Source organism: Reyranella humidisoli (assembly GCF_019039055.1).
In the GTDB taxonomy this organism is placed as follows: Bacteria; Pseudomonadota; Alphaproteobacteria; order Reyranellales; family Reyranellaceae; genus Reyranella; species Reyranella humidisoli.
Map to the genome: position 1 here is coordinate 2,179,464 of NZ_JAHOPB010000001.1, position 111,272 is coordinate 2,290,735.

Genomic DNA, 111,272 nt, shown 5'->3' on the forward strand with positions numbered 1-111,272 from the left:
GCCTGCAGGGCATCGCCGCCTCCTGGGGGAACGTCGGCTACATGGGCGTGCCGCTCTGCCTTGCAGCCTTCGGCGAGCAGGGGCTGCCGCCCGCCATGCTGACCGTGATCGTCACCGCCGTCGTCTCGATGGTGTTCGGCGTCATGCTGATCGAACTCGAGGTCGCCGCGGGCCATGGTCCCGTCCGCACTTTCCTGCGGGCCGCCTTCAACGTGGCGCGCAATCCCTTGCCGGTCTCGATTGCCTTGGGCATCGTCGCCTCGTGGATCGGCGTGCCGATCCCGGTGCCGGTCGAGAAGTGGCTCGACCTGATGGGCGCCGCCGCCGCGCCCTGCGCGCTGTTCGCCATCGGGTTGTTCCTGTCCGACAAGTCGATCAAGAGCGGGCTCGCCGAAGCGGGGCTCGCGACGCTCATCAAGCTGCTGTTGCAGCCATTGGCGGCGCTGCTGATCCTGCCGTTCTTCGTGCCGATCGATTCGATCGCCGGCAAGGTGGCGCTGCTGATGGCTTCGCTGCCGACGGCGGCCAACGCCTTCGTGCTGGCCAAGCAGTTCAACATCTCGGTCGAACAGAATACCGCATCCGTGCTGCTCACGACGGCCTTCTCGGTGGTCACGGTTTCTGCTTTGCTGGTATGGCTGCGCGTGACCTGACGACGACAAGGGGAGAAAGTCGATGCTCCAGGAATTCAAGAAGTTCGCGATGCGCGGAAACGTCGTGGATCTCGCCATCGGCGTGATCATCGGCGCGGCCTTCAGCAAGATCATCGACTCGCTGGTCGGCGACCTCATCATGCCGATCATCGGCCGCATCGCCGGCGGGCTCGACTTCACCAACTACTTCATCGGCCTGACGCCGGCCGCCAGCCAGGCCGCTACCTACGACGCCGCCAAGAAAGCCGGCGCCACGCTCGGCTACGGCACCTTCCTCACCGTGACGGTCAACTTCCTCATCATCGCCTGGGTCCTGTTCATGGTGATCAAGGGCATGAACCGCGTGACCAAGCAGGAAGAGTCGGCGCCACCGCCACCCGCGCCGCCGACCAAGGAACAGGAGCTGCTCACGGAAATCCGCGACCTCCTGAAGGCCCGTGGCTAGGCCGCCTTTTGGTCTCAAATCGATTCACCCCACCTCATCCTGAGGAGGCGATCAGCGCCGTCTCGAAGGATCGGCAACAAACGAGGTGCTCGTGCCCACCCTTCGAGACGCGCTCCTGCGGAGCGCTCCTCAGGGTGAGGTCGTTGTTGAGAAGCGATTTGTTCTTTCTCGGTTGGAAAGACTAAGCCGCCTTCTTCCCGGCGAACACCGCGTCGAGCCGGCGGGCCAGCCCGTCGGAGATCCTGGTGAGCGGCAGCCGGCATTCCGGCGAGGCGATCAGGCCCTGGCGCCACAGGAGATGCTTGATCGGCATCGGGTTGGCTTCGGCGAACAGCATCGGCACGAAGCCGGCGAGCGGCGCCCAGGCCTTGCGCGCGCCGGCGAGATCGTTGGCGCGGAAGCAGCGCTCGACCTCGACGAAGCCTTCCGTCATCACGTGGCTCGCGGCCAGGATGCCGCCCTCGGCGCCGTTGGCGCGCATGGTGAAGAACAGCGCGTCCTCGCCGGTCAGCACGGCGAAGTCCGATGGCTTGCGGCGCAGCAGCTCGAGCGACTGTTCTACGCTGCCGGAACTGTCCTTCACGCCGACGATGTTCGGCACCTCGGCAAGCTCGAGCAGTGAGTCGTTGGAGAGGTTCACCGCGGTGCGGTAGGGAATGTTGTAGATCACCACGTCGCGGTCGGTGGCACCGGCGATCCGCCGGAAATGCGCGATCAGCCCGTCCTGGCTCGGCCGGTTGTAGTAGGGGCACACCGACAGGATGCCGGCGATCGGCAGATGACGCAGCCGCTTCAGCTCCTTCTCGACCTTGGCGGTGGCATTGCCGCCCACGCCCGCGAACACCGGCACGCGACCGTCGGCAACGGCCAGCGTGCGTTCGATGACGGCGGCGATCTCGTCCTCGTCGAGCGCCGGCGATTCGCCCGTCGTGCCGAGCGGCAGAAGCCCGTCGACGCCCTTGGCGATGTAGTGGTTCACCAGCCGGTCGTAGCTCGCGAAGTCGATGGCGCCGTCCTTGAACGGCGTAATGAGGGGGAGCCAGAGGCCCGAGATCTTCGTGGTCATGACGCCACGCTACGGCGATCCAACGAATAACAAAAACGAATGTTTTTGATGGGATCGTTCGGAAATGATTATATATGACGATGCGCAGGGATCTCGACATGGCGCTGGTTCGCGCCTTCCTCACCGTCGTCGAAGTGGGCGGGGTCACCCGCGCGGCCGCCGCACTCGGCATGAGCCAGGCCGCCGTCAGCCAGCAGATCAAGCGGCTGGAGGAGGCGCTCGACTGCCGCCTGTTCACGCGGCAGGGGCGCGGGCTCGCGCTGGCCCCGGCGGGCGAGCGGCTGCTCGAACAGGCGCGACGTCTCGTGGCAATGAACGACGAGGTGTGGTCTTCGATGCGCGCGCCGCAGTTCGAGGGCGAGGTCCGGTTCGGTGTTCCCTACGACATCATCGGCAGCTTCGTGCCGGCTATCCTGCGGCGCTTCGCCAAGGCACAGCCGCGCGTGCGCGTCAGCCTGGTCTGCGAGGACTCATGCGTGATCCGCGAGGAACTGAAATCGGGCGGCGTGGATCTCGCCATGACCACCGAGACCGAGTGCGGCCGCCACGGCGAGACCCTGCGCACCGACCGGCTCGTCTGGGTCGGTGCGGCCGATGGCGACGCCCATCTCAAGGATCCGCTGCCGGTCTCGCTCGGCGCGCCGACCTGCGTCTTTCGTCCCGTCGCGGTCGAGGCGCTGGGCAAGGCGCGGCGCGACTGGCGCGCGGTCTGCGAGGTGAGCCGGCTGGAGCTGGTCTATGCGGTGCTGGAAGCAGGGCTGGCCGTGGCGCCGCTGCTGCGCTCCTCCGTCCCCGAGCGTTTCGTCATCCTGGGCCGCGAGGCCAAGCTGCCGGCGCTGCCTGAGTTCCGCATCAATCTCTACGCGCCGCCGGGCCTGGGGCCGGCTGCGCGCGACCTGGCCGATCACGTGCGAGCGAGCTTTTCCGGCCGGTCGCGAAACCACAACAATTGATACCAAGCGCCCCCTGTGCCGATGGCGCGTCCGCCCGTATCTTCGCGGGCATGGAGTGACGCGGTTCGAGAGATCGCCGCGGCGCCAGCGAGTTTAGAGGGGGCGTCTGGGGGCCTGGAGAGTGCAAACTCTCCGGGCCCTCTTTTTGTGCCGACATGAAACGGTCATGGAGACGTGTTTGATCCGGGCGTCTCGGAGGAGGATCGGGTGATGGCAGCAGCGAGCGAGTCCGTGCTCGAAAAGCCGCAGGGCGGCCTCGTGGTACGTCCGTCGACGGAGAACGACGTGGCGGCCATGATCGCGATCTACACGCACCACATCACGCGTGGCCTCGGCGATGTCGACATCGAGCCGACGCAGGCCGACGACATCAAGCGCCGGCGCAAGAACATGCTGCGGCGCCGGCTGCCCCATCTCGCCGCCGAACGCGACGGGATAATCGTGGGCTACGCCTATGCGGTGCCTTTCCGCAAGCGACCCGCCTATCGCTATGCGGTGAAGCATTCGATCTACGTCCACCCCGGGCACGTCGGGACCGGGATCGGCCGTCGGCTCCTGCCGGCGCTGATCGAGGCCTGCGCAAGTGCGGGCTATCGCCAGATGTTCGCCTATATCGACGCCGACAACGTCGCGTCGCTCAGCCTGCACGAGGCCCACGGCTTTCGCCGTGCCGGCCTGCTGGAAGGCGTGGGCTTCAAGTACGGCAAGTGGTCCGACAGCGTCCTGATGCAGCGCGCCATCGGCGCGGGCACCACGACGCCGCCGGTCGAGATCGCCTACTCGCGCACCACGTAGGTGTAGAAGCGCACGACGCCGTTCTTGTCGATCTCGCGATAGATGCCCTGGATCTCCACGTCGAAGCCGGGGAACAGGTTGGCCGACTTCTCGAACATGCGCAGATAGTCGAGCATCGGCTTGGCCCGCTCGTCCAGCCGTTCGCCCGGCACGATGCTGGCGATGCCCGGCGGATACACGACGAACATGGTCGTGGCGATGCGCCCGGCCGCCTGGTCGATCGGCACATAGTCGACATTGTTGCGCACGAGCTGGCGCACCGCCTCATGCGGCGGCATCGCGGGGTCCGGCAGATGCTCGGGCATGAACTGCGCGCGCTGGAGGAAGCTCACATTGGCGTCGCGGAAGAAAGCATGCATCTCGGCGCAGAGGTCGCGCAGGCGCAGGCCGCTGTAGCGGCCGGGCCGCTTGCGGACGAATTCGCTGATCACGTCCTCGAGGCGCGCATTCTCGTCGTGCAGGCGCTTGAAGATCACCATCGCGCTCAGCAGCGTGCCGGCCTTGCTCGACTCCACGCCGGGAGTCATCAGGAACAGCAGCGAGTTGAGGTCGTTCTTTTCCGGCACGATCTGGTTCTCGCGCAGATACTGCGCCACGACCGGGGCGGGGATGCCGTGACCGGCATAGCGCCCGGTCTCGCGGTCGAAGCCCGGCGTCAGCACGACCAGCTTGTTGGGGTCGGTGATCGCATAGCCCGGCGCCACATGCTTGAAGCCATGCCAGGGCGCTCCGGGCGCCAGTTCCCAGTAGCGTGCGTCGACGGCGAGGTCGTCGGTCGGCACGTCCTCCCAGGCCTGATCGCGTCCGCCGACGGTCACGCGGTTTGGCACGAACGGCTCGAAGAACCAGCGACGCGCAAAATCGCGCTCCTTGTCCTCGAACTCGCGGCGAATGGCGCGCATCTTCTTGCGGATCTCGATGCCGAGGCGAATCGTGTCGTCCCACAGCACCTCGCCCGAACGCCCCTTCATCATCTGCGCGCCGACGTCGAGCGACGCGAAGATCGGATAGAACGGCGAAGTCGAGGCGTGCAGCATGAAGAACTCGTTGAAGCGGCGATGCTCGATGCGCCGCCGCTGGCCCTTGATGTGCCTGTCCCTGACATGGATCTGCGAGGCCTGGCTGAAGCTCGCGAGCTGCTTGTGCGCCGACTGGGTGGCGATGATGCCGGGACTGTCCGGGCCGAGGTTGGTCAGCCCCATGGCGAAACGGCCGGCATAGAGCGGATGGAATTTCATGAAGCCCGCCCAGGCCTCGTCGAACAGGATGTAGTCGCAGAGATGTCCGATCTTCTCGACGATCAGGCGGGCGTCGTTGATGGTGCCGTCGTAGGTGCACTGCTCGATGACGGCGACCCGGAACGGCCGCTCGCGCTTCCACGCCTCCTTGTCCTTGACCAGCGGGTTGGTGCGGATCTTCTCGCGGATGGCGGCCTCGTCGAGCGCCTCGTGGAAGATCGGGCCGATCAGCCCGTGCGCATTGCGATCGGTCTCGAGGTAGATCGGGATGCCGTTGCCCAGGAACAGCGCGCCGTGATGGGCGGCCTTGTGGTTGTTGCGGTCGAACAGCACGAGGTCGCCCTCGGCGATCAGGGCCTGCAGCACGATCTTGTTGGACGACGAGGTGCCGTTCAGGACGAAGTACGTCTTCTCCGCGCCGAAGATGACGGCGGCTTCCTTCTGCGCCTTCAGCGCCGGGCCCTCGTGGACCAGCAGGTCGCCGAGATCGAGCACGGAATTGTCGAGGTCGTCGCGGAACACCGCCTCGCCCAGATGCTCGACGAAGATCCGGCCGATCGGGCTTCTGTTGTAGAAGATGCCGCCATTGTGACCGGGGCAGGTCCAGAGCTGGTTGCCTTCCTCGGCATAGTCGACCAGTTCGCCGAAGAACGGCGTCTTCAGCGTTTCGGCATATTGCTTGAGGCGACTCACCAGGTTCTTGGCGATGAACTCCGGCGTTTCCTCGGAGAGGAAGATGTAGCCGTCGATATAGTCCATCACCTCGACGGGGATGTCCTGCAGGCGCTTGCGGCGAACCAGGATGACGATCGGCATCTCGAGGCCGCGCCGCCGCATCATGTTGATCATCGCGGCGGCCTTGCCGTCGAGGCCCTTCTTGCCCCAGTCGACGACCATGCAGCCGATGGCGGCGTCGGTCTGGACCACCATCTCGGCATCCTCGATGCGCCGGGCCCGCACGACCTGGAAGCCCATGCGCTCGATCGAAACCGTGATCTCGCCCAGCCGGAGGCCTTCGAGATCGTCGGCGTCGAACGCCGGAGCGCAGACGAGGAAAGTGAAGCGCCTGAAGAAATCCATCAGTAGACCGCCGGGACATAGAGTTCGGGAGCGACCGGCGTCCGGGCGTAGTCGGGCTTGTGCTCGCGCTTCGGCAGGACGACCGGTTGCTGTTCAACATCCTTATACGGCACTTGTTGCAAAAGGTGGTGGATGCAGTTGAGGCGGGCGCGGCGCTTGTTGTTGCCCTCGACCACCCACCAGGGCGCCTCCGGGATGTGGGTCCGTGCCAGCATTTCCTCCTTGGCCTTGGTGTATTCCTCCCAGCGCCGGCGGGACTCGAGGTCCATCGGCGAGAGCTTCCATTGCTTCATGGGATCGTGGATACGCATGAGGAAGCGCAGGTTCTGCTCCTCGTCGGAGATCGAGAACCAGTATTTGAGCAGGACGATGCCAGAGCGGACCAGCATGCGCTCGAATTCGGGCACCGTCTGGAAGAAATCCTGGACGTCGCCCTCGCTGCAGAAGCCCATGACCCGCTCGACGCCGGCCCGATTGTACCAGCTCCGGTCGAACAGAACGATTTCGCCGGCCGCCGGCAGGTGGGCGGCATAGCGCTGGAAGTACCACTGGGTGCGCTCGCGCTCGGAGGGCGCGGAGAGGGCCACCGTCCGGCAGATGCGCGGGTTGAGCCGCTGCGCGACGCGCTTGATCACCCCGCCCTTGCCGGCCGCGTCGCGGCCCTCGAACAGGACCACGAGCTTGAGTTTCTGGTCGACCACCCAGGCCTGGAGCTTGATCAGCTCGCGCTGCAGCCGCAGCAGCTCGGTGAAATAGAGCTTTCGGTCGATCCCGTCCTGCAGCGACGGCGTCCGGCCCGGCTCGCTCATCCGCGCCAGCATCTCGTCGCCCAGTTCGAGCTCCAGCTCCTCGTCGATGCCGTCCGCCAGCTCGCGACGGATTCGCTCCTCCAGCGTCTCGCGGTCCAGATCGCTATTCATTCAGCCCTCCACGCCGTCCCAATGGCCGGGGAAGGTGAGGGGGCCGTATGACAATTTGACGACAGCCGCCTCGCGAGCGGCCGTTGCGGTTTACGGGCGCGGCAGGAGCCTTTTCGCCTGCATCGCGGCAAAGCATTTCCGGAACATCGCCTCGGTATCCATCACTTCGGTAAAACCGGCCTGCATCAGCTTGATGGTCGATACAATGGCCGGCGGCCCCGGCTCGGTGCGGCCGAAGCCCATCGTGTAGTCGGCATATTCGAACGACAGGCCGACGAAATCCCGGAGCGTGCCGGACGCGAGCCCGTGGGCGCTGCGAATCTCCGCCCATTCGGCCTCGCGGGGCCGGATCTCGCGGTCGAGCGCCAGCGGCACGGGGGCGCCCGGTTCGAAGCCCAGCGCATCGGCGATGGCGGGCCAGACGTTGGGCCAGACGAAGACGTCGCCGTTGGTGACGTTGAAGATCTCGTTTTGTGCAGTCGCCGCCTCGCCCGACCAGGCAATGGTGCGCGCCAGCAGGTCGGCGTCGACGGCCTGCGCCACGCGGCCGACCCCGCCCGGATAGTCGAGCGCCTTCCTGCCGGCGCGGCGCATGAAGGCGGCATAGACGCCGAGCGCCGGGATCACGTTCATGGCGCTGCCGACCGAATCGCCCACGATCAGCACCGGCCGCAGGATCGACCAGTTCCACGCCTTGCCCGGCTGGCGCTCGCGCAGGAAGCGTTCCTGGTTCCAGTAGAAGTTCGGCTGCTCGTGCATCTCCGAGCGGTTCTCGCGCGCCGGCACGGCGAGCGGCCGGACATGGACGCCATAGGCCTTGGTGCCCTGCAGCAGCGCGACGTGGCGCAATCCGGGGGCGGCGCGTTCGAGCGGCGCCATCAGGTTGCGCAGCATCAGGTCGTTGGTGCGGATCTGCTCTTCTTCCTGCCAGCCTGCCACGAGGCCGGGCCGCTCGTAGAGCGCGGCATAGGCGAGGTGCGTCACGCCCGCGAGGTCGGGCGCCAGCGCCTCGCAGGCGGCCTTGTCGGTGAGATCGAGCGGCAGCCAGCGCGCGCCGTAGGTTTCATCGGGTCGTCGGCGCGACACGGCGATAACCTCGCAGCCTTCCATGGCCGCGAAGTGCTTCATGACGGCATAGCCGACGAGGCCGGTGGCCCCGGCGACCAGGACTTTCTTCGATGGCATCGTCACCCTCGGCGGGATTGATCAGGGCGACGAAGCTACTCCACCTTCGCGCCCGAGGCCTTGATCACCGGTGCGAGTTTCTTCTCCTCGGCGGCCCGGAAAGCCATCGTATCGCTCGGCGTCCTCCAGGTCTGGGCGGCGCCCTGCTGGTCGAAGGCGGCCTTGACGCTGGGCTTCTGCAGCGCCTGCTTGGTGAGGGCGGAGAGTTTCTCGACCATTGCCGGCGGCACCCCGGCGGGAGCGCAGACGCCGCCCCATGAGGTGATCTCGAAGCCCGGCAGGAACTCCGAGAAGGTCGGCTTGTCGGGAACCGCGGGATGGCGCTCCTTCGACGTGACCGCGAAGCCTTTGACCTTGCCGCCCTTCATCAGGCCGAGCGGGCCGGGAATGTTGTCGAACATCATGTCGACCTGGCCCGCCAGGATGTCCTGATGGGCGGGTGCGCTGCCCTTGTAGGGAACGTGCAGCAGGTTGACGCCGGCCATCTGCTTGAACATCTCGCCCGTGAGGTGAGGGCTGGTGCCGGCGCCCGACGAAGCGAAGGAGTATTTGCCCGGATTGGCCTTCGCCAGGGCGATCAGCTCGGGAATGGTGTTGGCGGGGAAGTCGAGCCGGGTCATCAGCATGTTGGGCACCGCCCACAGCGTCGCGATGCCCGTGAAGTCCTTGCCCGCGTCGAACGGCAGCTTGGCGTAGAGCGTCGGGGCGATGGCGTGCGCGGCGATCGTGTAGAGGCCGATCGTGTAGCCGTCGGGCGCAGATTTGGCGATGATGTCGGCGCCGATGTTTCCGCCGGAGCCCGCGCGGTTCTCGATGATGAACTGCTGACCCGTCAGCTCGGAGAGCTCCTGACAGACGATGCGGGAGAGGGTGTCGGTCGGGCCACCGGCCGGAAACACCACGATGTATTTCACCGGCCGGTTGGGCCAGTCGCTTTGCGCACGGGCGATGCCCGACGCGATCATGGGAGCGGCAAGCGCGCCGCCGGAGAGTATCAGTGCGCGTCGGCGCGGAATCGCAATCTTGGTCATTTTGAACGTAGCCTCCTGTGATTTCTTTATTGGGAGGCAGTCTAACGGACTCGTTCCGCCGTTCAAATACGAAGCCTTTCCGCTTCGCGCGTCAGCAGGTTCAGTAGGTGACGATAACCGTGTAGCTGATAGGGACTCCTTCGGGGACGACGATGTCGACCTGCATGCCCTGCGCCGAGGGCCTGGCGCGATGGCTCTGGGGCTTGGCTGTTTTGGTTGCGACGGGGATCAGGGCGATGCCCCAGGAGCCGCTGCGCTTGATGAGCGCCATCGGGAGTTTGCTGCCGGCCTCGACGCTGTAGGAGCCGGGTCGCATCTCCTTGATGACGATGGCTCCGCGGTTGTCGGTAATGGTCTGGACAATGACCCTGCCGTCCGACTTGCTGCGAATGAGGATGTCGACGCCGGTGACAGGCTCGCTGGCGAGGGCCGCGGCGGCGAAAATGAGGTGCAGGAGTACCGGCGCCATGAGCGCCCAAACTGTCCGCACCTTGCCAAGTCTCCCTGTTCGCCCCCTTGGGGCAGCTTCTCGCCATGATGTAGGGGAACGCATGCGTTCTCCATGAAAATTTCGTTACTCCATCGTGAGTGGAAAAACCGGCGGGTGTTCCGGACACCGGGATGCCCGGCTTGATTTGAGGAACCGCGACCGCCACCGTGGCCCGCTGTTCATGCCATGGCGCCGTCTTGTGCCGCGCCGGAGGGAGAGGAAGCGATGAAGCTGGATTTCACGGGCAAGAAGGCGATCGTTTGCGGCGGCAGCCGGGGCATCGGCAGGGCCATCGCGATGGGCTTCGCGGCCTGTGGCGGCGACGTGTCGATCTGCGCGCGCGACGCCAGGACCCTCGAGGAGACTCGCGCCGAACTCGCGAAGCACGGCCACAAGACCCACGCGGCCAGCGCCGATCTGGCGAAGGGCGACGCCGTGCGCGGCTATGTGCGCGAGGCGATCGGCGCGCTGGGCGGCGTCGACTTCCTGGTGAACAACGCCTCCGCCTTCGGCTCGTCCGACGACGACAAGGGTTGGACCGACAATCTCGCGGTCGACATGCTCTCGATCGTGCATGCCACGCAGGAGGCGCTGCCGGAGCTGAAGAAGTCTCAAGGCAACGTCGTCAACATCTCGTCGATTTCCGCGCATCATCCGGCGGCACGGCAACCGCCCTACGGCGCCATCAAGGCGGCGGTGATCCACTACACGGTCACGCAGGCGGCGATGTATGCCAAGGATCGCATCCGCGTGAACTGCATCGCCCCCGGCTCGATCGAGTTTCCCGGCGGCGTCTGGGACAAGCGCAAGACCGACAATCCCGCGCTCTACAACGGCACGCTGGCCTCGATCCCGTTCGGACGCATGGGCCACGCCGAGGAGGTCGCGAACGTGGCGCTGTTCCTCGCCTCGCCGTTTGCCTCCTGGGTGACCGGGCAGACCATCGCCGTCGCCGGCGGACAGGGGCTCTAGGACCGATGTCCCAAACCAACCGCGCCCACCTCCTGCTCTGGACGGATTCCTCCGCAGCCTATCTCGATGCGATTCAGGCGGCGGGCCTCGCCGATCGCGTCGCGGTCGACGCGCTGCCGCGCAAGGAGAAGCCGTCGCCCGAGCAACTCGCCCGCACCGAGGCGCTGATGGCGGGCGCGGTGCCCGCCGGCCTGCTGCCGGCCATGCCGAGGCTGCGCTGGGCGCAGGCAATGAGCGCCGGTGTCGACAACTGGCTGGCGCTGCCCGACCTGCCGCCGGGCCTCACGCTCACCTGCGCGCGCGGCACGCACACCGAATCGATGCCGGAGAACATCATCGGCGCGCTGTTCCATGTCGCGAAGCCCTATGCGCAGGTGGCCGAGTACCAGAAGCAGGGCAAGTGGGTCCATACGGTGGCCCAGCCGCTGACCGGCAAGACGCTCGGCATCCTGGGCCTCGGCGTCATCGGGCAGGAGGTGGCGCGCATCGCCGTCGCTCTGGGCATGCATGTCATCGGCACCAAGCGGCGTCCGACGCGCATCCCCAACGTCGCCGAGGTGCTGGCGCCGTCGCAGACGGACGAAGTGCTCGCCCAGTCGGATTTCGTGCTGCTTCTGCTGCCGGCCACGCCGGAGACCGAGAATTTCATCGACGCGAAGCGGCTGGCGCAGATGAAGCCGTCGGCGTGGCTGCTGAACTTCGGCCGCGGTCAGATCGTCAACGACGCCGATCTCATGGCCGCCACGAAGGAGAAGAAGATCGCCGGCGCGTTGCTCGACGTGTTCCGGCAGGAACCGCTGCCATCGGAACATCCCTTCTGGACGGCTCCGGGCATCGTCGTGCTGCCGCATATCGGCGGCCCGCACCCGCAGCGCGACCGCTTCGTCGCGCGGCTTTTCGTCGAGAACCTGAAACGGTTTCTCGACGGCGAACCGCTCAGGGAAGTGGTCGATCGCTCGGCCGGCTACTGAAGCCGCGGATCGCTCGTCACTTGAGCCCGTAGACCGCGAACTGGTCGGCAACCTCCGGATCGAGCGTCGCCGCAGCAGCCTTGTCACCCTCGCCGTCGCGCGTCTCGCCGATCATGATGCGCGCGATGCCGCGGCCATAAAGCGCGAGGGGACGGTTGGGATCGACGTCGAGCGCCGCATCGTATGCCTTGATGGCCAGACGCGGATCGCCGAGTTTGAGATAGATGAAGCCGCGCGTGATCCGAACATCCAGGTTCAGCGGCATCAGCTTCTGGGCGGTGTCGCAGTCCTGCAGGCCGGCGACCAGGTCCTTGCCGGTGATGGCGCGGACTAGGCAGCGGTTGGTGTATGCCACCCCCATCGTCGGATCGAGCTTGATGGCGCTGTCGTAGTCGGCCAGCGCCTTGTCGTATTCGCGCTTGGCGAAATAGACGAAACCGCGATTGTAGTAGGCGACGGGATTGTCGGAATCGGCCGCGATGGATCGGTCGAGATCGGCCAGCGCCTGGTTGTAGTTGCCTTCGGCCGAAAGCAACGCAGCCCGGTTGGCAAGCGCCTGCGGATAATGCGGCGCCTTCTGCAAGGCGGTGTTGTAGTCCTGCATCGCAAGCTGCGGCAGACCGCGGCGATTGTTGGCGAGACCCCGCACGACATAGGCCTGCGGATCGTCCGGAGCCAATATGATGGCACGGTCGAGGTCCGCCAGCGCGCGGCCATTGTCGCCGAGCTGGCTGTAGGCGTTCCCGCGGGCGATCAGCGCGTCGACATTGTCCGGCTCCAGCACCAGCACCTTGTCGAAGTCCTCGACGGCACGATTGAACGCACGCTTGCGGGTGGCCAGCAGGACTCCGCGGCCGAGATAGCCCAGCGAATTGTTCGGGTCGACGCGGATGGCGTCGCTGTAGTCGCTGAGGGCGCGGTCGGTTTCGCCGACCGCATGCAGCGAGGTCGCCCGCCGGTAGAGATTGAGCGCGTCGGGATTTCGCGGATCGACCACGCCGTCATAGTGCTTCAACGCTTCGGAGTAGTCCTCGGCGGCCAGGACCTTGTCGCCGAGCATGGTCCTCGCGACGCCGCGCGTGAGGCGGGCCAATGCGATCTCCGGGGGCTTCAGCTGACGGGTCTGCAGGGCCTTGGAGCAGGCGACGTTCCGGGCCTCCGCATCCTTGATGCTGGGCCAGGCGCCGCGCACGCAATCGTCGAAGAGCTGGGCCACCGAGGGGCCTGCCGGGGCCGCGGGCGCAGCCGGAGGGACGGGCGTGGCTGCCTGGCGCACCGTAGGGGGTGGATAGAGGTGATAGGCGAAGGCGTAGATGCCGGCGCCGCCGACAACGAAGGCCGCGGCGGTGAGCAGGAGCTTGGTCGAAAGGCGCATGTCTTCCCGGGCCTGGGCTGGAAAAGCCGTTTCAAGTCAGATGGTTGTACCAGATGCAGACCCGGCCGCGCCATTGCGGCCCGGGGCGGGACCGGAATTGCCGCGACACCCCTCAGGATACGAGGACGTACCAGCCTTCGACGGATGAAGTCGCGCCGCCGGTACCGGCCTTTACCCGGATTCTCTTGGCGCGCACGTCGAGCGACGTGCCAACTCCCACCTGGAGCACGCGCTTCGCTCCATCGACTTCCACCAGCATCGTATTGCCGGGATCGGCAAGCGTGCGCGGGGGCGCGTTGTACACCCGATAGATCATCGGGCTCGAACCCGCCTCGAGTACCGTTTGCCAGTGCTGTCCCTGGGCGTGGATGCGGCCTGTCGGGATCTGGATTCCGACGATGTCTGCTGCGTGATGGGCCGCCGGCCTGACGACGGCACGGCTCTTGTTCCTCGGTCTCGCCATGGCCGGTGCTCCTTCCATCGGGATTATGGGCGGCATCTGCCGCGGCGATGTCAACTCGCCAGAAACCGTCTCGTTTCGGCCACCGCTTCGGCAAGGCCCGTTCGCTCGACGCCGACGCCGGGTGGAAAGGCGCTGAGCAGACGACTCGGCAGGCGCGAATCGAGCATCACGAAGAGGCCGCGATCGTCGCTGCGGCGAATGAGCCGTCCATAGGCCTGCTTGAGACGCAAGCGCGCCAGCATGTCGTCGTATCCGTTCGCGCCCGCGCCGGCGGCTTTCCAGTGCGCCTTGCGTGCGCGATGGAGGATGTCGGGGCGCGGCCAGGGTACGCGATCGAACACGATCAGGCGCAGCGAGCGGCCGGGCACGTCGACGCCATCGCGCACCGCGTCGGTCCCCAGCAGGCAGGAATGCTCTTCGGCACGGAAGATATCGACCAGCGTGGCGGCGTCCATGCCGCCAACATGCTGGGCGTAGAGCGGCAGTCCGGCTTCTTCGAGCGTTGTCGCGATGCGCTGGTGGACGGAGCGCAAGCGGCCGATCGCGGTGAAGAGGCCCAGCGCGCCGCCGCCCGACGCAAGGAACAGCTCGCGATAGGCCGCCGCCACCTGGTCGGCATCGTCGCGCTTCACGTCGTTCACGACCAGCACCTTGGTCGCGTTGGGATAGTCGAAGGGCGATGCCATCGCCGCGCGTATCGCCGGGGCCGCCAGATGCCGCGTGCCGGTGCGCGCCTCGGCGACCGTCCAGTCGGCGAGCGTGGCCACGTCCTCGTCGTTGGCGGCGGTGGGCACGCCCAGCGAATCGCGCAGGGTTGCCGAGGTGATCACCGCGCCATGCGCGGGACGGATGACCGCATTCACGAACGGCTCGGCGGGGTCGAGATAGTGGCGATACATGCCGACGTCGTATTCGCGGCCCTGCACGCGCTCCACGCCGAACCAGTCGACGAAGGCGGGATCGGCATCGTCGTGCAGGCCGCGCAACATGGCGCGCCAGGATTCGAGCGTGAGTTCGCAGCGGTTGGTGAGTGACCGCGCCAAGCCTTCGATTCGCGAGCGCTGACTGGAGTCGAGCTTGTCGGCCTCGCCTTCGAGCTTTGCACGCAGCGCCTGGCGCAGCCGCCGCACCGGCTGCAGCATCTTCTCCAGCGTCCCGGCGAGCTGGTCGGCCGCCTCGATCAGCCCGGGGTTGAGCGGCCGCACGTCGCATTCCTGGCCAAAGCCCTGGCCGTCGGTGGCCGACCGCGCACGCACCTGCTGGCGCACCAGCGCCAGGAACTCCTCGGCCGGGCCGAGCACCGTGCCGTCGGCCAGCCGCGTCTGCCAGTTGGTGGAAGGAAGTTGTTGCGCGAGATCGAGCAGGCGGCGCAAGGCGTTCTGCGCTTCGACATCCTCGCCCAGAAGATCGCTGAGGCGACGTTCCAGTCCGCGCGCACGGCTGCCGCGACGTCCCTCGGCGCCCAGCAGCCAGCGCCGCAGGTCCGACGCCTCGACGCCGCTCAGATGTGCGCCGAACGCGCCGTCGGCGGCATCGAACAGGTGATGGCCCTCGTCGAATACGTAGCGCAGCGGCCGCGTGGCATCGTCGAGGCCGCCCATCGCCGCCTGCATCATCACCAGCGCGTGGTTGGCGATGACGATGTCGGCCTGGCGCGCGCGCCGGATCGTGCGTTCGACGAAGCACTTCCGATAGTGTTCGCACGCCGAATAGATGCATTCGCCACGCCGGTCGGCCAGACGTTGCACGCGGCTGCGTCCCACCAGGTCGAGCAGCCAGGCCGGCAGGTCGCCGCCGATCATGTCGCCGTCGCGGCTGGCCAGCGTCCAGCGCGCCAGCAGGCCGAGGCCGACCGCGTTCTCCGGCACCAGGCCGGTGCGCATCACCGCTTCCTGGAAGTTCAGCAGGCAGAGATAGTTCTCGCGGCCCTTGCGGATGACGACGCGACGCCGTTTCTCCGCCGAATCGCGATGCAGCCGGTCGAGTTCGGTGTCGATCTGGCGCTGCAGGTTGCGGGTGTAGGTCGAGATCCACACCGGCGCGCCGTTCTTCTCTGCCCACAGGCTGGCCGGTGCGACATAGCCCAGCGTCTTGCCGACGCCGGTGCCGGCCTCGACCAGCACGACATGCGGCTTGTCCTCTTCCTCGCGCGGCGCGAAGGCCTGGCTGGCGGCCGAGGCATAGTCGCTCTGGGTCGGCCGTGCCTCCGCCATGTTGGCGCCCGCCGAAATGAGCTGCGCCAGCCGCAGCCGTGCCTCACGCGGTTCGACCGGCTGGCTGCCGGGCGGCGGCGCGGGCGGCGGCTCCTCCCAGACGGGCAAGCTCTTCCAGACGTCGAGGCCGGCGCCCGGTCGCGCCTTCTTCGCGCCCGCATCGATGCCGAGCGCTGCCAGCACCGCGTTGCCCCAGTTCCATTGGCCGCGCGCCATGGCGAGCGCCGTGTCCTTCATCTCGGGCGAGGCCAGCGCCGCCATGTCGTCGAGTTCGTCGATCAAGGCGCCGGCGATCCGGGGCAGGGCGGCCAGTTCGTCCTCCGGCGTCGACGGCACGGCGAGATCGAGGATTTCGCAAAGACCGCGAACGGTCGGCAGGCAGAAGCACGCCGGCCGCACGAAGGCGAAGAGTTCGAGCAGATCGTATGCCGGAAGGTCTTCCAGGCCGAGCCGCGCCGCGACGGCGGGCGCGTGACAGACCAGCGGCAGGTGGCCGGCGGCCCGCAGGCTCGCATCGGCACCTGACAGGCGCTCAACCGTTCCGTCAGCCGCGCGCCACAGAGCGCCGCGCGAAGTCGCGACCAGAGCGGGCCAGGAAGAGGTCGCGGGGATCGTCACCGGTCGGTGAATAGCACAGGCCACTTGTCCGGTGCAGCGACCGTCGGTTGCCCTTGAAATCAGGCGCCATCGGAACCTGGATGCCGAACGGCTTCGTGCGCCAGCAGCTTTTCCCCTTCATCTGGAAGGGCTGAAGGCTCGCTGTCTGGCGTCAGCCACCAGCGACAGCATGGCGGCGAAGACGAGAGCGGCGACGGCGGCGAGCAGCGGCGTCGCGAGGCTGCCCGTCGCCTCATAGACGTATCCGGCGAAGGCCGGCCCCAGGATCTGGCCGACGCTGAACGAGACCGTCATCAAGGCGATGCGGCCGCGCGGGTCGCCGCCGCTCGAACGGGTCGCGACGAGGCCGAGCGCCGTCAGGCTGACGAAGGTGCCGCCCACGAACACCGCCGAGACCAGGATGCTCGCCGGCTGCAGCCATAGCGCACTGGCCGCGACGCCCATCGCCTCGACCAAGCAGGCCACGGCATAGATGCGCAGAACGCCCCAGCGCCGGCCCAGTGCCGTCCACAGCACCACCGACGGCGCGGCGCAGAGACCGAACAGGACCCAGATGTACGGTTCGAGATGGGCGAGCGACGACGTCCCGCGCACCATGTCGACGATGAAGGTGGCGGTGATGACGTAGCCGAAGCCGAACAGGCCGTAGGCGCCCAGCAGCGCCACGAAGTCCGGTGTCAGGCGCACGCCGTCCGGTTTTTGCGCGGGCTGCGCGGTCGGCTCGTCCCGCGGCACCAACGCGACGACGGCGAGGGTCGCGGCAGCGGCGAGGGCCGCACTGGCGAACCACAGCGTCGTCCAGGCGGCGTCCGCTTTCAGGAGAAGCGCCACGAGCGCCGCGGAGGCGGCGATGCCGACGCCGACACCCGAAAAATGTACGGCGGATAGTGCGCCATTCCCGGTCGCGGTCAGCCGGTCGATCACCAGCGCCGAGCTGAAGATCAGCGCGAAGGCGCTGGCAGCGCCCGCCATGAACCGCAGGGCGAGGAAAGCCGGCATCGCGGTGGCGAAGCCCATGCAGAAGAGACAAGTCGCAGTCGCCACGAGCGAAGACAACAGCCAGAACCGGCGGCTGCCCGGCAGGCGTACCGCTGCCAGCACCGCGCCGGCGAGGTAGCCCACGAAGTTCGCCGAGGCGATCAGACCGGCCTGCGACTTGGTGAGCGGGATCGCCTCGACCATCGGCGGCAGGATGGGCGTGTAGACGAAGCGTCCCACGCCCATGGCCGCGGCCATCGCCAGCAGGCCGCCTAGACTGAGCAGGAAAGGGCTTCTGTGCATGGCAGGCGCGGCACTTTGGGACGTTGGTGCAATTGACGCAAATCGCCCTCGCACCTAGTTTCGCCGGTTCATGTCCCAGATTGATCGCACTATTGCCGAGGCCGCGCGCGCGTGGCCGTTTGAAGAAGCCCGCAAGCTCGTCGCCCGCACCGGCGGCAAAGCGCCGGGCAAAGGCTATGTGCTGTTCGAGACCGGCTACGGCCCGTCGGGACTGCCGCATATCGGCACGTTCGGCGAGGTCGTGCGCACGACGATGGTGCGTCAGGCGTTCCGCCGGCTGTCCGATGTGCCGGCGCGCCTGTTCTGTTTCTCCGACGACATGGACGGCCTGCGCAAGGTGCCGGACAACGTCCCGAACAAGGAGATGCTGGCGGCCCATCTCGGCAAGCCGCTGACCGCGGTGCCCGATCCCTTCAGCAACGAGCATCCGAGCTTCGGCGCGGCCAACAACGCCCGGCTGCGCGCCTTCCTCGATTCGTTCGGCTTCGAGTACGAGTTCCAGTCGGCGACCGAGTGGTACAAGTCCGGTCGCTTCGACACGATGCTGCTCGCCATGCTGCGCCACTACGACGAGGTGCAGGCGGTCATGCTGCCGACGCTCGGCGAGGAGCGCCGCGCGACCTATTCGATCTTCCTGCCGATCTCGCCAAAGACCGGCCGCGTGCTTCAGGTGCCCGTCATCAAGACCGATGCGGATGCCGGCACGATCGTCTATCGCGACGAGGACGGCACGATGGTCGAGACGCCGGTGACCGGCGGCAACGTCAAGCTGCAGTGGAAGGCCGACTGGGCGGGCCGCTGGTTCGCACTCGACGTCGACTACGAGATGTACGGCAAGGACCTGATCCCCTCGGCCGAACTCTCCGCGAAGATCGTGCGCATCCTGGGCGGCAAGCCGCCGGAGGGCTTCAACTACGAGCTCTTCCTCGACGAGGAAGGCAAGAAGATCTCCAAGTCGAAGGGCAACGGCCTCTCGGTCGAGGAATGGCTGCGCTACGCCTCGCCCGAATCGCTGTCGCTCTACATGCACCAGCAGCCGCGCCGTGCGAAGCGACTGCATTTCGACGTGATCCCGCGCGCCATCGACGACTACCTCTCGCTGGTCGAGAAGCTGCCCAAGGAAGAGCCGGCGCGTGCGCTGGAGAATCCGGCCTGGCACATCCACGACGGCACCGCGCCCGCCAACTCGGCGGCCGGCGTCACCTTCGGCATGCTGCTGAACCTCGCGGGCGTTGCGAACACCGAGGACAAGGACGTCCTCTGGCAATACCTGCGCCGCTACGTGCCCGGCGCGACGCCCGAGAACGCGCCTTACCTCGACCGGCTGCTGGCCGGCGCGGTCGCCTACTACCAGGACTTCGTGAAGTCCTCGAAGAAGTTCCGCCTGCCCACCGACCGCGAGCGGCCGGCGCTCGAGGACCTGCTCGCGACGCTGCGCGGCATGTCCGAGGACGCCACCGCCGAGGCCATCCAGGAAGAGGTCTACGAGGCCGGCAAGCGTCACTTCGCCAAGGAAGAGCTGCGCCAGTGGTTCAAGACGCTCTACGAGGTGCTGCTCGGCAGCGAGCAGGGGCCGCGCATGGGCGCCTTCATCAAGCTCTACGGTCGCGACAATGTCGTGAAGCTGATCGAACGCGCGCTGGCTGGCGAGGATCTGGGCAAGGCAGCGTAGGATTGGCGTTATGAGCGACGGCGTTGTCTTCGACTACCTCAATCCCGATATCCCGCCCGGACTGCGGCTGCTCGACGTCCCGTTGATCCGCGCCAATCGCGATACCATCAAGGGTTATGGCGAGGTCGTGCGTGACCCGAAGAAGCAGAAGATCGAGATCGTGCCGTGGCCGCTCAACGGCTCGCGCAAGCTCGATGCCGGCACCGGCATCGAGGGAGGCACGACCGAGGGCATCTTCACCTGTGAATGGCGGGGCAACGAGCTGATCGGCCGCAACGAGGCGGTCGGCGGCCACTACGTCATCGGCTTCCGCGACCTTCCCGAGAAGGCCCAGCCCGGCGTGAAGCTGAGCAGGGGCCGCGTACTGCTGTGGCATTGCAACTATCATCCTGACGGCGGCCAGCTCTTCTGGCCACTCGACGGCAAGCCGTTCGTCGTGCCGGTGGCGCTGCCGGGCGACGATCTCAAGCCGGAGACCTTCAAGGCCTTCTGGTCCGACGGCAGCGTCGGCATCTACATCCATCCGGGCATCTGGCACGAGGGCGTGTTCCCGGTGCACGAGTCGGGCCGCTTCTTCGACAAGCAGGGCAAGGTTCATGCGCGCGTGAGCTGCGACCTCGCGCGCGAGTTCGGCGTGCTGCTCAACGTCCCGCTGCCGCTGGGCTGAAGCCCGCCGCGGCCTTGAACACCCTGGACAGGGCGGCGATCGCTTCAGGGCGTTCGATTGCGGCCTCATCCTGGGCCATTATCTCCCACACCGCTCCTTCCACGGCGGCGAGCGCCACTGCGAGCTGCAGGGGGGCGGTGGTCCCTGCGCCAGCCGCCGCGAGCTTGGCCTGAAGGGCCGGAACGAACCGGCGCGCTTCCTCGATGATCGTCTGGCGCCCCTGTACTTCGGGCAGCGCGTCGCGCAGCGCCAGCGAGACGTCGAGCCCCTTGCGCTTCTCGATCACGAAGGCGGCGATCGCGCGATCAACGGTCTCGCCGGGCGTTGCGGCGCCCGTCAGGTCGGCGGCGAGGACCGCGGCCAGGTAGGTGCGGGTGCGCTGGCGGATGATCTCGACGGCGATGGCATTTCGGTTGGGGAAGTACTGGTAGAGCGAGCCGACCGAGACGCCGGCCAGCGCCGCGATCCGCGTCGTCGTGCACGCGGCCCATCCGTCCTGCCGCAGAATGCGAATGGTCGCCTCGACGATGGCATCCACCGTCACGGTCGAGCGCGTCTGGATGGGCTTCTTGCGCGGTTTCAGGGCGGTCGGCACGGCGCGGCTCCGATGCGAATGGACGGTCGGCAGGCTGGTTTCCATTTTCAATGGACGTCAGCCGGAGTCAAAGAAATGACCGTCATCCATCTTGTCACCGGAGCCACCTCGGGGATCGGCCTCGAACTCGTGCGCCTGCTGCTCGCCGAACCTGCGAGCCATGTCATCGTGGGCGCCCGCCGGCCCGCGGAAGCGTCGGCGCTGCGCGGCGTCGCGGACGCAGGCCGCCTGCACATCCTGCCGCTCGATCTTTCTTCGCTCGCCTCGACGGTCGCGTTCGCCGACGCGGTGGCGATGCGCCTCCAGGGCAGGCGTCTCGCCTCCCTTGCCGCCAATGCCGGCCTCCAGAACGTGGGTGCTCGGCGAATGACGGTCGACGGCTACGAGGAGACCCTGCAGGCGAACTGGCTGGCGCACGCGGTGCTGATCGAGCGGCTGCTGCCGTTCCTCGAACCGGGCGCGCCGGTCGCCTTCACCGCGAGCGGCACGCACGATCCTGCCGATACCGGCGCCCGCCTGTTCGGCTTCCGGGGCGGCGTCTATTCCGGAATCGAACGGGTGGTCCGCGGCGAGCTCGACGACAGCGTGTCGGTGAAGCAGCAGGGCATGGACCGCTATGCCACGTCCAAGCTCGTCGCCATCCTGCATGTCTATGCCCTTGCGCGTGGCACGCCCGCCGGAGGTCCGCGCTGGTTCGCCTTCGATCCCGGCCTGATGCCGGGCACGGGGCTGGCGCGTGACCGCTCCGCGATTGAACGCTGGGCCTGGTCGACCATCCTGCCGGTGCTGGCGCGGGCGATGCGCGGCGCCAGCACGCCGCGCCGCTCGGCCGCAACCTACGCAAGGGTGCTGACCGGACGCCTGTTCCCGCAGGACAGCGGTGTGCATCTGGATTTCTCCGGCAGGCGGACGGCGAGCTCGACCGATTCCAATCGCCGGGAATGGCAGGACGAGGTCGCCGCGTTCGCACGCACGACGGCTCAGGGTTTGCGGCCGGCCGCTGCGGAGACGGCGCCGAGATAGGCGACGATCATCCGCACGATCTCGTCCTCGAAGCCACGGCTGGCGAGGAAGGGCTGCTCCTCCAGCACCGCGGCGCGCACGACTCCCATGAGGCTGCGCGATACCACGAACACCTGCTCGCGGGTGAGGGGGCCCAGCAGCGAGTTCGGGCCGCGCCCGACGGTTTCGCCGGCGCGGGCGATGAAAGCCGCGACCGGCGCCATCAGGGAGATCCCGCCATCTTGCGACAGGATCGCCTGGATCACGGCCTTGCGCGCGCGTTGCCGGCCGCGAAAGGCATGGACGATTACCCGCACCATGGCGCGGATGCGTCCCTCGACCGACGGATCGACCTCGCCCTGCAGCGCCCGTGCCACCTCTCCGAGGGCGGCCTCCATCTCCTCGCGGGCGAGCGCCATCACCAGCGCGTTCTTGTCGGCGAAGTACTGGTAGAGCGTGCCGATGCTCACGCCCGCCCGTTCGGCCACGGCGTTGGTGGTGAAAGCGGCCAGGCCGCCCTTCTCCAGAATCTGAGCGGCGGCCTCGACGATCGAGGCCACGGTCTCGGCCGAGCGGGTCTGGCGCGGCGTTCTTCGTTTCGTTTCAACGGGTTGGCGGCGAGTGGCCATGGCGGCACCGGGCAGGGGAAGGCGAGTAAGAGAATATGAGCATCGCTCATATATTCGACATCGGCAAACAAGGAGGCTGTCGTGCAGGCATTCGCCACTCTCTATCTCGTCATCCTGCCGCTCGTGCTGGCCGCGGCGCTGATCGAAGGCATCTGGCAGTCGCGGACCCGCGCTGAAGCGTATGACTGGAAATCCTGGGCCTGCTCGATCGCCGACCTCGCCGGTCGCCGCCTGCTGGCGTTCATTCCCTATACGCTGGCCGCACCCTGGCTCGACTGGATGTACGAGTATCGCCTGTTCACCCAGTCGCTCGACAGCGTCTGGTCTGTGGCGCTGCTCTTCGTCGGGCTCGAGTTCTTCTATTACTGGTTCCATCGCGCCAGCCACACGGTGCGCTGGTTCTGGTCCTCGCACTCGGTCCATCACTCGCCGAACCAGTTCAACTTCGCCGCCGCCTATCGGCTGGGCTGGATCGGCCGCTTCACCGGCACGTCGTTCTTCTTCGCGCCGCTGGTGCTGCTGGGTTTCACGCCGCAGACGGTCCTGACGGCCCTGTTCCTGAACCTGCTGTACCAGTTCTGGATCCATGCCGACTGGATCCCAAGGCTCGGCTGGCTGGAATACGTGCTCAACACCCCGTCTGCCCACCGCGTCCACCATGCGCGGAACCCGGAGTATCTCGACGCCAATTTCGGCGGCGTGCTGATCGTGTTCGACCGCCTGTTCGGGACCTACGTGGCCGAACGCGAGGCCGTGAAATGCGACTTCGGCCTGGTGTCTCCGGTCGTGTCTTCGCACAACCCGCTGGTGCTGAACTTCGGCCCCTGGATCGGGCTCGCGAAGGATCTCGCCTCGGCGAAGTCGATGCGCGAGGCCTGGATGTATCTGTTCGGCCCGCCCGGCTGGCGTGCCGACGGCGCGGGCCTCACCACCACCGAGATTCGCCGCGCGCATGCCGTACCGGCCGAATGATCTTCGGCTCGGGGAGGCATGACTTAATCTCCCTTGAGCCAGCCGGTCGCCGCCGACAGATTGGCGGCAAAGGAGAACGCCATGGCCAAGGACAAGGTCTGCGTCGTGATCGGCGCGGGCGATGCGACGGGCGGCGCGATCGCCCGCCGCTTCGCGCGCGAGGGCTACACCGCCGTCGTCACACGCCGCAGCGCCGACAAGCTGCAGTCGCTGGTGGCACGAATCGTGGAGGAGGGCGGCAAGGTCCATCCGTTCGGCTCCGACGCCCGCGACGAGGCGCAGGTCGAAGCGCTGTTCCGCCAGATCGAGACCGAGATCGGCGAGATCGAGGTCTTCGTGTTCAACATCGGCGGCAACGTCCGCTTCGACATCCGCGACACGACTCCGCGGGTCTACCGCAAGGTCTGGGAAATGACGGCCTTCGCCGGTTTCCTGACGGCGCGTGAAGCGGCGAAGGCGATGGTGCCGCGCGGGCGGGGCACGATGATCTTCACCGGGGCCACCGCCTCGATCCGGGGCGGCCGCGGCTTCTCGGCCTTCGCCGGCGGCAAGCATGCGGTGCGGGCGCTGGCGCAGTCGATGGCGCGCGAGCTGGGGCCGCAGAACATCCATGTCGCGCACGTCATCGTCGACGGCGCCATCGACACCGAGTGGATCAAGACCAATTTCCCCGACCGCTACAATGCCGGCCCCGACGCGATCCTCAATCCCGACGACATCGCCGAGACTTACTGGCAGCTTCATTGCCAGAAGCGCAGCGCCTGGACCTTCGAGATGGACATCAGGCCGTGGAAGGAAAACTGGTAGCCAAACCTCCGTCGTCTCGACCGGAGCCTCGCGCAGCGAGGCGTAGCGGAGAGACCTTCTCTCGACGATTAGCTGGCTATTTGTAGAGAGAAGGTCTCTCCACTTCGCGCCTTCGGCGCTCCGGTCGAGACGACGGTTTATATATAACTACTATGCCACCGCGCGCAGCTTCAGCAGCGACAGCATCATGTCGATGGTCGGCGTCGCGACGCCGGCAAGTTCGCTGAGGTCGGCGATCGAATCGGCCAGTGCGTCGATCTCGAGCGGCTTGCCGGCCTGAAGGTCGGTCAGCATCGACATCTTGTGGTCGCCCAGTCCGACCGTGAACTCGATGCGCTTCTCCATCGGCGTCGCCATGGTCGCGCCGAACTTCGCCGCGACCGCCTCGGCCTCCGTCATCATGCGGCGAGCGATGTCCACGGCGCCCGGGCTGCAGCCGATCCCGCCATTGTCGGCGAGCGTCAGGACCGCAATGGGATTCCAAGTCAGGCTGTTGATCATCTTGCTCCAGATCTCGGCGCGGATGTCGGATTTCACCGGCGCCTTGAGGCCGGCCTCGTTCATCGCGGCGCTGAGCGCCGTCACCCGCGGCGAGGCCGAGCCGTCGGGTTCGCCGAGCGGCAGGTAGCAGACCTCATTCTCGAGATGCGCCACGCCGGGCGCGGGCACGACGCCGCCCGCCCAATAGGCGCAGCCCAGCGCCCGCTCGGGCCCGAACATCGACCATTGCCGGCCATCGGGATCCATCCGCTTCAGCCGGCTGCCCTCGAACGGGCCGCCGAGCTTGTGGAAGAACCAGTAGGGCGCGCCCGTGGTCGGCGGGATCAGCGCCGTTTCCGGTCCCAGCAACGGAAGCACCTTGTCGAGCACCGCAAGATACTGGTGCGTCTTGAGGGTGATGAACACGACGTCCTGGGGCCCGAGCTCGGCCGGATCGTCCGTCGCGTTCACCTTCACGGTGAAATCCTCGTGCGGCGAGATCAGGCGCAACCCGTTCCGGCGGATGGCGTCGAGATGGGCGCCGCGTGCGATCAGGCTGACTTCGACACCTTTCACGCGTGCGAGGTGGGCGCCGATGATTCCGCCGATCGACCCGGCGCCGTAGAGGCAGATTTTCATGCCGCGAGCCTAGAGGCTTCACGGTCGATGCGGAACTGGCATCGCGTGCGGTCGTTGTATCGGGAACGCCTCGAGGGAGGAGAGACCAGCCATGACCGCGCTGACCGTGGATACCAGCAAGCTCTGGGACATGATCAAGGACATCCGTTTCGGCATGCTGACCGTGCGTGGCGCTGACAGGAGTCTTTATTCGCGGCCGATGACGACGCAAAACGGCGAGGCCGACCGTGGCGGCGTCATCTGGTTCTTCATGTCGCGTTCGGGCCAGCCGGTGGCCGATCTTACGCAGTCGCCGGACGTGAACGTGTCCTACGCCAATCCCGAGGCCGACAGCTATGTGTCGGTGAGCGGTTCGGCGCGCATCTTTGACGACCCGGTCAAGAAGAAGGAGCTGTGGAGCGCGGCTGCCAACGCCTGGTTCCCGGCCGGCGTCGACGATCCAGACCTTGCCCTGGTCGCCATCCTCGTGGCCCAGGCCGAGTATTGGGACGTGAAATCCAACAAGGCCGTCCAGATCTTCAAGCTCGCCAAGGCGGCCATCACCGGTGAACCTCCGGCTGACCTGGCGGAGCATCGCCGCGTCCGCATGCGCTGACGCGGGAGGAGAGCGCTCCGGTCTATCGCCGGGGCGTTGTCGCCGCGCCCACGCCGGCGCCCACGGCGCCACCAACCAGCGCGCCCGGCAGCAGGCCGATCGGTGTAAGGGCTCCGATCAGCGCGCCCGTGCCTGCGCCGATGCCGCCTCCCGTCACGGCGCGTTGGCCCCAAGTATCGCCACAGGCGGCGAGGCTGAGCGCGAGGACGGAAACGGCGATCACTTTAATCATCTGTTCAGCTCCAGTTGCGGCTCGGAACGCAATCCCGCAGGGTCCCGTTCGAAGGGCACACAAACGTCTTCCACGGGCGAAAAGCTCCCATAAATGACCGTCCTGCGGTGTGTTCTCCTCGTGACCATGATGCTGCTGGGCGGTCTTCAGGCCGCCCGTACGCAGACCGTGGGCGGCGTTGACTACGCGCCGGAATATGATTTCTCCGAGTTCTGGGCGGCGACCGACGGCCGCTTCTTCCGCGTGATCGTCGCAGGCAATCCCTTCCCGCAGATGCCGGTCGAGGAGGCGAAGCAGCGGATGCTGCCGGTCATGCAGGCCAACAAGCCGCGACCGGCCCTCACCTTCACCTACCAGCAGCCGCCCGAGCAGCTGCGCCCCGACTATCGACTCGTTCTGGTCTTCGATCCGGCCAACGATCTCACCGCCGCGCGTGTGTGTGCCGGCCAGATCTTCCTGAAGAAGCCGACGGAGCCGCGTACGCCGGGCCGTGTCTATGTCTTCGGAATCTACTGCCGCAACGACCTTGCTCTGTCGCAGACCACGGCCTGGACGCAGGCCAATGGGCCGGAGGATCCCCGGCTAGGCCAGATGTTCGTCCAGCTGTTCCTGACGTTGTTCGACGACCGGCGCTGGTACCGCTCGCCCTTCAATCCGTGGTTTGCCCGCTAGCCGATCCGGCCTAAGAGAGAGGCAACATCAGGGGGATCTTGTGGGTACCGACGTGGAAATCTGGATGCTGTTCGCGCCGTTCTGGCTGCTCGGCATCTTTGCGGCGCTGGGTGCGCTCTGGCATTTCGGCCACTTCAACAGGCGAATTCACGAACATGAAATGACGGCTCACCACCGCCATCACTTCAAGCGGGCGCAAATCGCCATGATGGTCTGTGTCGGCCTGTTGGTCCTGGGACTGGTGATCGGCGTCCTGGGGGCGCTATCGCGGGGCTAGATCCCCGCGATCATTCGGCCACCAGCCCCACGACCTCGTAGTGGCCCGGATCCTGGGTCGGGCCGGCAACCAGGATCTGCTGGTCGCAGGCGGTCAGAACCAGGACGAGAAGACCGAGGGACGCTAGAACCCTGCGGAACATGGCAAATTCCTCCAATTGCGAGAGGAACGCGGGCTTCTGGCTTTTGGTTGCCGCGTTCGGCGTCTTCTCCGGCTAGGATTGGGGAGAACCTGGGGTAGGGCCCATGGCCGAGAAATGAACCGAAATCGCATGCTGCGCCGCATCGCCTATGTGCGCCGCAACCGCTGCAGTGCTCTGGTAGCCGCCCTGTGCCTTTTCACGGTGCTCAATCCGTTGCTTGCCGGCTCGGCGATCGGCGGTTCGGTGCTGGGCGTGGCGCTGTTCACGGTCCTCGTGCTGGCGGTCTGGGCGCTTCGCCTCGAACGGCCCGTCCTCTGGGGGCTGGGTGTCTTCGGATTCATCACCGTCGATGCGCTGATCGCCGATCGCATGGGCTTTGGCGGGCTGCGTCCGATCGCGCTGGGGTCGACGGCGGTCTTCGTCGGCGCCATCACCATCGCGCTCCTGCGCTATGTGCTCGACCGCCGACCGATCACCACCGACAAGGTGTTCGGCGCCGTCGCGTCCTACATCCTGATCGCCCTGTCCTTTGCCAGCCTGTTCGGTTTCCTGCAGGTGTTCCAGCCGCACGCCTTCCACGCCACGATCGCGCATGGATCGGACGGCAAGCTCAACTGGTCGGACCTGATGTACTTTTCCTTCACCGTTCTGACCTCGACGGGTTTCGGCGAGATCACGCCGGCGACGCCCATGGCCCGAGCGCTGATCGTGATCGAGCAGGTGCTGGGCGTCATGTACGTCGCCTTCCTGATCGCGCGGCTGGCCAACATGTACGGCTCGACGAAGCATTCGCGTTAGTGGCCTTCGGTATCGCTGTGCGCATCGTCGCAATGCCGCCGGCCGCGCTATACTATCCAGCAAAGTGAGATGAGGAACGCCATGAGCATCGCGGCTGAAGCGGTACGGACACGCGAGACCCCGGATACGGTGGAACGCTGGGACGCCATCGTCATCGGCGCCGGCCTGTCGGGCATGTACCAGCTCCTGAAGCTGCGCCAGATGGGCTTCAAGGCGCGCGTCTACGAAGCGGGGGGCGGCGTCGGCGGCACCTGGTACTGGAACCGCTATCCCGGCGCACGCTTCGATTCGGAAAGCTGGACCTACGGTTTCTCCTTCTCGCCGGAAGTGCTGAAGGAATGGGACTGGAAGGAGCATTTCTCCGGCCAGCCCGAGAACCTGCGCTACTGCGAATTCCTGGCCGACAAGTTCGACCTGCGCCGCGACATCACCTTCAACACCCGCGTGAAGGCCGCGCACTGGGACGAGGCCGCCAACGAATGGGAAGTGACGTTCGAGACCGGCGGCCGCGCCCGCGCGCGCTTCCTCATCACCGCGATTGGGCCGCTGTCGTCGCCGACCATGCCGACGATTCCCGGCATCGAGGATTTCAAGGGCGAATCCTGGCACACCGGCCTGTGGCCGCATCATCCCGTCAGCTTCGCGGGCAAGCGCGTCGCGGTGATCGGCACCGGCGCGTCGGGCGTGCAGGCCATCACCGAGATCGCCAAGACCGTGGGGCATCTCACCGTGTTCCAGCGCACGCCCAACTGGTGCACGCCGCTGCGCAACAGCAAGATCGAACCCGAGACGATGGCCGACATCCGCTCGCGCTACGATGAGATATTCGCCCAGTGCCGCGAGAACTGGGGCTGCTTCGTCCATACCGCCGATCCGCGCCATTCGACCGACGTGACGCCGGAGGAGCGCGAGGCCTTCTTCGAGAAGCTCTACAACACGCCCGGCTTTGCTTTCTGGCAGGGCAATTTCCGCGACGTGCTGATGGACCAGGCGGCGAACGACGCGCTCACCGCGTTCGTGATCAAGAAGATCCGCGCCCGCGTGAACGATCCGAAGATCGCCGACAAACTGATTCCCAGGAACCACGGCTACGGCACGCGCCGCGTCCCGCTCGAGAGCGGCTACTTCGAGGTCTACAACCAGCCCAACGTGAAGCTGGTCGATATCCGCGAGACGCCGATCGAGCGTGTCACCGAGAAGGGCCTGCGCGTCGGCGGCGAAGACTACGAATTCGACATGATCATCTATGCGACCGGCTTCGACGCCATCACCGGCGCCTTCGACCGCATCGACTTCCAGGGCCGCGGCGGCGAGAAGCTGCGGGCCAAGTGGGCCGACGGGCCGCACACCTATCTCGGCCTGAACGTCGCGGGCTTCCCCAACATGCTGACCCTGGTTGGCCCGCACAACGCGGCGACCTTCTGCAACCTGCCGCGCTGCATCGAGCAGAACGTCGAGTTCGTGTCCGACCTGCTGGGCTACATGCGCGACAAGGGCCTCACCCGCATCGAGGCGACGCCGGAGGCCGAGACGGCGTGGACCGCCCATGTCTACGACACCGGATCGCGGCTGCTGCTCACCAAGGTCGATTCCTGGATGACCGGTGTGAACAAGAACGTCCCCGGCCGCCTCAATCGCACCTTCATGGCCTATGCCGGCGGCGCGCCGAAGTATCGCCAGAAGTGCGAGGAGATCGCGGCGAACGGATATGAGGGGTTCAAGCTGTCATCCTGAGCGAAGCGAAGGATCCTTCGGCTTCGCCTCAGGATGACAAGGACTACCGTGCCCCGCGCACCAATCGGCCCGGCTTCGCGCCGGTGAATTCGCCGTCGCGATACGTCACTTCGCCGCCCACGATCGTGGCGCGATAGCCCTCGGCCTTCTGTTCCAGGCGACGGCCGCCACCCGGCAGATTGTGGACCGGATGCGGCGCGGAGACTTTCAGCCGGTCGAGGTCGATTACGTTGATGTCTGCCTTGTAGCCCATCTGCAGCCGGCCGCGATCGCCGAGGCCAACGGCGCGCGCCGGCACATCGGTGAGCTGCTGGATCGCCCAGGGCAGCGGCCAGCGCTCGCCCTTGCGGTCGCGCGTCCAGTAGGTGAGGGCGTGCGTCGTATAGCTCGCGTCGCAGATCAGCCCGTAATGTGCACCGCCGTCGCCCAGTGCCATCACCGTATGGTCGTGGCGCAACATGCTGGCCATGTTGGCGTCGGAACAGTCTGTGTAGTTGGCGCCGGGATGGAACAGGATCGTGCGGCCATCGCCGCTCACCAGCAGGTCGTAGGCGAGTTCGAGCGGCGTGATACCGAGCTTGGCGGCGCGGGCGTCGAGTCGCCGGTCGGCCGGCGGCGTGTAGTCGGGCGGATCGCCCAGTACGAACATGTTGGCGACGCTGCGCATGAAGGCGAGCATCTGCGGGTTGCGATAGGAGGGCTGTTCCTGGAGAAGCTTCGCCTTCATCGCCGGATCGCGCAGCTTCGCCAGCTTGGCCTCGAGCGGAAGCCCGTCGACCTCGCGGTAGCTCGGGCAGGTCGAGAAGGGGTGGAACGAGAGTTCGAGCCCGTAGAGCACGGCCACGGGGCGCGCCGCGACCTGGCCGCGGATCGTCAGCCCGTCACGATGGGCGCGCTCGATCTCTCGCAGCAGGGTCTGCCAGCGGCCGGGATAGAGCGAGATGTCGAGCAGGGTGAAGGAGAGCGGGCGTCCCGACAGTTCGACCAGCCGGCGCAGCATGGCGAACTCGGTGGCGCCTTCGGCCGTGGTGTCCTGGAAGTCGTCGAGGAGCTGGATGACGCCCTTGCCGGCCCGGCGCATGCCGCGAGCGATCGCCGCCAGCTCTTCCTCGCCCGCGGTGATGGTCGGCGTCAGCGCGCCGTCGGGCGTGCGATGGAACAGCGAGCGCGATGTCGAGAAGCCCAGCGCGCCGGCGTCGAGCCCTTCTTCCACCAGCCTGGCCATTTCCGCCATGTCCGCCGCCGTCGCGGGCTCGCGGTCGACGCCGCGGCGGCCCATCACGAAGACGCGCAGCGGCGCATGCGGCACCTGCGTCGCAAAGTCGATGTCGCACTGCCGCTTCGACAACGCCTCGAGATAGTCGGGAAAGCTCTGCCAGTTCCACGGCACGCCCTCGCGCATGACCAGCTCGGGAATGTCCTCGACGCCCTCCATGACGTTCATCAGCGTGTCGCGATCCTGCGGCCGGCAGGGCGCGAAGCCGACGCCGCAATTGCCCATCAGCACCGTCGTCACGCCATGGCCCGACGAGGGCGAGAAGCGGTCGTCCCAGGTCACCTGTCCGTCGTAATGCGTGTGGACGTCGACGAAGCCCGGTGTCACCGTGAGTCCTCGGGCGTCGATCTCCTCGCGGCCGCTGCCGTCTATGCGACCGATGGCGGCGATGCGACCGTCCTGCACCGCAACGTCGGCGTGGCGGGGCGCGCTTCCGGTGCCATCGATCACGGTTCCGTTGCGCACGATCAAGTCGTATGAGGCGGCCATAGCTCCCTCCGTGGGCATTCCGCGAGAATGTCGCCCTTTGCTGCCTAGCATTCCGCCGGGAGCGGGAAAACGCCCGCAAAGATGTTTCCTGGTCGGTGAAATAACACCCCGCGCTCTCCGCTTCGGCCGGTCGTCAGGAAAACGTGACTTGGTTTGGCCGCAACCGGGGCGTTTATGGTGGCCATGGACCGTCACTCAAGCGTCCCCGTCACCCTGTTGTCCGTCGCCCATGCCCTGCCGCCGCACCGGCTGCTGCAGACCGAGGCGGCCGCGGCGGCCCGCGGAATCTTCGCGCATCGCTACGCTGCGTTCGACCGGATGGCCCCCGTCTTCACCACGTCGGGCATCGAAGCGCGTCACACCGTCATGCCGCTCGACTGGTATCTCTCGACGCTCGGTTGGCCGGAGCGCAACGCGGCTTATCTCGAAGGCGCCCACGACCTGTTCGTCGAGGCGGCGACTCGCGCGCTTGCGGCGGCGGGATGTGCCGCGTCCGATGTCGACACGATCGTCACGATCTCCTCGACCGGTGTCGCCACGCCCAGTCTCGAAGCGCGCGCGGCGCGCCGCATGGGGTTCCGCCCCGATGTCGAGCGCGTGCCGGTGTTCGGCCTGGGATGCGCGGGTGGCGTCTCCGGGCTGGCGCTCGCCGGTCGCCTGGCGTCCGCGCGGCCCGGGTCCACCGTCCTGTTCGTGGCGATCGAGATCTGTACTGCGGCGTTCCGCATGGATCAGCTGACGCCGGCCAACATGGTCGCAACCGCCCTCTTTGGCGACGGCGCGGCAGCCTGCGTGGTCCGCGCTGGCGCGGGCGAAGCGGGTATCGCGCGGATCGAAGGCGCGGGCGAGCATCTGTGGCCGGACACGCTCGACATCATGGGCTGGAAGGTCGACCCGACCGGGCTCGGCGTCGTGTTCGACCGCTCCATCCCGCCCTTCGCCGAGCAGCAGGTCGGGCCGGCGGTCGAGGGCATCCTGTCCCGTCTCGGCGTGGCGCGCGAATCGGTGGATCGCTTCGCCTGCCATCCGGGCGGCGCCAAGGTGATCACGGCGCTGGAGACCACGTTGCGGCTTGAGACGGGCGCGCTCGATCACGAGCGTGAGGTGCTGCGCCAGTATGGAAACATGTCGGCCCCGACCGTGCTCTTCGTCCTGGAACGGCTCGTGGCCGCCGGGCTTCCGAGGCGCACGGTGCTGACGGCGCTGGGGCCCGGCTTCACCTGCAGTTGCCTGTCCCTGGTCCGCGCGGCGTGAGTGCGAGGCGATGAGTTGGGCGGCCGTCATCCTGGCATTGGTCACGGCGCAGCGTCTGGGTGAACTCGTGCTGGCGCGCCGCAATACGAAGCGGCTGCTGGCCCGCGGCGGGCGCGAGGTCGGAGCGGCGCACTATCCGCTGATCGTGGCCATGCATGCCGCCTGGCTGCTGGGCCTCTGGTACTTCGCCGTCCTTCGGGCGCCCGTCGGGCAGGAGGTGAACCTCGCGTGGCTCGGCATCTTCGTTGTCCTGCAGCTGGGGAGAGTCTGGGTGATCGCCTCGCTCGGCGGCCGCTGGACCACACGCATTGTCGTCCTGCCGGGCGAGCCCCTGGTGAGGCGCGGCCCCTATCGCTTCGTCTCGCACCCCAACTACTGGGTGGTGGCGGGCGAGATCCTCGTCCTGCCTCTTGCCTTCGGCCTTGCAGCCTTCGGTCTCGTCTTCACGATCCTCAACGCGGCGATGATGTGGATCCGCATCCGGGCCGAGGCGGCGGCCCTCGCGCCTCAGTAGGAGGCCAGCACCTCGATCTTGTTGTTGGCGACGATCAGGCGCTTGGCGAGCAGACGGGCGAGATTGGCCATGATCCTCTCGCCGGCGCGTGGATGGCTGGCGCGGAAGCGGGCGAAGGCGTCGAGCGCCAGTTCGAGGCAGGCCACCTTGGTATCGGCCCAGACATCCGCCGATCGGGCAGTCTCGAGCAGGGCCATCTCGCCGACCGCCATGCCCGCGGACAGGGTAGCGAGGCGCACGCCGCTCTGCAGCCGGACGCTGACGATGCCGCTGGCCACGAACATCAGCGACGATGCCGGTTCCCCGGCCGAGATCAGCCGCTCGCCGGTCCGATATTCGCGCTGGACCAGCAGTGCCTCGAGCGCGGAAAGCTCGTCGTCTTCCAATCCGCTCAGCAGTTCCTGCTCATGAAGATCGGTCGACGTCCCCAGCTCGAGATCGCCGGTCTCGCTGTGGATGATGCTGTCCTCCGCCCACTCGATGGCTTCGTCGAGGAGCCCGATCCGGCGCACGCCGGAGCGGTCGGGGAGCCACTCGGACAGCGACTGCTCGATGGGCGTTCCGCGGGCAATGCCGCTGAACACCACCTGGACGTGCCCCTGCGCGAGATCGTCGAGCACGTCGGCCAGCAGCCGCAGCGACGCCTCGCTGACGGACGGCACGCGGCGGAGGTCCAGGATGAGATAGCGCAGGCCCGAACGAAGGTTGCGGATGCGCCGCGAGAGATACTCGATGTTGCCGAAGCTGAGCGCGCCGGTCAGTTCGAGGATCGCGCCCTCGCCGTGGTGGGCCTCCAGGATGGCCTGCTCGCGCGGCGGCCGGCTGCGGCGCGACGATACGCTGCCCACGTCGTAGCTCGCGGCAATGCAGGTCCGCACGTCGCCAACGCGGTTGAGCATGTGCAGCCCGAAATGGGTCGACAGCGCCTCGCAGGTCCGCAGACCGCGGATGCTGTTGCCCTGGTCGTCGATCAGCGGCGAGTAGGTGCCGAGGCCGAGCTGCGAGGGCAGGGAAGCCACGATGCCGCCGCCCACGCCGCTCTTGGCCGGAATGCCGACACGATAGACCCAGCGGCCGGCCGAATCGTACATGCCCGAGCTGGTCATGACCGAGAGCGTCCGCGCCACGGCATAGGAAGAGACGACCTGCTCGCCGGTCAGCGGATTGCGGCCCTTGTGCGCCAGCGTCGCCGCCATGACGGACAGGTCCCGTGCCGAGACGCGCAGAGCGCACTGGCGGAAATAGACGTCGAGAACCTGGTCGACGTCGCCCTGGAGAACGCCGTGGTTGCGCAGCAGATAGGCGATGGCCCGGTTTCGGTCGCCGGATTCGCGCTCGGAGCGGAAGGTAGGCTCGTCGACCTCCAGCCGCCGTCCGGCAAAGCGGCTCAGCGCCTGCAGCAGCCAGTCGAAGGCACCATCCTGCTCGCGTTCGCAGATCAGGCCGGTGCACGCGATCGCGCCGGCATTGACCATCGGGTTGAAGGGCCGATTGTCCGAGCCTAGCCGGATGGAGTTGAAGGCGTCGCCGCTCGGCTCGACTCCCACGATCGATTCGACCCGCTCGGCGCCGACCGTCTCCAGCGCCAGGGCAAACACAAACGCCTTGGAGATCGACTGGATCGTGAATTCGACAGTGCTGTCGCCGATCTCGTACACGTAACCATCGACCGTCGTGACGGCGATGCCGAAGTGCGCCGGGTTGGCGAGCGCGAGCTCGGGAATGTACGCGGCGACCTCGCCGCTCTGGTCCTGGGAATACTCCGCATGGCAGCGCGCGAGGAAGCGGGCGAGCGGGAGCTCAGCCGCCGAAACTTGTGATTCGTCCATCTGCTACGCCTCGATGATCTCGCGGACGCGCGTCGCCAGCGCGTCCATGGTGAAGGGCTTGGTGATGACGGTCATGCCGGCATCGAGCGCGCCGAAGACCAGCGCGGCATTCTCGGCATAGCCGGTCATGAACAGGACTTTCAGATCGGGCCGCAGCGCGCGGGCGGCGTCGGCCACCTGGCGGCCGTTCAACCCCGGCAGTCCGACGTCGGTGATCAGCAGGTCGATGCGCTGCGCCGATTGCACGATCTCGAGGCCGCTCGGCCCGTCCACCGCTTCGATGGCGCGATACCCGAGATCCTCCAGCACCTCGACGACGAGATTGCGCACGACCGGCTCGTCCTCGATCACCAGGACGGTCTCGCCGGTTTCGATGGCGGCGTCCCCGGCTGCTGCGCCCGCAGAATCTTCGGCATCGGCCTCGCCCTCGAAGCGGGGCAGGCAGAGATGTACCGTCGTGCCGCGGCTCACGGCGCTGTCGATCCAGGCATAGCCTCCGGATTGGCGCGCGAAGCCGTAGATCATGGAGAGGCCGAGGCCGGTGCCCTGACCCATCGGCTTGGTGGTGAAGAACGGTTCGAAGGCGCGGGCGATCGTCTCGGCGTCCATGCCGGTGCCGGTATCGACGACGGAAATGTCGACATGGTCGCCGGCCGGCCGATCGGCGTGCGCCGCGGCTTCGGCCTCGCCGATGTGCCGGTTCCGCGTCTCGATCACCAGCCGGCCGCCCGCCGGCATGGCGTCGCGCGCGTTGATCGCAAGATTAAGGATGGCCGATTCGAGCTGGTTGGCGTCGCAGCGCGTGAGCCAAAGCCCGTCGGCGAGGCTGAGGTTGAGATCGATGCGCTCGCCGAGGGTTCGCCGCAGCAGCTCCTCCATCGAGCCCACCAGCGGATTGACCTGCACCGGGCGTGGATCGAGCGGCTGGCGCCGGGAGAAGGCCAGCAGGCGATGGGTGAGGGCGGCGGCGCGGTTCGCCGAGGCGATGGCGCCGCTGATGAAACGGTCGAGATCGCCCAGCCGTCCCTGGCCGACGCGCCGCTGCACGAGGTCGAGGCTGCCCGTGATGCCCTGCAGCAGGTTGTTGAAGTCGTGGGCGATGCCGCCCGTGAGCTGGCCGATCGCCTCCATCTTCTGCGACTGTCGCAGCGCGTCTTCGGCCGCGCGCAGTTCGGCCGTGCGGGCCTCGACCCGCGCCTCCAGCGTGGCGTTCAGCGCGCGCAAGGCGGCCTCGGCCTCGCCGCGCTCGATCACCTGGCGGGTGCGCTCGGCGACCTCCTGCATGAAGGCGATCTCGCCGGGCTGCCAGTGACGGACCGGGCGGTCGTTGAGATAGACGATGGTGCGCAGGCGGCCGGCCCGCACGAAGGGCACGACGAGGACGGCGCGCGTGTCAACGGCGCGGGCGGTGGCGCGGGTCTCTTCCTCGTCGCTCAGCGGATCGGTCTGCAGATCGTCCACCACCACGGTCTCGCCTGCGCCAAGCCTGTTCACGATCTTGATGCCGAAGGAGCGGGCCGGGACGCGGCCGAGCAGCGGCTGGGCGCGTCCGTCGGTCCAGCACGCCGAGTAGTCGAACATATCCTCGACCGGATCGAGATGGCCGTAGCCCACGCGCGACACGCCGAAGAACCGGCCCATCAGGGCGCAGGCCTTGTCGAGGGCGGCGTCGGTGTCGCTGCCGCGCAGCGCGTCACTCAGTTCGAGCATGAAGGCATGACGCGCATCGGCGAGCTTGGCCGCGCTGATGTCGATGGCGGTGCCGACCGCGCGGTAGCACTTGCCCTCGGCGTCGAACAGTCCCTTGCCCTTGGCTGCGATCCAGCGCACCACGCCATCGTCATGCCCGACGGTGCGGTACTGGACATCGTAGGTCGCGCGAACGGCGGGATCGAGGGCTGCGCCGAACGCCCGGATCGTGGCGTCCCGGTCCTCGGGGTGAAGGCCCGCGTAGAAATCGTCCAGCGTGCAGATCGCGTCGGGCGAGAAACCGAACATCGCTTTCGTGCGGGGGGACCAGTTCAGCCTGTCGGTGACGAAATCGACGTCCCAGATGCCGATCTCGGCGGCTTCGGTGGTCAGCCGGAGCGATTCCTCGTTGAGAAGGGCTTGCCGCTCGGCTTCCTTGTGGGCCGTGATGTCGTTGCCGCCCACGAAGATGCCGTAGACGGCGCCGGACTCGTCGCGCATCGGCTCATAGACGAAATCGATGTAGCGCGTGCTGGCATCGCTGGCGAGGCGAACAGGCATGGCGCGCGCGATGAAGCGCTCGCCTGTGCCATAGACGTTGTCCAGCAGTTCGTAGAAGCCCTGGCCCTCTAGGTCGGGCAGCACCTCGCGCACGCTGCGACCGATGAAGTCGCGCTGGCCGGCGATCGCGACATAGGCTTCGTTCACATATTCATAGACATGGTCGGGGCCGGTCAGCACGGCGATGAAGCCCGGCGCCTTCTGGAACATGCGGCGCTGGCGCTCGATCTCGGCCATGAGACGCTGCTCGGTCAGGACCTTCTGCGTGGTTTCGCTGCACACCACCAGTACGCCGCCCACGCCGTAGCGCGCCTCGGCGTCGTCGATGGGGCTGTAGCTGTAGGTCCAGTAGACGTCCTCGCGCCGCCCGTTGCGCGTGATCGGCACGAGGTGGTTCTCGTGCCAGGTGGCCCCGCGGCCTGTCATGACCTGGTCGATCTGCGGGCCGATGATGGGCCAGATCTCCTCCCATACGGCCCGGCCCGGCTGGCCGAGTGAGGAAGGGTGCCGCTCCGGGCCGATCGATTGACGGTAGGCGTCGTTGTAGAAGCAGAGGAGCTCGGGTCCCCACCAGATGTACATTGGGTGGCCGCAGTTCAGCATCAGCCGGACCGCCGTGCGCAGCGACTGGGGCCAGCCTTCGGGCGGGCCAAGCGGCGAGGACGACCAGTCATGGGCGCGCATCAGCGCGCCCATCTCGCCGCCGCCGGCAAGGAAGCGGGGGTCGCGTTCCTCGGAATTCATGGCCGGACAGTCATCGATTCGCGACCGTCCTGCAAGCGCGGCGCCCGGCCGGCGGCTGGTCAGATCACGCGCTGCGTTCGGGCGAAGGCGATGTAGAGGTCGTGGGCACGGGCGGCGATCGGTCCGGGCTGCAGGTCGCGGCTCTCGTAGCGGCTGACCGGCTGGACCTTGCCGGCGTTGCCGGTGGTGAAGATCTCGTCGGCATCGTCGAGTTCGGCTGGGGTAATGGTGCGTTCCTCGACCGTGATGCCGGCCGAGCGCAGCAGCTTCACCGTGCGCAGCCGCGTGATACCGGCCAGGAAGCTTCCGTTCGGCACCGGCGTCGCGACCACGCCGTTGCGGGCGAGGAAGATGTTGGAGCTGCAGGTCTCCGCCACGTTGCCCAGCGGGTCCAGCACGACGCCGTTGTTGAAGCCGCGCTTCAGCATCTCCGCGACGCCGCGCGAGGAATTGGGATAGAGGCAGCTCGCCTTGGCGTCGGTCGGCGCGGTCTCGGGCGCGGGCCGGCGAATCGAGCGGCAGAGGCCGAGGGTGAGAGGCGTGCCGGCGCGCATCGGCGAGATATAGGTGCAGAGCAGGAACTGCGCGGAGTCGGGATCGACCGAAATCGGCCCGGCGCCGCCCTTGCCGGCCCAGAACATCGGCCGGACGTAGAGTTCGGCCTTGGGGCCGAAGCGGCGGACGCTCTCGTGCATCAGCTTCAGGATCTCTTCCGGCGTCTGGCTCGGGTTCAGGCCGATCGCCCGCGCCGATCGCACGACGCGTTCCGCATGGAGGTCGAGGTCGGGGCCGCAGCCCTCGAAGGCGCGCCCGCCGTCGAATACCATGGAGCCCAGCCAGAAGGCGTGGTCGCGCGGGCCCAGGATTGCCGGGTTGCCCTCGTGCCACGTGCCGTTCCAGTAGGTGAGCGTGTCCATTTTTCCCTCGTCCGTCCTCGAAGCGGGCGGACATAGCAGACGATGAGCGGCACGGCCAACCTGGCCCCGATGCTCCTGGCGCTGGGTGCGGCATTCTGCTTCGCCCTGGCGTTGATCCTGACCCAGTTCGGGCTACGGACCATGCCGTCATGGCGCTCGCCCCTCTATTCCATCGGCGGGGCGCTGGTGGTGGCCTGGCTGGCCGCTTTCGTGTTCGTCGACTGGAGCACCTTCAATCTCGATGCGGCGCTGATCTTCGCGGGCGTCGGCTGCATCTTCCCCGTCGTGGTGTCGATCCTCTCGGTGCGCTCGAACGAGCGGCTGGGGCCGGCGGTCGCGGGCGCGGTCGGCAACGTGACACCGATCTTCGCCGTGCTGGGCGCGGTGCTGTTCCTGGGCGAGCATCTCGGCCTCTTGCAACTCAGCGGTCTCGCGATGGTGGTGGGTGGCGTGGCGCTGCTGGCGTTGCGCGGCGGCACCGGCGGGCGCCACTGGTCGGTCTGGGTGCTGGGCCTGCCGCTTGCCGCGGCCCTGGTGCGCGGCGCGATCCAGCCGGCGATCAAGACGGGACTTGCCCTGTGGCCCGAGCCGCTGGCGGCCGCGGCGATCGGTTACGCTCTTTCGACGGTGGTGATCGTCTCGCTTGTCGGTCGCCGCGCGCTGAGAGAAGGACCGGCGATGCGCAGCGGCGTGCTGTGGTTCCTGTGTGTCGGCTTCGCCAATGGCAGCGCGACCTTCCTTCTCTATGCGGCGCTCGGGCTGGGGTCGATCACGGTCGTCGCGCCGCTGGTCGCGCTCTTTCCTCTCATCGGTGTGGTGCTGAGCTGGATATTCCTGCGCGGCGAACAGCTCCACGCGATCGGACTGCTTGGAATCCTGGTGAGTGTAGCCGGCGTGATTCTTCTGCTTCTCGGCGGAACCTGACGCGGTGACGAAAAAGCGGCCGAATGCGCGCCGGAATTCCCTGAGTGTAAAGGCAACGGCGTAACGGCCGGCTGCGTATTACCAACCATGGCGCGGGCAATGCCGCGCGGAATGGAGGCAGAAGATGTTGAAGCGAATTGCTCTCACGACTCTCGCCGCGGCTGCGACGCTCGCCACCGCGACAGTGGCGATGGCTCCCTTTCAGCCCGCCAACGCCCAGGTGACCATCACCTTCGGTTCGGCACCGCCGCCGCCGCCCTACGAGGCCATGCCCGCCCCCCGACCCGGCTATGTGTGGGCGCCGGGCGCCTACAGGCTGGTTAACGACCAGTATGTCTGGACGCCCGGGACCTGGCAGCAGGCACGTCCGGGGTATCGCTACGTTCCCGATCGCTGGGAGCGCTACACCGATAACGGCCGCGAGCGCTGGCGCTATCAGGCCAGCCGCTGGGATAGGGACGGCGACGGTATTCCCGACCGCGTCGACCGCCACGACAACCGCCCCAATCAGGCTTGGGGCGACAAGGATCGCGATGGCATTTCCAACGCCGTCGACCCGATCAACAACAATCGCCGCCATCAGTAGATGGTCGTCAATAGACGGGAACGGGGCGCTTCGGCGCCCCGTTTCCGGTTCTGGTGCTCGTCCGAGAAGGAAGCAGTTGCCGCAGGCTGGCGCCGTACTAAGGTCTTCCGAGGAATGTCGCGCAGGGGAATGTTGCCCCGGGGCGACGACCCAGGAGGAAACAACAATGACGGCCCCGCTCACCATTCGCCTGCACCCCTCCGACAACGTCGTCGTGGCACGCATGGACATCCTGCCCGGAACCAAGGTCGAGGGTGAGGTCGCGGCCGCGACGCGTGTACCGCCCGGTCACAAGATCCTCACCATGTCGGTGAAGAAGGGCGAGCCGCTGCGCAAGTACAACCAGATCATCGGCTTCGCGACGGACGATCTCGCGGCCGGCGCGCACATCCACACGCACAACTGCGTCATGGGCGACTTCGAGCGCGACTATGCGTTCTGTGCCGACGCCCATCCCACCGACTTCATCGTGCCGCCTGCCACCTTCCAGGGCTATCGCCGGGCCGACGGCCGCGCCGCGACGCGCAACTACATCGGCATCGTGACGACGGTGAACTGCTCGGCGGCGACCAGTCGGATGATCGCGTCGCGCCTCGCGCCGCTGCTCGAGGAATTCCCGGACATCGACGGCATCGTTCCGCTCACCCACGGGGGCGGTTGCGGCATGGCCGCGTCGGGCCTCGAGATGGACGTGCTGCGTCGCACGCTCGCGGGTTACACGAAGCATCCCAACATGGCGGCGGTCGTCGTGCTGGGGCTCGGCTGCGAGACCAACCAGATTTCCGGGCTGATGAATGCGGAGGGCCTCAAGGAAGGGCCGAAGCTCATCCCGATGGCGATCCAGGACGAGGGCGGTGTTTCGAAGACCGTTAATCGTGCCGTCGGATTCCTGAAAGAGATCCTGCCCGAGGCGAACGCCGTGAAGCGCGAGCCGATTCCGGCGAGCGAACTGATCCTCGCGCTGCAGTGCGGCGGCTCGGACGGCTACTCCGGCATCTCCGCGAATCCGGCGCTGGGCGCGGCCGTCGATCTGCTGGTGCGCAACGGCGGCACGGCCGTCCTGTCGGAGACGCCGGAGATTTACGGAGCGGAACATCTGCTGACGCGGCGCGCCGTCAGCAAGGAAGTCGGCGAGAAGATCGTCGAGCGGATCCGCTGGTGGGAAGATCATTGTGCCCGCACCGGCGGTGAAATGAACAACAACCCGTCGCCCGGCAACAAGGCCGGCGGTCTCACCACGATTCTCGAAAAATCCCTGGGTGCGGTTGCGAAGGGCGGTACGACGAACCTCGTCGACGTCTACAAGTATGCAGAGCCGATCACGGCCAAGGGCTTCGTCTATATGGATTCACCGGGCTACGACCCGGTGTCGGCGACCGGGCAGGTCGCCGGCGGCGCCAATGTCCTGTGCTTCACGACAGGACGAGGCAGTGTCTTCGGCTGCAAGCCGACGCCGTCACTCAAGCTTGCGACGAATACCTCGCTCTATCGGCGCATGACGGACGACATGGACATCAACTGCGGAACGATCGTCGATGGCGAGGAGACGATCCAGGAAAACGGTCGGCGCATCTTCGACCTTATTCTCGCCACGGCCTCGGGCCAGAAAACCAAATCGGAAGTTTTGGGAATCGGGGACGACGAGTTCGAGCCGTGGAAGATAGGCGCAACAATGTGAAGGACCGCGCGCAGCCATTTTGAGGTGGCGGCGTTTCGTTCCTCATATGCGATCCTACGACTCACGAACTTGGCCTTGCTTTGGCGGCCCAGCCCACAGCGGCCACGGACTTTCCCCCGAGCTTTTACCCAAATTCCCGGTTGTCGAAGGCGGGAGCCGCGAGCGCTCCGCCAGCGCGCATTTGCTTGCTCGTTAAACTGCCCAGGAGAGAGACATGGCTACAGGTACGGTCAAGTGGTTCAATGCCACAAAGGGTTTCGGGTTCATCCAGCCGAGCGACGGCGGCAAGGACGTGTTCGTCCACATCAGCGCGGTGGAGCGCTCAGGTATGAACGGGCTTAACGAAGGCCAGAAGATCGACTACGAAATCGCCACCGAGCGCGGCCGGTCGGCCGCGGTCAATCTCAAGGCTGCGGACTAGACACATGAGAATCGTCCCCCTCGTCGAACGCCCCGATCTTGCCGAGCAGGTTTCGGTCTGGGGATTCGACGAGTGGGGGCATCTCAATCCCGGCCAGACGCTCGATCTGCGGCGGGCCGAAATTCAGGGTTCGATGAATGTCGATCGCGCACCGATCGTCTTTGTCGCAATCGGTGTCGATGACGGAATCGTCGGCACGGCCTCGCTGATCTTCGACGATCTCGAAGGCGATCCGCGCAATCCCTGGCTCGCCAGCGTCTTCGTCCCCGCCGAACATCGCAAGAAGGGCGTCGCCTCGGCGCTGGTCCGAACCGTCGAGGATGCCGCGCGGCGCATCGGCTACGACCGTCTCTATCTCTTCACGAGCACCGCCCCTTCGCTCTACGAAGGACTGGGCTGGAAGGCGCTTGAGAAGCGCGACTATCGCGGCGAGATTATCCAGGTCATGGACAAATCGCTGTGAGGGAGTCCGCATGCCATCCGACCTGCACTATCTGTCGCTCGACGAGGTCGCGCGGCGCCTGAAGGCGCGCAAGCTTTCGTCCGTCGAACTGACGGGAGCGATGCTGGATCGCATCCGCGAGATCGATCCCGGGCTCAAGAGTTATGCGACCGTGACCGCCGACCGCGCGCTGGCGGATGCCAAGCGTCTCGACGCCGAGACCGCCGCAGGCACCTCGCGCGGCCCGTTGCATGGTGTGCCCATTGCGGTGAAGGACCTCTGCAACACCGAAGGCGTCGCCACCGCAGCCGGCATGGCGATTCATCGCGCCAACGTGCCGTCCGCCGACGCCACCGTCGTGACGCGGCTCAGGAAGGCGGGGGCCGTCATCCTCGGCAAGCTGCAGATGACCGAAGGCGCCTATGGCGCCCATCATCCGACCATTCCCGCGCCGCTCAACCCTTGGAACGCCGCCTACTGGACGGGCTCCTCGTCGTCGGGTTCCGGTGCGGCCACGGCGGCAGGACTCTGCTTCGCGTCTTTGGGGTCCGATACCGGCGGCTCGATCCGCTTCCCCTCGACCATGAACGGCCTGTCGGGTCTCAAGCCAACCTGGGGTCGCGTTAGTCGTGCCGGCGTCTTTCCGCTCGCCGAATCGCTGGACCATATCGGCCCGATGACGCGCAGCGCGCTCGACGCTGCGATCGTGCTGGGTGTGATCGCCGGCGCGGACGAGGCGGATCCGACGGCGGTCGGCCTGCCGGTACCTGACTACGCGGCCGGTATCGACGCGGGCGTGCGCGGCAAGCGGATCGGTCTCGCCACCAACATGCACGGGATCGACGCCGATGCGCAGCGCGCGCTCGAGGGCGCCGTCGCGGCGTTCAGGAAGGCGGGCGCCACCATCGTCGATGTTGAGCTGCCAGCCAACTTCGACCAGGGCTCGCGCGACTGGGTGCCGCTCTGTGGCATCGAGGCCGCGGTGGCGCACGAAGCCACTTATCCGTCGCGTGCGAGCGAGTACGGTCCCGTCCTGTCCGGTCTGCTCGACCAGGGACTCCGGCTCTCCGCGACCGACCTCGCGAAGATGCAGCTTCGACGCGCGGCATTGACCGGCGAGCTCAACAAGCTGCTGGCGTCGGTCGATCTGCTTCTCATGCCGGTAATGGCAAGGGCCGTGTGGTCGACCGAGGCCTTGCTGTCGGCGGGTCGCGATCCCGAAGCCGTCGCGGGCCGGCTGCGCTACACGGCGCCGTTCGATCTCAGCGGCCACCCGACATTGACCCTGCCCGGAGGCATGACCGCAGACGGTGTGCCCGTGGGCTTCCAGATCGTCGCCAAAGCCTTCGATGAAGGTCCCATTCTCGCGGCGGGACACGCCTATCAGCAGCAGACAGACTGGCATCTGAAGCGCCCGCCGCTCTAGAATCGGCTTTCGCGGGCGCTGGGGGAGACGTGGACGCTGAATCGTCAGTCATTTATAGTGTCCGAACCGCCCCCCAGGACGCTCCTCGCCGCGCAAATGCCAAGCCTCTTCGCGAAAAACATGCGGCTGCGTCCGAGCATCCTGACGATGTTCGTTCTGCTGACGGTGCCGGTCTTCCTGGCGATCGTCGCTGTCAATTTCGTGTCGAACGAGAAGATCGCGCGCGACAATGCCGACGAGTTGGTCGGACGGTTCAGCGTCGAGGCGATCGAGAACATCCAGTACCTGTTCGATCCGATCAAATCGCTGGTGCGCAGCGCCGCCGCCATCGGCAGCGAGCAGCCTGATTTCTACGAGAGCAACCGCTCGCTGAAGTACCTCTTCAGCATCCTTGAGCACAGCGACCGTATTATCAGCATCTATGTCGGCTTGACCGACGGCTCGTTCCGCCAGGCCAGGCAGATCGATCCCAATGTCGAGATCCAGGGCAAGCTGCCGCCGGTTGGCACGGCCTATGCCGACCGCTGGATCACGCCGCGGCGCGGGTCGTCGCCGGTCGACCACTACCTGTTCCTCGACAAGGAGCGGAGGGAGCTCGGCAGCTCCGAGCAGACCACCTCCTACGACCCGCGCTCGCGGCTCTGGTATCGGACCGCGCAACAGAGCGGCCAACTCTCGGTGAGCGACGTCGATGTCTTCGCGGCGCTGGGTCTCGTGGGCTTCACGGTCGGCGCACCCTATTACGTCGACGGCCAGTTGCGTGGCGTCGCCGCTGCGGACATCACGCTCGACGGGCTTTCCGACTATCTCTCCGAGCGCAAGATCAGTCCCGGCACGCTGTCCTACATCCTCGACCACCAGGGCCGGGTGATTGCCAATTCCGAACGTGCCAAGACCTATGCCGCCCAGGGCGGCAAGGTCGAGCTGCAGCACATCACCTCGATCGGCAACGAGCTGCCGGCCATCGCCTTCAGTTCCCGACCGCGCGACAACGAGAAGATGTTCTCGTTCCAGCACGCCGGGCAGGCCTATGTCGCGAGCCTGACGACGTTGCCGGCGGCCTTCGGCAAGAAATGGCAGCTCTTCGTCATCACGCCGCTGTCCGATTTCACCCGCGCCTTCGACGAGCAAAACAAGCGGCTGGCCCTGTTCGGCGTGATCGCCATCCTGCTGCAGATCTGCATCATCTACATCCTGTCGAGTGTCATCTCCTCGCCGCTGGAGAAGCTTGCGCTCAAGGTGAGCAAGATCCAGGACCTCGGTAGCGACAATCTCCCGCCGCTGCAGTCGCCGATCCGCGAGGTCGCCGTCCTGTCCAAGGCGATCGAAACGCTCGACGCGGCGGTGAAGTCCTTTGCCGCCTTCGTGCCGGTGGGCCTGGTGCGCGAACTTCTCGAATCCGACCAGAAACTGGAGCTGGGCGGACATAGCCGCTTCCTCACGATCTTCTTCTCCGATCTCGAGGCGTTCTCGACCCTGTCGGAGGAGGTGCCGTCACAGGAGCTGCTGCTGCGCGTCTCGGCCTATCTCTCCGTCGTGACGCGCGCGGTGAACGAGGAACACGGCACGATCGACAAGTTCATCGGCGACGGCGTCATGGCTTTCTGGGGCGCCCCCGCACTGCTCGACGATCACGCGAGGAAGGCCTGTTTCGCGGCGCTGCGCATCCGCGAAGGCATGAAAGGCCTGAACGCGGGCTGGGAAGCGCAGGGGACCAAGCCGCTCAACATCCGCATCGGCATCCACAGCGATGCCGTGCTGGTCGGCAACATCGGCTCCAAGGAGCGCATGAGCTACACCGTCATGGGAGATGGCGTGAACATCGCGGCGCGCCTGGAGGGCGTGAACAAGGAGTACGGCACGCGGCTCTGCATCAGCCATTCCGTGTTCAAGGAAGCCGGGGAGAAGCTGTGCGTGCGGCCGATCGACGACGTCACGGTGAAGGGCCGCCGCTCCAGGATCCCGATCTACGAGCTGGTCGGCGCTTATGGAATGGGGCCGGAGTTCGAGCCGGACGAGGCGACGCTGCGGCTCTGCCAGCTCACCCGGACGGCCTATTCAGCGATGGTGGCCGAGGACCATGCGCTCGCCCTGTCGCTCTATCGGGCGATCGTCGCCGAATATCCCGACGACCCGGTGGCGTCGGAGATGGCGAAGCGCCTTTCCGCCGTCGACCCGTCGCACCTCGTGCCGCTTCAGATGTCACGCTGATCCATGCCGGGTGTCAGGAAGCCTTCTCCGGCCGTCGCGGCGCTGCGGCCGAGCGAGTACACGGCGGCGCTGGTCCAGGTGATTCGCTCCGAGCCGTCGCGGGTGCGCGGTGCCCGGGTGCTGGAGATCGGGTGCGGCAGCGGCGTCGTGCTGGCCGTGATGGCCGGCCTCGGCGCGGTCTCGCTCTGCGGCGTCGATATCGAGAAGGACGCCATTGCGACGGGCCGGTCGCTGCTGGGCGAACTCGGTCACGACGCCGAGATCCACCAGGGCGACATGTGGCAGCCGGTCGCCGGCCGGCGCTTTGACCTCATCGTCGCCAATCTCCCGCACTTTCCCATGGATCATTTCGAGGTGGCCGGGCGGCTCTCGACCTGGAGTTCCGGCGGCATCGACGGGCGGGAGCTGCTCGATCCCTTCCTCGAGGGCCTGGCGGATCACTTCGCCGCCAACGGACGCGCCCTCATCACCCACAACGCTTTCGTGGACGTCGAGCGTTCGCGTCAGCTCCTTCGCCGTCACGGGCTTGCGATGCATATCGTGAGGACGGTGCTGGTCCATGTTGCCAAGGAGAAGATCGATCTGATGACGCCCTCGATCCTCGGAGCGGAAGAGGGACGTTCGATCCATCGTTACGGTCCTCATGTCTTCGCCGACGTGCACATCGTCGAGATCGCCGTGGCCGGGGCGCACGGATGATGTTCCTGCAGCGCATCCTGTTCGTCGTCCTGGCGTCGCTCGTCGCCTTCACCACCCTGCCGGCGCGCGCCGAAACGCCCGATGCGGCACTGGCGAAGCTGCTCGACGAGGCGAAGGCGGCGGCGTCCGTGCCGGGAGCGTGCGCGCAGCCGGGCGTCGACCGTCTTGTCCGCATCTTCTGCGACGGCAAGATCCGTGTCGGCGTCCGCGAATACTATCCCCTGTTCGGGACGCGCGAGGGCAGCGTGCGTTCGGGATACGACGTCGATGTCGCCCGCGGGCTGGCAAAGCATCTTGGTGTCGAGCCGGTCTTCACGCGCGTGAATGCCGCGAGCCGCATCCCGCTGCTCGCCGACGACAAGATCGACCTCACCATCGCCACCATGGGCCACAACGCGCAGCGCGACGGCCAGGTGCGCTTCATCCGTCCGCACTACTACCAGTCGGAGACGATCATCGTCGGACCGAAGGGGCTCACGATCAGGGACTGGCCCGACGTCGCCAGCCGCACGATCTGCGTCACGATCGGCAACGGCTCCAACGCCCAGATCGTTTCGCACAATGCCCGTCTGATGCTGTTCGACGAGGCGGGCGTGCTGCCGGACAGGCTGCGCGACGAGACCTGCACCCTGGCCGCCCAGGACGACAGCTTCTTCGACTATTACTTCACCGACCCCGCCTTCGCCGGCAGCTACGACAGGAAGTTCGGCTTCGCGCAGCTCCCCTGGGGCATGGCGGTGGCGTTGAGCGGCAGCGACAGGCTGGCCAGGGCGCTCGATCTCACGAGCCAGATCTTTCACCGCGACGGGATCTTTCTCGACATCGCGAAGGAGAATCGCATCGGCCTCGGCTTCCTGCAGCGCCAGCGCGCAGTATGGAACAGGCCCGAGTGCAATACCGATACCGGCGCCAGCAATCCCGCCTGCGTCCTGCCGCCGCTCAGCAGCGTCCTGGAGCCGACGCCGATCGCGGCCCAGGTGGCGGCCATCGAGGGCTGGATCCAGAAGCATACCGGCATCGCCGTGCAGCTCCCGATGTTCAAGACCATGCCGGCCTGGTCGCTCTTCAAGGCGGGCATCATCAACTCGCTGGTCCTCGTGGCCGGAGCCCTGGTGGCGACACTGCTCTTCGCGCTCATTCTCGGTGCGTTGCAGAGTTCGCGCTCGTTCCTGCTGCGCTGGCCGGCACGCGCCTTCACGGTCATCCTGCAGTCCTCGCCGGTCGTGCTGACGCTCGTCATTTCCGCCGCCGTCGCTCTGGCGCTGTTTCCGTATTCGTCGGCCGTCGCCATCGGCGCGGCGATCGTCGCTCTCGGCCTCATGAACGGGGCCAATGCCGGCCAGGCCATCGCCGAAGCGATGCATACGCTCAGGACGGAGCGGGGAGGGCCGCCCGCGCCCATCACCGAACTGTTCGGCCGTGCCGTCAGCCGTTCGGCGACGCAGATCGTGTCCTTCCTGGTCAACGCCGCCAAGGGAACGCCCATCGCGAGCTTCATCGGCGCCCCCGAACTCCTCAGTGCGCTGACCGACATCACCTCCTTCGCCAGCGGCCGGGCCAGCACCTATTCGCTTCTGCTGGTCTTCTATGTCTGCGTGGTGATCGTGGTGGTCTGGCTGTGCGACAAGCTCCGGGTCTGGCTCGAGCGCCGGCAGATGGTGACGGCATGAGCAGGATTTCGCCCGACTTCGTGCCGCAGCTCCTCGCGGGCATGGTGGTCAACTTCCAGATCGCCGCCATCGCCCTGCTGATCGGACTTGCCGTCGGCGGCCTGCTCACCCTGGCAAAACTGGCGGGCGGCGTGCGCGGCGCGGTCGCCAGGACGCTGATTGGCCTGATGCGTGCGGCGCCGACCTTCGTCGTCATGTTCTTCCTGCTGAACATCATCCCGTCGGATGCGACCCTGTTCGGGATTCCCGTCGCACCGTCGGGCATCATGACGGTGGCCCTCTCGCTGGTGCCCTATGCCGCCGCCTACGTGGCCGACAATGGCGGCGAGGCGCTTCGCCAGTTGCGCGACGGCTCGCCGCTCGGTGCGCTCCTGTTCGTGCCCAACGTGACGCGCGCCTTCTTCGTGCTGGTCATGTCGTCGAGCGCCGGCGCGGCCATCGGCGTGCCGGAGGGCATCGCCGTCATCCTGCGCGAGGCCGAGCTGATGCCGACACTGGGCGACAAGATGGTCCTGTTTGCCATTGGTATCCTCTGCTTCGGCATCACCTTGCAGGCCGGCTTCGCGCTGATGCGCCTGCTTCAACGCCATCTCGGACGCCTCGCGTTGCGCGCCCGGTAGGGTGTAGGCTCTTCCGAAAGAAAGTCGGGAGGAAACATGAAGCTTTCACGGCGGCGCGCCCTGGGCGCAACGGCGGCGGTGGCCCTGGCGGCGGGTTCGGCGCGGGCCCAGGCCTATCCATCGAAGCCGGTACGGCTGATCGTTCCCTATTCGGCTGGCGGCGGTGCCGACACCACGGCGCGGCTGATCGCGCCCAAGCTGCAGGAGGCTCTCGGCCAGACGGTCGTCGTCGAGAACAAGCCCGGCGCTGGCGGCATGATCGGCGACGAGATCGTGGCCAAGGCCGCGCCCGACGGCCACACCCTGCTGATCGGCGCTTTTGCCCACGCGGTGAACCCGTCGCTGTTTCCAAAGATGCCGTTCCGCACGCCCGAAGATTTCGCGCCGGTCTCGCTGCTTGTGACCGTGCCGGAACTGATGGTCATCACCCCTTCGCACCCGGCGAAGACCGTGGCTGAACTCGTGGCGCTGGCCAAGGCACAGCCGGGCAAACTCTCCTATGCGTCGTCGGGCAACGGCAGCGCCCAGCATCTCGCGGCCGAACTCTTCAAGATGCGCACCGGAACCGACATCCAGCACGTGCCCTACAAGGGCGGGGCGCTGGCGGTGGCCGACGTCGCGGCGGGCCATGTGCCGTTCTATTTCGGCAACATGAGCGCCGCCCTGCCGCAGGCGCGCGGCGGTCGCGTGCGGCCGCTCGCCGTCACCAGCCCCGCGCGATCCCCCGCCGCGCCCGATGTGCCCACGCTGACCGAGGCTGGTGTGCCCGATTGCGAGATCTCCGAGTGGAACGCGCTGATCGCGCCCGCCGGCACGCCGCCGGCGGTGATCGCGCGCCTGCACATGGAAGTCGCGAAGATCATGCGTGCCGAGGAGATGAAGGCGAAGTTCGCCGATCTAGGCGCCGACGCGATCGGCTCGACACCCGACGAACTGGCCGCCTTCCTGCGCTCGGAGATGAAGAAGTGGGCCGAGGTGGTGAAGGCCGCCAACATCAAGGTCGAGTAGTCGCGTGCCTTACGATTCGGTGTTTCGCCCCGGTCTGTTCGCCGGCAGGACCGTCATCGTCACGGGCGGCGGCTCGGGCCTCGGCCGCTGCACGGCACACGAGCTGAAGTCGCTCGGTGCACGGATCGCGCTGCTCGGCCGAACGAGGGAGAAGCTCGAACGTGTGAAGGAGGAGCTGGGCGATCCCGACACCTTCATCCATTCCGCCGACCTGCGCCGCGAGGACGAGGTCAAGGCGGCGATCGCGGCTGTCATTGACTGGAGCGGCGGCCGGATCGACGGGCTGGTGAACAATGCCGGCGGCCAGTTCCCGGCCCAGCTCAAGGACATCTCGCTCAACGGCTGGAATGCGGTCGTCGCCAACAACATGACCGCGACCTTCCTCGTGTCCAAGGCGGTCTATCTCGCCTCGATGGAAGCCCATGGCGGTGCCATCGTGAATATCGGCGCTGACTTCGAGATGGGCAATCCCGGCATGGGCCATAACGGCGCCGCCCGGGCCGGTCAGACCAACTTCACCTACACCGCGTCGGTCGAATGGGCACATGCCGGTGTCCGTGTGAACTCGGTGCTGCCGGGCTTCATCGCCTCCTCGGGGCTCGATCGTTACCCCGAGCGGGCGCATGAGGCGCTGCGTTCGGTGAAGGATCGCATTCCCGCCAAGCGACACGGCACGGAGTCGGAGATCGCCGCCGCCATCGTCTATCTGCTCAGCGACGCGGCGGCCTATGTCACCGGCATCGCACTCCGCGTCGACGGCGGATTGCATAACGCCGGCAAATCGAATTTCTACCAGGTGCCCGATCACAATAAATCGAAGCCCTTCAATGGCTTTCCGCTCTACCGGCCGCCGAAGGTCCTGGAGTAGGGTAGCGCCTCCGAAACCCCCATGAAGGAGAGAAAGATGCGTATCGCCCCCGTGATGTGCAGCCTGATCGCAATGGCCGGCATGGCCGTCTCCTTTTCGGCCCAGGCGCAGAGCCCGACGGCAAAGGCCGCGCTGAAGGACGCCTCCGGCAAGGATGTCGGCACGGTCCAGCTCGTCCAGACGCCGCACGGCGTCCTGCTCAGAATGTCCCTGAAGGGTGTGGCGCCAGGTGAGCACGCCTTCCACGTCCATGCTGTCGGCAAGTGTGAGGCGCCCTTCACCAGCGCCGGCGGCCACTTCAATCCCGCCTCGAAGAAGCACGGCATGGAAGCCGCTGAAGGCGCGCATGCCGGCGACATGCCCAACCTCTTCATCCCGGCCAATGGCGAACTGAGGATCGATGTCGCCAACCACATGATCTCGTTGGTCAAGGGACAGCCCAATTCGGTGTTCGATGCCGACGGCTCGGCGATCATCATTCACGCGGGACCGGACGACTACAAAACCGACCCGACCGGCAATGCCGGCGACCGCATCGTCTGCGGCGTCATCACGGAGTGACCTGAGACTTCGTCCGCCGCGGCGGGCGAGGGCGCGTTTTCCTATCTGGAGCTGATTGAATGGACCTGTCTCGTTTTCCGCGTCGCATCTACACCAACGCGCCCACGCCCATCGAACGCCTGCCGCATTTCACCAAGGCCCTTGCCGCGAGCTGCCCCGGCGGCGTCGGCCCCGAGGTCTGGATCAAGCGCGACGACATGCTGGGTCTGTTCCCCGGCGGCAACAAGACACGCAAGCTCGAGTTCCTCGCGGGCGACGCGATCGCCCAGGGTTGCGACACGCTCGTCACCTGCGGCGCGCCGCAGTCGAACCACTGCCGCATCACCCTGTCGGCCGCGGTCAAGGAAGGGCTGAAGTGCCGCTTCGTGATCGAGGAGCGCGTGCCCGGCTCCTACAAGAAGGAAGCCGGCGGCAACAACTTCATGTTCGAGCTGATGGGCGTCGAGGCGATCACGGTCGTGCCCGGCGGCACCAACATGGGCGAGGCGATGTCGCGGGTGGCGCAGGAAGTGGCCTCGCTCGGTCGCAAGGCCTATGTGATCCCCGGCGGCGGCTCCAACGCCATCGGCGGCCTGGGCTACGTCGCCTGCGTGCAGGAAATGCAGGTCCAGTGGCTCGATATGGGCTTCTCGCCCGACGCCGTGATCGTGGGCTCGGGAAGTTCGGGAACCCATGGCGGCATGGTCGCGGGATTCCTCGGCAACAACATCAAGGTCCCGCTGATCGGCGTCGGCGTCAGCCGCGATCCCGCCGACCAGGAGCCGCTGGTGTTGAAGGAAGCGCAGGCGGTCGTCGATCTGCTGGGCCTCGACATCAAGGTGCCGGCCTCGGCGGTGAAGAGCTTCGGCGGCTACTGGCAGCCGAAATACTCGGTCCCCAACAAGAAGATGATCGAGGCGGTGCAGATGCTCGCGCGCACCGAAGGCATCCTGCTCGACCCGGTCTATACCGGAAAGATCATGGCGGGCCTGATCGGCCTCGCGCGCCAGGGCCATTTCAAGCCCAACGCGAAGGTGCTCTTCATCCACACCGGCGGCCTGCCGTCGCTGCATGTTTATGAAGACGTCGTGCTGGGCCGGACGGTTGTGCCGGACTGACGTTCGGATGGCGGAGAGAGCGATGCTGCGACGCCTGCTGTCCCTTGTGCTCGTTCCGCTCGGCCTGCTTCTGGCGGGCGTCCCGGCGGGGGCCGGGCAGGCCGTCGTCGTTCCGCCGCCCGCTCTGGATGGGGCGGCGGCGCAGGCCGGCGCGAGCGAGACCATCGTGCTGGCCGGCGGCTGCTTCTGGGGCGTCCAGGCGGTGTTCCAGCATGTGAAGGGCGTGAGCCGCGCTGTCTCGGGCTACGCCGGAGGCACGAAGGAAAGCGCCACCTATCCGTTGGTGAGTGCGGGACGGACCAGCCATGCCGAGGTCGTCGAAGTGACGTTCGATCCTTCTGTGGTGACCTACGGCACGATCCTGCAGATCTATTTCTCGGTGGTGCACGACCCGACTGAACTCGACCGGCAGGGACCCGATGTCGGCCCGCAGTACCGGTCGGCAATCTTCGTCGCTGGTCCCGAGCAGCGACGTGTCGCCGAGGCCTACATCGCGCAGCTCGACAAGGCTGGCGTCTTCAGGAAGCGCATCGCCACCAGGGTCGACGATCTGGCAGCCTTCTATCCGGCCGAGGCATATCATCAGGACTATGCAACGCTGCATCCGAACCAGCCGTACATCTACATTCACGACCGGCCCAAGGTGGAGAACCTCAAGCGCCTGTTCGCGGCGCAATCTCGCACCACGCCGGTGCTGGTGAACGCTTCCGGCGCAAAGTAGGAGCGTCGCGCAAGCCTTCGCGCCAACGCTCAGGGACAGCGCCGTCGTGTATCGGCTCGGCGGGCTGGGCTTCGATCCGGTTGACCCGGCTGGTCCATTCCCGCGTAGGAGAGGGCACCGGCCTGGCGCCGGAGAAGAAGGAAGGGCCGGATGTCCGCTGCCACGTCTCTCGCGAAGCGAGCCGCACAGGCGAGCTTTGCCGTAGCCGGCATCGTGCCGGTGGCCGCGGGTCTGTGGGGCGTGCTCCAGCCTCTCGGGGCCGCGGGGTCTCTGATGAACCACGGCCGGTATCTCTCGGGGCTCCTGCTCGGTATCGGACTGGCCTTCTGGGCGGCGATCCCGGGCATCGAACGGCGGACCACCTGGGTGCGGGTGCTGACGGCCGTGGTGGTCGTCGGCGGGCTTTGCCGGGGGGTGGGGCTCCTGCTGGGCGATCCGCTGTTGCCTTCCGTGGCAGGGGCGCTGGTCATGGAACTGGGTGTGACGCCGCTTCTGTGCTTCTGGCAGGGCAGATTGGCTTCACGCGGCTGAAGAGTCGGAACCCCGAGAGGCCGGCGTCGTTCCGGATGGATGAAGCGCGCCGGCAAAATCCTCGGCTGGACGGTCGGCACTCTTGTTGGCTTGTTGGTGATTGCTGCCGGCGCCGTCTACTTCATCGCGACCTCCGACTATCTGCGCGGCCAGCTCGAAGGGCGGGCCAGCGACTTCACGGGACGCAAGACCAGGATCGCCAAGGTCGATATCGGCTGGGGCTGGACCTCCAACGTGAAACTGGAGGGCGTCGAGGTCGCCAACGCCAAGTGGGGCAAGGCGCCCTTTATGTTGAAGGTCGAACAGGTAGATTTCGACATCCGCCTGTGGCCGTTGCTCGGTGGTAATCTCGTCTTGCCGCGCCTGATCCTGCGCAAGCCCGAGGTCCAGGTCGAGGTCGGCGACAAGGAACAGCTGAACTGGAGCATGGGCGAGACGCCTGTCGTGACGGGTGCCGCCAAGGCGCTGGAACCCGACAACCGTTTCGACGCTCCGCTCATCGGAAAATTCGAGGTGACCGAAGGCAAACTCGGGTACCGCGATTCCAAGCGCAAGCTGGAACTCGACGGCACGGTATCGACCGCCGCCGGCAAGGCGGGCGAGGGGCCCGAGGCTGAACTGTCGCTCAAGGGCAAGCTCGAAGGGCAGCCGCTGGAAATGCGTTTCGTCGGCGGCTCGGTACTGATGCTGCGGGACACCGAACAGCCTTATCCGCTCGATCTCAATGTCAGCTTCGGCGCGACCAAGCTGAAGATGAAGGGCACCGTGCAGGACCCGTTCAAATGGACCGGCGCCAACGTCGATCTCGTGCTTTCCGGTCCCAATCTCTCCGACATCTATCCGTTGCTCGGCATCCCGGGGCCGCCGACGCCGCCGTATACGATCGTCGGAAAACTGGAACGCGAGCCCGGTCTCTGGAAGTTCGTCCAGTCCAAATGGCGGGTCGGCGAGAGCGATCTTACGGGCGAAGTGACGATCGATGAGCGGCGGAAGCCTGCGTTCCTGACGGCGAAGCTGGTCTCCCAGAAGCTCGTGTTCGAGGACTTGGCGCCGCTGGTCGGCGCGACACCGGCACGCAAGAGCAACGGGTCGCCCAAGCAGGCGCAGACGCAGGCCCAACTCGAGGCGAGCGGCGATCTCTTTCCCAACGTCCCGCTGCACGTCGAGAAACTTCGCGCCATGAACATGGACGTGACGCTTGACTCAAAGCGGGTGATCGCGCCGCCCTGGCTCCCGGTGCAGGCGCTTTCGTTCCGTGTCCTGATCCAGGACGGCAACGCGACGGTGAAGCCGCTTACGCTGTCGGTGCTGGGCGGCGGTGCGATCGCGGGCGAACTGGGTATCGATGCGCGTACTGACGATCCCAAGGTGCGGGCCAGTCTCAGGCTGACCGACATCGAACTGAAGAACTTCTTCCGCGAGTCGCGCTATTTCGACACCACGCAGGGCAAGATCCAGGGCCGCGTACAACTCGCCGGCAATGGCCGGTCGCTCGCCCATGTCATGGGCACGGCCAACGGACACATGGCCTTTGCCCTCGGCGGCGGATCGGTCAGCAGCCTGATGGTCAGTCTGGCGGGCCTGCAGATCTTCGACGCTTTGGTGCTCTACGTGACGGGCGACAATCGCATTCCGATCAAGTGCGCCGTGAGCCGTCTCAATTTCCAGCAAGGCAACGTTTCGTTCGACAGGACGCTGCTCGATACCCAGAAGTCCGTCCTTCACGTCAAGGGCCGACTCTCGCTCAAGAGCCAGGCGGTGAATGTGGAGATCGATTCCGATCCCAAGAGCTTCGATCTGCTCAACCTTCACGGGGCCGTCATGGTCCAGGGCAAGCTGCGCTCGCCGCAGATTTCGCTCGGCCGCGTGATCCCGATTCCCACACCCGTCTTCGGCGATGCCAAGGACGTGCCGTGCGCCGGTCTCACCCAGCAAATCCTTGCAGGCCCTTGAGATTTCGAGTCCGGGCCGGGTCCAGGGCTTGCTGCGGAGCCGCGAGGACGGGCGGGACCTGGATCGAGGGCTCAAACGAAAGGCCCCGCACCTTTTCAGGTACGGGGCCATGTCGCGTTGCCACTCCTGTGCGCGCGCCCCAGTACATCCGTGGTGGCGCGCAGACTGGAGGGCGGCCGCCGTTACCGGCGGCCGGTGGTCAGGAAACAGCCTTGAGGTTTTCCGCCGCCATCTTTCCGCTCCTGGGATCGGCGACCAGCTCGAATTCGAGCTTCTGGCCCTCGCTCAGCATGCTCATGCCGGCGCGCTCAACGGCGCTGATGTGAACGAAGGCGTCGGTGCCGCCATTGTCCGGCTGAATGAAGCCGAAGCCCTTTTGGATATTGAACCACTTAACGGTTCCCGTAGTCGTCGTCATGGGAGAAACCCTTTCTACTTGGATATGCGAGGTCATGCGCTCCCTTCGCGGTTGAACACGCGGAAGCGCGATGGAACCCGTCGAATTGCACTAATTTTCGGGATCACGTGTCGTGGAGCGGACCGCTGAACGATGTCGGCGGCGCGGACCAAATCAGATGTCCGTGGATCGACGAGGCTCATATGGTCTCTTGTTCCAGCACTATCAAGGACCAAGTATGGCTGGTCCTTCCATTGCGGCGAAAGACGGAGGTGTTCATGGAGCCTCGTTCCACTGCCGATTCCATCGATGCAGAGCTACGTGCAGTCGCCGCCTCGTTCTCGCGCCCTTCAGTGGGAAGAAGCCTGGTGCAGCTCGTTACCTCATTCGGTCCCTTCCTCGCGGGCTGCGCGGCGATGTACGTCGCCTGCGATTTTTCCCCGTGGCTCGCCCTCGCGTTCGCCATACCGACCGGCGCGTTCATGGTGCGCGTGTTCATCGTGCAGCACGATTGCGGACACGGCTCGTTCTTCGCTTCCCGCCGCGCCAACACGATCGTCGGCCGGCTGTGCAGCCTGTGCACCTTCACGCCCTTCGCGAGCTGGCGACGCCAGCATGCGCAGCATCATGCCGAATGGAACAATCTCGATCGCGGCGATCGCGGCAGCGACATCTATTCCTCGTGCCTCACCGTACGCGCGTACCTCGCTTTGTCGCCCTGGCGGAGGTTTGCGCACCGGCTCGTCCGTCATCCGCTGATCGCCAACTTCCTGCTACCGCCTCTGATCTTCGTACTACTCTACCGCCTGCCGTTCGACACGCCGCGCACGTGGGTGCGTGAGCGCCGCTCGGTCCTTCTCACCAATGCGAGCTTCGTTGCCCTGTTTGCGACGCTCGTGCTGTTGCTGGGCTGGCGTGACGTGCTGCTGGTCCATTTGTCGATCATGGTCGTCGCGTCGATCCTCGGCGTGTGGCTGTTCACCTTGCAGCATCGTTTTCCGGGGGCACAGTGGACCGGTCGCGGTGCCTGGCGATATGTCGATGCCGCGATGGACGGATCGTCCTGGTTCGATCTGCCGATCGTGCTGCGGTGGTTCACGGGCAATATCGGCTTCCATCACGTCCACCATCTCAACCAGCGCATTCCCAACTACCGGCTGGCGCAGGCTCACGAAGCGGCCCGGGCCGTGCGTGCCGTTCCGTCGCTCGGCCTGCGTGCCGGCCTCGCCGCGCCACGGCTGACACTGTGGGACGAAACCTCTGGCCGCCTCGTTCGATTCTGCGACGTGGCGCGACGGGAGACGCCCGCCTGATCTTGCTCTAGCGTGGGCATCCCCATCGAGGAGCCCAGCGTCAATGTCTGTTCCCCACGGCCCGCTGCAGGGCGTCAAGGTCGTCTCCTGCTCCACCGCGCAGGCGGGCACCGTTCCCTGGATGCTCATGGCCGATCTCGGCGCCGACGTGATCAAGATCGAATCGCCCCAGGGCGGCGACCCTTCGCGCCGTATGACCGTCCTGCCGGGCATGGGCAGCACTTTCTTCGAAGCCAACAATCGCGGCGTGAAGAGCGTGACGCTCAACCTCAAGAGCGAGGAGGGGCGGGAGATCCTGCGCAAGCTGGTCGCCGAGGCCGACATCTTCGGCCAGAACTTCCGGCCGGGTGCGGCCGAGAAGAACGGCTTCGGCTGGGAGGAGCTGCGCAAGGTCAATCCGAAACTCGTCTATGTCTCGATCTCCGGTTACGGACCCGACGGCCCGCATGCCCATTTGCCGGGCACCGATTCGATGGCGCAGGCGCTGGGCGGCATCGCCGAGGCCTATTCCGCGGCGGGCCAGAAGATGAAGACCGGCGTGGTGTCGGTGGCCGACGAGACCTGCGCGATCCTGGCCTTCGGCGGCGCGCTGGCGGCACTGACGCACGCGCGTACCACCGGCGTCGGCCAGAAGATCGATCTCTCGCTGCTCGGCGGCCAGATCCGCCTGATGGGCTGGACGCTGCAGACCGCGATGTGGCGCAACCAGAATCCCGTCACCGGACAGGCGCGCGTCACCGGCACGCGCGAGCGGCCCGGCATCAGCGCGAGCTTCGACGACCGCGACGGCAAGCCGCTGGTCTTCCAGCTGACCGGTCCGGACAACTGGAAGGATGCGATGACGGCGCTTGGCTTCTACGAGCCTCTCGAGAAGGCGGGCTTCGCCGATCTTGGGGTCATCATCGACGACGACGCCAAGCGAATCGAACTGCTCGCCACCCTCGACGGCCTGTTCGCCACTGGCACGCGCGACGACTGGGTCGCGAGGCTGCGCGGCGCCGACATCGTCTCGGCGCCAATCAACACGCTGCTCGAAGCGTCGAACGATCCTGACGTCGTGGCCAACGGCTACGTCACGGAGGTCGACTACCCGAAACTCGGAAAGAAGCTGAAGGTGCACGGCACGCCGTGGAAATTCTCCGAGACCCCGGCCAGGCCCGGCATCGCGCCGGAGCTGGGCGAGCACAACGACGCAGTATTGGGGGAACTGGGCTACGGTGCGGCCGAACTGGCCGACCTGCGGGCCCGCAAGGTCATCTGAACCCCGAGGGGAGTCTCTTCATGTCCCGTCCGCCATTTCCGCCGTTCACGGAACAGACTGCGACTGAAAAGGTCCGGCTCGCCGAGGACGGATGGAACGGCCGCGATCCGGCCAAGGTAGCGCTCGCCTATACGCCCGACAGCCAGTGGCGGAACCGCGCCGAGTTCATCAACGGACGGGAGGCGATAGAAGCGTTCCTCAAGCGCAAGTGGGCGCGCGAGCACGACTATCGTCTGATCAAGGAACTCTGGACGTTCGCCGGCAATCGCATCGCCGTGCGCTTCGCCTACGAATTCCACGACGACAGCGGCACGTGGTTTCGCGCCTACGGCAACGAGAACTGGGAATTCGATGCCGATGGGTTGATGCGGCGCCGCATCGCCAGCATCAACGAGCATCCGATCGCCGAGGCAGACCGCAAGTTCCGCTGGTTTCTCGGCCGGCGCCCCGACGACCACCCGGGTCTCAGCGCACTCGGGTTTTGACCGGATGCTGCGGCCAGCGAACTGGATGCTGGCCGCAGCATTGCCAGACATGGTCACGAGGTCGAGCAGGCGGCGACGGATCCTTTAGAAGCGGTCGAGACCGCACTTGGTGTGAAGGGCACTCGCGTCCGATGTTCGTTCCTCAGAGAGCATCAGGCTTTGGGTTTGCAGTCCTCTTCCACAACTGTACAGTGCGTGCAGATACTTTCTGGAGTGAGATGCACCCCTCTAGGCTGGCACTACTCCTGTCGACGCTGGTGGCTTTTTCCAGTCCGTCCCTTGCCCAAGTGAATGATGCCAAGCGTGCATCCTACCGGGCTGCCTTCGAGGAGACCCTGCGCCGTCCCGGCGATGCCGAAGTCCTGCTGAAATATGCTCAGGCCGCCGCGGCCGCGGAGGACTACGAAGGCGCGATCACCGCCTACGAACGGTTCCTCGTCATCGATGCCGACCAGCCGAGGGTAAAGTTCGAGCTGGGGGTCCTGTACTACAAGCTGAAGTCCTACGATGCGGCGCGAACCTATTTCGAGGCCGCCCGCACCTCGACGAAATCGACCCCGGAAATCGCCGAGCGTTCGTCGGAGTTCATCCGCGACATCGACCGTCGTTGGGGCACGTCACGCCTTACCGGCGAGTTCGTGGCCGGCATCCGCTATTCCGACAATCCTGCCAGCCTGCCCACCGGCACCCTGCAATCCTATGGCGCGACCGTCGTGCCCAATCCGACCTTCCAGCGGCAGGGCGATTTCGCCTTCGTCGGCGCGGCGTCACTCAGCCATCGCTACGATTTCGGGCGCCAGGACAATGGCACGCTGGAGACCGACTTCTCCTTCTATACGGCCAAGCAGTTCCAGGTCACCAATGCCGACGTGATGCTGCTCGACCTCGGCGTGGGCCCGCGCATGGAACTGATCGATGGTCCCCTGAGCGGCGTGCAGCTCAAGCCCTTCGTCAGCGGGCGCTACATTACCGTGGGCAACCTGCCGACCTACTGGGCATGGGGTGCCGGGCTGGAAGCCTCGGTGCCGGTAGCGGAAAAGGTGCGTGCCGGGATCGTGGTGCTGGGGCAGCGGCGTGACTTCGTGGACAATGCCTCCGTACCCTTCAACTCCCAGAACTCGGGCAACAACGGAACGGTGGCCGGCAATCTCCGGGCCGATCTGACGGCCGACCTGGAAGCGTCGCTGGGAGGCAACTATACGCGCTATATCGCGATGACGGGTTTCCAGAGCTATGGCGAAGCAGGCTTCGGCGGTTCGCTGACGTGGCGTTTCGTCGATCCGGTGGGCGTGAACGGTCGCAAATGGACGCTCGCGGGCAATGCTGCGATGGCCTTCGCGACCTACGACCAGCCCGATCCATTCGTTCAGCCAAATACCGTGCGCACCCAGACCGACGTCAATCTCGGTCTGCTCCTCTCCGTGCCGCTCGACGATCGCCTGACGCTGGTGGGTCAGACGACCTATTTCCAGCGTTCCGCCTCGATCAACAACTACAGCTTCAATTCGTTCAGCAGCCTGGTGGGCATCGGCTGGCGATTCTGAGGGAGCGGAACGATGTCCTTGCGGAAATCACGCGCGATCTTCCTGACGCTTCTCTTGCCGCTGGCCTGGGCCACGGCGGCATCAGCGCAGCAGGTCGGAGTCACATCTGCGGCCAGCGGCGATCCGCGCGGCACGCCGCCGGCACAGCCTGCGCGGACCCTGCGCGTCGGCATCGACGTCTTCGGCAGCGAACGGGTGACGACGGGACCGGCGGACCGTGCGCATCTGGTCTTCCTCGACGGTTCCGGCCTAACGGTCGGCGCCAACAGTGAATTGACGATCGACAAGTTCGTCTTCGACGCCAATCGCAATGCCGGCGAACTGGCCGTCAACGCGACGAAGGGGGCCTTTCGCTTCGTTGGCGGTGCGATCAGCAAGAAGGGTGAGGTCATCATCCGCACGCCCAGCGCCCATATCGGCGTGCGCGGCGGCATCGCGACCGTCACCGTGGGCGCCGACGGCTCGACCACCGCGACGTTCCTGTTCGGCGACCGGCTGACCGTGAGCAACGCCGCCGGCACGCAGCGCGCGGTACGCTACGGCTCGCAGATCTTCGTGCCGGCCGGCGGCGCGGCGCCGCTCGAGCCGGTGATCCTGCCGCCCAACACGTTGCAGGCCTATCTCGTCCTGTTCGAGCAGACCCAGACGACGGGCAATGTCATCGGCCCCGGCGACAAGGTGCTGATCGATTCGGCCCTGCGGACGCTCAACGCGAACGCACTGCCCTATGCCGACCTCTCGTCGAGACTGGCGCCGTGGCTGGCCTACCTGCAACTCGTCGCCACGCAGGCCGTCACGACCAACAACGCGGCGCGTCCGCTCGGTTCTGCGCCCAGCCAACCGAGCGGGTCTACCGGTACCCCCGGTGGCGGTGGCGAAGGCGGCGGAGGCGGTGGCCACGGAGGCGGGAGCGATTAGGAACGGCGTCCGGCGAGGGATCGTGCGGCCTCGTACTGCGCTCTGCCGATCGGGAACGGGTTCCCTAGGGCAGGATCGCGTCGCCCTCGATCTCGACCTTCGCGTTGGGATCGATCAGGGCCGACACCTGCACCAGCGTCATCGCCGGGAAGTGGCGTCCGAGCGTGGCTCCCCAGGCGGCACCGACGGCCGCGCCGGCGGCGTTGAACTCGGCGATGTCGGTCACGTAGGCGCGCAGCGCCACGAGGTGCTGCGGCTCGCCGCCCGCCGCCTTCAGCACGGTGACGAGATTGCCGAGCGCGATGCGCCATTGCGCGCCGGCATCGGCGTCGGCGGGAATGCTGGCCTGGCCGGGCTCGCGTCCGATCTGGCCGGCGATGCGCACGCTGCGCGTGCCCGTGGCAACGACGCCATGGGAGAAGCCGCGCGGGCGCGGCCAGCCTTCGGGCAGGATCGGCGTGTAGGCGATGTCGGACGAGCTCATCTTCGGTTTCCTCCGGAACTGTTGGGCGCATTCTAGCCGTTGCGGCCGGTCGCGCGCGACCGCATCGTGGCGCCATGCCGGAACAGACTTTTGATCGCCATCTGCGGGCCGATGCGGCAGTGCATGCGCTCGGCCTCGTGCTGGGCGTCGTCGGCGCGGTCGCGATCCTGATTGTCGCTGCGCAGGCGCCCGGACGCGGGCAGATGGCGCCGGTCCTCGTCTATGTCGTGGGCCTGCTCGCCATGCTGGGCTGCTCGGCGGCCTATAACCTGCGCATTGCCAGTCCACGGCGCGAATGGCTGCGCCGGTTCGATCACGCCGCGATCTTCGTGATGATCGCGGGGACCTACACGCCGCTCACGATGCTGAAGCTGCGCGAACCGTGGTCGAGCGGGCTCACGGCGGTGATGTGGAGCGCGGCGGCACTCGGAATCGCGGCGAAACTGCTGCAACCGCGTCGCATCGAATCGCTGTCGGTCGTGCTCTATCTCCTGATGGGGTGGATCGGCCTGTTCGCGCTCGACGAACTGCTGGCCTCGGTCGAACCGACGACTCTCTTGCTGCTTCTCGCAGGCGGCGTGGTCTATTCGCTGGGCACGATCTTCCATCTCTCGAGCCGGCTGCCGTACCAGCAGGCGCTGTGGCACGCCTCGGTGCTGGTCGCGGCTTCTATCCACTATGCGGCGATCCTGTTGTTGTTGACGCGCTGAAGCCGCGCCGCTTTAGCTGGTCGCATGTCGTCGCTTCTTCTTTTCCGCGTCACGGCGGTGGCCGTCGTCGTCGCCGGCATCGTGATGACGCTGGCGGGTGGCGCGACCAGCGTCTGGGCCTGGACGACGCCCGACACGTATCTCGCCTTCCGCGTCGGCCTGCCGATCGCGACGGCGTGGCTGGTCTACACCATGCTGCGGCTGGCCCTCGCGCTGCCGCAGGCGTGGAAGGGCGAAGAGGCGAGGCAGCCCGCGTCCGATCCGCTGACGGCGCTGGGAAGCGCACGCACCGATGCAGCCGACGCCTGGGTGAGGAAGTCAGCCCCGGAGGCCGTGTCCGTGCGTCAGGTGCCGCTGCCGCGCGAACCGGAGCCGCGTCGGCGTCGCCGCGTTGCGCAACGGGTCGAGCTGCGCGGCGGACGCGTTCTCTATCGCGTGGTGCCGGCCCGTCCGCGGCCGACCGCGCGCCGCGTCGCGGTCGCCGCGACGGTGGCGCTCGCGTGCCTCACGCTCTTCTTCGCGCTGGGCCCGATCGACCTCGAGGACGTGAGCTGGATCGCGTCACTTTTCCGCGCGCTTGAGGATCTGCCGGGCCTTTTCGAGCGCATCGAGGCAGCCGGCCTCCTGGCCACGCTCGGCTTCGGCGCGCGCCGCCACCAGCACGGCCTGTAACGCGGTCCGGTCGACCGCGGCGTCCTTCCTGGCCTCGTCCCTGGCGCCTTGTCCCGGGGGCGGCGTGCCGGGTTTTTGCGTGACGTCGGGCATGGTCGGCATGCGGCTGTCGGTCGTGGCGGGCGGGGCGATGACCGAGCGATCGGAGGTCGCGGGCGGCTCGATCACCCCGCCGGAGCGGCCGAGTTCGCGCGAGGTCACGCCCGGACCGGTGCCCTGGCCGGGGGCGCCCGGCGCCTTGTCGGGCGAGGCGGTCGGCGGATCGGTGGAGATGTTCTGGCTGCGGGCCAGCTCGCGTACCTGGTCGAGGCAGCCCTCGGCGGCGGCGAGGCCGGGCGTGAGCAGCAGCGCCATTGCGGCGATCCGGGCGGGAATTCGCATGTGCATGAAATTGCAAACGGCCCGTACGGAGGCCCGGTTGCACCTTGAATTGCCGGCCCGAGCCCCTAACATATCGAGTGCAAAATGCCGGGACGAACCCGGTGAGAACAGGGATGACCAGATGACCAGGTTTCGTTGGCTCGCGATCCTCGCGGCTTTGATCATTGCGGTGCCGTCGCTGGCACCGTCGCCTGCCGACGCGCGGGCGGGCGGTGGCAGCGGCTCGGGCAGCCGCGGCAGCAAGTCGGGCGATGCCCCGGCGCCGACCCAGACCGCGCCGACCTCCAAGCCGGTCGAGCGCAGCACCACGCCGCAGCAGAAGAGCCCGTCGGCCAATCCGGCCAACACCGCCGCGGCCGGCGCCAAGCCCGGCTTCATGCAGCGCAATCCGTTCATGTCGGGCCTGTTGGGCGGCATGCTGGGCGCTGGCCTGATCGGCATGCTGATGGGCGGCGGCTTCGGCGCCGGCCTCGGCAGCATGGCGGGCATGCTGGGCTTCCTGCTGCAGATCGCGCTGATCGGCGGCATCGTCTACTTCGCCGTCCGTTGGTGGAAGTCGCGTAACGGCACGCCCGCCGCGGCCTTCGCCGGCGCGGGTGCCGGCGGCGGCACTCCGCCGTCGCTGAGTTCCGCCCAGCCGGAAGCGACGCCGATGGCCCGCTCCGGCCTGCAGTCGATGCTGGGCGGTGCCGGTGCCGGTGCCGCGTCGGGCTTCGGCGCGCCGCAGCTCGCCATCGTCGAACAGGACTATGACGCCTTCGAAGCGCTGCTGAAGGACGTGCAGGCGGCCTACAGCGCCGGCGACCTCGTGAAGCTGCGCAGCCTCGTGACGCCGGAGATGCTGGGCTACTTCAACCAGGAACTGTCGGCCAACGCGAGCCGCGGCGTCGAGAACAAGGTCACGGACGTGAAGCTCGAGCAGGGCGACCTGTCCGAGGCCTGGAGCGAGGGCCCGGTCGACTACGCGACGGTGGCCATGCGCTTCAGCATGATCGACGTCACCCGCAACGTCGCCGACGGCCGCCTCGTCGAGGGCAACGAGCAGGTACGCACCGAGGCGACGGAAGTCTGGACCTTCCTGCGCAGCCGCGGCGGCAACTGGATCCTCTCGGCGATCCAGCAGACCTGATCGCTTCACCGATCTTTTGAAATGCAGAATCGGCCGGCCCCAAAGCCGGCCGATTTTCTTTGTGCGGCCCGGCAATTGCTCGGATAGCCTGTCATCGGGGAAGGGAAGGAATCACATCGTCATGACCAGCCTGACACGAAGGGCCGCCCTCGCGGGCGCCGCACTGTTGCCGCTCGCCGCCGCCGCGCCGTCGCGCGCGCAGGCGAAGTTTCCCGATCGTCCGATCCGGCTGATCATCCCGTGGGCCGCCGGTGGTCCCGCCGATGCCGGCTTCCGCATCCTCGCGGAGTCGGCGGCGAAGAAGCTGGGCCAGCCCGTCGTCGTCGAGAACAAGGGCGGCGCCGCGGGCGTGCTGGGCGCGCTCGCGCTGCAGGACGCCAAGCCCGACGGCTACACGATCAGCCAGATGCACATGAGCGTGCTGCGCCAGCCGATGCTGAACGCGTCGCTCAAGTACGATCCGATCAAGGACCTGACCTATATCCTGCAGATCACCGGCTTCGTGATGGGCGTGGTCGTGCGCCCCGACGCGCCGTGGAAGACGCTGCCCGAGCTGCTGGCCTATGCGAAGGCCAATCCCGGCAAGCTGAACTGGGGCACCCTGGGTGCCGGCTCGACGCAGCACCTCGCGATGGAGAGCCTCGGGCTGAAGCAGGGCCTGACCTGGACGCACGCGCCCTATCGCGGCACTGCCGACACCTTGCGCGCGCTGATGGGCGGCGAGATCGACTTCGCCTCGGAGTCCTCGGGCTGGGCGCCGCTGGTGATGTCGGGCAAGCTGCGCCTGCTCGCGGTCTTCACCGCCACCCGCGCCAAGCGCTTCCCCGAGGTGCCGACCGTGCGCGAGCTCGGCCTGGAAATCGCTGTCGACAGTCCCGGCGGCCTGATCGGGCCGAAGGGTATGGACCCCGCCGTGGTGAAGACCCTCGCCGACGCCTTCCGCGAGGCCGCGGGCGAGCCCAAGCACCTCGAGTTCCTCGACAACATGGACCAGCCGCTCCTCCTGCTCGACGGCCCCGCCTATCAGGCGCAGATGGCGAAGACGATGGAGCAGGAGCGGGAGCTGTTGCGGAAGCTGAACCTGCTGGCGACCTGACGACTGCCAGCTTTACCAACCACCTCACCCTGAGGAGCAGCCGCAAGCACTTACCTCATCCTTCGAGACGCGCCGCGAAGCGGCGCGTCTCGAAGGATGGGCACGAGCACCATGTCCGTGGCCCATCCTTCGAGACGGCTGCTGCGCTGCCTCCTCAGGATGAGGTTGGTGTTTTGGAGGCGCGAAGCGACGCTACGATCGCAACAGCGCGCCGTAGCCCTCGATCGGCGTCCGGATGCCCGACATCCGCAGGCAGTGCCACAGGCTCGCCTGGTTGGCGCTGATCACCGGTCTTCCGAGGTCGCGTTCCAGCGTCTCCAGGATGCCGACGCAGCGGAAGCCGGTGCCGCCGATCAGCACGCCGTCGGCGTCGGCGGGGCAGGCTTTCAGGATCTGCGCGTAGAGCGGCTCGATCTCCTGCTCGAAGCCCATGCCCTGCGGGTAGAGATCCTGCGGCGGCACGTCCCGCCATTTGCGGCCGGGATCGAGGCGCAGGTGTCCGACGGGCGTGATCCCGTGATCGCCGTAGTAGCGCAGCGCGGCGCCCACCGTGTCGTCGGGGAACCACGGCGGCACCACCAGGAACGGCCGCTTCACGCCCGCGTGACGCAGTGCCGCCAGCGTGTCGAGCCCGTTGGTCGTGACCTTCGCCGCGTCGCCCGCGATGCCCGATCGCACGACCGCGGACAGCGCATCGACGGTCGCCTCGTCCCAGCCCTTGCCGCCCACGACGCTGCTCGACGTGTGGGCGAAGACGACGGCCTGCAGCTTCATGGTCGAGAACTGCTTCGCGCCGCGCGCCAGGTCGTCTGAAAGATCGACGCCGCTCCTGTCCGCGCGCCACTTCGCCCACGGCGTCGGCGCCGTCACCCGCGCGGCATGCACCGACACGCCCGGCGGCGCCATGGCCCACCATTCCGCCTCCGGCACCGCCTCGCTGCCGACGATGAACAGCCCGATGCGGGCACGCCAGCCCCAGTTGTCGTGGTGAGTCACGTGTCACGCCTCTCCGGTAAGGATCCTTCGCTACGCTCAGGATGACACCATTGTTGGATTTTGCGCAGTGCGCTGATGCTGGAAACGGTGTCATCCTGAGCGTAGCGAAGGATCCTTCCTCATGTGCGAACTCTTCTGCCTCTCCGCCCGCAAGCCGATGCGCGCGAGCTTCTCGCTGCGCCGGTTCGCGGGCCACGGCGGGGCCGATACGGGCAATGTCGACGGCTGGGGCGTCGCGTTCCATGAAGGCCACGAGGTGCGGCTCTACAAGGAGCCGGAGCCCGCGAGCCACAGCCCGTGGCTCGACTTCATCGAGCGCCGCACCCTGCCGACGCGCCAGCTCGTCTCGCACATCCGGCGCGCGACGCAGGGTGGCAACAGCCTCGCCAACACGCAGCCCTTCGTGCGCGAGCTGGGCGGTCGCACGAATCTCTTCGCGCACAATGGCGATCTCAGGGAGGTCGTGACGCGCGCCGCCGAGCCGGCGCATCGCTTCCACCCGGTGGGCCAGACCGATTCGGAAAGCGCCTTCTGCCTGCTGCTGGAGCGTCTCGCGCCGCTGTGGCACCGCCGCGTCCCGCCGCTCGGGCTGCGGCTCGAAACCCTCGCCGCCTTCGCCGCCGAAATGCGGCCGCTCGGCACCTTCAACTTCCTCTACAGCGACGGCGAGTTCGTGTTCGGCCACAGCCATCGCCGCCGCGGGGCCGACGGCTCGATGGGGCCGGGCCTGTGGTTCCGCCACAGGCATCGCGCCGAGCATGGCACGCACGCCGCCCACGAGACCGAAGCGGGCGTGGCGCTCCATCCCGCCGACGGCGCGCAGGAACTGTCGCTGCTCGCCAGCGTCCCCGTCACCGCCGGCCCCTGGCGCCCGCTCGCCGAGGGCGAGATCGTGGTGCTGGCCGCCGGCGAACTGGCGGCGACGACGTTACAATAGTCCCCGTCGTCTCGGGCGGGGTAACCCCCGCCCTGGAGCGGAGCGCGCACCACCTCATCCTGAGGAGGCCCGAAGGGCCGTCTCGAAGGATGGGCAGCAGGCGTGGTGCTCGTTCCCACCCTTCGAGACGCGCTCCTGCGGAGCGCTCCTCAGGGTGAGGAGCATTTGGGAAGGACCGTTGCGTCCCGCCCTGATCGCAAAACGCCAGCCAGGAGATCAGAACCCGTAAAGCGCCTTCGGATTGTCGACGAGGATCTTCCGGCGCACCGCCTCGTCCGGCACGCAGCGGAAGAAGTGCCGCAGCAGGTCCTCCTCCTGCGGGATCGCCTCCGCGCCGTGGCCGACATGCGGCCAGTCGCTGCCCCAGACCAGCCGGTCGGGATTGGCGGCGACCAGCGCCTGCATGAACGGCGCGGTGTCGTCGTAGGCGGCGCCCGGCCCGGCGCCCTGGCGCGTGTTGCGGTCGGCGCCCGAGAGCTTGCACCAGTAGCGCCCGGTCTTGAGCTTCTCGCAGAAATCGCGAAAGCCGGGCGTGTCGACGCCCTTGTCGGCCATGGTGCGCCCCATATGGTCGATCACGAAGTCGAACGGCATCTTCTCCAGGGTCGGCGCCAGTTCCTTGAGATCGCCGGTCTCGACCCAGAGCTGGACGTGCCAGCCGCGCGCGTGCAGGCGCGGCGCCAGCGCCAGAAGGTCGTCGAGGCTCATGCCGCCCGAGGAGACCGGCTTGCCGTCCTGGCGCAGCAGGTTGATGCGCACGCCCCGAAATCCTGCCTCGCTCAGCTCGTCGAGCCGGCGCTCGCTCACCTCGGGCTTCAGGATCGCCACGCCGCGCAGCCGGTCGCGATGGCGGCGCAGCGCGTCGAGCGTCACCTCGTTGTCGCCGCCGGCCGCCAGCGCATGGACGATCACGCCGCGCGCGATGCCCATCCGGTCCCACAGCGCCAGCAGCGCCTCGACCGGCGTCGCCTGCAGCGGCGAGAACTTGCCGCCGTGGACGGCGGGAAAGCGGTCGTAGGGACCGTAGACATGGACGTGGCAGTCGGCGCTGCCGGCGGGGAGGGGGAAGGCGTCGAAGGAGGCGGGCTGGGTCATGGCGCCGAGCCTAGCCGAACCACCAAAGGAACACAGGCCGGCAACCGGCGTTGTCGTCTAGCGTTTTCGCCCCTCGATCCGTCCTCAAGCGCCTGGAGACAGCCCCTCCCATGAAGCCTTTCGCCTCGATCCTCGCCCGTGGCCTCGGCCTCGGCCTCAGCCTCGGCCTCACGGTGGCCCTCGCCGGCTGCAGCCAGTTCGACCAGGCCTTCGCTCCGCCGCCGCCCAGCGCGCTGTCGCAGCCCATCCAGGCCTCGGAGGTCGAGTGGTCGCGCAAGGCCGGCACCAACACGGTGAGCGGCATCGCGACCATGAAGGCGGGCGGCACGACCCACACCTGCACCGGCCAGGCCGCCAACCTCCTGCCCGACAGCGCCTATGCCCGCGCCCGCATGACGGCGATCTTCGGCAACGACACGCGCGGCACCCGCGCCGCCAGCCTGGCCCCGGTGAAGTTCGAGAGCGGCGACGACCCGCTCTACGTCTCGACCCTGCGCCGCACCACCTGCGACGCCTCCGGCAGCTTCTCCTTCCCGCGCGTCCCCGACGGCGTCTGGTACGTCACGACCAGCGTGAAGTGGGACGGCCCGGGCGACCGCGTCGAAGGGGGCTCGATGATGAAGCGGGTGGACGTGCGCGGCGGGAAGCTGGTGAAGGTGACGTTGCCTTGAGGCTGGGAAAGCTAATATTTCGTGCTAAGCGACTAGATAGAGGGAGCGTTATCAATTTCAAACACTCTAAAGAATGCATCTGGAGATGTGGCGAACGAGAGTAGCAGCGCCATTAAACCGCGCGCTAGTTGGCTCGGCATAGTTCCGGTAGCGTCGACGAAGAGACGTTCAAATTGATTCTGACGCAAAAAAGTGCCGTGGCGAAGATTGCGATAACTCCAGAGCCAGTCTAGGCGCTCATCTTCCTTCGATTTTCCTCGCACTTGGTCCCTGATGGACTTTTGAACTTTTAGAAGCAGGCGCAACTGACGTGCTAGCGCCTCTGTGGCTAGTGGATTGCTTGAGGAATGACTACTGCGAGCGAGAGTACGCAATCGTTTGATTGTACGAACAGAAAAACATGCTTTGAAGATGTCAGACTCACTGACCTTCCCGCGGAGGCGGGATGCGATCAGATTCGAAAGCTTATCTATCGCAGACAAGCAGAATGACATGCGAGCATAAGTATTCAATGTGGAGTTTGCTGATCGGATATCATTAATCAGCAAGTGAAGTGCCGTCACAAACTGTATCTGCTCTCGCCCTTCAAGCCGCTCGCCTGACAAGAAGTTAAATGGGTTCGTTGAAAACCAGGACAGCGTATTTATGTGCTCGACGCTCATTCTTACGTAGTCGTAAATTCGTGAAGGATCTCCGGCGCTAAATCGCACGCCTTGTATCATCGTGTTCTCATCGGACGTCATCAAACGCATTGAGGACGTGAAATGACCGAGCATCCCTGCGACTGAGGCGCGTGGGAATATCCATGGATTTGAACTGAAAAATACCACGTACCCTCCAACTAACCTGATCGGGAGGGCGATTTGTGTCGGCGCGAAGGTAAAAAAGACTTCAATCCACTCCATCATGTCTTGCGGCGAAGGCAATATAGAATCGAGCGTCCGATCCTCCAGTATTTTTTCTTTGACGGCATCTAATCCAAATGCTTGGCAGGCCCAGAAGAACTTTACGAATGATAATCTGCTTTGTTGCGTGGTGTGATTTGGCCTGATGACGCAAAGATGCGTCACGCCTAGCTCGCTCTTCATGAATGGCAAGAGATCTTTTTCTAGTATTGAATTTAGCTCCTTTTCTGGGTCGGCAAAGAATGAGTGCAAATGCATGTGCTCAAGGTCAGTGAGCAAGCCATAGCCTTCTGAGCCATGCAGTTCAGGCGTCGGAGGTCTATTTTGATTAAATTCACTGCTTAGAAAGGAGGTGATGCGTCTAGCAATAGTGCCAAAATGCTCTTCGATCAGAGGTGTGGCATTTCCTAAGATTAGAAGGGGGGTGGGTTGGAGGCCGGAACTGGTCTCTTTGAGTACCCAACGTCCCTCGTCGCGGGTGGGGCGTCTTCGATAGGCTTGTTGAAAATTATCTCCGAGCATTCTCATGTCGGACGTAGCAGATAGCATTTCGGACAAATCTAGGATGCGATCCAAGGCACTATCCGTCGATGCATTGAAGCTCTGCTTGAGCATCATCGTACGACAGTGATGCAAGTTTAGTTAGGAAGTCTAGAGACAGCGAATGAACGGGCGGTTCTTCTGTCTCTATGCCAACACTCTGGAGAGCTTGCTCCCTCTTGGGCGTGTAGAGCTTGTGAGCGCTCGACGAAGTGCTGAAGCCATTCCGCCTTAGAATATCGTGGAGTTTCCGCAGGCGAGCTTCAGAATTACGATTCCACAATATTACTAAGGCTTTATCTGATTCTTCGCTAAGCGTAGAGCCTATGGCTTGCTTTGCCCTGATCTCCAAGGCTATCTGAGTCGGAATAGTGCGCCGAATTAGTCTCCAATCAATCTCTCGAACTAAGTTTTGAGTTGCTGCCACAAGCGAAACGATCTCCTTCCGCTTCGGGAAATCTTTGCGTCTGAGGTGATTGATTAGAAGGAGGGGATCGAGCCCCCCATAAAGTGATGAAAGCAGAGAGGCATTTTCCGAGAGACTCTCTACAAAATTTCTATCGAGTCTTAACTCGTCATTTGTCACTCGACCTGAGTGGACAACCTGATTCCTCCACGCAACAAGCGTGGCTGCTAAAGCAAGGCTGAGTTGGCCATCTTCGTTTAGCTTGATTCCAAGTTCTAGGATTCGCTCGACAATCGAATAAGCTACACCTCCGGGCTTAGTGACCGATTTACGAAGGACGTCGCGTGTAGAGTCCGGCATTGTGAGCCAAGTCTCGCTCGCAAGAGCGACAAGGTAGGTGTCCAATGCATCCGTAACGCGCGTAAGCATTGCGCTGTGAATTACTCCACGGGCTTGGTCGATTTCTTGCCTGGGGTTCTTCGGCACGCTCCAAGCGATTTTCAAGCCGGGTGGCTTACCCGAACCCAGTGCAATCCACTCCATGCCGACGTATGCTGCATTAATGTAGGAGGTGGTGTTGCCGACCTGATCTCGAAAATCACGATATGGGCGTGTTTTGTCGATTGTGTACATGCTTTAGCTCGAGAGGAATCGAACCTCTTTCCCAAGAATGAATAGCCGGTAAGTTGCCCGACAATAAGACTTGGTGTCCTACCAATAGACGACAAGCCAAGAGTATGTATCACGGGTTGCATGTTGTGGGCGAGTGTTTCCCACGATCCTCGATGTGTTTCGCAAAATCAGGCGTCGCTTGTTTGATCCGATAGAATCGCATCATCGCAGATGTGTCGCGCAGGCATCCAACCTCACCCACCCGTGATCCCCCGCGCCTGATCCGTCCGCCCGCGTGCTACAGTACCACCCCCATGCCGCCTCTCTCGCGCCGCACCTGGAGCTGGACCTTCGATCTGCCGCCCGCCGAGCTGTGGCCGGTGCTGGCCGACACCAACCGGTTCAACGAGGCCATGGGCCTGCCGCCCTATGCGCTGGAGGAGACGCCGCAGCCCAACGGCACGGTGCTGCGCCGTGGCCGGGGCAAGGCGGCGGGGTTCACGCTCGAATGGGAGGAGAAGCCCTACGAGTGGATCCTGGGCCGCCATTTCAACGTGTCGCGGATCTTCTCCAAGGGGCCGTTCCGCCGCTTCGGGCCGGTGTTCGATCTCTCGTCCGACGGCAAGGGCGGCTCGGTCGTGTCCTACGCGCTCGAATGGGAGCCGCTCACCCTGATGGGCCGCCTGTTCGGCCGGCGGCTGGCCGAGCAGGCCGGCACCGCCGTGGGCAAGCGGGTCGTGGAGGCCGTCGCGTTCGCCCGGGGCGAACGCGAGACGCCGTTCGAGCTGCCGAAGCCGGCGCTGCCCGACGGCGCCTTCGAGCGCGCGGCGGCGATGGCGGTGGAGATCGACCGCAGCCCCTACGGCAACGGGCTGGGCCGCGTGCTGACCGGCACGGTGCTGGGCGGCATGGCGAGCGACCTCGCCCATCTCAAGCCCAAGCGGCTGGCGCGCCAGGTCGGCGTGGCTCCGCGCGCCGCCATCGAGGGCTGCCTCGCGGCGGTGCGGGCGGGGCTTTTGACCATGAGCTGGGACCTGCTCTGCACCAACTGCCGCGGGCCCAAGCTCAGCGCTTCGGCGCTCTCCGAGCTGCCGCGCGGGGCGCACTGTCCCTCCTGCAACATCGACTACGACCGCGACTTCGAGAAGAACGTCGAGCTCTCCTTCGCGCCCGCGCCGGCGGTGCGGCCGCTGATGGAGGGCGGGTTCTGCCTCTCCGGCCCGATGGCGACGCCGCATGTCGCGGTCCAGCTGCTGCTGGCGCCGGGCGAGCGGCGGCGGGTGGCGGTCGATCTGCCGCCGGGCCGCTACCGGCTGCGCACGCTCCATCCCGGCGGGACGGTCGAGGTCGAGCACGAAGGCGGGCCGTTCCCCGGCCTGAGGATGACGGCGTCGGGCGTCGAGGCTTTGCCGGCGGGCTCACAAGGAGTGGGGGGCGAGGCGGGAACCATCGAGTTCGTGAACGAGGCGGGCTTCGAGCTGGCGGCGCTGATCGAGGACCGGACCTGGACGCGCGACGCGCTCACCGTGCCGGAGGTGATCTCGCTACAGGCCTTCCGCGATCTCTTTGCCGCCGCGACCCTGCGGCCGGGCGACGAGGCGGGGGTGAGCCAGGTGGCGCTGCTCTTCTCCGACCTGCGCGGCTCGACGGCGCTCTACGAGCGGATGGGCGACGGCGCGGCCTACAATGTCGTGCGCGAGCATTTCGCGCTGCTGGCCGCCATCGTGCGCGACCACGACGGCGCGGTGGTGAAGACCATCGGCGACGCGGTCATGGCCTCGTTCGGCGATCCCGCTGACGCGGTGCGTGCCGCGCTTTCCATGCAGGCCCGCATCGCCGACCAGGATCTTTCACTGAAGCTCGGCGTCCATATGGGCCCCAGTGTGGTGGTGACCCTGAACGACCGGCTCGACTATTTCGGCTCGACCGTGAACATGGCCGCCCGCCTGCAGGGCCAGAGCGAGGGCGGCGACGTGGTGCTCAGTCGTGCCGTGGCCGACGACCCCGCGGTGCAGGGCGTCATCGCCGATGTGTCCAAGCGCGAGGAAGAGGTCGCGCTGAAGGGCTTCGACCGGCCGGTGGGGTTCGTCCGGCTGGCACCCCCTGTAACCCCCTCACCTAACCTCTCCCCCTAGCGGGGGCGAGGAACATGAGTTTGAGCGTGCGCTTTCGGGCTCCTCTCCCCCTAGCGGGGGCGAGGAACATGAGTTTGAGCGTGCGCTTTCGGGCTCCTCTCCCCCTAGCGGGGGCGAGGAACATGAGTTTGAGCGTACGTTTTCAGGCTCCTCTCCCCCTAGCGGGGGAGAGGAACATGAGTTTGAGCGTGCGTTTTCAGGCTCCTCTCCCCCGCTAGGGGGAGAGGCTGGGTGAGGGGGCTTCGCACGGCCCTCACGTCCCGAAGAACGCCCCCATCACCGCGGCGGCCTCGTCGTTGGCTTTCAGCCCCTGCTTGAGGAACCGCGTGAGCGAGAAGAAGCCGTGGATGGTGCCGGGATAGTTGACGTAGGTGGTCTTCACGCCGGCGTCGATCAGCCGGTCGGCATAGGCGCGGCCCTCGTCGCGCAGCGGGTCGTAGCCGGCGGTCAGCACGAAGGCGGGCGGCAGGCCGGTGAAGTCCCTGGCCAGCAGCGGCGAGAGGCGCAGGTCGGCCAGGTCGGTGCCGGCCGGCACATAGGCCTTCCAGAACCAGTCCATCAGGCCCTTCGTCAGGAAGTATCCCTCGGCGCAGGATTTGCGCGAGGCGCTCTCCTTGCTGGAGTCGGTCGCCGGATAGATCAGCATCTGGAAGGCGGGGCCCGCTTCCTGCGCGTCGCGCATCGCCTGGCACACGACGGCGGCCATCGCGCCGCCCGCCGAATCGCCGCCGACCGCGAGCCGCGCGGCGTCGGCGCCGAAGGCGTCGGCCTCGTCGCGGATGTGCCGGAAGGCCGCGATCCCGTCGTCGATCGGCGCGGGGAACGGATGCTCGGGCGACAGGCGATAGTCGATCGAGATCACCTGGCAGCGGCTCCTGTTGGCGAGCCGCCGGCAGGTCGAATCGTGCGTCTCGATATTGCCGATCACGAAGCCGCCGCCGTGATAGTAGATCAGCGTCGGCAGCGTGCCGCCGGTCACGCCCAGCGGTTGATAACGGCGATAACGGATGTCGCCGCGCGGTCCCGGCATCGCGCCGTCGATCACCTGGGCGACCTCGGGCGGATCGGCCTCGCTGTCCTCCGACATCTTGTCGACCGCCGCGCGGCCGACCGCGTGCGGCAGGGTCTCGAGCTTCGGCCGGCCGGACTTGGTGGCGGCGTCCATCAGATCGAGCAGCATGCGGGCTTCGGCGTCGAGCATTCATCTCCTCCGGTTCGTTGGGCGGACATTGCGCGGGAGGGCGTGAGGCGACAAGGGGTGATCCGGCGGGGGGCTTCGCGGCGTACAACCGGCATGACATCCACCCTGCCGCGTCGGCTTTCCCCGCTCGCTCTTCTCGCCGTCCTGGTCGGCGCCTGCGCCTCCCCGCCGGAAGCGCCCGTCGCCACCGCCTCGACGCCGCCGCTGGTGTTCGAACAGTTCTTCCCCGGCCGCACTGTCGGCCAGGGCGTCTTCACCAACAGCTGGACCGGCTCGCAGCGCCGCTTCGACGTCGTCATCGAAGGCGCGTGGGACGGCAGGACGCTGACCCTGGTCGAGGATTTCGCCTACGCCGACGGCGAGAAGGACCGCAAGACCTGGAAGCTGGAGCGTACCGCGCCGGGCACCTACACCGGGATGCGCGAGGACGTGGTCGGCCAGGCGCGGGCCTGGACCGAGGGCAAGGTGGTGCGGCTGGAATATTCGGTGTCGCTCGGCGGCTGGACCGTCGACTTCTCCGACGTGCTCGCCCTCAATCCCGACGGCTCGCTGATCAACAAGGCCACCGTCGGCAAGTGGGGCATCCGCGTCGGCCGCGTCGAACTGGAGCTGCGCCGCGCCCCGGGGAGCTGATCCCCATTCACCTTAAGGTACCCGCACTTACCTCATCCTGAGGAGCGCCGCGGAGCGGCGCGTCTCGAAGGATGGGCTACACACACCACGCCCGTTGCCCATCCTTCGAGACGGCCCTTCGGGCCTCCTCAGGATGAGGGCGTGAGTGTTGTCGGGCGTTCCGGGCGGCGCCCTAAAACTCGACGTCGAGTTCCTCGACTTCCTCGGGCTCGGCCTTGGCCGCCGCCGTCCATTCCATCACGGCGGGGAAGCGCAGCATCAGGTCGCGATAGCCGGCCGAGGCCTCGTCGAGCTTCACGTTGTAGGTGGCGAAGCGCGTGCAGACCGGTGCGTACATCGCGTCGGCCATGGTCGGTGCCGCGCCGAACAGGTAGGGCCCGCCATATTTCTGCAGGCACTCGCGCCAGATCGTGGCCACGCGCTCGATGTCGGCCTGCGCGCCGCCCCAGACCTTGAAGCTCTCGTGGCGCACCTTGAGGTTCATCGGCAGCGCCGAGCGCAGGTTGGCGAAGCCCGAATGCATCTCGCCGCAGACCGCCCGGCAATGGGCGCGCGCTGCCTGGTCGGTCGGCAGTAGGCCGGCGCCGGGCTTGATCTCGTGCAGATACTCCCCGATGGCGAGCGTGTCCCAGACCTTGACCTGCCCATGTTCGAGGCAGGGCACCAGAAAGGAGGGCGACAGGAGGAGCAGTTCGGCCCGCGTGGCCGGATCGTCCCAGGATGCAATCCGCTCCTCGAAATCGAGACCGGCTATCCGGCACAAAAGGAAGCCGCGGAGCGACCAAGAGGAATAGTTCTTGCTACTGATGGTGAGCGAGGCCTCGGCCATGGACTCCACCCCTCCCGATTGGTGGGACTGTCTGTGTCTCAGGTGCCCTCGAGGATGCAATTTCCGAGCCGGTTCGCCCACATGCTTTACGCGATGTACCAGACCGCCGCCGACATGATGCTTCCGGTCCGTCTGTGGGCGACGGCCGCGGGGCAGACCCTTGGGGGCGGCAGCGCGAGCCTCGACAGCTGGCGGGCGGCCAGCGCGCTCTGCGAGATGACGACCCGCGCCCAGCTGACCCACCGGCGCCCCGATTTCGGCATTTCCGAAGTGAAGTACGGCAACCAGATGGTGGCGGTGCGCGAGGAAGAGGTCTTCGCCACCCCGTTCGGCACCCTGCTGCGCTTCGCCAAGGTGGGCGTTCCGCCGCAGCCCAAGGTCCTGCTGGTCGCGCCTCTGTCGGGGCATTTCGCGACGCTTCTGCGCGATACCGTGCGGGTCCTGCTGCCCGACCATGACGTCCACATCACCGACTGGGCCAATGCCCGCGACGTCGGCGTCTGGAACGGCCGCTTCGGCTTCGACGAATATGTCGAGCACCTGATCGAGTTCCTCGAGGTGATGGGCCCCGGCGCCCATGTCATCGCGGTCTGCCAGCCCTGCGTACAGACGCTGGCGGCGGTGGCGATCATGGCCGAGGACGACAATCCGGCCCAGCCGCGCAGCATGACGCTGATGGCCGGCCCCATCGACACGCGCATCAGCCCGACCAAGGTCAACGAGCTGGCCATGGGCAAGCCCATCAGCTGGTTCGAGCAGAACCTGATCCACCGTGTGCCGCTGCGCTATCCCGGCGCCACGCGCCGCGTCTATCCGGGCTTCATCCAGCTCACCGCCTTCATGAGCATGAACGCCGACCGCCACATGAAGGCGCAGGTCGACCTCTACAAGCACCTCGCCAAGGGCGAGACCGAGCAGGCCAACACCATCAAGACCTTCTACGACGAGTATTTCGCCGTGCTCGACATGGCGGCCGAGTTTTATCTCGAAACCGTCCAGTGGGTGTTTCAGGAGCACCGGCTGCCCAAGGGTGAACTCGAATACAAGGGCAGGCGGGTCAATCCCAAGGCGATCCGCCGCACCGCCCTGTTCACCATCGAGGGCGAGCGCGACGATATCTGCGCCCTGGGCCAGACCGTGGCCGCCCACGACCTCTGTTCCAGCCTGCGGCCCTATCGCAAGAAGCACTATATGCAGGCCGGCGTCGGCCATTACGGCGTGTTCAGCGGCCGCCGCTGGGCCGGCCAGATCTACCCCCTGGTCCGGAACACGATTTTGGCCAACGAATAGCGGGTCTTTTCTGGCCCGAAATCCGCAGTACATTGGGGGCATGGCCGATTTTCCGAAGAAGACCCTAGCCGACTGGGAAAAACTCGCAGCGAAGGAACTGCGCGAGCGCCCGATCGATGACCTCACCTGGATGACCCCCGAGGGCATCGCCGTGAAGCCGATCTACACGGCCGCGGATCTCGAGCAGATCGAGACGGTGGGCTCGCTGCCCGGCTTCCCGCCCTTCACCCGCGGGCCGAAGGCCACGATGTACACGGGGCGTCCCTGGACGGTCCGCCAGTATGCCGGCTTCTCGACGGCGGAAGAGAGCAACAAGTTCTATCGCGCCAATCTCGCGGCCGGCCAGATGGGCCTGTCGGTGGCCTTCGATCTCGCCACCCATCGCGGCTACGATTCCGATCATCCGCGCGTCGTGGGCGATGTCGGCAAGGCGGGCGTGGCGATCGACTCCGTCGAGGACATGAAGATCCTGTTCGACGGCATCCCGCTCGACAAGATGAGCGTGTCGATGACGATGAACGGCGCCGTGCTGCCGGTGCTCGCGGGCTACATCGTGGCGGCCGAGGAGCAGGGCGTGCCGCAGGACAAGCTCGCGGGCACGATCCAGAACGACATCCTCAAGGAGTTCATGGTCCGGAACACCTATATCTATCCGCCCGGACCCTCCATGCGCATCGTGGCCGACATCATCGAGCACACGGCGCTCTACATGCCCAAGTTCAACTCGATCTCGATCTCCGGCTATCACATGCAGGAGGCGGGCTCGACGCTCGTTCAGGAACTGGCCTTCACGCTGGCCGACGGACTCGAATATGTCCGCGCCGCCAAGGCCAAGGGCCTCGACATCGACGCCTTCGCGCCGCGCCTCTCGTTCTTCTTCTGCATCGGCATGAACTTCTTCATGGAAGCGGCCAAGCTGCGCGCGGCGCGTTTCCTGTGGGCCGAGCTGATCAAGCCGTTCGAGCCCAAGAAGGCCGATTCGCTGTCGCTGCGCACGCACTGCCAGACCTCGGGTGTCTCGCTCACCGAGAAGGACCCGTACAACAACGTGATCCGCACCGCCTACGAGGCGATGGCGGCGGTTCTGGGCGGCACCCAGTCGCTGCACACCAACTCGTTCGACGAGGCGATCGCGCTGCCGACGCCGACCTCGGCCCGCATCGCGCGCAACACCCAGCTCATCCTCCAGCACGAGACCGGCGTCACCAAGGTCGTCGATCCGTTGGCCGGCAGCTACTACGTCGAATCGCTGACCGCGAGCCTGGTCGCCGAGGCGCGCAAGCTGATCCAGGAGGTCGAGGCGCTGGGCGGCATGACCAAGGCCGTCGAGGCCGGCATGCCCAAGATGCGCATCGAGGAAGCCTCGGCGCGCCGCCAGGCCCGCATCGATCGCGGCGAGGAGATCGTGGTCGGCGTCAACAAGTTCCAGCTCAAGGAAGAGCCGCCGATCGACATCCTCGACATCGACAACGACGTCGTGCGCGAGGCGCAGCTCAATCGTCTCAGCAAGATCCGCGCGACCCGCGACGAGGCCAAGTGCGTCGAAGCGCTGAAGGCGCTGGGCGAGGCCGCTCGCACCGGGACCGGCAACCTGCTCGGCCTGTCGATCGAAGCGACGCGCGCCCGCGCCACCGTCGGCGAGATCTCGTCGGCGCTGGAAGGCGTCTACGGCCGCTACCAGGCGACCATCCGATCGATCGCCGGCGTCTATGCCAGCGAATGGGAGGGCGATGCCGGGCTCGAGCGCATCCGCACCGACATCGCAGCCTTCGCCGAGGAGGAGGGCCGCCGGCCCCGTCTCATGGTCGTGAAGATGGGCCAGGACGGCCACGATCGCGGCGCCAAGGTGATCGCCACGGCCTTCGCCGATCTCGGCTTCGACGTCGATATCGGCCCGCTGTTCCAGACGCCCGAGGAAGCCGCCCGCGCCGCCATCGAGAACGACGTGCACGTCATCGGCATTTCCAGCCAGGCCGCGGGCCACAAGACGCTGGTTCCGCAGCTCATCGAGGAGCTGGCCAAGCAGAACGGCTCGGAGATCATGGTCGTGGTGGGTGGCGTCATCCCCGCCCAGGACTACGACTTCCTGAAGAAGGCGGGCGTCGCCGCGATCTACGGTCCGGGCACCAACATCCCGGCCGCCGCCGCCGAAATCCTGTCAATCCTGCGCCAGCGCGACCAGAAGCGCGCCGCCTGAGCTGACTTAAGGATCCCTCGCTACGCTCGGGATGACACCATTTCTCGGGAAGGCGCAGTGCGCCGATGCAGAAAACGGTGTCATCCCGAGCGTAGCGAGGGATCCTTCGTTTCTTCGTTCTACTTCCGCATCGCCTGGCTTTCTTCCGGCGTCAGCGGGCGTTCGCGGAAGGACAGGATGCGGCCGCGGATCGTGCCGAAGCCGGTCTGGGCTTCGAGCTTGGCGGGATAGCGCATCTGGCTCTGGTCCATGCGCGCGAGCCATATGCGCATCGGACGCTCGCGTTCGGTCTCGGCTTCCTTTGGGGCTTCGTCGAACTCGCCGGCGATGCGCTTGGTGAAGATCTCGCACACCAGTACATCGCCTTGCGCGCCCGGAATGCCGGCCGTTGCGGCGGGCTCGGTGCCGATCTTCCTGACCAGGATGTCGATGCGACGCTTGCCGTCGTTGCTTTGCACCGTGCGGTCGCAGGCGGTGTCACCGGCCAGGCCGACGCTGAGGGCCGCCGACATCGGATCGAGCGAGCCGCGGCGCTGCTCGTCGGTGATGGCGTTCTTCGGCGAGGGCTTGTAGGCAGGTGTGTGCGTCTCCTGAATCGTGCCGCCACTATACTGCGCCACCCAGGTGCGGGGCTTGTCGCCGACGATGATCGACAGCGATCCGGCTGAAGGCCGCGCGCCTTGTGTCGAGAAGCCGCCCCAGGCACGGTTGCGGCCTTCATAGTTCATGGTGACGGCCCTCAGGATGCCTTCCTTGAAGGTCCGGCTTTCGACGTCGTAGGTCGAGCCGTTGAACTTCGCGGTCACATCGATGCGGAAGCCCGAGAGACCCGCGAAGGTGATCTCGTAGGCGATGTCGACCTGGCGCGCGTCAGATGCCGCGCCCTGGGCCGTCGCCACGGCAGGAGCCGCCACGCTCAAGGCAAACGCCGCCAAGGCCTTGCAAAATCTCATGCGAGTCCCTTTCTCGGAGGGGCTTACTTCGGCCTGTCCGGCACGATAGAAGGCCGACGCTCCCTTCGCCACCCAACATGGTGGCTCAATAAGGCATTTTTCGTTCATGTCGAAAACCGTCACGGACGGCGCTCCCCCTATGGACACCCCGCGAACCTGGGGGGTCATCGCGATCCTGGGCCGCCATTTGTGGCCAAAGGGTGAACCGGGCCTGCGCGCGCGGGTGATGGTGGCCCTGGTCCTGCTGGTCGTCGCCAAGGTCACCAACGTCTACGTCCCGCTTCTCTACAAGGACGCCGTCGATGCGCTGGGAACGCCCGCGGCGCAGGCAGTCGCGGTGCCGATCGCCCTGATCGTCGCCTACGGGGCTGCCCGCGTGCTGGCTCAGGCCTTCGGCGAAATTCGCGACGCCATTTTCGCCCCGGTGGCCCAGCGGGCGATCCGCAACCTGGCGCTCGAAGTGTTCGGGCATCTCCATGCACTGTCGCTGCGGTTCCATCTCGAGCGGCAGACGGGCGGCATCAGTCGCGTCATCGAGCGCGGCACGCAGGGCATGGACTTCCTGATCCGCTTCACGACCTTCAACATCCTGCCGACCCTGTTCGAGATCATGCTGGTCGGCGGCATCCTGTGGAGCCTCTACGACTGGCGCTTCTCCGTCGTGACGCTGGTCGTGGTCGGCGTCTACATCGTCTTCTCGATCGTCTTCTCGGAATGGCGCATCAAGTTCGTGCGCTACATGAACGAGGCCGACACCGAGGCGAATGCCAAGGCGATCGACAGCCTGCTGAACTTCGAGACGGTGAAGTATTTCGGCAACGAGCCACACGAGGCGCGGCGCTACGATGTCGGCCGCCGGCGCTACGAGACCGCGGCCATCCGCTCCAGCCGCACGCTGTCGGTGCTCAACATCGGGCAGGGGGCGATCATCTCGGTCGGCCTCGTCGCGGTCATGGCAATGGCGGGTCAGGGTGTTGTCGCCGGCACGATGACGATCGGCGACTTCGTGGCGGTCAACGCCTTCCTGATCCAGCTCTACATGCCGCTCAACATGCTGGGCTTCGCCTATCGCGAGATCCGCAACGCGCTGGTCAACATGGAGAAGATGTTCGGCCTGCTGCGGGTGCAGGCCGAGATCGCCGACAAGCCGGGCGCGCCGCCGCTCGCCGTCAGCGGCGGCGAGATCGTGTTCGACCATGTCGACTTCCACTACGAGAAGGCGCGGCCGATCCTGCACGACGTGAGTTTCCGGGTGGCGCCGGGCGAGACCGTGGCCATCGTGGGCTCGAGCGGCGCCGGCAAGTCGACCATCTCGCGCATCCTCTTCCGCTTCTACGATGTGGCCTCGGGCCATGTCCGGATCGACGGGCAGGACATCCGCGACGTCCAGCAGGCCAGCCTGCGCGCCGCGATCGGCGTCGTGCCGCAGGACACGGTGCTGTTCAACGACACGATCTACTACAACATCGCGTACGGCCGGCCGGGCGCCAGCCGCGAAGAGGTCGAGGAGGCCGCGCGCCTGGCCCGCATCCACGACTTCATCATGGCGCTGCCGCAGGGCTACGACAGCCCCGTGGGCGAGCGCGGCCTCAAGCTCTCGGGGGGCGAGAAGCAGCGCGTGGCGATCGCCCGCACCATCCTGAAGAACCCGCGGATTCTGCTGTTCGACGAGGCCACCAGCGCGCTCGACACCCGCACCGAGCAGGAGATCCAGCGGTCGCTGGAGGAGGTCAGCCGCGGTCGCACCACGGTGATCATCGCGCACCGTCTGTCGACCATCATCAATGCCGACGAGATCGTCGTCCTCGATCGCGGTCGCGTCGCCGAGCGCGGCCGCCACGCCGAGCTGCTGGCCGGCAACGGCCTGTATTCCGACATGTGGCGGCGCCAGCAGGAGGCCGCGGCCGAGGCCGAGCGTCACGTCGAGGAGCCGCCGTCCTTCCGCGGCGAGGGGCATCTGCGTGTCGGCGACTAGTCCGGCCGCCACCGGCTCCTGGCGTTCCCTCGTTCCTGTCTTCATCGCCTGCGCGGCGATCGGCCTGCAATCGGGCGCCGCGATGCCTTTGGTGCCGCTCGCTCTGGAGCGACAGGGCGAGGACAAGCTCACCATCGGCATCATCTCCGCGGCGTGGGCGATCGGCATGCTCATGACCGGGCCGTACATCCCGCGGTTGGCTGCCCGCTTCGGCGCCGTGCCGCTCATCCTGGGCGCCGTCATGGCAGGCTCCCTATGCACGGTCGGCTATACGCTGACCACGGGGCCGGCCGCATGGTTCGCGCTCACTCTCGTGCACGGCGCGGTCGGCGGCGTACCGTGGGTGGTGAGCGAGATCTGGATGAATCTCGTCGTCGAGGAGAAGCGGCGCGGCCGGGTCATGGCGATCTATGCCGCGATGTTCGCGGGCGGCATGGCGCTGGGGCCCTTCGTGCTGCAGGTCGTCGGCGTCTACGGGCCGGCACCTTTCCTGACCTGCGCCGGGCTCGCCCTGCTGGTCGCCCTGCCGCTGCTGCCCTACCGATACCGGGCGCCGGCGATCCGGCATCATGCCGATGGCGGCTATGGCACGATCTTCCTGGCGGCCCCGCTCGCCATGCTTGCCGCCTTCGCGGGGGGCCTCGGCGAGCAGGTCGCCTTCAGCTTCCTGCCGGTCTATGCGGTCAGCGCCGGCGTGGCGCCGGAGACCGGGGCGCTGTGGCTCTCGGCCTTCGTCGTCGGCAACGTGGCTCTGCAGTGGCCGATCGGCTGGCTGGCCGACCATTGGGATCGCCGTGCCGTGCTGGCGGGCTGTGCGCTCATCAGCGCCGCGCTGGTGATCGGCCTCACCTTCGTGCCGGCGCAGTCGCTCGCGATCGTCGGCGTGATCATGCTGTGGGGCGGCATCTCGTTTGCGATCTATCCGGTGGGTCTGGCGTTGCTGGGGCAGCGCTTCAGCGGCGGCGACATTGCCCGCGCGAACACGGCCTTCAGCCTGATCTACGTCCTGGGCGGGCTGGTCGGCCGGCCGCTTACCGGCGCGGCGATGGATGCGTTCGGCGAGCCCGGCCTCGGCTGGACGCTGGGCTTCTTCTATGTGGTCGCGACGGTGGGAGCGTTGCTGGCAATGCGCCGCCGCGGCTGATAAGTCTGGCCACCGATGAGTGCGTCCGCAGCGATTTCCGGCACGTCGGCCGATCCGCTTCTCGAGCCCCTTTTGAAGGGTGACCGGCGGGCGCTGGCTCAGGCCATCACCCTGATCGAATCGACGCGCAGCGATCACCGGATGCGCGCGGATTCCCTGCTAGCGGCGGTGCTGCCGCATACCGGCCGGTCGGTGCGCCTCGGCATCACCGGCGTGCCTGGCGTCGGCAAGTCGACGCTGATCGAGCGTTTCGGACTCTCGCTGCTGGAACGTGGCCGGTCGCTGGCCGTGCTGGCGATCGATCCCTCGTCCAAGCGGGGCGGCGGTTCGATCCTGGGCGACAAGACGCGCATGGAGGAGCTGTCGCGCCGCCGTGAGGCCTTTATCCGGCCCTCGCCGGCCGGCGTCACCCTGGGCGGTGTTGCACGGCGCACCCGCGAGACGATGCTCCTGGTCGAAGCGGCGGGCTTCGACACGGTGATCGTCGAGACGGTGGGCGTGGGCCAGTCCGAGACGGCGGTTTCCGACATGGTCGACATGTTCATCGTACTGCTGCTTCCGGCAGGCGGCGACGATCTGCAGGGCATCAAGCGCGGCGTGATCGAATTGGCCGACCTGATCGTGGTCAACAAGGCCGACGGAGACCTCAAGGCGACGGCAAAGCGGTCCGCCGCGGACTACCAGCACGCGCTGCGCATGCTGCGCTCGCCGACGGCGGGCTGGACGCCGGAAGTCACCACCAGTTCGGCCCAGACGGGCGAGGGTGTGACCGAGATCTGGAGCGTCGTCGAGCGCTTCAACGGGGCGGTGGGCGAGAAGGGCATCCAGAAGCGCCGCGCCGAGCAGGCGCGCGCCTGGATGTGGAACGAGGTCGGGGAGACCCTTCTCTCGGAACTCCGCAAGCATCCCGACGTGCGCCGGCTGGTTGGCGGCCTGGAGCGCGAGGTCGAGGCCGGCCGGACCACCCCGGCTGCCGCGGCCCGAACCATGCTACAAGCCTTCCATGGCCGCTAAATCCTTCCTGAGGCGCGCGCGTCGTGCCGCCGAGGCCCAGAAGGAGCCCTTCTGGAAACGCAAGACCCTGGCGCAGATGACCAAGCAGGAATGGGAATCCCTCTGCGACGGCTGCGGCATGTGCTGCGTCAACAAGCTGGAATACGAAGGGACGGGGGAACTTGCCCAGACCGACACCTGCTGCCGGCTGCTGGACCCCAAGACCGCGCTCTGCCGGGACTACAAGAATCGCAAGAAGATCGTGCCGGATTGCATCCAGCTCACCCCAGCGGTGGTGGCCAAAATGGACTGGCTCCCAAGGACTTGTGGGTACCGCCTGGTCCACCTCAAGCAGGATCTCTATTGGTGGCATCCCCTGATCTCAGGCGATCCAAACACCGTGCACGAAGCGGGAATCTCGGCCCGGGGGCGGGTCATCCCCGAGGATCAGGTCGAGGATATCAGCGAAAGAGTCGTGGATTGGTTTGCTTGACGGGCACCCGTCAGGCCCGTAAAAAGCCGGCCTTCCCGCCCTCCGGCGGGATCGTTTTTTAGCGGATATTTTCATGCCCCGTCGTTGCGCCCTCTCGGGCAAGTCCGTCCAGTACGGCAACAATGTGAGCCACGCGAACAACAAGACGAAGCGCCGGTTCATGTCGAACCTGCAGGTCGCTTCGGTCCTGTCCGACGCGCTGGGCCATGCGGTCCGCCTGCGCCTGACCCCGCGCGGCATCAAGACCATCGAGCACAATGGCGGCATCGACGCCTATCTGCTCGACACGAACGACAGCAAGCTCTCGCCCGAGATGAAGGTGCTGAAGCGCCGCGTCGTGTCGGCCAAGGGCAAGAAGGACGCGAAGGCAGCTGCTTAGGGCTGAGCGAAGCTCAGCCCCATGAGCGACAGGACATTGCCTGCAATGTCCGAGAGCGTCGAAGAACGAACGGCCCCTTCATGACCCCTCCGTCGGCGTAAGACGCCGACACCTCCCCATTTGAATGGGGAGGAGAGCGTTACGGCGCTACTTCAAACAGCATCAGAATATTGCGCTGAAGCGGATTGAAATTGTCGTCCGACATCAGCCAGAGCAGCGTCTCGCCTTTGGCGCCACGTGTCGCTGCCAACCCTTCCAGATTGTCGACCGCATAAGGCGACGAGAGATGCGCCATCTCCTCCGGCCGTACCGTCGCGCCGGGCGTGAGCTGGGCGGCGTCGAACCGCATCACGCGCACGCGCACGCCCCGCACCATGTCGAAGGCGCGCTCCAGCGTGGCGTAGGATCCGTCCGGCAGCACCGCCAGCGCGGTCGGCTTGTAGTCGGGAACCGTCGCGTAGCTGAAGGCGCTCCAGGCGTAGCGGCCGGCAGTCTCGGGCTTGCCGATCCAGCCGACCACCGTGCCGGCCTGACGGCTGTATTCCTCGCTGATGGCGATGACGGTGCCATCCGCCAGGGCGGCTAACGCCTCGATGCCGCCGTTTCCAGGCTGGCGGCCGATATCGGCAGGCCCCTCGACCGGCAGAGGCGTCGCGGTGAGTGTGGAGTAGCGCCACAGCCGATGGCGTCGCTCGAAGGCCACCAGCCACGATCCATCGGGCAGGCGTGCCATCGCCTCGGCATCGGCCTCAGGCTTGCTGTCGATCGGCTTGCCGTCGAGGCCGCGCAGCTGGCCCATGCGGGCATCTGCCAGCCCCACGAGCATGCCCTTTTCGTCGAAGCGCGGCGTGGCCACCAGCCAGGCGCCCTCGTCGGAAATCGACGTCAGCGTACGGTTGTCCGGCGTGACGTGCAGATCGGAAAGGCCGCCGAAACTGCGCGAGTTCGCGCGCATCTCCAGGCCGCCGCGCCAGACCAGCTTGCCGACGCGCGTTGCCTTCGGCTCATCGATCTTGAGCGTGAGCGCCGAGCTGTCGATGGTGACGGGCTGTTCCTGCGCGCCGGCCGGCGGCGGCGAGATGCCGGAGCAGGCCGCGACGAGCAGGCAGAGCGAGAGAAGGAAGCGGTTCGCCACCGGAGAAAAGCGCGCGACTAGGCGGCGCGCTTGCCGGACTTCGTGCCGACCTTGCCGGCGCCCTTGCGTGCGCCCTTGGCCGTACGGGCATCCTTCTTGTCGTCGTCGTCGAACAGCGAGGCGAGCTGCTCCATCATCGTGCCGCCCAGCTGGTCGGCGTCGACGATGGTGACGGCGCGGCGATAGTAGCGCGTGACGTCGTGGCCGATGCCGATGGCGACCAGTTCGACCGGCGAGCGCGTCTCGATCCAGTCGATGACGTCGCGCAGGTGCCGCTCGAGGTAGTTGCCGGGATTGACCGACAGCGTGCTGTCGTCGACCGGCGCGCCGTCGGAGATCACCATCATGATCTTGCGCTCTTCGGGGCGCGGCAGCAGGCGGCTGTGCGCCCACAGGAGCGCCTCGCCGTCGATGTTCTCCTTGAGGATGCCCTCGCGCAGCATGAGGCCGAGGTTTTTGCGGGCGCGGCGCCACGGTGCGTCGGCCGGCTTGTAGACGATGTGGCGCAGGTCGTTCAGGCGGCCGGGATTTCCCGGCTTGCCGGCGGCGAGCCACTGCTCGCGGCTCTGGCCGCCCTTCCAGGCGCGTGTCGTGAAGCCCAGGATCTCGACCTTCACGCCGCAGCGCTCGAGCGTGCGGGCGAGAATGTCGGCGCTCATCGCCGCCACCGTGATGGGCCGGCCGCGCATCGAGCCCGAATTGTCGATCAGCAGCGACACGACGGTGTCGCGGAAGTTGGTGTCGCGCTCGGTCTTGAACGACAACGCGTGCATCGGGTTGGTGACGACGCGCGTGAGGCGCGCGGCATCGAGGATGCCTTCGTCGAGATCGAACTCCCAGGCGCGGTTCTGCTGCGCCATCAGGCGGCGCTGCAGGCGATTGGCGAGCTTGCCGATCACGCCCTGGAGGTGGGCGAGTTGCTGGTCGAGGTGGTTGCGGAGGCGTCCGAGTTCCTCGGCATCGCACAGCGCATCGGCCTCGACGATCTCGTCGAACTTGTTGGAATAGGCGTGATACTGCTGGCCGGCCGGCTCGTTGGACAGGGCGCCCGGCGGCAGCCACGGCCGCTCGGCGCGGCCCGGCTCCTCTTCGTCGCCCGAGCCCATCTGCATCTCGGTCTGGGCCTGGTCGGCAGCGGTCTCCGACGCGTCTTCCTGCTCGGAAGCGTCCTCGGTTTCCTCGCCCTGGGCGCCGTAGCCCTGGGTCTCGCTGGAATCGCTCTGGTCGTCGCCCGTCTCGTTCGACTGACCGTCGGCGTTCTCCTGGTCCTGCGAATCCTCGTTGTCGTCGTCCTGCAGGTCGGCCGATTCGTCGCCGAGCTTGAGGTCTCGAATGAGCTGGCGGGCGGCACGGGCGAAGGCTTCCTGGTTGGTCAGCGCATCGCGCAGCTTCTGGAAGTCGCGGCCGGCCGCGCTCTCGATGTCGGAGCGCCACAGGTCGACCATCGCCTTGGCCGAGTCCGGCGGGGCGGCACCCAGGAGCTGTTCGCGTGCGATCAGGCCGACCACGTCGGCGATCGGCGCGTCTTCCTTGGTCTTGATGCGGGCATGGCCGCGCTGGTCGGAGCGTTGCCGCCACAAGGCGGAGAGATTGTCGGCGACGCCCACCATCTTGCGGGCACCCAGCGCCTCGACGCGGACCTGTTCCACTGCCTCGAAGATCGCGCGCGCCGCCTCGCCGCGCGGGACCCGGCGCAGGTGGGTCTTGCGGTCGTGGTGGCGCAGCTTCAGCGCCATCGAGTCGGCCTCGCCGCGGACGCGGCTCACATCCTCGACCGGCAGATCGCGCGCCGGCACGGTGATGCGGGCTTCCTGGCCCAGCAGCGAACCGCCGTCGGGTACGAAGGCGACGTTCACTTCCTTGCGCGACACCGCCCGCATCGTGGTGGCGGTGACGCGACGAAACTCCTCGAGGGGAGTGGAGTCCTTGGCCATGAGGCCCTCGCTGCTTACTGCTTAGTGCGTCTTGCCGCCCTTGCCGCTGGACGCCGGCAATTCCTTGCCGAAGCAGCGCTGATAGTATTCGGCGAGCGTGCTGCGCTCGACCTCGTCGCACTTGTTCAGGAAGGTGAGACGGAAGGCAAAGCCCACGTCGCCCCCGAAGATGCGCGCATTCTCGGCCCAGGTGATCACCGTACGCGGTGACATGACGGTCGAGATGTCGCCGGCGATGAAGCCTGCGCGGGTGAGATCAGCCAGAGCCACCATGGCGGCGATGGTCTTGCGGCCCTCGTCGCTGTTGTAGTGCGGCGTCTTGGCGGCGACGATGTTCACTTCCTGCTCGTGCGGCAGGTAGTTCAGTGTCGTCACGATCGACCAGCGGTCCATCTGGCCCTGGTTGATCTGCTGCGTGCCGTGATAGAGGCCCGTCGTGTCGCCGAGGCCGACCGTGTTGGCGGTCGAGAACAAGCGGAACGCCGGATGCGGATGGATGACCTTGTTCTGGTCGAGCAGGGTCAGCTTGCCGTCGACCTCGAGCACGCGCTGGATCACGAACATCACGTCGGCGCGGCCGGCGTCGTATTCGTCGAACACCAGGGCCGTCGGGTTCTGCAGCGCCCACGGCAGGATGCCTTCGCGGAATTCGGTGACCTGCTTGCCGTCGCGCAGCACGATCGCATCCTTGCCGATCAGGTCGATACGCGAGATGTGGCTGTCGAGGTTGACGCGCAGGCAGGGCCAGTTGAGGCGGGCCGCGACCTGCTCGATGTGGGTCGACTTGCCGGTGCCGTGATAGCCCTGGACCATGACGCGCCGGTTGTGGGCGAAGCCGGCGAGGATCGCCATCGTCGTGTCGCCATCGAACAGGTAGGCGTCGTCGACCTCGGGCACGTGCTCGGTCGGGGCACTGAAAGCCGGGACTTCCATGTCGCTGTCGATGCCGAAAACCTGGCGCGCAGAAACCTTGATATCCGGCATGCCCGAAACATTCTGGCGGGCCGCGGTCGTCGTAGAGGCCATCACACGAATTCCTACAAAACAATGCCCGCCAATTGCGGGCGGAACGATAGTCGCAGGCAGGATTGTATGCTGCAAGCGGCCAAATGCACGGACAGCCCCAAGCCGGGCTAATCAGTCGGCCGGAAGGTTCTCGGAGGCCCGCAGAGTGGAATAGGCGGCGTTGATTTCCTTCAGCTTTTCCTCGGCTTCCCGCGCCCCGCCATTGGCGTCGGGATGGTGCAGTTTCACCAGCTCCTTGTAGCGGGATTTCACAACTTTCCGGGTCAGCGGCCAGGAAAGTTCGAGGACGTCCAGCGCATTGCGCTCGGCCGGGGTCAGCTGCTCGCTGCCGTCATACTTCGGCGGCGGCTTTTCGCCGAGGCCGGCATCGTCGGCGAGGCCCAGCGGGTCCTTGATATGGGCGTAGGGATTGCCGTTGCGGCGGGCACCCAGCGGCCAGACGGGACGGCGCCACGTCGTGTCGGCGCGGATGTGGGCCTCGATCTGGTCGGAGTCGAGGCCGGCGAAGTAATCCCACTTCTTGTTGTAGTCGCGAACGTGCTCTAGGCAGAACCAGCGATATTCGTCGAGCTTGTCGCGGGCGCGGGGCGCACGATATTCACCCTGCAGGCGGCAGCCCGGGGCCTCGCAGACGCGCTGGTGCGGCTTCGCACCGTCCATTGCCGCCAGTGGGTTCGCTCGTCGTCGGGCCATCGGGCTAATATGTGTTCACGAATGTGACCCGGCAAGTGAGGCCGGCAGAAGAGGGTGGCAGTCATGGGCAAGGTGGCGACGGCGATCGATGGCAAGCTCCGCGCGACCTTTGCGCCGGTGCGCCTTGCCATCGAAGACGAGTCCTCCAAGCATCACGGCCATGCGGGTTGGCGCGAAGGCGGCGAGACGCATTTCCGGGTCGAGATCGTCTCGGATGCCTTCGAAGGCAAGACCCGGGTCGCGCGCCAGCGCCTCGTCTATGCCGCCCTCAAGGAAGAACTCGACGCCGGCCTGCACGCGCTGGCGATGGAAACGCTGACACCAGCGGAAGACGGAAAGCGCTAGCCTTCCATCTCCACGTCCTTGCCCTCGACGGCAGCCCGGACGGCTTCGGCGTCGGGGCCGGTGTAGAAGTGCGGGACCCATCGCTTGGTGACTTCGCTGTCCGATGCCCAGGTGTGGCAGGTGTCGAGCATGTAAGGCTTGCGGCGCGGCTTCGGCGCGGCGTTCGGATCCTTGGGCGGCAAGGTTCCGGTATTTTCGCGATGCTCCCGGTTGAGGTCGCGGGCCTTCTTCGACGACACGGTCTGGAAGGCGGTGGTCGCCACCGGCCCCAGCAGTTCGACGATGTGGGTGCAGCCATGCACGCCGCCCAGCCGCTCGCGCACCGCGCGGTGGAAGCCGCCGCCGATGCGCAGGCCGATCAGTTTGCGAAACGCCGGCGCGATGTCGCCGCACATGCTGTACGGCGATTTGTCGGTGACGGCCTCGGCATCGACGATCGTGAAGGCGTGGTCGATCGTCAGCCGGATCGACATGTCATGCACGAAATCGCCGGGCTTCAGCGGCCCGCGCCATTCATTGGCATGCTCGTAGGTCTTTTCGTCGGTGATGCGGCCTTCGATGTCCCACAGCCCGTCGTCGCGGAAGAAGCCCTGGCAGACGACGCGCCGAGTGTGAAGGTGCTGTCGCCCGATCGGTGGCGAAAGCGGCATGGTGGTTCCCCGTAATGTCAGGTGGAGGTCAGTTGCCCGCCTGTATGGCGGCGGGCGGCACGATCCGCAACTCGGCGATGCGCGTGCCCTCGCGCTTCAAAATCTCGAAGCGGAAGCCGTAAAATGCATAAACCTGGCCCACTTCCGGGATGCGGCGCGCCTCGTGCAGCACCAGTCCGGCGATGGTCGTGGCGACGCCCTCGGGCAGGCCCCAGCCGAATTCGCGGTTGAGGTCGCGGATCGGCACGTCGCCCTGGCAGACCATGCTGCCGTCGTCGCGCCGCGCGACGCCGCGGCGGATGGCATCGTGCTCGTCCTCGATGTCTCCGACGATCTCCTCGATGATGTCCTCGAGCGTCACGATGCCGCGCAGCGCGCCGTACTCGTCGACCACGATCGCGAAATGCTCATGGCGGGCACGGAACGCCTCGAGCTGATCGAACAGGACCGTCGATTCGGGAATGAACCAGGGAGCGGTCATGATCGCATCGATCTTCACCGCGGCGGGATCGCCGGCGGCCTTCACGGCGCGGAACAGGTCCTTGGCGTGGACGACGCCCACCACGTTGTCGGCCTCCCCGCGATAGAGCGGGATGCGCGTGTAGGGCGCCGCCAGCATCTGCGTCACGATGGAATCGGTCGGCTGGTCGGCATCGATCAGCACCACGTTGCCGCGATGGGTCATCACGTCGCCCACCGTACGGTCGCCGAGATCGAGCACCGAGCGCAGCATCGCCTTTTCGGCCGGCGCACTATCGCCGGTCTGGCCCTCGCCGTGCAGCTCGATGGCGCCGCGCAAGGCATCGCTCTGCTCCTCGGCGTCGGGCGTGCGGTCGGTGCGCACGTTCATCAGCTTGAGGAAGAAGCGCGAAATCCAGGCGACGCCGCGCGCCAGCGGCCCCAGGATGGTCAGCGTGACCATGATCGAGGGCGCCAGCGCGAGCGCCACGCGGTCGGCGCGCAGCAGGGCCCAGGTCTTGGGCATCACCTCGGCGAAGATCACGATCAGGACGCCGATCGCAAGCGTCGCGTAGACGACGCCTGCGGCCCCGAACAGCGCCGTCAGCACCGCGGTCGAGAGCGAGGCGGAGAAGATGTTGACGACGTTGTTGCCCAGCAGCACGGCGCTTACCGCCTCGTCCTTGCGGTCGAGCAGGGCGTTGACGATCACCGCCCGGGGATGTCCCTGCTGCGCCAGCCGGTGCATGCGTGGGCGCGACGCGCCAGTGATCGCCGTTTCGGCGGCCGACAGGTAAGCAGCCAGCAGGAGGCAGACGAAGACGAGCGGAACCGCGATGGAAAGCGGGATGTCGAAATGCAGTTCGGCGTCCATGCCGCTCCTAGGCCGCGATGGCGTCGTCGAGCAGGCCGCGCAGGCCCGCCTCGTCGACGTCGCGGGTAACGAAGGATTTGCCGATGCCGCGCGCCAGCACGAAGGTGAGCTTGCCGCCCTCGGCCTTCTTGTCGCCGCGCATGTGCTCGATCAGCTTCGCAGCGTCCCAGGTGCGGCTGTTGTCGCCGCCGATCGTGCGCAGGCGCACCGGCAGGCCGACGCTGCCGAGATGGCGACGCACGCGCTCGGCATCGGCCTGCGGGCAGAGTCCGAGCCGCGCCGACAGGTCGAAGGCCATCGCCATGCCCGCACCGACAGCCTCGCCGTGCAGCAGCGCCCCGCCGAAGCCGGTCTCGGCCTCCAGCGCATGGCCGAACGTGTGGCCGAGATTGAGGAGCGCGCGCAGGTCGGTGGTCTCGCGCTCGTCGGCGGCCACGATGCGCGCCTTGGAGAGGCAACTCTGCTCGATCGCGTAGGTGCGCGCCGCCGCGTCGCCCGCCAGCACCTTGTCGCCGTTGGCCTCGCACCAGGTGAAGAACTCCGGATCGTCGATCAACCCGTACTTTGCGACCTCGGCATAGCCCGCCAGCAGTTCGCGGCGCGGCAGCGTGTCGAGCACCGTCGTATCGGCCAGCACGAAGCGCGGCTGGTAGAAGGCGCCGACCAGATTCTTGCCGTGACGCGTGTTGATGCCGGTCTTGCCGCCGACCGACGAATCGACCTGAGCCAGCAGAGTCGTCGGCACTTGTATGAAATCGACGCCGCGCAGCAGCACGGCCGCCGCGAAGCCGGTGAGGTCGCCGACCACGCCGCCGCCCAGCGCCACCAGCGTCGTCTTTCGGTCGGGACGACGATCGAGCAGTTCGTTTAACAGCCGGCCAAAGCTCGCGAAGTCCTTGCTGCTCTCGCCGGCCGGGACAGTCACCGTCTCGGTCTTCACGCCCGCCCTCTCGAACGAGGCGGCGAGGCGTGCGCCATAGATCGGCTCGACCGTATCGTCGCTCACGATCGTGACGCGCGGGGCAGCCAGCAGCGGACGCGACAGCTCGCCCGCGCGGTCGATCAGGCCGGGACCGATGGCGATGTCATAGGCGCGGCCGGCCAGGTCGACGCGGATGGTACGGGGCGAACTCATGACGTCTGTCCTGCTGTCTGGGCCTGCAGATGCGCGCGGATGGCGTCGATCACCTGCTCGGTCGTGCGCTCCGCCGGCTGGGCGGTGGAATCGACCACGATGTCTGCCTCTGCGTAGATCGGGTAGCGCTGCTGCATGAGCCGCGCGAGAATTTCCTTCGGATCGCCCTGGCGTAGCAGCGGTCGGTGTGTGCGCTTCTTCACCCGGTCGAACAGAACCTCGAGTTCGGCGCGCAGCCACACGGTGAGCGCCCGGGCCTTCATGAGGCTCCGGGTCTCCGGGTCCATGTAGGCGCCGCCGCCGGTCGACAGGACGCGCGGCGACTCCTCCAGCAGCCGGGAGATCACCCGCCGTTCGCCGGCGCGGAACTCCTGCTCACCAAAGCGTTCGAAGAATTCGGCGATGGTGCAGCCCGCCGCGCGCTCGATCTCGTCGTCTGCGTCGACGAACGGGAGGCCGAGTCTTGCCGCCAGCCGTTTGCCGATGGCGCTCTTGCCCGCGCCCATCAGACCCACGAGGGCTACGGTGCGCGGCAAGGACAGGGGAGAAGAGACGTCCATGTCGAGCTGCCCCAGTCATGTCGCCCATTATGCCCCCGGTTTCAAGCGATTGGCTGCGGCACTCCGGTCGGCGACGTATAGGCAATTGCCGCTCCGGGGGAGGGCAGGTAGGTTGCCCGTGCCGTGCCCCTGTTCCGTTCCAGAAACCGCTTCAACGTGCCCAACCTCCGCCTTGGGCCCATCATTGCCGCCGCCGTGGTGGCCCTGCTGGTCGCCGGCCTGGTGGCGCTCGCGGTGGTGGAGCCGCGCCCGCCGCTCAAGCACTTCGAAGTCCCGGTTCCAAATGAACGTCTTGCGCGGTAGCTGCGGCTTTCTGGCCGCCGTAGCGCGACAGGCTCTTGGGCATCCGGCGCAATCGGCGAGGCCTGCACCGGGGGGCCGTTCGCGGTGGAAATCGCGATCGCTCACGGCCTGTGAAGCGTAAGCCCGCCTTCGGCCATGCGCGTGAGGTGCTGGCCTTTCTCGAGATGCTGCAGGCCGAACGCGGCGCCTCGAAGAACACGCTGATCGCCTACGGCGCGGATCTGGCGGACCTCCAGTCGTTCCTCACGCGTCGCAAGCAGGGCCCGCTGACGGCCGACGCGACTGCGTTGCGCGCCTACCTGAAGTCGCTCGACTATGTCGGCATGACGCCGCGCACGGTGGCGCGACGGCTCTCGGTGATGCGCCAGCTCTTCCGGTTCCTGCTGGCCGAGCGGCTCCGCGAGGACGATCCGGCAAGCACGCTCGACTCGCCGCGGCTCGGGAGACCGCTGCCCAAGGTCCTGTCGCGCGAGGAGGTCGATCGTCTGATCGATGCCGCGCGCAGCAAGGACGCGGTCGATGGCGGCCGCATGGCGACCCTGCTCGAAATTCTCTACGCGGCGGGTTTGCGCGTATCGGAGCTGGTGAGCCTGCCTCTGTCAGCCTGCGAACGCGATCCTTCGATGCTGCTGGTACGGGGTAAGGGCGACAAGGAGCGGCTGGTGCCGCTGTCGGACCCGGCGCGCCTGGCAATCATTGCCTGGCTGCACATGCGGCGCGGCCAGCTTGCCGAGGGCGAGACCTCGCGCTTCCTGTTTCCGTCGCGCGGCCGCACCGGCCATCTCACCCGCCAGCGGTTCGCGCAGCTTCTGAAGGAAGCGGCTGTGGGCGCGGGGATCGATCCGGCGCGCGTGTCACCTCATGTGCTACGCCATGCCTTCGCCAGCCATCTGCTGGCCGGCGGCGCCGACCTGCGCTCGGTCCAATTGATGCTGGGCCATGCAGATATCGCCACGACCCAGATCTATACCCACGTGCTCGACGACAAGCTGCGCTCGCTGGTGCAGGAGCACCATCCGCTGGCCCGGCGAAAGCGCCGGCCGGCCGGTTGACAGGATTCGGCGACCGGGCGACACCTGACCTTCAATGACGACATATCTCGACTTCGAGAAGCCGATTGCGGAGCTGGAAGGCAAGATCGCCGAGCTTCGCCATCTGCCCAATTCCGGCGACGTCGACATCGCCGAGGAAGTCATGCGCCTGCAGGACAAGGCGCATAAGCAGATCCGCGCGACCTATGCCAAGCTCACGCCGTGGCAGCGCGTCCAGGTGGCGCGCCACGCTGAGCGGCCGCACGCGCAGGCCTACATTGACCGACTGATCACCGACTACACGCCGCTGGCCGGCGACCGCGCCTTCGGCGAGGACGCCGCCATCGTGGGTGGCATGGGCCGGTTGCAGGGCCGCAGCATCGTGGTGCTGGGCCAGCAGAAAGGCGACGATACCGAGTCGCGCATCAAGCACAATTTCGGCATGGCGCGGCCCGAGGGCTATCGCAAGGCGCAGCGCCTGATGCGGCTCGCCGACCGGTTCAAGCTGCCGGTGCTGACGCTGGTGGACACGCCCGGTGCCTATCCCGGCATCGAGGCCGAGGCGCGCGGCCAGGCGGAAGCCATCGCCAGCTCGATCGAGACCTGCCTCGGGCTCGGCGTGCCGCTGGTCAGCGTGGTGATCGGCGAGGGCGGTTCGGGCGGCGCGCTTGCGATCGCTTCGTCGGACCGCGTCTACATGCTGGAGAACTCGGTCTATTCGGTGATCACGCCGGAAGGCTGCGCCTCGATCCTGTGGCGCAACAATGCCAACGCGCAGGACGCGGCCGAGGCGATGAAGGTGACGGCGGCCGACCTGAAGAAGCTCGACGTGATCGACGACGTGATCCCCGAGCCGATGGGCGGCGCCCATCGCGCGCCCGACGAGACGATCGACCTGGTGGGTCGTGTGGTCGGCGAAGCCATCGCCGAGCTCGCGAAGCTCGACGGCGACACGCTGCGCCAGCGGCGCCAGGACAAGTTCCTGGCGATGGGCAAGAAGGGCCTCTGACTTCCTTGTCGCTGCGACTGAGCGTTCTCGATCAATCACCGATCCGCAAAGGCGGCACGCCGGCGGAAGCCGTGCGCGATACGCTGGAACTGGCGCAGCTCTGCGACCGGCTGGGCTACCACCGTTACTGGCTGGCCGAGCATCACAGCAGCGAGGCGCTGGCCGGCTCGACGCCCGAAGTGCTGATCACGCGCGTCGCCGGCCTGACCGAGCGCATGCGCATCGGGTCGGGCGGCGTGATGCTGCCGCACTACAGCGCCTTCAAGGTGGCCGAGAATTTCCGCATGCTGGAGACGTTGTTTCCCGGCCGAATCGATGTCGGCATCGGCCGCGCGCCGGGCAGCGACCAGCACACGATGCGCATCCTGGCCGACGGCAAGCCGAACTGGAGCGACGCCGACAAGTATCCCTACCAGGTGCGCGATCTCGTGGCCTGGCTGCACGACGCGCTGCCGCTCAATCACGAAGGCACCGGCATCGTGGCCCAGCCGAGCGGCGAGACGGCGCCCGACGTGTGGCTGCTGGGATCGAGCGACGACAGCGCCGCACTGGCCGCGCATTTCGGCCTGCCGTTCTGCTTCGCGCACTTCATCAATCCCGACGGCGGCGATGGCGTGACGCGCGCCTATCGCGCGCATTTCAAGCCGTCGTCGCTACATGCGAAGCCGATGCCGCTGATGGCGATCTCGGTCCTGTGCGCGGAGACCGACGAGGAAGCCGATCTTCTTTCGCGCAGCCGTGAGGTCTGGGCGATGCGCCTGCGGACACTCGGCAATCCCGGCCCGGTGCCGTCGGTCGAGGAAGCGCTCGAGGCTGCGAAGCAACCCGGTGCCGAACGCTGGCTGCCGGCGCTGCGCCGCCGCTCGGTGGTCGGCTCGCCCAAGACCGTGCGCGCCGGTCTCGAACGCCACGCAGCGGCCTACGAAGTCGACGAGATCATGGCGGTGACGATCTGCTACGACTTCGAAAAGCGGAAGCGGTCGTACGAGCTGTTGGCGGAAGAGTTCGGGCTTTCTTCAAGCTCCTCTCCCCCGATCGGGGGAGAGGCTGGGTGAGGGGCGGCGCACCCCGTGTAACCCCCTCACCTAACCTCTCCCCCGATCGGGGGAGAGGAATACGAGATCAAAGCCCCGCCAGCGGGAAGCCTTTGCCCTTGCCGTTCTGCGGGCGGCGCTTCTCGATCATGGCACGCGCCTCGGCGGCGCGGCCGGCTTTCGCCATCGCCGACGTCACCAGATATTCCAGCAGGTCGCGTTGCGCACGGCTGCCGCCCAGGCGTTCGTGGGTGGCGAGCAGCGGCTCGATCTCGCTGATCGCGCGCGCCCAGTCGCCCTGCGCGTAAGCTTCGAAGCCACGCGCCATCGGTTGCAGCATATCGGCGGTGGCGCCCTTCGGGGCCTCGATGAATTTTGCCAGCGCCGCGCCGTCGCCCGCCATCGCGTAGGCCAGCACCGTATGCATGTCGACGAAGCCGAGGCCTGACCGTCCGAACCATTTGGTGTTGTAGTCCGCGATCTCGCGCCACCGTCCGGGCTGGCGCGCCTCGCCCGCCATTTCCGCGCGGGCGAGGAAGGCGACGCAATCGGTCGCGACGTTGATCTGCGGACCCCAGGCGACGGCCGGGCTCAGCGCCTCGTCGTAGATGCGCCAAGCGTCTTCCATGCGGCCGGTCTCCATCGACCACAGAGCGAGGTGCCAGCTGTTGTGGACGTGCATCAGCCCGTCCCGCGAATAGTCCTTCATCCAGTCCGTCAGGAAGGTGAGGCCGGTCTCGCGCTCGCCCAGCTCGTAGAAGAGATGGCCGCGGATGTGCGCGGCGTGCGCGCTCTTCGGGAAGGCATCCAGCGCCGCATCGATGTTGCGCTGGCCCTCGTCGAGCTTCTGCAACTCGATCTGCGCGAAGGCAAGCTGCGTGCGATACCACCAGTCGTCGCCGTAGTGCTTCTCGAAGGGTTCGAGCAGGGCGAGCTGGTCGACCTCGCGGCCGGTCTTGCCGGAGAAGCCGATCAGGCCGAACACGCTGGTCGCCGGCGCGAGCGCCATGGCGTCGCGCGGCCATTCCTTCATGTGCACATGGATTGCGTCGAGCGCCGCGGCGCCCTGGCCGGTCAGGATCTTCTCGAAGATCGCGATCTGGCTCTGCTCGCGCGGGCTGGCGCCGGCGGCCAGCTCCTTCGCACGCGCCAGCGGCGCCTTGGCTTCGTGGCCGCGGCCCAGCAATTGCTTGGCGCGGGCCAGCGAGATGTGGCCCAGCGCGAAGTTCTCGTCGGCTTCGACGGACTTCTGGAAGGCAGCGTCCATGCCGGGCGTGGCGGCCATCAGGCTCTCTACGCCGGCGAGGTAGGCGTCGCGCGCCGCGATCGACTGCGTGGCGAGTTCGTTGCCGTAGCGATCCTGCAAACCCATCACTTCTCCTTGCCCGCCGTCGGATCCCACATGGGCGACGCCATGGTCTCGCTGAAATTCTTGAACATCAGGTTGAACGAAATGCTGATGCGGTCGCTCTCGCCATCATTGGCCGGCACCGTGTGCTTCAGCCAGGAGGGGAAGATCACCATCCGGCCGTCCTTGCTCGGCGCATTGGCGCCATTGGCGGTGAGGCGGGTGTACTGGCGCGGCTTAGGCATGATCATCGAGGCCTGGCCGCGGGGATCCTGAAACAGGATCTGCGAACCGCCGGCCGGGATCGAGACGTAATAGACGCCGCTCAGGTAGTTGTTCGGATGATGGTGCATCGGATGGTAAGCGCCGGGCGGATTGATGTTCGCCCAGCAGCCGGTGATCGCCATCGGATACTGGTCGACCTGCAGGAAGCGGGCGACGCCGCGGGCCGCCGTCTCGACCAGCTTCACGAATTCCGCGAAGGCCGGCCGCGTGTGCAGGTCCTGCGGCGTCTGCCAGTTGCTGCCCGCCGGGACCTTGGATCGCGGCGCGATCAACCGCTCGATCTCGGCCTTGAGTTTCGCATTGAGGCTGGCCGCGGCGGCCGGCTGGAGGTCCACGATCCACAAGGGGGTCGGGAAAATCTCCTGCACTTCCTGCTTCTCGATCATGGCTGCCAGTATATCCCGCGATTGCCCGATTGTCCGTTAGGTGATCCAATCCGCCGCATAATCAAAGGCTAGGGAGAAAACAACCGATGCCCGTGTCGATCCATGCTGTGACGCCCGACTTCGTGGCCGAAATCGGCGACGTCGCCCTGAACAAGGTCTCGCGCGAGGATCTCGCCGCGATCCGCGAAGCTTTCACCAAGTATGCCGTACTGGTCTTCCCCGACCAGGAGTTCGACGACGAGAGCCAGCTCGACTTCGCCCGGCATTTCGGGCCGCTCGAGACGACCGTTTTCAAGGCGCGCAAGGATCACAAGCTGCGGCTGCACGAGAACATGGCCGATGTCGGCAATCTCGACGCCGAGAACCGCATCCTCGAGACCGACAACCGGCAGCGGCTCTACAATCTCGGAAACCGGCTGTGGCATACCGACTCCTCGTTCAAGCGCCTGCCGGCCTATTGCTCGATGCTGCACGCCCGCTCGATTCCGCCGATCGGCGGCCACACCGAGTTCGCCGACATGCGCGCGGCTTACGACGCGCTGCCCGACTCGACGAAGCAGCGTATCGCGGGGCTGGTCGCCGAGCATTCGATCATGACCTCGCGCGCCAGGCTCGGCTTCAAGGATTTCGACGAAAGCGAGCGCGAGGCCTTCGCACCGGTGCCGCAGGTTCTGGTGCGCCGCCTGCAGGATTCCGGCCGCATGAGCCTCTATATCGCCAGCCACGCCGGCGCGATCCGCGGCATGGCCGACGCCGAGGCGCGCCAGCTCATCGACGAGCTGACCGCGCACGCGACGCAACGCCAGTTCGTCCACGCGCACCGCTGGCGCCAGGGCGATCTCGTGATCTGGGACGATCGCTGCACCATGCATCGCGGCATGGCGTTCGACGACCAGCGCTACAAGCGCGACATGCGCCGCGCCACCGTTTCCGATGTCGCTCCGACCTGCGAACAGATGGGCCTGGCCGTCGCCGCGGAGTAGGGGCCATCGCGCCTTTGTTTTACCCGTCGTCCTGAGCGAAGCCGCCCGCAGGGCGGCGTAGTCGAAGGACCTCTTTTCCGACGCACGGTGTGTCGATGCGAAAAGAGGTCCCTCGACTTCGCGCCTTCGGCGCTCCGCTCAGGACGACGGAGATTTACAGTAACCGCCGCATGATCGTCCGCCGCCAGGGCGGATGGCCGTGCCGGTTAGCCCCCATCTCCTGCATGCGGAAGATGTGCGGCCAGTCTCCGCGCGGCATCTCCTCGAAGCCGCGGCGTGTGTAGTAGGGCGCATTCCAGGGGACGTCGCGATAGGTCGACAGGTAAAGCGTGCGGTGTCCGAGGCGACGGGCAGCGGCCGCGACCTGTTCGATCAGCGCGCTGCCATGTCCCCGGCCCTGCCAGCGATTGAGCACCGAGAGCTGGTCGAGCCAGGCCGTGCCGCCGGGAAACTTCATCAGGGCGAAGCCAATGGGCTGGTCGAGGGCTGAGACCGCGATCCAGAGCCGGCCTTCGCGCCGGCCAGCCTCGAGCGAGGCGAGGCTGGCGGGCGGCATGTCGATGACGCGGTCGAGGCCCACGTGCCGATAGCGAAGGTCGGCCTCGTTTTCGATCTGCGGCAGCAGCTTGATTTCATGCGGGTGCGGACGGCGAATCATGGCAGGGGATTGGGTACGCTGGCTGAAAGCCCGGAGGAAGCACCCATGACCATCGACATCGAACCGCTCAAGAAGGAACTCGGCCGCAAGATCGAGGACGAGGACGTCGTCACGCAGGCGCCGCTGAAGGCGATGATCGCGACGTTCGACCGTGACGACAAGGTGCCGGCGGAAGGCGAGGCGATCGCGCCGGGCTGGCATCTCTGCTTCCTGCATTCCTATGCCCGCCGCAACGTGCTGGCCGAGGACGGGCTGCCGACCGAAGGCGGCGTGCTGCCGAAGATTCCGCTGCCGCGCCGCATGTATGCCGGCTCGACCTTCACCTTCGAGGGCGACATCCGGGTGGGCGACAGGCTGCGCCGCGAGACCGAATTCTCCGACGTGCAGGTCAGAGGCGGCGGCACCGGCAGCCTGATCGTCACCAGCCAGACGCGCCGGATTTACACGCCGCGCGGCCTCGCCGTGACCGAGGTGGCGAACACCGTGTTCCGCGAGGAGGTGAAGGCCGGCGAGAAGAGTGGCGTGCCGGTGCGCGAGGCGGCACCCACGGACGTGCCGTGGCGGCGCACCATCAAGGCCGATCCGGTGATGCTGTTCCGCTACTCCGCCATCACCTTCAACCCCCATCGCATCCACTACGACCGGACCTACTGCATCGAGACCGAGGGCTATCCCGGCCTGGTGGTGCACGGTCCCTTCGCGCAGCAATGCCTGTTCGACCTGTTGCGCGATTCAAATCCGGGACGGCCGATCAAGTCCTTCGCCATCCGCGCCCGCGCGCCGCTGTTCGACACCGCGCCCTTCGACGCAATCGGCGGGCCGACGGCGGACAGCAAGGGCGCTGAACTCTGGACGGTGACGCCCAAGGGCACGATCGCGGCGCAGGCCACGGCGACCTTCGCTTAAGCGGGCATGCAAGCACCGCCCCTGCCGCGATTCCTGATCCCGCGGCTGCCGTTCTTCTACGGCTGGGTGGTGCTGGGCTGCATCTGCCTTGCGGGCTTCGCGCGGCAGGGGCCGGCGGTCGCGGTGCTGTCGATCTTCGTCGTGCCGATGACCGAGGCGTTCGGCTGGTCGCGCACCGAGATGTCGGGTGCGGTGTCGCTGGGCGGCGTGCTGGCCGCGATCATCTCGCCGGTGATCGGCCCGTTTGTCGACCGCCGCGGCGCGCGCCTCGTGCTCTGCCTCGCGGTTGCCGGCACGGGTATCGCCTGCATGGCGCTGTCGCTGATCCAGTCGCTGCTGCTTTTTTATCTGCTGTTCTGCTTCGCCCGCATGATCTGGGCGGGGCCATTCGACCTCGGGCTCTACAGCGCACTCAACAACTGGTTCGTGGCGCGCCGGGGCATCGCGGCGTCGTTCGCCACGCTGGCGCAGATGTCCGGGCTGGTCGGATTGCCGCTGATCGCCCAGTTCGCCATTAGCGGCGCGGACTGGCGCGCTGGCTGGATCGCGGTCGGCGCCACGGTGCTCCTGGTCGGCTTCGTGCCGTGCTGGCTGCTGCTGGTCCGGCGGCCCGAGGACGTTGGCCTGCAGCCCGACCGGCTGGCCGACGGCAAGGCGCCGCCGCTGGTCGAGCCGCGCTGGAGCCGGGCGCAGGCGATGCGCACGCCGGCCTTCTGGCTGCTCTCTCTCTACACCGTCCTGCTGTTTCCCGTGCAGGCGGGTGTCAGCCTGCACAATGCACCGCACCTGATCGAGCGCGGCCTGTCGCCCGTCGCGGCGGCTTCCGTCATCGCCTTCGTGGCGATGGTCTCGGGCGTGGCGAGCTTCGGTATCGGTTTCCTGCCGCGCCGTTGGCCGGTGCGTTACCTGATGGCGGTCTGTGCGGTGTGCATGGCGTTTGGCAGCTATGGGCTGATCTTCATCTCGGGAGTGGAAACCGCGATGGCGGCAGCCGGCTTGTTCGGCATCGGCATAGGGGGCGTCATGCTGCTGCTGCCGGTGGCCTGGGCCGACTATTTCGGGCGCGAGAGCTATGGTGCGATCCGCGGCGTGGCGCTCTCGTTGCAGGTCACGGCGCAGGCGGTGGGGCCGCTCGCGTCGGGCATGCTGCGCGACTGGAGCGGCACCTACACCGATTCGCTGCTGCTCTTCGGCACGCTCGCCTCGCTGGCGGTGATCGCCGCGCTCGTCGCCCGGCGGCCGCGTTCCCTCGCGCTCTAATCGTTCGCCGCGCCGTAGCGCAGGGGGCGGAAGAAGGCCCTGATGTCCTCGACCAGCAGGTCCGGTTCCTCGAGTGCCGCGAAGTGGCCGCCGCTCGGCATCACCGTGTGGCGACGCAGGTTGAAGGCGCGCTCGATCCATTCCCGGGGCGGCGCCGGTGCGATGTCGGCGGGGAAAGCGGCGAAGCCGGTCGGCGTTTCGACCTTCGCGCCTTCCGGCAATGCACGCGGCTTCTGTTCGGCGGCGCCGCGATAGAGCCAGGTCGAGGTGCCCGCGGTACCGGTCAGCCAATAGACCATGATGTTGTCGAGCAGCGTATCCATCGAGAAGCGCTTCAGCGGATCGCCGCCGCAGTCGCTCCACGCCTGGAATTTCTCCGCGATCCAGGCCGCGAGGCCGACCGGCGAGTCGCTGAGCGCCACGCCCAGGGTCTGCGGTCGCGTGGCGTGGATGCGCTGGTAGGCGGTCTTGTCGTCGAGCGCGGTGCCCATCTTCGCCAGCCAGGCCTGCTCGTCGGCGCTGAGCGTCGCGGTCTTGAGATCGAGGCCCGGCCGGAGCCCCATCATGTTGAGATGGACGCCGAGCACACCCGAGTCGTCCTTCTGCGGATGATCGAAGGCCAGCCACGACGAGACGACGGCGCCCCAGTCGCCGCCCTGGATGCCATAGGGCCGGTCGTAGTTGAGCTTCTCGGTGACGAGCTTGTGCCAGAGGCCGGCGATGGCGCGCGGCCCGATCGGGCCCGTCGTGCCGTCGGCGCGGATCGGCGGACCGGAGAAACCATAGCCCGGCAACGACGGCACGATCACGTCGAAGGCGTCGAGCGGATCGCCGCCATGCTCCTCGGGATGGGCGAGCACGTCGACGAGGTGCAGGAACTCGACGATCGATCCCGGCCAGCCGTGCGTCACGACCAGTGGAATAGGCCGCGGCGCATCCTCGACCACCGTGCCGGGCTCGCGGATGAAGTGGAGCCGCTGCGGGCCGATATCGACCAGGTAGTTGGGCCACCGGTTGATTGCTTCCTGGCAGCGCTGCCAGTCGTAGCCGTGGCGCCAGTAGTCGACCAGTTCGGCGAGGAAGGCGGGATCGGTGCCCGAGGCCCAGGAGCCCCGGTCCTCAATCGCCGTTGGCGGGCGCCAGCGGCGCAGGCGCTCGTCGAGATCGATCAGCGCCCGTTCGGGAATGTCGACCTTGAAGGGCTCGGGAGTCTCATAGCGCGTGTCGGCCATGCCGACAGGCGTAGCGCGGAACTCACCCTTCCAGCAAATCGCTCTTCAGCCGGTCGCGCGCCGCGGCATCGAGGCCCAGCGCCTTTTCGGCGAAGGCTTCCGGCGTGCCGAAGTCGCCGCGCACGACGTCGAAGGCGGCTTCGAGATAGGGCGTGCGTGCCTCGATGATGGCGGCGCGGGTGTCGATGTCGAGTTCGGGGTAGCGGCCGATATGGCCGGTCCACAGGTCGTTGGTGCGAAGATAATCTTCCATCACCGTTTCCCAGGGCACGCCCAGCAGGGTGAGGAGGAGGGCGGAGGCGAAGCCGGTGCGGTCCTTGCCGGCGGTGCAGTGGAACACCAGCGGCCGGTGCTCGCCGTCGCTCAAGGTGGCGAACAGGGTGCGGAACCCCGGTGCGCAGCGGCGCGGATAGTCGCGGTAATGGTCGGTGAGGAACTGCATCATGATGTGCGGATTGGCCGACCCGTCGGCCACGGCGCCGCGGATCTTGTCGCCGACGCCGGGCTCGATGTGCGCGCCGACGATGCGGCAGGCCAGGCCTTCGACCAGATGCGGCGTCTCGGCCGCTTCGTTGACGCCGCGCAGATCGACGATGGTGCGCACGCCGAGCTTGCCCAGCGCGCCGCGATCCTCGTCGGTCAGGCCGCCGAGATGGGCGGAACGGAAGACGGCGTTGCGGCGGACGGTGCGGCCGTCGGCGGTCGTGTAGCCGCCGAGGTCGCGGAAGTTGGAGCCGCCCTTGAGGTGCAGGACGTGGGGGAGAATTGTGTCGGGCATGGGCATGGTTCTAGCACGCCCTGGCCCTCCCGATCATGTCGATTGCGGGTCAGAATTTTTGCGCCAGCGTCACGAAGAAGGCGCGGCGCATTCCGTATTGCGGTGCGCCGACGCCGACGCCCTCGCCGGTGCGCAGTTCGTAGACGCCGTCGGTCACGTTGATCGCGTCGAGCCGGATCTGTGTGCCCTTGCTGCCGCTGAGCGGCACCTTCTGGGTCACTGAGAGATTGAGCGTGGCATAGGCCGGCAGGGACGTATCGTTGGGCGTGATAACGCTGGTGCGCAGGCCGCTGCCGAACAGCATGTCGGCGGAGACGCGGGTGGCCCAGTCGCTGCCGGAGTTGAAGACATAGGCGGCGCCGGCGGAACCGGTCCAACCCTGGTCGTGGTCGGCGGTGATCCAGTAGTTGCCGATATAGGCGAGATCGCCCGGCGAGAAATTGTACTGAGCCGACGTGATGTTGGTGGCGTTGACCTTGGACCAGGCGAGGTTGCCGTAGAGGGACCACGGACCCTTGTCGTAGTTGGCGTAGAGCTCGAAGCCCTTCACCTGCGCGTTGGCGTAGTTGAAGGAGGCAAGCTGGACGGGTGCGCCGAACTGGCCCTTGTCGATATAGTTCTCGGCGATCTTGTAGTAGCCGCTGAAGCCGACGGTCAGGCCGTCGACTGGCTTCACGGTCAGGCCGACGTCGAAGTAATCGGACCGCTCGGCCCTGACCGGATCGTTCTGGAAGTTCTCCGGCTCGGCGGTGGTGCCGGCGCGGACCGCGAGCGAGCCGAAGCCTACCTGGTTGAGCGGCGCCGGCACGAAGTAGCGCGAGTAGCCGGCCCGCAAGGCGATCTCTGGCGTCGGCTCCCAGACGACGTTGATGCGTGGGCTGACCTGGTTCTCGGAAATCTGGCCGGAGATCGCGTCGAAGCGGGCACCGAAGTTGATCGTGACGTTCGGGATCACCTTCCACTCGTCCTGCAGGTAGACGCTGTAGGTCCAGCCGACGATGTCGGAACCGTCGGTGAAGCCCACCGGATCGGTGCCGGGAATCATCGCCGTTGGATCGGCGGGATCGGGAACCAGGCCCAGCGCGTTGTTCTGGCTGAAGCTGGTGACGCGCTCGCGCTGGACGAGGAAGCCGCCGCGCAGCGTGTGGTTGGAAGCGACTTTCCAGCTGGCGTCGCCCTGTGCGCCGACCGCGAGGCTGGAGCGCTGCGACCAGGGCGCGATGCCGTTGTAGAGCAGGTCGCCCAGCGCGTCGGGCTGGTAGGAGAGCTTGGAGTAGCGGGCAAAGCCGGAGAGCTGCAGGTTGAAATCCTGGTAGCTCTTCTGCAGCGAGGCGATGCCGAAGTAGGTGTCCTCCCACTGGCGCTGGTCGAGCAGCGCGCTGTTCCAGTCGGTGATGCCGTTCAGCGGGAAGCTGGGCGCCTGTCCGGGCACGTTGGGGATCTGGTAGCGCGCGCTGGCGCCGCCGCCGATGAAGCTGAGGCGCGTATTGTCGTCGACCAGGGCGGTGAGCTTGGTGAGCGCATACCATTGCGCGGTGTCGTCGTGCAGCGGAGCGGTAGACGAGGTCGGGTTCTCGATGCCGATGCCGTTGCTGACATACTGGCCGACGGCGAAATAATCGAACTTGTCGGAACGGCCGCCGTACTGGAGGGCGGGCTGCAGCCAGTTGTAGGAGCCCGTCATCATCGAGGCCTCGCCGCCGGGATTGGTCGTGCCGGATTTCACGGCGATGTCGACGACGCCGGCGGTGCGAAGGCCGTACTGGGCGGGCAGCGCGCCGGTGATGAGCGAAAGCTGGTCGGCAAAGCGGGGCGAGAGGATGCTGCTGAACAGCGCCAGGCCCTCGGGCAACTGCACGCCGTCCAGCCGGTACTGCAGGCTGCCGTGGTCGCCACGGACATGGATCTGGCCGAAGCCGTCCTGAACGACGCCGGGTGCGCGCAGCAGTACCTGGTTCAACGGCGCGTTCTCGCCCTGGGGCGTGTTGCTGATGGCGGTCTTGCTGAAATCGTAGCGCGTGGCGCCGAGGCTGGGCTGGATCTCGCTGCGCTCGCGGTCGAGTCGCTTGCCGACCACCTCGATAGCAAGCGCGCCCGATGCGGCGTCCGGCAGGGTGGCAGGCTGGGCCTCGGTCGGGTTGGGCGGCGCCGAAGGCTGCGGAGACTGGGCGAAAGCCGGTTGGGCTGCGGAAAGACCTGCTGCCAGAGCGAGTGCCGATACGCCGATCCGCTGCATCCGAAATCTCCCTACGCCCGTCAGATAATGTTATACTATTAATTGTTATAGTATAACATTTTAAGACGTCAATCGATAGGGCTCATGCGGGCGCCGGTGTATTCAGGGGGCATGAGTCCCGAAGTCCGGAGCGGCGGGCCAATCGCGTCGCCAAAGTCCATCGTCATTGCCTGCTGCGCCCTGATCGTGGCGATCGTGCTGGCCTATACGCTGATCAATGCCATCGTCCGGCCGGTCATCTGGTCCGACAGCGGCTGGGGGCTGCTGGGGTGGGACCTCCGCCACGGCCTGCCCTGGAACCACTGGGCCTCTCCCGATCCGCAGGACATCACGAAGGACATCTCGACCTTCATGTCGATCTGGTCGCCGGGACAGCATGTCGTACCGGGTGTCCTGGAGGAACTGGGCCTGAGCCTGGGCCACGCGGTGATCGCGACGGTCGCCGTCTTTTCGGTAATCGGCCTGCTGGGCTGGTGGACGCTCTATCGCGCCTTCGGCTTTCCGCCGCATGTCATCGCGATCTCGCTCGTGCTGATCGTCTGCAGCCGCGGCTTCGCCTTTCCGTTCGTGATCTTCATCGGCGGCGAGATCCTGCTGTTCGGAATCGCGCCGTGGTTCCTGCTGCTCGTGTGGCGGCTGCGGGACCTGCGCTGGTTCGCCGTGCCGCCGCTGGTGCTCGGCACGGCCGTCATGTTCTTCGCCAAGCTGTCAGCCGTCGTCCTGGCCTGTGCCGCCATCTCGGCAGCGGTGCTCTCGGGACCGCACCCGTGGCGGGACAAGGTCGATACGGTGCGTCGCGGGCTGGTGGCCGGCATCGCCATCGCGATCGTGGGCGTCGTCCTCTATTACGCCTGGTACTCCCGCGGCTGGACGGCGGCTTCGACGGTGGCGTCGATCCAGTGGTCGGTGTTCGTCACCCACGCGATCTTCATCCTGAGCTGCGTCTGGGGCGCCGCGCTCTCGTTCGGCGAGATGTGGAACTTCATCCTGCTCCATCCCAGCCGTGCGATCTTCGGTTCGCAACTGGCGGTGGGCTACATCCTCGCGCTGCCGGCCGCGGTCACGCTTGTCGTCATGTGGCGGCAACTGCGCCGGAGCCATGCCGATTACCTGGTGTTCGTGGGCCTGACGACGCTGGCCTACGCCGCCGTCTTCCTGCTCCTGTGGGCGCGGGGCGCCACGATCGGCCAGGAGGAGCGCTATTTCCGTCCGGTCTCGCTGCTGCTGCTGGTCGGCGCGGTGCAGGCATTCCTGATCGTGCCGAGCCGGCTGCTGCGGGCGGCGGGCGTCATGATGGCGCTGGTCGGCGTGCTCTATGGGCTGGCGGCCCACGCCAAGCATGTCGTCGTCAATCTCGGCCATCCGCTGGGCGTGCGCGACTTCCGGCACTCCACTGCCAACGACGCGGTCGTGAAGTTCCTCCGCACGATCGACGTGCCGGCGCCCGACCGCGGCTCCACCCTGATCTTCGTGCCGTCGCCCGAGATCGGCCTCGAGGTGCGCAACGTCCGGGTCATGGCCAACCACGCCGACTTCTGGTCGATCGAGGACATGCGGAACCTCAAGTTCCGCGGCCGCGTGCCGCGCCTCTACATCATCGTGCAGCAGAGGCTCGTGGGCGAGGGCAAGGCAAAGGCGATGATGGAACAGTTCGTCGACTACAAGCCTTCCGAATGGAAGGAGACGCCGCTCGACGGGTTCGTCTGCTTCTACGTCGTCGAGTGAGCCCGGTGGACTGCTTTACTTGGGCGCACAGGGCCAGGTCTGTTCGAGGGCTTCGCTTGCCAGCTCGATGAAGTTCTCGTGCAGGCGTGCGGGAATGGTGTTGATATAGCTCACGACACCGCGCACCAGCAGACGGCGCGTAGCGATGCCGGGCAGGCAGAT

The 111,272-nt window shown here is 66.7% G+C and carries 108 protein-coding genes (2 of these 108 cut by a window edge); 64 read left to right on the forward strand and 44 right to left on the reverse strand.

The window, feature by feature from the left end:
* Together KQ910_RS27205 and mscL are read left to right on the forward strand one after the other, a co-directional pair.
* On the forward strand, positions 1–653 hold the 3' portion of the coding sequence (locus KQ910_RS27205; protein ID WP_216959368.1) for an AEC family transporter. It extends 286 nt beyond the left edge of the window; 653 of the gene's 939 nt are visible here — the last part of the coding sequence; its start codon lies off the left edge, out of view; the stop codon is at positions 651–653.
* A 22-nt stretch (positions 654–675) separates the two neighbouring features.
* A complete protein-coding gene (mscL, locus tag KQ910_RS10640) occupies positions 676–1,098 on the forward strand; it encodes a large conductance mechanosensitive channel protein MscL (protein WP_216959371.1) in 423 nt (140 codons plus the stop codon).
* A 181-nt stretch (positions 1,099–1,279) separates the two neighbouring features.
* Here the strand turns inward: mscL and dapA are convergent, their stop codons facing one another.
* Positions 1,280–2,164 (reverse strand): 4-hydroxy-tetrahydrodipicolinate synthase, encoded by an 885-nt coding sequence (gene dapA / locus KQ910_RS10645; protein ID WP_216959373.1) that lies wholly within the window; start codon positions 2,162–2,164, stop codon positions 1,280–1,282.
* 74 nt (positions 2,165–2,238) lie between these two features.
* On the opposite strand from dapA, the gene KQ910_RS10650 reads away from it, so the two are divergent.
* Together KQ910_RS10650 and KQ910_RS10655 are read left to right on the forward strand one after the other, a co-directional pair.
* Positions 2,239–3,117 (forward strand): LysR family transcriptional regulator, encoded by an 879-nt coding sequence (locus tag KQ910_RS10650; RefSeq protein WP_216959377.1) that lies wholly within the window; start codon positions 2,239–2,241, stop codon positions 3,115–3,117.
* A gap of 210 nt (positions 3,118–3,327) precedes the next feature.
* The gene (locus KQ910_RS10655) at positions 3,328–3,912 is read left to right on the forward strand and encodes a GNAT family N-acetyltransferase (RefSeq protein WP_216959380.1); all 585 of its coding nucleotides are present in this window, start codon (positions 3,328–3,330) and stop codon (positions 3,910–3,912) included.
* On the opposite strand, the gene KQ910_RS10660 is transcribed toward KQ910_RS10655, so the two are convergent.
* The 5 genes from KQ910_RS10660 to KQ910_RS10680 form a co-directional block, all read right to left on the reverse strand.
* The gene (locus KQ910_RS10660; RefSeq protein ID WP_216959382.1) at positions 3,894–6,230 is read right to left on the reverse strand and encodes an Orn/Lys/Arg family decarboxylase; all 2,337 of its coding nucleotides are present in this window, start codon (positions 6,228–6,230) and stop codon (positions 3,894–3,896) included. The genes KQ910_RS10655 and KQ910_RS10660 overlap by 19 nt on opposite strands.
* Complete coding sequence (ppk2, locus tag KQ910_RS10665; protein ID WP_216959385.1) at positions 6,230–7,150, reverse strand: polyphosphate kinase 2; 921 nt, start codon at positions 7,148–7,150, stop codon at positions 6,230–6,232. Before ppk2 ends, KQ910_RS10660 begins: the two co-directional genes overlap by 1 nt.
* Positions 7,151–7,240: 90 nt before the next feature.
* A complete protein-coding gene (locus KQ910_RS10670) occupies positions 7,241–8,335 on the reverse strand; it encodes an NAD-dependent epimerase/dehydratase family protein (RefSeq protein WP_216959388.1) in 1,095 nt (364 codons plus the stop codon).
* Between the two features lie 35 nt (positions 8,336–8,370).
* Positions 8,371–9,366, reverse strand: a complete 996-nt coding sequence (locus tag KQ910_RS10675; protein ID WP_216959391.1) for a Bug family tripartite tricarboxylate transporter substrate binding protein — start codon at positions 9,364–9,366, stop codon at positions 8,371–8,373.
* 100 nt (positions 9,367–9,466) lie between these two features.
* Positions 9,467–9,856 carry a hypothetical protein gene (locus KQ910_RS10680; protein WP_216959393.1) on the reverse strand — a complete coding sequence of 130 codons (390 nt, stop codon included), beginning with the start codon at positions 9,854–9,856 and terminating at the stop codon, positions 9,467–9,469.
* Positions 9,857–10,081: 225 nt separating this feature from the next.
* Between KQ910_RS10680 and KQ910_RS10685 the strand changes: the two genes are divergently transcribed.
* Both KQ910_RS10685 and KQ910_RS10690 read left to right on the forward strand, forming a co-directional pair.
* Positions 10,082–10,828: an SDR family NAD(P)-dependent oxidoreductase gene (locus tag KQ910_RS10685; RefSeq protein ID WP_216959396.1), complete on the forward strand. Its 747-nt coding sequence runs from the start codon at positions 10,082–10,084 to the stop codon at positions 10,826–10,828.
* A 5-nt stretch (positions 10,829–10,833) separates the two neighbouring features.
* Positions 10,834–11,799: a D-2-hydroxyacid dehydrogenase gene (locus KQ910_RS10690; protein ID WP_216959399.1), complete on the forward strand. Its 966-nt coding sequence runs from the start codon at positions 10,834–10,836 to the stop codon at positions 11,797–11,799.
* Between the two features lie 16 nt (positions 11,800–11,815).
* Here the strand turns inward: KQ910_RS10690 and KQ910_RS10695 are convergent, their stop codons facing one another.
* The 4 genes from KQ910_RS10695 to KQ910_RS10710 all read right to left on the reverse strand — a co-directional run bounded on the left by KQ910_RS10695 (position 11,816) and on the right by KQ910_RS10710 (position 17,749).
* Positions 11,816–13,174 (reverse strand): tetratricopeptide repeat protein, encoded by a 1,359-nt coding sequence (locus KQ910_RS10695; RefSeq protein ID WP_216959402.1) that lies wholly within the window; start codon positions 13,172–13,174, stop codon positions 11,816–11,818.
* Positions 13,175–13,286: 112 nt separating this feature from the next.
* Positions 13,287–13,637: a hypothetical protein gene (locus KQ910_RS10700; protein ID WP_216959405.1), complete on the reverse strand. Its 351-nt coding sequence runs from the start codon at positions 13,635–13,637 to the stop codon at positions 13,287–13,289.
* 50 nt (positions 13,638–13,687) lie between these two features.
* A complete protein-coding gene (locus tag KQ910_RS27210; RefSeq protein WP_216959408.1) occupies positions 13,688–16,468 on the reverse strand; it encodes an ATP-dependent DNA helicase in 2,781 nt (926 codons plus the stop codon).
* 117 nt (positions 16,469–16,585) lie between these two features.
* Positions 16,586–17,749, reverse strand: a complete 1,164-nt coding sequence (locus KQ910_RS10710; protein WP_216959411.1) for a YbfB/YjiJ family MFS transporter — start codon at positions 17,747–17,749, stop codon at positions 16,586–16,588.
* A gap of 70 nt (positions 17,750–17,819) precedes the next feature.
* On the opposite strand from KQ910_RS10710, the gene KQ910_RS10715 reads away from it, so the two are divergent.
* The gene (locus KQ910_RS10715) at positions 17,820–19,421 is read left to right on the forward strand and encodes a lysine--tRNA ligase (protein ID WP_216959414.1); all 1,602 of its coding nucleotides are present in this window, start codon (positions 17,820–17,822) and stop codon (positions 19,419–19,421) included.
* Between the two features lie 10 nt (positions 19,422–19,431).
* Positions 19,432–20,088 (forward strand): ureidoglycolate lyase, encoded by a 657-nt coding sequence (locus tag KQ910_RS10720; protein WP_216959416.1) that lies wholly within the window; start codon positions 19,432–19,434, stop codon positions 20,086–20,088.
* Here KQ910_RS10720 and KQ910_RS10725 read toward each other — a convergent pair.
* Complete coding sequence (locus tag KQ910_RS10725; protein WP_369408322.1) at positions 20,063–20,683, reverse strand: TetR/AcrR family transcriptional regulator; 621 nt, start codon at positions 20,681–20,683, stop codon at positions 20,063–20,065. The genes KQ910_RS10720 and KQ910_RS10725 overlap by 26 nt on opposite strands.
* A 75-nt stretch (positions 20,684–20,758) precedes the next feature.
* Here KQ910_RS10725 and KQ910_RS10730 point away from each other — a divergent pair, with 75 nt between their 5' ends.
* Positions 20,759–21,706, forward strand: a complete 948-nt coding sequence (locus KQ910_RS10730; RefSeq protein ID WP_216959422.1) for an SDR family NAD(P)-dependent oxidoreductase — start codon at positions 20,759–20,761, stop codon at positions 21,704–21,706.
* Here the strand turns inward: KQ910_RS10730 and KQ910_RS10735 are convergent.
* Positions 21,664–22,314, reverse strand: coding sequence for a TetR/AcrR family transcriptional regulator (locus KQ910_RS10735; protein WP_216959425.1), 651 nt, complete (start codon positions 22,312–22,314; stop codon positions 21,664–21,666). The two genes, KQ910_RS10730 and KQ910_RS10735, sit on opposite strands and share 43 nt — an antisense overlap.
* A gap of 81 nt (positions 22,315–22,395) precedes the next feature.
* Between KQ910_RS10735 and KQ910_RS10740 the strand changes: the two genes are divergently transcribed.
* Both KQ910_RS10740 and KQ910_RS10745 read left to right on the forward strand, forming a co-directional pair.
* Positions 22,396–23,286, forward strand: coding sequence for a sterol desaturase family protein (locus tag KQ910_RS10740; protein WP_216959429.1), 891 nt, complete (start codon positions 22,396–22,398; stop codon positions 23,284–23,286).
* A gap of 81 nt (positions 23,287–23,367) precedes the next feature.
* Positions 23,368–24,093, forward strand: a complete 726-nt coding sequence (locus KQ910_RS10745) for an SDR family oxidoreductase (RefSeq protein ID WP_216959431.1) — start codon at positions 23,368–23,370, stop codon at positions 24,091–24,093.
* 150 nt (positions 24,094–24,243) lie between these two features.
* Here KQ910_RS10745 and KQ910_RS10750 read toward each other — a convergent pair whose 3' ends face one another.
* Entirely contained in the window at positions 24,244–25,212 is a 969-nt protein-coding gene (locus tag KQ910_RS10750) for a ketopantoate reductase family protein (RefSeq protein WP_216959434.1), read from the reverse strand.
* A gap of 91 nt (positions 25,213–25,303) precedes the next feature.
* Between KQ910_RS10750 and KQ910_RS10755 the strand changes: the two genes are divergently transcribed.
* The gene (locus KQ910_RS10755) at positions 25,304–25,807 is read left to right on the forward strand and encodes a pyridoxamine 5'-phosphate oxidase family protein (RefSeq protein WP_216959437.1); all 504 of its coding nucleotides are present in this window, start codon (positions 25,304–25,306) and stop codon (positions 25,805–25,807) included.
* Between the two features lie 22 nt (positions 25,808–25,829).
* On the opposite strand, the gene KQ910_RS10760 is transcribed toward KQ910_RS10755, so the two are convergent.
* Positions 25,830–26,039 carry a YMGG-like glycine zipper-containing protein gene (locus KQ910_RS10760; RefSeq protein ID WP_216959440.1) on the reverse strand — a complete coding sequence of 70 codons (210 nt, stop codon included), beginning with the start codon at positions 26,037–26,039 and terminating at the stop codon, positions 25,830–25,832.
* A 93-nt stretch (positions 26,040–26,132) separates the two neighbouring features.
* Here KQ910_RS10760 and KQ910_RS10765 point away from each other — a divergent pair, with 93 nt between their 5' ends.
* Both KQ910_RS10765 and KQ910_RS10770 read left to right on the forward strand, forming a co-directional pair.
* Positions 26,133–26,711, forward strand: coding sequence for a hypothetical protein (locus KQ910_RS10765; protein ID WP_216959442.1), 579 nt, complete (start codon positions 26,133–26,135; stop codon positions 26,709–26,711).
* Between the two features lie 64 nt (positions 26,712–26,775).
* Entirely contained in the window at positions 26,776–26,988 is a 213-nt protein-coding gene (locus KQ910_RS10770; RefSeq protein ID WP_216959444.1) for a hypothetical protein, read from the forward strand.
* Between the two features lie 10 nt (positions 26,989–26,998).
* Here KQ910_RS10770 and KQ910_RS26970 read toward each other — a convergent pair whose 3' ends face one another.
* Positions 26,999–27,130, reverse strand: coding sequence for a hypothetical protein (locus tag KQ910_RS26970; protein ID WP_255560192.1), 132 nt, complete (start codon positions 27,128–27,130; stop codon positions 26,999–27,001).
* 114 nt (positions 27,131–27,244) lie between these two features.
* On the opposite strand from KQ910_RS26970, the gene KQ910_RS10775 reads away from it, so the two are divergent.
* A complete protein-coding gene (locus tag KQ910_RS10775; RefSeq protein WP_216959447.1) occupies positions 27,245–27,928 on the forward strand; it encodes a potassium channel family protein in 684 nt (227 codons plus the stop codon).
* A gap of 81 nt (positions 27,929–28,009) precedes the next feature.
* Positions 28,010–29,662: a flavin-containing monooxygenase gene (locus KQ910_RS10780; RefSeq protein ID WP_216959448.1), complete on the forward strand. Its 1,653-nt coding sequence runs from the start codon at positions 28,010–28,012 to the stop codon at positions 29,660–29,662.
* A 43-nt stretch (positions 29,663–29,705) separates the two neighbouring features.
* Here KQ910_RS10780 and KQ910_RS10785 read toward each other — a convergent pair whose 3' ends face one another.
* Positions 29,706–31,427: an N-acyl-D-amino-acid deacylase family protein gene (locus KQ910_RS10785; RefSeq protein WP_216959450.1), complete on the reverse strand. Its 1,722-nt coding sequence runs from the start codon at positions 31,425–31,427 to the stop codon at positions 29,706–29,708.
* A gap of 183 nt (positions 31,428–31,610) precedes the next feature.
* Here KQ910_RS10785 and KQ910_RS10790 point away from each other — a divergent pair, with 183 nt between their 5' ends.
* Both KQ910_RS10790 and KQ910_RS10795 read left to right on the forward strand, forming a co-directional pair.
* The gene (locus KQ910_RS10790) at positions 31,611–32,681 is read left to right on the forward strand and encodes a type III polyketide synthase (protein WP_216959452.1); all 1,071 of its coding nucleotides are present in this window, start codon (positions 31,611–31,613) and stop codon (positions 32,679–32,681) included.
* 10 nt (positions 32,682–32,691) lie between these two features.
* Positions 32,692–33,195, forward strand: a complete 504-nt coding sequence (locus KQ910_RS10795; RefSeq protein ID WP_216959454.1) for an isoprenylcysteine carboxyl methyltransferase family protein — start codon at positions 32,692–32,694, stop codon at positions 33,193–33,195.
* Here KQ910_RS10795 and glsA read toward each other — a convergent pair.
* From glsA to KQ910_RS10810, 3 genes are read right to left on the reverse strand one after another with little or no spacing between them, the layout of a single operon-like run.
* Complete coding sequence (glsA, locus tag KQ910_RS10800) at positions 33,189–35,024, reverse strand: glutaminase A (RefSeq protein WP_216959456.1); 1,836 nt, start codon at positions 35,022–35,024, stop codon at positions 33,189–33,191. The genes KQ910_RS10795 and glsA overlap by 7 nt on opposite strands.
* 3 nt (positions 35,025–35,027) lie before the next feature.
* A complete protein-coding gene (locus tag KQ910_RS10805; RefSeq protein WP_229600379.1) occupies positions 35,028–38,018 on the reverse strand; it encodes a response regulator in 2,991 nt (996 codons plus the stop codon).
* Positions 38,019–38,077: 59 nt separating this feature from the next.
* Entirely contained in the window at positions 38,078–38,935 is an 858-nt protein-coding gene (locus KQ910_RS10810; RefSeq protein ID WP_216959458.1) for a branched-chain amino acid aminotransferase, read from the reverse strand.
* Between the two features lie 42 nt (positions 38,936–38,977).
* On the opposite strand from KQ910_RS10810, the gene KQ910_RS10815 reads away from it, so the two are divergent.
* From KQ910_RS10815 to KQ910_RS10895, 17 genes are all read left to right on the forward strand, one after another.
* A complete protein-coding gene (locus KQ910_RS10815) occupies positions 38,978–39,859 on the forward strand; it encodes a DMT family transporter (protein WP_216959461.1) in 882 nt (293 codons plus the stop codon).
* A 124-nt stretch (positions 39,860–39,983) separates the two neighbouring features.
* Positions 39,984–40,445 (forward strand): YXWGXW repeat-containing protein, encoded by a 462-nt coding sequence (locus KQ910_RS10820; protein ID WP_216959464.1) that lies wholly within the window; start codon positions 39,984–39,986, stop codon positions 40,443–40,445.
* Between the two features lie 166 nt (positions 40,446–40,611).
* On the forward strand, positions 40,612–42,123 hold the full coding sequence (locus KQ910_RS10825; RefSeq protein WP_216959466.1) for a UxaA family hydrolase: 1,512 nt from the start codon (positions 40,612–40,614) through the stop codon (positions 42,121–42,123).
* A 214-nt stretch (positions 42,124–42,337) separates the two neighbouring features.
* Positions 42,338–42,544 carry a cold-shock protein gene (locus KQ910_RS10830; RefSeq protein ID WP_216959469.1) on the forward strand — a complete coding sequence of 69 codons (207 nt, stop codon included), beginning with the start codon at positions 42,338–42,340 and terminating at the stop codon, positions 42,542–42,544.
* A gap of 4 nt (positions 42,545–42,548) precedes the next feature.
* Positions 42,549–43,007: a GNAT family N-acetyltransferase gene (locus KQ910_RS10835; protein ID WP_216959472.1), complete on the forward strand. Its 459-nt coding sequence runs from the start codon at positions 42,549–42,551 to the stop codon at positions 43,005–43,007.
* A 10-nt stretch (positions 43,008–43,017) separates the two neighbouring features.
* A complete protein-coding gene (locus KQ910_RS10840) occupies positions 43,018–44,412 on the forward strand; it encodes an amidase (protein ID WP_216959475.1) in 1,395 nt (464 codons plus the stop codon).
* A 120-nt stretch (positions 44,413–44,532) separates the two neighbouring features.
* On the forward strand, positions 44,533–46,623 hold the full coding sequence (locus KQ910_RS10845; protein WP_216959478.1) for an adenylate/guanylate cyclase domain-containing protein: 2,091 nt from the start codon (positions 44,533–44,535) through the stop codon (positions 46,621–46,623).
* A gap of 3 nt (positions 46,624–46,626) precedes the next feature.
* The gene (locus tag KQ910_RS10850) at positions 46,627–47,322 is read left to right on the forward strand and encodes a methyltransferase domain-containing protein (RefSeq protein ID WP_216959481.1); all 696 of its coding nucleotides are present in this window, start codon (positions 46,627–46,629) and stop codon (positions 47,320–47,322) included.
* Positions 47,319–48,992, forward strand: coding sequence for a transporter substrate-binding domain-containing protein (locus tag KQ910_RS10855; protein ID WP_216959482.1), 1,674 nt, complete (start codon positions 47,319–47,321; stop codon positions 48,990–48,992). The genes KQ910_RS10850 and KQ910_RS10855 overlap by 4 nt, the downstream gene beginning before the upstream one ends.
* Complete coding sequence (locus tag KQ910_RS10860; protein ID WP_216959485.1) at positions 48,989–49,612, forward strand: ABC transporter permease; 624 nt, start codon at positions 48,989–48,991, stop codon at positions 49,610–49,612. The genes KQ910_RS10855 and KQ910_RS10860 overlap by 4 nt, the downstream gene beginning before the upstream one ends.
* Positions 49,613–49,648: 36 nt before the next feature.
* Positions 49,649–50,620 (forward strand): tripartite tricarboxylate transporter substrate binding protein, encoded by a 972-nt coding sequence (locus KQ910_RS10865; RefSeq protein ID WP_216959488.1) that lies wholly within the window; start codon positions 49,649–49,651, stop codon positions 50,618–50,620.
* 4 nt (positions 50,621–50,624) lie between these two features.
* A complete protein-coding gene (locus KQ910_RS10870) occupies positions 50,625–51,488 on the forward strand; it encodes an SDR family oxidoreductase (protein ID WP_216959490.1) in 864 nt (287 codons plus the stop codon).
* Positions 51,489–51,524: 36 nt separating this feature from the next.
* On the forward strand, positions 51,525–52,049 hold the full coding sequence (locus KQ910_RS10875; protein ID WP_229600380.1) for a superoxide dismutase family protein: 525 nt from the start codon (positions 51,525–51,527) through the stop codon (positions 52,047–52,049).
* Between the two features lie 59 nt (positions 52,050–52,108).
* On the forward strand, positions 52,109–53,146 hold the full coding sequence (locus KQ910_RS10880) for a D-cysteine desulfhydrase family protein (RefSeq protein WP_068191283.1): 1,038 nt from the start codon (positions 52,109–52,111) through the stop codon (positions 53,144–53,146).
* A 22-nt stretch (positions 53,147–53,168) separates the two neighbouring features.
* Positions 53,169–53,867 (forward strand): peptide-methionine (S)-S-oxide reductase MsrA, encoded by a 699-nt coding sequence (msrA, locus tag KQ910_RS10885; protein WP_229600381.1) that lies wholly within the window; start codon positions 53,169–53,171, stop codon positions 53,865–53,867.
* Positions 53,868–54,017: 150 nt separating this feature from the next.
* The gene (locus tag KQ910_RS10890; RefSeq protein WP_216959496.1) at positions 54,018–54,398 is read left to right on the forward strand and encodes a DUF4345 family protein; all 381 of its coding nucleotides are present in this window, start codon (positions 54,018–54,020) and stop codon (positions 54,396–54,398) included.
* A gap of 39 nt (positions 54,399–54,437) precedes the next feature.
* Positions 54,438–56,351, forward strand: a complete 1,914-nt coding sequence (locus KQ910_RS10895; RefSeq protein ID WP_216959498.1) for an AsmA family protein — start codon at positions 54,438–54,440, stop codon at positions 56,349–56,351.
* A 199-nt stretch (positions 56,352–56,550) separates the two neighbouring features.
* Here KQ910_RS10895 and KQ910_RS10900 read toward each other — a convergent pair whose 3' ends face one another.
* Positions 56,551–56,805 (reverse strand): cold-shock protein, encoded by a 255-nt coding sequence (locus tag KQ910_RS10900; protein WP_304627988.1) that lies wholly within the window; start codon positions 56,803–56,805, stop codon positions 56,551–56,553.
* 311 nt (positions 56,806–57,116) lie between these two features.
* On the opposite strand from KQ910_RS10900, the gene KQ910_RS10905 reads away from it, so the two are divergent.
* The 5 genes from KQ910_RS10905 (at position 57,117) to KQ910_RS10925 (ending at position 62,269) form a co-directional block, all read left to right on the forward strand.
* On the forward strand, positions 57,117–58,061 hold the full coding sequence (locus KQ910_RS10905; RefSeq protein WP_216959501.1) for a fatty acid desaturase family protein: 945 nt from the start codon (positions 57,117–57,119) through the stop codon (positions 58,059–58,061).
* A gap of 43 nt (positions 58,062–58,104) precedes the next feature.
* Positions 58,105–59,322 carry a CaiB/BaiF CoA transferase family protein gene (locus KQ910_RS10910; protein WP_216959504.1) on the forward strand — a complete coding sequence of 406 codons (1,218 nt, stop codon included), beginning with the start codon at positions 58,105–58,107 and terminating at the stop codon, positions 59,320–59,322.
* 20 nt (positions 59,323–59,342) lie between these two features.
* A complete protein-coding gene (locus KQ910_RS10915) occupies positions 59,343–59,807 on the forward strand; it encodes a nuclear transport factor 2 family protein (RefSeq protein ID WP_216959508.1) in 465 nt (154 codons plus the stop codon).
* Positions 59,808–60,094: 287 nt separating this feature from the next.
* Complete coding sequence (locus KQ910_RS10920) at positions 60,095–61,351, forward strand: tetratricopeptide repeat protein (protein WP_216959510.1); 1,257 nt, start codon at positions 60,095–60,097, stop codon at positions 61,349–61,351.
* A gap of 12 nt (positions 61,352–61,363) precedes the next feature.
* Positions 61,364–62,269 carry a FecR family protein gene (locus tag KQ910_RS10925; protein WP_216959513.1) on the forward strand — a complete coding sequence of 302 codons (906 nt, stop codon included), beginning with the start codon at positions 61,364–61,366 and terminating at the stop codon, positions 62,267–62,269.
* 64 nt (positions 62,270–62,333) lie between these two features.
* Here the strand turns inward: KQ910_RS10925 and KQ910_RS10930 are convergent, their stop codons facing one another.
* Positions 62,334–62,753 carry a RidA family protein gene (locus KQ910_RS10930; protein ID WP_216959516.1) on the reverse strand — a complete coding sequence of 140 codons (420 nt, stop codon included), beginning with the start codon at positions 62,751–62,753 and terminating at the stop codon, positions 62,334–62,336.
* A 74-nt stretch (positions 62,754–62,827) separates the two neighbouring features.
* On the opposite strand from KQ910_RS10930, the gene trhA reads away from it, so the two are divergent.
* Together trhA and KQ910_RS10940 are read left to right on the forward strand one after the other, a co-directional pair.
* A complete protein-coding gene (gene trhA / locus KQ910_RS10935; protein ID WP_216959519.1) occupies positions 62,828–63,463 on the forward strand; it encodes a PAQR family membrane homeostasis protein TrhA in 636 nt (211 codons plus the stop codon).
* A 24-nt stretch (positions 63,464–63,487) separates the two neighbouring features.
* Positions 63,488–64,135 (forward strand): hypothetical protein, encoded by a 648-nt coding sequence (locus KQ910_RS10940; protein ID WP_216959521.1) that lies wholly within the window; start codon positions 63,488–63,490, stop codon positions 64,133–64,135.
* Here the strand turns inward: KQ910_RS10940 and KQ910_RS10945 are convergent.
* Positions 64,025–64,489, reverse strand: a complete 465-nt coding sequence (locus KQ910_RS10945) for a hypothetical protein (protein ID WP_216959522.1) — start codon at positions 64,487–64,489, stop codon at positions 64,025–64,027. The two genes, KQ910_RS10940 and KQ910_RS10945, sit on opposite strands and share 111 nt — an antisense overlap.
* 148 nt (positions 64,490–64,637) lie before the next feature.
* Here KQ910_RS10945 and KQ910_RS10950 point away from each other — a divergent pair, with 148 nt between their 5' ends.
* Positions 64,638–65,645: a Tim44 domain-containing protein gene (locus KQ910_RS10950; RefSeq protein WP_216959524.1), complete on the forward strand. Its 1,008-nt coding sequence runs from the start codon at positions 64,638–64,640 to the stop codon at positions 65,643–65,645.
* 121 nt (positions 65,646–65,766) lie between these two features.
* Complete coding sequence (locus KQ910_RS10955; RefSeq protein WP_216959526.1) at positions 65,767–66,741, forward strand: tripartite tricarboxylate transporter substrate binding protein; 975 nt, start codon at positions 65,767–65,769, stop codon at positions 66,739–66,741.
* Between the two features lie 192 nt (positions 66,742–66,933).
* Here KQ910_RS10955 and KQ910_RS10960 read toward each other — a convergent pair whose 3' ends face one another.
* A complete protein-coding gene (locus KQ910_RS10960; RefSeq protein WP_216959528.1) occupies positions 66,934–67,737 on the reverse strand; it encodes a maleate cis-trans isomerase family protein in 804 nt (267 codons plus the stop codon).
* A gap of 121 nt (positions 67,738–67,858) precedes the next feature.
* Here KQ910_RS10960 and KQ910_RS10965 point away from each other — a divergent pair, with 121 nt between their 5' ends.
* Complete coding sequence (locus KQ910_RS10965; protein ID WP_216959530.1) at positions 67,859–68,674, forward strand: class II glutamine amidotransferase; 816 nt, start codon at positions 67,859–67,861, stop codon at positions 68,672–68,674.
* Positions 68,675–68,890: 216 nt separating this feature from the next.
* Here KQ910_RS10965 and KQ910_RS10970 read toward each other — a convergent pair whose 3' ends face one another.
* Positions 68,891–69,769 (reverse strand): amidohydrolase family protein, encoded by an 879-nt coding sequence (locus KQ910_RS10970; RefSeq protein WP_216959532.1) that lies wholly within the window; start codon positions 69,767–69,769, stop codon positions 68,891–68,893.
* A gap of 110 nt (positions 69,770–69,879) precedes the next feature.
* Here KQ910_RS10970 and KQ910_RS10975 point away from each other — a divergent pair, with 110 nt between their 5' ends.
* Positions 69,880–70,440 carry a hypothetical protein gene (locus KQ910_RS10975; RefSeq protein ID WP_216959533.1) on the forward strand — a complete coding sequence of 187 codons (561 nt, stop codon included), beginning with the start codon at positions 69,880–69,882 and terminating at the stop codon, positions 70,438–70,440.
* Between the two features lie 32 nt (positions 70,441–70,472).
* Here the strand turns inward: KQ910_RS10975 and KQ910_RS10980 are convergent, their stop codons facing one another.
* Positions 70,473–71,963 carry a hypothetical protein gene (locus KQ910_RS10980; protein ID WP_216959536.1) on the reverse strand — a complete coding sequence of 497 codons (1,491 nt, stop codon included), beginning with the start codon at positions 71,961–71,963 and terminating at the stop codon, positions 70,473–70,475.
* A complete protein-coding gene (locus tag KQ910_RS10985) occupies positions 71,926–72,924 on the reverse strand; it encodes a hypothetical protein (protein WP_216959539.1) in 999 nt (332 codons plus the stop codon). The genes KQ910_RS10980 and KQ910_RS10985 overlap by 38 nt, the downstream gene beginning before the upstream one ends.
* A 293-nt stretch (positions 72,925–73,217) precedes the next feature.
* On the opposite strand from KQ910_RS10985, the gene KQ910_RS10990 reads away from it, so the two are divergent.
* Positions 73,218–75,038, forward strand: a complete 1,821-nt coding sequence (locus tag KQ910_RS10990; protein WP_216959542.1) for an adenylate/guanylate cyclase domain-containing protein — start codon at positions 73,218–73,220, stop codon at positions 75,036–75,038.
* A 253-nt stretch (positions 75,039–75,291) separates the two neighbouring features.
* Here KQ910_RS10990 and lipP1 read toward each other — a convergent pair whose 3' ends face one another.
* Positions 75,292–76,239 (reverse strand): LipP1 family hormone-sensitive lipase, encoded by a 948-nt coding sequence (lipP1, locus tag KQ910_RS10995; protein ID WP_216959545.1) that lies wholly within the window; start codon positions 76,237–76,239, stop codon positions 75,292–75,294.
* A gap of 93 nt (positions 76,240–76,332) precedes the next feature.
* On the opposite strand from lipP1, the gene KQ910_RS11000 reads away from it, so the two are divergent.
* On the forward strand, positions 76,333–76,872 hold the full coding sequence (locus KQ910_RS11000) for a DUF3833 family protein (protein WP_216959548.1): 540 nt from the start codon (positions 76,333–76,335) through the stop codon (positions 76,870–76,872).
* A 172-nt stretch (positions 76,873–77,044) separates the two neighbouring features.
* Here KQ910_RS11000 and KQ910_RS11005 read toward each other — a convergent pair whose 3' ends face one another.
* A complete protein-coding gene (locus KQ910_RS11005) occupies positions 77,045–77,701 on the reverse strand; it encodes a glutathione S-transferase family protein (protein WP_216959551.1) in 657 nt (218 codons plus the stop codon).
* 81 nt (positions 77,702–77,782) lie between these two features.
* On the opposite strand from KQ910_RS11005, the gene KQ910_RS11010 reads away from it, so the two are divergent.
* A complete protein-coding gene (locus KQ910_RS11010) occupies positions 77,783–78,991 on the forward strand; it encodes a polyhydroxyalkanoate depolymerase (RefSeq protein WP_216963773.1) in 1,209 nt (402 codons plus the stop codon).
* Positions 78,992–79,031: 40 nt separating this feature from the next.
* Positions 79,032–81,188: a methylmalonyl-CoA mutase gene (gene scpA, locus KQ910_RS11015; protein WP_216959553.1), complete on the forward strand. Its 2,157-nt coding sequence runs from the start codon at positions 79,032–79,034 to the stop codon at positions 81,186–81,188.
* A gap of 119 nt (positions 81,189–81,307) precedes the next feature.
* On the opposite strand, the gene KQ910_RS11020 is transcribed toward scpA, so the two are convergent.
* Entirely contained in the window at positions 81,308–82,141 is an 834-nt protein-coding gene (locus KQ910_RS11020; protein ID WP_216959556.1) for a DUF3108 domain-containing protein, read from the reverse strand.
* 139 nt (positions 82,142–82,280) lie between these two features.
* Here KQ910_RS11020 and KQ910_RS11025 point away from each other — a divergent pair, with 139 nt between their 5' ends.
* The 5 genes from KQ910_RS11025 to rpmB all read left to right on the forward strand — a co-directional run bounded on the left by KQ910_RS11025 (position 82,281) and on the right by rpmB (position 87,125).
* Complete coding sequence (locus KQ910_RS11025) at positions 82,281–84,116, forward strand: ABCB family ABC transporter ATP-binding protein/permease (RefSeq protein WP_229600382.1); 1,836 nt, start codon at positions 82,281–82,283, stop codon at positions 84,114–84,116.
* Positions 84,103–85,260 (forward strand): MFS transporter, encoded by a 1,158-nt coding sequence (locus tag KQ910_RS11030; RefSeq protein WP_216959561.1) that lies wholly within the window; start codon positions 84,103–84,105, stop codon positions 85,258–85,260. The genes KQ910_RS11025 and KQ910_RS11030 overlap by 14 nt, the downstream gene beginning before the upstream one ends.
* Before the next feature lie 15 nt (positions 85,261–85,275).
* Positions 85,276–86,274 (forward strand): methylmalonyl Co-A mutase-associated GTPase MeaB, encoded by a 999-nt coding sequence (gene meaB / locus KQ910_RS11035; RefSeq protein WP_216959563.1) that lies wholly within the window; start codon positions 85,276–85,278, stop codon positions 86,272–86,274.
* Positions 86,264–86,746 (forward strand): YcgN family cysteine cluster protein, encoded by a 483-nt coding sequence (locus tag KQ910_RS11040; RefSeq protein WP_216959566.1) that lies wholly within the window; start codon positions 86,264–86,266, stop codon positions 86,744–86,746. The genes meaB and KQ910_RS11040 overlap by 11 nt, the downstream gene beginning before the upstream one ends.
* Before the next feature lie 73 nt (positions 86,747–86,819).
* Complete coding sequence (gene rpmB / locus KQ910_RS11045) at positions 86,820–87,125, forward strand: 50S ribosomal protein L28 (RefSeq protein WP_216959568.1); 306 nt, start codon at positions 86,820–86,822, stop codon at positions 87,123–87,125.
* 139 nt (positions 87,126–87,264) lie between these two features.
* Here the strand turns inward: rpmB and KQ910_RS11050 are convergent, their stop codons facing one another.
* From KQ910_RS11050 to KQ910_RS11065, 4 genes are all read right to left on the reverse strand, one after another.
* Entirely contained in the window at positions 87,265–88,260 is a 996-nt protein-coding gene (locus KQ910_RS11050) for an esterase-like activity of phytase family protein (RefSeq protein ID WP_216959570.1), read from the reverse strand.
* Positions 88,261–88,277: 17 nt separating this feature from the next.
* Positions 88,278–90,194 (reverse strand): cobaltochelatase subunit CobT, encoded by a 1,917-nt coding sequence (cobT, locus tag KQ910_RS11055; protein WP_216959573.1) that lies wholly within the window; start codon positions 90,192–90,194, stop codon positions 88,278–88,280.
* 21 nt (positions 90,195–90,215) lie between these two features.
* A complete protein-coding gene (gene cobS, locus KQ910_RS11060; protein ID WP_216959576.1) occupies positions 90,216–91,220 on the reverse strand; it encodes a cobaltochelatase subunit CobS in 1,005 nt (334 codons plus the stop codon).
* Between the two features lie 111 nt (positions 91,221–91,331).
* Positions 91,332–91,913: a J domain-containing protein gene (locus KQ910_RS11065; RefSeq protein WP_216959579.1), complete on the reverse strand. Its 582-nt coding sequence runs from the start codon at positions 91,911–91,913 to the stop codon at positions 91,332–91,334.
* Between the two features lie 63 nt (positions 91,914–91,976).
* On the opposite strand from KQ910_RS11065, the gene KQ910_RS11070 reads away from it, so the two are divergent.
* Positions 91,977–92,258: a BolA family protein gene (locus KQ910_RS11070; protein WP_216959581.1), complete on the forward strand. Its 282-nt coding sequence runs from the start codon at positions 91,977–91,979 to the stop codon at positions 92,256–92,258.
* On the opposite strand, the gene KQ910_RS11075 is transcribed toward KQ910_RS11070, so the two are convergent.
* The 4 genes from KQ910_RS11075 to KQ910_RS11090 are packed head-to-tail and all read right to left on the reverse strand — an operon-like array spanning position 92,255 to position 95,936.
* Positions 92,255–92,908, reverse strand: a complete 654-nt coding sequence (locus tag KQ910_RS11075) for a DUF2889 domain-containing protein (protein WP_216959584.1) — start codon at positions 92,906–92,908, stop codon at positions 92,255–92,257. The two genes, KQ910_RS11070 and KQ910_RS11075, sit on opposite strands and share 4 nt — an antisense overlap.
* 28 nt (positions 92,909–92,936) lie before the next feature.
* Positions 92,937–94,241, reverse strand: a complete 1,305-nt coding sequence (locus KQ910_RS11080; RefSeq protein WP_216959587.1) for an HlyC/CorC family transporter — start codon at positions 94,239–94,241, stop codon at positions 92,937–92,939.
* Between the two features lie 7 nt (positions 94,242–94,248).
* On the reverse strand, positions 94,249–95,376 hold the full coding sequence (aroB, locus tag KQ910_RS11085; RefSeq protein WP_216959589.1) for a 3-dehydroquinate synthase: 1,128 nt from the start codon (positions 95,374–95,376) through the stop codon (positions 94,249–94,251).
* Positions 95,373–95,936 carry a shikimate kinase gene (locus KQ910_RS11090; protein WP_216959592.1) on the reverse strand — a complete coding sequence of 188 codons (564 nt, stop codon included), beginning with the start codon at positions 95,934–95,936 and terminating at the stop codon, positions 95,373–95,375. Before KQ910_RS11090 ends, aroB begins: the two co-directional genes overlap by 4 nt.
* A 123-nt stretch (positions 95,937–96,059) precedes the next feature.
* Here KQ910_RS11090 and KQ910_RS11095 point away from each other — a divergent pair, with 123 nt between their 5' ends.
* From KQ910_RS11095 to KQ910_RS11110, 4 genes are all read left to right on the forward strand, one after another.
* Positions 96,060–96,239 carry a hypothetical protein gene (locus KQ910_RS11095; RefSeq protein WP_216959595.1) on the forward strand — a complete coding sequence of 60 codons (180 nt, stop codon included), beginning with the start codon at positions 96,060–96,062 and terminating at the stop codon, positions 96,237–96,239.
* Positions 96,240–96,349: 110 nt separating this feature from the next.
* Complete coding sequence (locus KQ910_RS11100) at positions 96,350–97,291, forward strand: site-specific tyrosine recombinase XerD (protein WP_369408323.1); 942 nt, start codon at positions 96,350–96,352, stop codon at positions 97,289–97,291.
* Between the two features lie 34 nt (positions 97,292–97,325).
* Entirely contained in the window at positions 97,326–98,279 is a 954-nt protein-coding gene (locus KQ910_RS11105) for an acetyl-CoA carboxylase carboxyltransferase subunit alpha (RefSeq protein WP_216959599.1), read from the forward strand.
* Positions 98,280–98,284: 5 nt separating this feature from the next.
* Positions 98,285–99,334 (forward strand): LLM class flavin-dependent oxidoreductase, encoded by a 1,050-nt coding sequence (locus tag KQ910_RS11110; protein WP_216959601.1) that lies wholly within the window; start codon positions 98,285–98,287, stop codon positions 99,332–99,334.
* Between the two features lie 67 nt (positions 99,335–99,401).
* Here KQ910_RS11110 and KQ910_RS11115 read toward each other — a convergent pair whose 3' ends face one another.
* Positions 99,402–100,685 carry a tetratricopeptide repeat protein gene (locus KQ910_RS11115; protein ID WP_216959603.1) on the reverse strand — a complete coding sequence of 428 codons (1,284 nt, stop codon included), beginning with the start codon at positions 100,683–100,685 and terminating at the stop codon, positions 99,402–99,404.
* On the reverse strand, positions 100,685–101,332 hold the full coding sequence (locus KQ910_RS11120; RefSeq protein ID WP_216959605.1) for a TIGR02466 family protein: 648 nt from the start codon (positions 101,330–101,332) through the stop codon (positions 100,685–100,687). The genes KQ910_RS11115 and KQ910_RS11120 overlap by 1 nt, the downstream gene beginning before the upstream one ends.
* Positions 101,333–101,418: 86 nt before the next feature.
* Between KQ910_RS11120 and KQ910_RS11125 the strand changes: the two genes are divergently transcribed.
* Entirely contained in the window at positions 101,419–102,315 is an 897-nt protein-coding gene (locus KQ910_RS11125; RefSeq protein WP_216959607.1) for a TauD/TfdA dioxygenase family protein, read from the forward strand.
* Positions 102,316–102,469: 154 nt separating this feature from the next.
* Here the strand turns inward: KQ910_RS11125 and KQ910_RS11130 are convergent, their stop codons facing one another.
* On the reverse strand, positions 102,470–102,973 hold the full coding sequence (locus KQ910_RS11130; protein WP_216959608.1) for a GNAT family N-acetyltransferase: 504 nt from the start codon (positions 102,971–102,973) through the stop codon (positions 102,470–102,472).
* Between the two features lie 45 nt (positions 102,974–103,018).
* Here KQ910_RS11130 and KQ910_RS11135 point away from each other — a divergent pair, with 45 nt between their 5' ends.
* A complete protein-coding gene (locus KQ910_RS11135) occupies positions 103,019–103,879 on the forward strand; it encodes an HTD2 family dehydratase (RefSeq protein ID WP_216959610.1) in 861 nt (286 codons plus the stop codon).
* 6 nt (positions 103,880–103,885) lie between these two features.
* The gene (locus tag KQ910_RS11140) at positions 103,886–105,139 is read left to right on the forward strand and encodes an MFS transporter (protein ID WP_216959612.1); all 1,254 of its coding nucleotides are present in this window, start codon (positions 103,886–103,888) and stop codon (positions 105,137–105,139) included.
* On the opposite strand, the gene KQ910_RS11145 is transcribed toward KQ910_RS11140, so the two are convergent.
* From KQ910_RS11145 to KQ910_RS11155, 3 genes are read right to left on the reverse strand one after another with little or no spacing between them, the layout of a single operon-like run.
* A complete protein-coding gene (locus tag KQ910_RS11145) occupies positions 105,136–106,371 on the reverse strand; it encodes an epoxide hydrolase family protein (RefSeq protein ID WP_216959614.1) in 1,236 nt (411 codons plus the stop codon). The genes KQ910_RS11140 and KQ910_RS11145 overlap by 4 nt on opposite strands.
* A gap of 22 nt (positions 106,372–106,393) precedes the next feature.
* Positions 106,394–107,149, reverse strand: a complete 756-nt coding sequence (locus tag KQ910_RS11150) for a tyrosine-protein phosphatase (protein WP_216959616.1) — start codon at positions 107,147–107,149, stop codon at positions 106,394–106,396.
* Positions 107,150–107,198: 49 nt separating this feature from the next.
* A complete protein-coding gene (locus KQ910_RS11155) occupies positions 107,199–109,385 on the reverse strand; it encodes a TonB-dependent receptor (RefSeq protein WP_216959618.1) in 2,187 nt (728 codons plus the stop codon).
* A 111-nt stretch (positions 109,386–109,496) separates the two neighbouring features.
* Here KQ910_RS11155 and KQ910_RS11160 point away from each other — a divergent pair, with 111 nt between their 5' ends.
* Positions 109,497–111,110, forward strand: a complete 1,614-nt coding sequence (locus tag KQ910_RS11160; protein ID WP_216959621.1) for a putative glycosyltransferase family protein — start codon at positions 109,497–109,499, stop codon at positions 111,108–111,110.
* Positions 111,111–111,125: 15 nt separating this feature from the next.
* Here KQ910_RS11160 and KQ910_RS11165 read toward each other — a convergent pair whose 3' ends face one another.
* A protein-coding gene (locus tag KQ910_RS11165; protein ID WP_216959624.1) for a Rap1a/Tai family immunity protein crosses the window boundary here: on the reverse strand, positions 111,126–111,272 show its final stretch. 216 nt of this gene lie beyond the right edge of the window; 147 of the gene's 363 nt are visible here — the last part of the coding sequence; its start codon lies beyond the right edge, outside the window — the gene reads right to left on this strand; it ends in the stop codon at positions 111,126–111,128.

Coding starts and splice junctions, on each gene's coding strand:
- KQ910_RS10835 (WP_216959472.1), top strand. CDS start 42,549: ATGAGAATCGTCCCCCTCGTCGAACGCCCCGATCTTGCCGAGCAGGTT.
- KQ910_RS10685 (WP_216959396.1), top strand. CDS start 10,082: ATGAAGCTGGATTTCACGGGCAAGAAGGCGATCGTTTGCGGCGGCAGC.
- ppk2 (WP_216959385.1), bottom strand. CDS start 7,150: ATGAATAGCGATCTGGACCGCGAGACGCTGGAGGAGCGAATCCGTCGC.
- KQ910_RS11070 (WP_216959581.1), top strand. CDS start 91,977: ATGGGCAAGGTGGCGACGGCGATCGATGGCAAGCTCCGCGCGACCTTT.
- dapA (WP_216959373.1), bottom strand. CDS start 2,164: ATGACCACGAAGATCTCGGGCCTCTGGCTCCCCCTCATTACGCCGTTC.
- KQ910_RS10755 (WP_216959437.1), top strand. CDS start 25,304: ATGACCGCGCTGACCGTGGATACCAGCAAGCTCTGGGACATGATCAAG.
- KQ910_RS10790 (WP_216959452.1), top strand. CDS start 31,611: ATGGACCGTCACTCAAGCGTCCCCGTCACCCTGTTGTCCGTCGCCCAT.
- KQ910_RS10780 (WP_216959448.1), top strand. CDS start 28,010: ATGAGCATCGCGGCTGAAGCGGTACGGACACGCGAGACCCCGGATACG.
- KQ910_RS10860 (WP_216959485.1), top strand. CDS start 48,989: ATGAGCAGGATTTCGCCCGACTTCGTGCCGCAGCTCCTCGCGGGCATG.
- KQ910_RS11000 (WP_216959548.1), top strand. CDS start 76,333: ATGACATCCACCCTGCCGCGTCGGCTTTCCCCGCTCGCTCTTCTCGCC.
- KQ910_RS10970 (WP_216959532.1), bottom strand. CDS start 69,769: ATGACCCAGCCCGCCTCCTTCGACGCCTTCCCCCTCCCCGCCGGCAGC.
- KQ910_RS10700 (WP_216959405.1), bottom strand. CDS start 13,637: ATGGCGAGACCGAGGAACAAGAGCCGTGCCGTCGTCAGGCCGGCGGCC.
- KQ910_RS10765 (WP_216959442.1), top strand. CDS start 26,133: ATGACCGTCCTGCGGTGTGTTCTCCTCGTGACCATGATGCTGCTGGGC.
- KQ910_RS11010 (WP_216963773.1), top strand. CDS start 77,783: ATGCTTTACGCGATGTACCAGACCGCCGCCGACATGATGCTTCCGGTC.
- KQ910_RS10660 (WP_216959382.1), bottom strand. CDS start 6,230: ATGGATTTCTTCAGGCGCTTCACTTTCCTCGTCTGCGCTCCGGCGTTC.
- KQ910_RS10895 (WP_216959498.1), top strand. CDS start 54,438: ATGAAGCGCGCCGGCAAAATCCTCGGCTGGACGGTCGGCACTCTTGTT.
- KQ910_RS10770 (WP_216959444.1), top strand. CDS start 26,776: ATGCTGTTCGCGCCGTTCTGGCTGCTCGGCATCTTTGCGGCGCTGGGT.
- KQ910_RS10910 (WP_216959504.1), top strand. CDS start 58,105: ATGTCTGTTCCCCACGGCCCGCTGCAGGGCGTCAAGGTCGTCTCCTGC.
- KQ910_RS10840 (WP_216959475.1), top strand. CDS start 43,018: ATGCCATCCGACCTGCACTATCTGTCGCTCGACGAGGTCGCGCGGCGC.
- KQ910_RS10830 (WP_216959469.1), top strand. CDS start 42,338: ATGGCTACAGGTACGGTCAAGTGGTTCAATGCCACAAAGGGTTTCGGG.
- KQ910_RS11065 (WP_216959579.1), bottom strand. CDS start 91,913: ATGGCCCGACGACGAGCGAACCCACTGGCGGCAATGGACGGTGCGAAG.
- scpA (WP_216959553.1), top strand. CDS start 79,032: ATGGCCGATTTTCCGAAGAAGACCCTAGCCGACTGGGAAAAACTCGCA.
- cobT (WP_216959573.1), bottom strand. CDS start 90,194: ATGGCCAAGGACTCCACTCCCCTCGAGGAGTTTCGTCGCGTCACCGCC.
- KQ910_RS10805 (WP_229600379.1), bottom strand. CDS start 38,018: ATGAATTCCGAGGAACGCGACCCCCGCTTCCTTGCCGGCGGCGGCGAG.
- KQ910_RS11135 (WP_216959610.1), top strand. CDS start 103,019: ATGACCATCGACATCGAACCGCTCAAGAAGGAACTCGGCCGCAAGATC.
- KQ910_RS10955 (WP_216959526.1), top strand. CDS start 65,767: ATGACCAGCCTGACACGAAGGGCCGCCCTCGCGGGCGCCGCACTGTTG.
- KQ910_RS11125 (WP_216959607.1), top strand. CDS start 101,419: ATGCCCGTGTCGATCCATGCTGTGACGCCCGACTTCGTGGCCGAAATC.
- KQ910_RS11080 (WP_216959587.1), bottom strand. CDS start 94,241: ATGGACGCCGAACTGCATTTCGACATCCCGCTTTCCATCGCGGTTCCG.
- cobS (WP_216959576.1), bottom strand. CDS start 91,220: ATGGCCTCTACGACGACCGCGGCCCGCCAGAATGTTTCGGGCATGCCG.
- trhA (WP_216959519.1), top strand. CDS start 62,828: ATGCCGGAACAGACTTTTGATCGCCATCTGCGGGCCGATGCGGCAGTG.
- KQ910_RS11020 (WP_216959556.1), bottom strand. CDS start 82,141: ATGAGATTTTGCAAGGCCTTGGCGGCGTTTGCCTTGAGCGTGGCGGCT.
- KQ910_RS10985 (WP_216959539.1), bottom strand. CDS start 72,924: ATGTACACAATCGACAAAACACGCCCATATCGTGATTTTCGAGATCAG.
- mscL (WP_216959371.1), top strand. CDS start 676: ATGCTCCAGGAATTCAAGAAGTTCGCGATGCGCGGAAACGTCGTGGAT.
- KQ910_RS10650 (WP_216959377.1), top strand. CDS start 2,239: ATGACGATGCGCAGGGATCTCGACATGGCGCTGGTTCGCGCCTTCCTC.
- KQ910_RS11155 (WP_216959618.1), bottom strand. CDS start 109,385: ATGCAGCGGATCGGCGTATCGGCACTCGCTCTGGCAGCAGGTCTTTCC.
- KQ910_RS10930 (WP_216959516.1), bottom strand. CDS start 62,753: ATGAGCTCGTCCGACATCGCCTACACGCCGATCCTGCCCGAAGGCTGG.
- KQ910_RS10880 (WP_068191283.1), top strand. CDS start 52,109: ATGGACCTGTCTCGTTTTCCGCGTCGCATCTACACCAACGCGCCCACG.
- KQ910_RS10720 (WP_216959416.1), top strand. CDS start 19,432: ATGAGCGACGGCGTTGTCTTCGACTACCTCAATCCCGATATCCCGCCC.
- KQ910_RS10710 (WP_216959411.1), bottom strand. CDS start 17,749: ATGCACAGAAGCCCTTTCCTGCTCAGTCTAGGCGGCCTGCTGGCGATG.
- KQ910_RS10855 (WP_216959482.1), top strand. CDS start 47,319: ATGATGTTCCTGCAGCGCATCCTGTTCGTCGTCCTGGCGTCGCTCGTC.
- msrA (WP_229600381.1), top strand. CDS start 53,169: ATGCTGCGACGCCTGCTGTCCCTTGTGCTCGTTCCGCTCGGCCTGCTT.
- KQ910_RS10690 (WP_216959399.1), top strand. CDS start 10,834: ATGTCCCAAACCAACCGCGCCCACCTCCTGCTCTGGACGGATTCCTCC.
- KQ910_RS10775 (WP_216959447.1), top strand. CDS start 27,245: ATGAACCGAAATCGCATGCTGCGCCGCATCGCCTATGTGCGCCGCAAC.
- KQ910_RS10785 (WP_216959450.1), bottom strand. CDS start 31,427: ATGGCCGCCTCATACGACTTGATCGTGCGCAACGGAACCGTGATCGAT.
- KQ910_RS10990 (WP_216959542.1), top strand. CDS start 73,218: ATGCCGCCTCTCTCGCGCCGCACCTGGAGCTGGACCTTCGATCTGCCG.
- KQ910_RS10675 (WP_216959391.1), bottom strand. CDS start 9,366: ATGACCAAGATTGCGATTCCGCGCCGACGCGCACTGATACTCTCCGGC.
- KQ910_RS10940 (WP_216959521.1), top strand. CDS start 63,488: ATGTCGTCGCTTCTTCTTTTCCGCGTCACGGCGGTGGCCGTCGTCGTC.
- KQ910_RS26970 (WP_255560192.1), bottom strand. CDS start 27,130: ATGTTCCGCAGGGTTCTAGCGTCCCTCGGTCTTCTCGTCCTGGTTCTG.
- KQ910_RS10795 (WP_216959454.1), top strand. CDS start 32,692: ATGAGTTGGGCGGCCGTCATCCTGGCATTGGTCACGGCGCAGCGTCTG.
- KQ910_RS10820 (WP_216959464.1), top strand. CDS start 39,984: ATGTTGAAGCGAATTGCTCTCACGACTCTCGCCGCGGCTGCGACGCTC.
- KQ910_RS10950 (WP_216959524.1), top strand. CDS start 64,638: ATGACCAGGTTTCGTTGGCTCGCGATCCTCGCGGCTTTGATCATTGCG.
- lipP1 (WP_216959545.1), bottom strand. CDS start 76,239: ATGCTCGACGCCGAAGCCCGCATGCTGCTCGATCTGATGGACGCCGCC.
- KQ910_RS11150 (WP_216959616.1), bottom strand. CDS start 107,149: ATGCCCGACACAATTCTCCCCCACGTCCTGCACCTCAAGGGCGGCTCC.
- meaB (WP_216959563.1), top strand. CDS start 85,276: ATGAGTGCGTCCGCAGCGATTTCCGGCACGTCGGCCGATCCGCTTCTC.
- KQ910_RS11130 (WP_216959608.1), bottom strand. CDS start 102,973: ATGATTCGCCGTCCGCACCCGCATGAAATCAAGCTGCTGCCGCAGATC.
- KQ910_RS10865 (WP_216959488.1), top strand. CDS start 49,649: ATGAAGCTTTCACGGCGGCGCGCCCTGGGCGCAACGGCGGCGGTGGCC.
- KQ910_RS10980 (WP_216959536.1), bottom strand. CDS start 71,963: ATGATGCTCAAGCAGAGCTTCAATGCATCGACGGATAGTGCCTTGGAT.
- KQ910_RS11145 (WP_216959614.1), bottom strand. CDS start 106,371: ATGGCCGACACGCGCTATGAGACTCCCGAGCCCTTCAAGGTCGACATT.
- KQ910_RS11025 (WP_229600382.1), top strand. CDS start 82,281: ATGGACACCCCGCGAACCTGGGGGGTCATCGCGATCCTGGGCCGCCAT.
- rpmB (WP_216959568.1), top strand. CDS start 86,820: ATGCCCCGTCGTTGCGCCCTCTCGGGCAAGTCCGTCCAGTACGGCAAC.
- KQ910_RS11120 (WP_216959605.1), bottom strand. CDS start 101,332: ATGATCGAGAAGCAGGAAGTGCAGGAGATTTTCCCGACCCCCTTGTGG.
- KQ910_RS10850 (WP_216959481.1), top strand. CDS start 46,627: ATGCCGGGTGTCAGGAAGCCTTCTCCGGCCGTCGCGGCGCTGCGGCCG.
- KQ910_RS11090 (WP_216959592.1), bottom strand. CDS start 95,936: ATGGACGTCTCTTCTCCCCTGTCCTTGCCGCGCACCGTAGCCCTCGTG.
- aroB (WP_216959589.1), bottom strand. CDS start 95,376: ATGAGTTCGCCCCGTACCATCCGCGTCGACCTGGCCGGCCGCGCCTAT.
- KQ910_RS10945 (WP_216959522.1), bottom strand. CDS start 64,489: ATGGCGCTGCTGCTCACGCCCGGCCTCGCCGCCGCCGAGGGCTGCCTC.
- KQ910_RS11140 (WP_216959612.1), top strand. CDS start 103,886: ATGCAAGCACCGCCCCTGCCGCGATTCCTGATCCCGCGGCTGCCGTTC.
- KQ910_RS10925 (WP_216959513.1), top strand. CDS start 61,364: ATGTCCTTGCGGAAATCACGCGCGATCTTCCTGACGCTTCTCTTGCCG.
- KQ910_RS11005 (WP_216959551.1), bottom strand. CDS start 77,701: ATGGCCGAGGCCTCGCTCACCATCAGTAGCAAGAACTATTCCTCTTGG.
- KQ910_RS10825 (WP_216959466.1), top strand. CDS start 40,612: ATGACGGCCCCGCTCACCATTCGCCTGCACCCCTCCGACAACGTCGTC.
- KQ910_RS10760 (WP_216959440.1), bottom strand. CDS start 26,039: ATGATTAAAGTGATCGCCGTTTCCGTCCTCGCGCTCAGCCTCGCCGCC.
- KQ910_RS10890 (WP_216959496.1), top strand. CDS start 54,018: ATGTCCGCTGCCACGTCTCTCGCGAAGCGAGCCGCACAGGCGAGCTTT.
- KQ910_RS11160 (WP_216959621.1), top strand. CDS start 109,497: ATGAGTCCCGAAGTCCGGAGCGGCGGGCCAATCGCGTCGCCAAAGTCC.
- KQ910_RS10715 (WP_216959414.1), top strand. CDS start 17,820: ATGTCCCAGATTGATCGCACTATTGCCGAGGCCGCGCGCGCGTGGCCG.
- KQ910_RS10750 (WP_216959434.1), bottom strand. CDS start 25,212: ATGAAAATCTGCCTCTACGGCGCCGGGTCGATCGGCGGAATCATCGGC.
- KQ910_RS10875 (WP_229600380.1), top strand. CDS start 51,525: ATGCGTATCGCCCCCGTGATGTGCAGCCTGATCGCAATGGCCGGCATG.
- KQ910_RS10655 (WP_216959380.1), top strand. CDS start 3,328: ATGGCAGCAGCGAGCGAGTCCGTGCTCGAAAAGCCGCAGGGCGGCCTC.
- glsA (WP_216959456.1), bottom strand. CDS start 35,024: ATGGACGAATCACAAGTTTCGGCGGCTGAGCTCCCGCTCGCCCGCTTC.
- KQ910_RS10730 (WP_216959422.1), top strand. CDS start 20,759: ATGACCGTCATCCATCTTGTCACCGGAGCCACCTCGGGGATCGGCCTC.
- KQ910_RS10670 (WP_216959388.1), bottom strand. CDS start 8,335: ATGCCATCGAAGAAAGTCCTGGTCGCCGGGGCCACCGGCCTCGTCGGC.
- KQ910_RS11105 (WP_216959599.1), top strand. CDS start 97,326: ATGACGACATATCTCGACTTCGAGAAGCCGATTGCGGAGCTGGAAGGC.
- KQ910_RS10965 (WP_216959530.1), top strand. CDS start 67,859: ATGTGCGAACTCTTCTGCCTCTCCGCCCGCAAGCCGATGCGCGCGAGC.
- KQ910_RS10845 (WP_216959478.1), top strand. CDS start 44,533: ATGCGGCTGCGTCCGAGCATCCTGACGATGTTCGTTCTGCTGACGGTG.
- KQ910_RS10900 (WP_304627988.1), bottom strand. CDS start 56,805: ATGACCTCGCATATCCAAGTAGAAAGGGTTTCTCCCATGACGACGACT.
- KQ910_RS10915 (WP_216959508.1), top strand. CDS start 59,343: ATGTCCCGTCCGCCATTTCCGCCGTTCACGGAACAGACTGCGACTGAA.
- KQ910_RS11075 (WP_216959584.1), bottom strand. CDS start 92,908: ATGCCGCTTTCGCCACCGATCGGGCGACAGCACCTTCACACTCGGCGC.
- KQ910_RS10695 (WP_216959402.1), bottom strand. CDS start 13,174: ATGCGCCTTTCGACCAAGCTCCTGCTCACCGCCGCGGCCTTCGTTGTC.
- KQ910_RS11115 (WP_216959603.1), bottom strand. CDS start 100,685: ATGGGTTTGCAGGATCGCTACGGCAACGAACTCGCCACGCAGTCGATC.
- KQ910_RS10975 (WP_216959533.1), top strand. CDS start 69,880: ATGAAGCCTTTCGCCTCGATCCTCGCCCGTGGCCTCGGCCTCGGCCTC.
- KQ910_RS11040 (WP_216959566.1), top strand. CDS start 86,264: ATGGCCGCTAAATCCTTCCTGAGGCGCGCGCGTCGTGCCGCCGAGGCC.
- KQ910_RS10810 (WP_216959458.1), bottom strand. CDS start 38,935: ATGGACACGCTCACCTACTGGAACGGCACGTGGCACGAGGGCAACCCG.
- KQ910_RS10735 (WP_216959425.1), bottom strand. CDS start 22,314: ATGGCCACTCGCCGCCAACCCGTTGAAACGAAACGAAGAACGCCGCGC.
- KQ910_RS10815 (WP_216959461.1), top strand. CDS start 38,978: ATGAGCGGCACGGCCAACCTGGCCCCGATGCTCCTGGCGCTGGGTGCG.
- KQ910_RS10745 (WP_216959431.1), top strand. CDS start 23,368: ATGGCCAAGGACAAGGTCTGCGTCGTGATCGGCGCGGGCGATGCGACG.